The 110845-nt window shown below is 71.7% G+C and carries 106 protein-coding genes, 1 other RNA gene and 1 pseudogene (2 of these 108 cut by a window edge); 48 read left to right on the forward strand and 60 right to left on the reverse strand.

The features are described from left to right. The 4 genes from GT358_RS04095 to GT358_RS04110 all read left to right on the forward strand — a co-directional run. On the forward strand, positions 1-534 hold the 3' portion of the coding sequence (locus GT358_RS04095; protein ID WP_166581311.1) for a DsbA family protein. The gene continues 69 nt to the left of window position 1, outside the view; only the last 534 of its 603 coding nucleotides appear in the window; the start codon falls outside the window, past its left edge; the stop codon is at positions 532-534. A gap of 83 nt (positions 535-617) precedes the next feature. Further along, a complete protein-coding gene (gene hisC, locus GT358_RS04100; RefSeq protein ID WP_208103346.1) occupies positions 618-1670 on the forward strand; it encodes a histidinol-phosphate transaminase in 1053 nt (350 codons plus the stop codon). Next, positions 1639-2619, forward strand: a complete 981-nt coding sequence (locus GT358_RS04105; protein WP_166581313.1) for a prephenate/arogenate dehydrogenase family protein — start codon at positions 1639-1641, stop codon at positions 2617-2619. Before hisC ends, GT358_RS04105 begins: the two co-directional genes overlap by 32 nt. A gap of 301 nt (positions 2620-2920) precedes the next feature. Further along, entirely contained in the window at positions 2921-3805 is an 885-nt protein-coding gene (locus GT358_RS04110; RefSeq protein WP_166581314.1) for an extensin family protein, read from the forward strand. Here GT358_RS04110 and GT358_RS04115 read toward each other — a convergent pair. Then, entirely contained in the window at positions 3802-4749 is a 948-nt protein-coding gene (locus tag GT358_RS04115) for a DUF2125 domain-containing protein (RefSeq protein WP_166581315.1), read from the reverse strand. The genes GT358_RS04110 and GT358_RS04115 overlap by 4 nt on opposite strands. A 57-nt stretch (positions 4750-4806) precedes the next feature. On the opposite strand from GT358_RS04115, the gene GT358_RS04120 reads away from it, so the two are divergent. From GT358_RS04120 to GT358_RS04130, 3 genes are all read left to right on the forward strand, one after another. Continuing rightward, on the forward strand, positions 4807-5340 hold the full coding sequence (locus GT358_RS04120; protein WP_166581316.1) for a gamma-glutamylcyclotransferase: 534 nt from the start codon (positions 4807-4809) through the stop codon (positions 5338-5340). A 68-nt stretch (positions 5341-5408) separates the two neighbouring features. Then, the gene (locus GT358_RS04125) at positions 5409-6587 is read left to right on the forward strand and encodes a biopolymer transporter ExbB (protein ID WP_166581317.1); all 1179 of its coding nucleotides are present in this window, start codon (positions 5409-5411) and stop codon (positions 6585-6587) included. Positions 6588-6599: 12 nt separating this feature from the next. Beyond that, a complete protein-coding gene (locus tag GT358_RS04130) occupies positions 6600-8936 on the forward strand; it encodes a peptidoglycan -binding protein (protein WP_166581318.1) in 2337 nt (778 codons plus the stop codon). On the opposite strand, the gene GT358_RS04135 is transcribed toward GT358_RS04130, so the two are convergent. The 9 genes from GT358_RS04135 to GT358_RS04175 all read right to left on the reverse strand — a co-directional run bounded on the left by GT358_RS04135 (position 8923) and on the right by GT358_RS04175 (position 16100). After that, positions 8923-9891: an NAD(P)/FAD-dependent oxidoreductase gene (locus GT358_RS04135; RefSeq protein ID WP_166581319.1), complete on the reverse strand. Its 969-nt coding sequence runs from the start codon at positions 9889-9891 to the stop codon at positions 8923-8925. The two genes, GT358_RS04130 and GT358_RS04135, sit on opposite strands and share 14 nt — an antisense overlap. An 83-nt stretch (positions 9892-9974) precedes the next feature. After that, positions 9975-10142 (reverse strand): hypothetical protein, encoded by a 168-nt coding sequence (locus tag GT358_RS04140; protein ID WP_166581320.1) that lies wholly within the window; start codon positions 10140-10142, stop codon positions 9975-9977. Positions 10143-10162: 20 nt separating this feature from the next. Beyond that, the gene (lexA, locus tag GT358_RS04145) at positions 10163-10858 is read right to left on the reverse strand and encodes a transcriptional repressor LexA (protein ID WP_166581321.1); all 696 of its coding nucleotides are present in this window, start codon (positions 10856-10858) and stop codon (positions 10163-10165) included. Positions 10859-10925: 67 nt separating this feature from the next. Further along, positions 10926-12101: a gephyrin-like molybdotransferase Glp gene (glp, locus tag GT358_RS04150; RefSeq protein ID WP_166581322.1), complete on the reverse strand. Its 1176-nt coding sequence runs from the start codon at positions 12099-12101 to the stop codon at positions 10926-10928. A 19-nt stretch (positions 12102-12120) separates the two neighbouring features. Next, positions 12121-12594 (reverse strand): cyclic pyranopterin monophosphate synthase MoaC, encoded by a 474-nt coding sequence (moaC, locus tag GT358_RS04155; RefSeq protein ID WP_166581323.1) that lies wholly within the window; start codon positions 12592-12594, stop codon positions 12121-12123. Beyond that, the gene (trpC, locus tag GT358_RS04160; protein WP_166581324.1) at positions 12591-13397 is read right to left on the reverse strand and encodes an indole-3-glycerol phosphate synthase TrpC; all 807 of its coding nucleotides are present in this window, start codon (positions 13395-13397) and stop codon (positions 12591-12593) included. Before trpC ends, moaC begins: the two co-directional genes overlap by 4 nt. Positions 13398-13542: 145 nt before the next feature. Continuing rightward, positions 13543-14043, reverse strand: coding sequence for a polymer-forming cytoskeletal protein (locus GT358_RS04165; protein WP_166581612.1), 501 nt, complete (start codon positions 14041-14043; stop codon positions 13543-13545). Beyond that, positions 14033-15334 carry a M23 family metallopeptidase gene (locus GT358_RS04170; protein WP_166581325.1) on the reverse strand — a complete coding sequence of 434 codons (1302 nt, stop codon included), beginning with the start codon at positions 15332-15334 and terminating at the stop codon, positions 14033-14035. The genes GT358_RS04165 and GT358_RS04170 overlap by 11 nt, the downstream gene beginning before the upstream one ends. Before the next feature lie 283 nt (positions 15335-15617). Then, positions 15618-16100 carry a peroxiredoxin gene (locus tag GT358_RS04175; RefSeq protein ID WP_166581326.1) on the reverse strand — a complete coding sequence of 161 codons (483 nt, stop codon included), beginning with the start codon at positions 16098-16100 and terminating at the stop codon, positions 15618-15620. Between the two features lie 325 nt (positions 16101-16425). On the opposite strand from GT358_RS04175, the gene GT358_RS04180 reads away from it, so the two are divergent. From GT358_RS04180 to uvrA, 8 genes are all read left to right on the forward strand, one after another. Then, on the forward strand, positions 16426-19599 hold the full coding sequence (locus GT358_RS04180; RefSeq protein WP_166581327.1) for an AsmA-like C-terminal region-containing protein: 3174 nt from the start codon (positions 16426-16428) through the stop codon (positions 19597-19599). 41 nt (positions 19600-19640) lie between these two features. Continuing rightward, positions 19641-20687: a tRNA preQ1(34) S-adenosylmethionine ribosyltransferase-isomerase QueA gene (gene queA / locus GT358_RS04185; protein WP_166581328.1), complete on the forward strand. Its 1047-nt coding sequence runs from the start codon at positions 19641-19643 to the stop codon at positions 20685-20687. Between the two features lie 82 nt (positions 20688-20769). Then, positions 20770-22038: an MFS transporter gene (locus GT358_RS04190; RefSeq protein WP_166581329.1), complete on the forward strand. Its 1269-nt coding sequence runs from the start codon at positions 20770-20772 to the stop codon at positions 22036-22038. Then, complete coding sequence (locus tag GT358_RS04195) at positions 22035-22631, forward strand: DUF924 family protein (protein ID WP_208103320.1); 597 nt, start codon at positions 22035-22037, stop codon at positions 22629-22631. Before GT358_RS04190 ends, GT358_RS04195 begins: the two co-directional genes overlap by 4 nt. Before the next feature lie 69 nt (positions 22632-22700). Next, on the forward strand, positions 22701-24092 hold the full coding sequence (gene lpdA / locus GT358_RS04200) for a dihydrolipoyl dehydrogenase (protein WP_166581330.1): 1392 nt from the start codon (positions 22701-22703) through the stop codon (positions 24090-24092). Between the two features lie 116 nt (positions 24093-24208). Continuing rightward, positions 24209-24574 carry a hypothetical protein gene (locus tag GT358_RS04205; protein ID WP_166581331.1) on the forward strand — a complete coding sequence of 122 codons (366 nt, stop codon included), beginning with the start codon at positions 24209-24211 and terminating at the stop codon, positions 24572-24574. Beyond that, positions 24571-24849: a hypothetical protein gene (locus GT358_RS04210; protein WP_166581332.1), complete on the forward strand. Its 279-nt coding sequence runs from the start codon at positions 24571-24573 to the stop codon at positions 24847-24849. The genes GT358_RS04205 and GT358_RS04210 overlap by 4 nt, the downstream gene beginning before the upstream one ends. 121 nt (positions 24850-24970) lie before the next feature. Continuing rightward, complete coding sequence (gene uvrA / locus GT358_RS04215; protein WP_166581333.1) at positions 24971-27829, forward strand: excinuclease ABC subunit UvrA; 2859 nt, start codon at positions 24971-24973, stop codon at positions 27827-27829. A 3-nt stretch (positions 27830-27832) separates the two neighbouring features. Here uvrA and GT358_RS04220 read toward each other — a convergent pair whose 3' ends face one another. The 4 genes from GT358_RS04220 to GT358_RS04235 are packed head-to-tail and all read right to left on the reverse strand — an operon-like array spanning position 27833 to position 31370. Further along, positions 27833-28321: an isoprenylcysteine carboxyl methyltransferase family protein gene (locus tag GT358_RS04220; RefSeq protein ID WP_166581334.1), complete on the reverse strand. Its 489-nt coding sequence runs from the start codon at positions 28319-28321 to the stop codon at positions 27833-27835. Then, positions 28318-29376, reverse strand: a complete 1059-nt coding sequence (locus GT358_RS04225) for a type III polyketide synthase (RefSeq protein ID WP_166581335.1) — start codon at positions 29374-29376, stop codon at positions 28318-28320. The genes GT358_RS04220 and GT358_RS04225 overlap by 4 nt, the downstream gene beginning before the upstream one ends. Before the next feature lie 55 nt (positions 29377-29431). Next, positions 29432-29869, reverse strand: a complete 438-nt coding sequence (locus tag GT358_RS04230; RefSeq protein WP_166581336.1) for a hypothetical protein — start codon at positions 29867-29869, stop codon at positions 29432-29434. 1 nt (position 29870) lies between these two features. Then, entirely contained in the window at positions 29871-31370 is a 1500-nt protein-coding gene (locus tag GT358_RS04235) for a CoA-acylating methylmalonate-semialdehyde dehydrogenase (protein WP_166581337.1), read from the reverse strand. Between the two features lie 96 nt (positions 31371-31466). Here GT358_RS04235 and GT358_RS04240 point away from each other — a divergent pair, with 96 nt between their 5' ends. The 4 genes from GT358_RS04240 (at position 31467) to GT358_RS04255 (ending at position 34494) form a co-directional block, all read left to right on the forward strand. Further along, complete coding sequence (locus GT358_RS04240) at positions 31467-32381, forward strand: LysR family transcriptional regulator (protein WP_166581338.1); 915 nt, start codon at positions 31467-31469, stop codon at positions 32379-32381. 18 nt (positions 32382-32399) lie between these two features. After that, a complete protein-coding gene (locus GT358_RS04245) occupies positions 32400-32834 on the forward strand; it encodes a CBS domain-containing protein (protein WP_166581339.1) in 435 nt (144 codons plus the stop codon). Next, positions 32835-33332 carry a pantetheine-phosphate adenylyltransferase gene (gene coaD, locus GT358_RS04250; RefSeq protein WP_166581340.1) on the forward strand — a complete coding sequence of 166 codons (498 nt, stop codon included), beginning with the start codon at positions 32835-32837 and terminating at the stop codon, positions 33330-33332. A 79-nt stretch (positions 33333-33411) separates the two neighbouring features. After that, a complete protein-coding gene (locus GT358_RS04255) occupies positions 33412-34494 on the forward strand; it encodes a L,D-transpeptidase (protein WP_166581341.1) in 1083 nt (360 codons plus the stop codon). Between the two features lie 49 nt (positions 34495-34543). Here the strand turns inward: GT358_RS04255 and gap are convergent, their stop codons facing one another. The 3 genes from gap to tkt all read right to left on the reverse strand — a co-directional run bounded on the left by gap (position 34544) and on the right by tkt (position 37820). Further along, complete coding sequence (gene gap, locus GT358_RS04260) at positions 34544-35563, reverse strand: type I glyceraldehyde-3-phosphate dehydrogenase (protein ID WP_166581342.1); 1020 nt, start codon at positions 35561-35563, stop codon at positions 34544-34546. A gap of 94 nt (positions 35564-35657) precedes the next feature. After that, on the reverse strand, positions 35658-35798 hold the full coding sequence (locus GT358_RS04265) for a hypothetical protein (protein ID WP_166581343.1): 141 nt from the start codon (positions 35796-35798) through the stop codon (positions 35658-35660). 12 nt (positions 35799-35810) lie between these two features. Then, complete coding sequence (tkt, locus tag GT358_RS04270; protein ID WP_166581344.1) at positions 35811-37820, reverse strand: transketolase; 2010 nt, start codon at positions 37818-37820, stop codon at positions 35811-35813. A 185-nt stretch (positions 37821-38005) separates the two neighbouring features. Here tkt and GT358_RS04275 point away from each other — a divergent pair, with 185 nt between their 5' ends. Both GT358_RS04275 and GT358_RS04280 read left to right on the forward strand, forming a co-directional pair. Next, positions 38006-38407, forward strand: a complete 402-nt coding sequence (locus tag GT358_RS04275) for a hypothetical protein (RefSeq protein ID WP_166581345.1) — start codon at positions 38006-38008, stop codon at positions 38405-38407. A 1-nt stretch (position 38408) separates the two neighbouring features. Further along, the gene (locus tag GT358_RS04280; RefSeq protein WP_166581346.1) at positions 38409-38819 is read left to right on the forward strand and encodes a cell division protein ZapA; all 411 of its coding nucleotides are present in this window, start codon (positions 38409-38411) and stop codon (positions 38817-38819) included. Between the two features lie 24 nt (positions 38820-38843). Here GT358_RS04280 and GT358_RS04285 read toward each other — a convergent pair whose 3' ends face one another. The 6 genes from GT358_RS04285 to GT358_RS04310 form a co-directional block, all read right to left on the reverse strand. Further along, positions 38844-39515 (reverse strand): hypothetical protein, encoded by a 672-nt coding sequence (locus tag GT358_RS04285; RefSeq protein WP_166581347.1) that lies wholly within the window; start codon positions 39513-39515, stop codon positions 38844-38846. A 233-nt stretch (positions 39516-39748) separates the two neighbouring features. Continuing rightward, positions 39749-40117, reverse strand: a complete 369-nt coding sequence (gene grxD / locus GT358_RS04290; protein ID WP_166581348.1) for a Grx4 family monothiol glutaredoxin — start codon at positions 40115-40117, stop codon at positions 39749-39751. 11 nt (positions 40118-40128) lie between these two features. Next, a complete protein-coding gene (locus GT358_RS04295; protein ID WP_166581349.1) occupies positions 40129-40371 on the reverse strand; it encodes a BolA family protein in 243 nt (80 codons plus the stop codon). Between the two features lie 66 nt (positions 40372-40437). Next, positions 40438-42654: a phosphoribosylformylglycinamidine synthase subunit PurL gene (gene purL, locus GT358_RS04300; RefSeq protein WP_166581350.1), complete on the reverse strand. Its 2217-nt coding sequence runs from the start codon at positions 42652-42654 to the stop codon at positions 40438-40440. Positions 42655-42718: 64 nt separating this feature from the next. Beyond that, positions 42719-43147: a hypothetical protein gene (locus GT358_RS04305; RefSeq protein WP_166581351.1), complete on the reverse strand. Its 429-nt coding sequence runs from the start codon at positions 43145-43147 to the stop codon at positions 42719-42721. Between the two features lie 222 nt (positions 43148-43369). Beyond that, entirely contained in the window at positions 43370-44275 is a 906-nt protein-coding gene (locus tag GT358_RS04310) for a LysR family transcriptional regulator (RefSeq protein ID WP_166581614.1), read from the reverse strand. A gap of 166 nt (positions 44276-44441) precedes the next feature. Here GT358_RS04310 and GT358_RS04315 point away from each other — a divergent pair, with 166 nt between their 5' ends. The 9 genes from GT358_RS04315 to GT358_RS04355 all read left to right on the forward strand — a co-directional run bounded on the left by GT358_RS04315 (position 44442) and on the right by GT358_RS04355 (position 52339). After that, on the forward strand, positions 44442-45359 hold the full coding sequence (locus tag GT358_RS04315; protein WP_166581352.1) for a lysophospholipid acyltransferase family protein: 918 nt from the start codon (positions 44442-44444) through the stop codon (positions 45357-45359). 44 nt (positions 45360-45403) lie between these two features. Next, a complete protein-coding gene (locus tag GT358_RS04320) occupies positions 45404-46216 on the forward strand; it encodes a glutamate racemase (RefSeq protein ID WP_166581353.1) in 813 nt (270 codons plus the stop codon). A 92-nt stretch (positions 46217-46308) separates the two neighbouring features. Continuing rightward, positions 46309-47334, forward strand: a complete 1026-nt coding sequence (gene argC, locus GT358_RS04325; protein ID WP_166581354.1) for an N-acetyl-gamma-glutamyl-phosphate reductase — start codon at positions 46309-46311, stop codon at positions 47332-47334. Between the two features lie 10 nt (positions 47335-47344). After that, positions 47345-47818, forward strand: a complete 474-nt coding sequence (gene ccmE / locus GT358_RS04330) for a cytochrome c maturation protein CcmE (RefSeq protein ID WP_166581355.1) — start codon at positions 47345-47347, stop codon at positions 47816-47818. A gap of 134 nt (positions 47819-47952) precedes the next feature. Beyond that, positions 47953-48564: a holin-associated N-acetylmuramidase gene (locus tag GT358_RS04335; RefSeq protein ID WP_166581356.1), complete on the forward strand. Its 612-nt coding sequence runs from the start codon at positions 47953-47955 to the stop codon at positions 48562-48564. Next, entirely contained in the window at positions 48555-49058 is a 504-nt protein-coding gene (locus GT358_RS04340; protein ID WP_166581357.1) for a 3TM-type holin, read from the forward strand. The genes GT358_RS04335 and GT358_RS04340 overlap by 10 nt, the downstream gene beginning before the upstream one ends. 94 nt (positions 49059-49152) lie before the next feature. Then, positions 49153-51123, forward strand: a complete 1971-nt coding sequence (locus tag GT358_RS04345) for a heme lyase CcmF/NrfE family subunit (protein ID WP_166581358.1) — start codon at positions 49153-49155, stop codon at positions 51121-51123. A 5-nt stretch (positions 51124-51128) separates the two neighbouring features. After that, complete coding sequence (locus tag GT358_RS04350; protein WP_166581359.1) at positions 51129-51590, forward strand: cytochrome c-type biogenesis protein; 462 nt, start codon at positions 51129-51131, stop codon at positions 51588-51590. Further along, a complete protein-coding gene (locus GT358_RS04355; protein WP_166581360.1) occupies positions 51587-52339 on the forward strand; it encodes an enoyl-CoA hydratase-related protein in 753 nt (250 codons plus the stop codon). The genes GT358_RS04350 and GT358_RS04355 overlap by 4 nt, the downstream gene beginning before the upstream one ends. Before the next feature lie 2 nt (positions 52340-52341). Here the strand turns inward: GT358_RS04355 and GT358_RS04360 are convergent, their stop codons facing one another. From GT358_RS04360 to gltX, 3 genes are all read right to left on the reverse strand, one after another. Further along, complete coding sequence (locus GT358_RS04360) at positions 52342-52974, reverse strand: alternative oxidase (protein WP_166581615.1); 633 nt, start codon at positions 52972-52974, stop codon at positions 52342-52344. Positions 52975-53271: 297 nt separating this feature from the next. Beyond that, positions 53272-54579, reverse strand: coding sequence for a citrate synthase (locus tag GT358_RS04365; RefSeq protein WP_166581361.1), 1308 nt, complete (start codon positions 54577-54579; stop codon positions 53272-53274). Between the two features lie 26 nt (positions 54580-54605). After that, on the reverse strand, positions 54606-56030 hold the full coding sequence (gene gltX / locus GT358_RS04370) for a glutamate--tRNA ligase (RefSeq protein WP_166581362.1): 1425 nt from the start codon (positions 56028-56030) through the stop codon (positions 54606-54608). A 73-nt stretch (positions 56031-56103) separates the two neighbouring features. Here gltX and GT358_RS04375 point away from each other — a divergent pair, with 73 nt between their 5' ends. After that, the gene (locus GT358_RS04375) at positions 56104-58224 is read left to right on the forward strand and encodes a ComEC/Rec2 family competence protein (protein ID WP_371416217.1); all 2121 of its coding nucleotides are present in this window, start codon (positions 56104-56106) and stop codon (positions 58222-58224) included. A 30-nt stretch (positions 58225-58254) separates the two neighbouring features. Continuing rightward, positions 58255-58737: a CoxG family protein gene (locus tag GT358_RS04380; RefSeq protein WP_166581364.1), complete on the forward strand. Its 483-nt coding sequence runs from the start codon at positions 58255-58257 to the stop codon at positions 58735-58737. 3 nt (positions 58738-58740) lie between these two features. On the opposite strand, the gene GT358_RS04385 is transcribed toward GT358_RS04380, so the two are convergent. The 9 genes from GT358_RS04385 to GT358_RS04425 form a co-directional block, all read right to left on the reverse strand. Then, positions 58741-60372 carry an alpha-D-glucose phosphate-specific phosphoglucomutase gene (locus GT358_RS04385; protein ID WP_166581365.1) on the reverse strand — a complete coding sequence of 544 codons (1632 nt, stop codon included), beginning with the start codon at positions 60370-60372 and terminating at the stop codon, positions 58741-58743. Then, the gene (gene glgX / locus GT358_RS04390; protein ID WP_166581366.1) at positions 60372-62477 is read right to left on the reverse strand and encodes a glycogen debranching protein GlgX; all 2106 of its coding nucleotides are present in this window, start codon (positions 62475-62477) and stop codon (positions 60372-60374) included. Before glgX ends, GT358_RS04385 begins: the two co-directional genes overlap by 1 nt. After that, the gene (gene glgA / locus GT358_RS04395; protein WP_166581367.1) at positions 62474-63901 is read right to left on the reverse strand and encodes a glycogen synthase GlgA; all 1428 of its coding nucleotides are present in this window, start codon (positions 63899-63901) and stop codon (positions 62474-62476) included. The genes glgX and glgA overlap by 4 nt, the downstream gene beginning before the upstream one ends. Next, the gene (gene glgC, locus GT358_RS04400; protein ID WP_166581368.1) at positions 63898-65160 is read right to left on the reverse strand and encodes a glucose-1-phosphate adenylyltransferase; all 1263 of its coding nucleotides are present in this window, start codon (positions 65158-65160) and stop codon (positions 63898-63900) included. Before glgC ends, glgA begins: the two co-directional genes overlap by 4 nt. Before the next feature lie 20 nt (positions 65161-65180). After that, positions 65181-67373: a 1,4-alpha-glucan branching protein GlgB gene (gene glgB, locus GT358_RS04405; RefSeq protein ID WP_208103321.1), complete on the reverse strand. Its 2193-nt coding sequence runs from the start codon at positions 67371-67373 to the stop codon at positions 65181-65183. 43 nt (positions 67374-67416) lie between these two features. Further along, positions 67417-68088: a sugar transporter gene (locus tag GT358_RS04410; RefSeq protein ID WP_166581370.1), complete on the reverse strand. Its 672-nt coding sequence runs from the start codon at positions 68086-68088 to the stop codon at positions 67417-67419. A 15-nt stretch (positions 68089-68103) separates the two neighbouring features. Next, positions 68104-68913 carry an ATP-binding cassette domain-containing protein gene (locus GT358_RS04415; RefSeq protein WP_166581371.1) on the reverse strand — a complete coding sequence of 270 codons (810 nt, stop codon included), beginning with the start codon at positions 68911-68913 and terminating at the stop codon, positions 68104-68106. After that, on the reverse strand, positions 68913-69995 hold the full coding sequence (locus GT358_RS04420) for an ABC transporter permease (protein WP_166581372.1): 1083 nt from the start codon (positions 69993-69995) through the stop codon (positions 68913-68915). The genes GT358_RS04415 and GT358_RS04420 overlap by 1 nt, the downstream gene beginning before the upstream one ends. A gap of 108 nt (positions 69996-70103) precedes the next feature. Beyond that, the gene (locus tag GT358_RS04425) at positions 70104-71120 is read right to left on the reverse strand and encodes a sugar ABC transporter substrate-binding protein (protein WP_166581373.1); all 1017 of its coding nucleotides are present in this window, start codon (positions 71118-71120) and stop codon (positions 70104-70106) included. Positions 71121-71282: 162 nt separating this feature from the next. Between GT358_RS04425 and GT358_RS04430 the strand changes: the two genes are divergently transcribed. Further along, the gene (locus GT358_RS04430; RefSeq protein ID WP_166581374.1) at positions 71283-72482 is read left to right on the forward strand and encodes an ROK family transcriptional regulator; all 1200 of its coding nucleotides are present in this window, start codon (positions 71283-71285) and stop codon (positions 72480-72482) included. A 6-nt stretch (positions 72483-72488) separates the two neighbouring features. Here the strand turns inward: GT358_RS04430 and GT358_RS04435 are convergent, their stop codons facing one another. Genes GT358_RS04435 through glmU form a run of 3 tightly spaced genes read right to left on the reverse strand, consistent with a single transcriptional unit; the run spans position 72489 to position 75924 of the window. After that, a complete protein-coding gene (locus GT358_RS04435) occupies positions 72489-72719 on the reverse strand; it encodes an AbrB/MazE/SpoVT family DNA-binding domain-containing protein (RefSeq protein ID WP_166581375.1) in 231 nt (76 codons plus the stop codon). A 29-nt stretch (positions 72720-72748) separates the two neighbouring features. Further along, positions 72749-74566 (reverse strand): glutamine--fructose-6-phosphate transaminase (isomerizing), encoded by a 1818-nt coding sequence (gene glmS / locus GT358_RS04440; RefSeq protein WP_166581376.1) that lies wholly within the window; start codon positions 74564-74566, stop codon positions 72749-72751. Continuing rightward, positions 74566-75924, reverse strand: a complete 1359-nt coding sequence (glmU, locus tag GT358_RS04445) for a bifunctional UDP-N-acetylglucosamine diphosphorylase/glucosamine-1-phosphate N-acetyltransferase GlmU (protein WP_166581377.1) — start codon at positions 75922-75924, stop codon at positions 74566-74568. The genes glmS and glmU overlap by 1 nt, the downstream gene beginning before the upstream one ends. A gap of 98 nt (positions 75925-76022) precedes the next feature. On the opposite strand from glmU, the gene GT358_RS04450 reads away from it, so the two are divergent. Beyond that, positions 76023-76703 (forward strand): HAD-IA family hydrolase, encoded by a 681-nt coding sequence (locus GT358_RS04450; protein ID WP_166581378.1) that lies wholly within the window; start codon positions 76023-76025, stop codon positions 76701-76703. On the opposite strand, the gene gcvP is transcribed toward GT358_RS04450, so the two are convergent. Genes gcvP through gcvT form a run of 3 tightly spaced genes read right to left on the reverse strand, consistent with a single transcriptional unit; the run spans position 76682 to position 81020 of the window. Further along, positions 76682-79519, reverse strand: a complete 2838-nt coding sequence (gene gcvP, locus GT358_RS04455; RefSeq protein WP_166581379.1) for an aminomethyl-transferring glycine dehydrogenase — start codon at positions 79517-79519, stop codon at positions 76682-76684. The two genes, GT358_RS04450 and gcvP, sit on opposite strands and share 22 nt — an antisense overlap. After that, positions 79519-79881, reverse strand: a complete 363-nt coding sequence (gene gcvH / locus GT358_RS04460) for a glycine cleavage system protein GcvH (RefSeq protein ID WP_166581380.1) — start codon at positions 79879-79881, stop codon at positions 79519-79521. Before gcvH ends, gcvP begins: the two co-directional genes overlap by 1 nt. An 8-nt stretch (positions 79882-79889) precedes the next feature. Continuing rightward, positions 79890-81020, reverse strand: a complete 1131-nt coding sequence (gene gcvT, locus GT358_RS04465; protein WP_166581381.1) for a glycine cleavage system aminomethyltransferase GcvT — start codon at positions 81018-81020, stop codon at positions 79890-79892. 265 nt (positions 81021-81285) lie between these two features. Between gcvT and GT358_RS04470 the strand changes: the two genes are divergently transcribed. The 4 genes from GT358_RS04470 (at position 81286) to GT358_RS04485 (ending at position 86104) form a co-directional block, all read left to right on the forward strand. Next, entirely contained in the window at positions 81286-82584 is a 1299-nt protein-coding gene (locus GT358_RS04470) for a D-amino acid dehydrogenase (RefSeq protein ID WP_166581382.1), read from the forward strand. A gap of 80 nt (positions 82585-82664) precedes the next feature. Then, complete coding sequence (locus GT358_RS04475) at positions 82665-83420, forward strand: cytochrome c biogenesis CcdA family protein (RefSeq protein ID WP_166581383.1); 756 nt, start codon at positions 82665-82667, stop codon at positions 83418-83420. 39 nt (positions 83421-83459) lie between these two features. Further along, on the forward strand, positions 83460-84695 hold the full coding sequence (locus tag GT358_RS04480; protein ID WP_166581384.1) for a lipase family protein: 1236 nt from the start codon (positions 83460-83462) through the stop codon (positions 84693-84695). Continuing rightward, entirely contained in the window at positions 84692-86104 is a 1413-nt protein-coding gene (locus tag GT358_RS04485) for a cytochrome P450 (protein ID WP_166581385.1), read from the forward strand. Before GT358_RS04480 ends, GT358_RS04485 begins: the two co-directional genes overlap by 4 nt. Here the strand turns inward: GT358_RS04485 and GT358_RS04490 are convergent. The 9 genes and pseudogenes from GT358_RS04490 to ssrA all read right to left on the reverse strand — a co-directional run bounded on the left by GT358_RS04490 (position 86025) and on the right by ssrA (position 92685). Continuing rightward, entirely contained in the window at positions 86025-86702 is a 678-nt protein-coding gene (locus GT358_RS04490; RefSeq protein WP_166581386.1) for a hypothetical protein, read from the reverse strand. The two genes, GT358_RS04485 and GT358_RS04490, sit on opposite strands and share 80 nt — an antisense overlap. A 361-nt stretch (positions 86703-87063) precedes the next feature. Next, complete coding sequence (locus GT358_RS04495) at positions 87064-87336, reverse strand: ribbon-helix-helix domain-containing protein (protein WP_166581387.1); 273 nt, start codon at positions 87334-87336, stop codon at positions 87064-87066. Further along, positions 87333-87533 (reverse strand): DUF4169 family protein, encoded by a 201-nt coding sequence (locus GT358_RS04500; protein ID WP_166581388.1) that lies wholly within the window; start codon positions 87531-87533, stop codon positions 87333-87335. The genes GT358_RS04495 and GT358_RS04500 overlap by 4 nt, the downstream gene beginning before the upstream one ends. Positions 87534-87537: 4 nt before the next feature. Further along, on the reverse strand, positions 87538-88941 hold the full coding sequence (gene fumC, locus GT358_RS04505; RefSeq protein WP_166581389.1) for a class II fumarate hydratase: 1404 nt from the start codon (positions 88939-88941) through the stop codon (positions 87538-87540). Between the two features lie 62 nt (positions 88942-89003). Then, positions 89004-89459, reverse strand: coding sequence for an SspB family protein (locus GT358_RS04510; RefSeq protein ID WP_243730703.1), 456 nt, complete (start codon positions 89457-89459; stop codon positions 89004-89006). 67 nt (positions 89460-89526) lie between these two features. Beyond that, positions 89527-90823 (reverse strand): annotated as a pseudogene (gene chrA, locus GT358_RS04515) (chromate efflux transporter). Beyond that, positions 90820-91497, reverse strand: a complete 678-nt coding sequence (locus GT358_RS04520) for a hypothetical protein (protein WP_166581390.1) — start codon at positions 91495-91497, stop codon at positions 90820-90822. The pseudogene chrA and the gene GT358_RS04520 overlap by 4 nt, the downstream one beginning before the upstream one ends. A 40-nt stretch (positions 91498-91537) precedes the next feature. After that, complete coding sequence (locus GT358_RS04525) at positions 91538-92263, reverse strand: phytochelatin synthase family protein (RefSeq protein ID WP_208103322.1); 726 nt, start codon at positions 92261-92263, stop codon at positions 91538-91540. Positions 92264-92332: 69 nt separating this feature from the next. Beyond that, positions 92333-92685: a transfer-messenger RNA gene (gene ssrA / locus GT358_RS04530) on the reverse strand. A gap of 65 nt (positions 92686-92750) precedes the next feature. On the opposite strand from ssrA, the gene GT358_RS04535 reads away from it, so the two are divergent. Beyond that, a complete protein-coding gene (locus tag GT358_RS04535; protein ID WP_166581392.1) occupies positions 92751-93566 on the forward strand; it encodes a formate/nitrite transporter family protein in 816 nt (271 codons plus the stop codon). Here GT358_RS04535 and eda read toward each other — a convergent pair. Next, positions 93563-94207 carry a bifunctional 4-hydroxy-2-oxoglutarate aldolase/2-dehydro-3-deoxy-phosphogluconate aldolase gene (gene eda, locus GT358_RS04540; RefSeq protein ID WP_166581393.1) on the reverse strand — a complete coding sequence of 215 codons (645 nt, stop codon included), beginning with the start codon at positions 94205-94207 and terminating at the stop codon, positions 93563-93565. The genes GT358_RS04535 and eda overlap by 4 nt on opposite strands. After that, a complete protein-coding gene (gene edd / locus GT358_RS04545) occupies positions 94204-96027 on the reverse strand; it encodes a phosphogluconate dehydratase (RefSeq protein ID WP_166581394.1) in 1824 nt (607 codons plus the stop codon). Before edd ends, eda begins: the two co-directional genes overlap by 4 nt. A gap of 174 nt (positions 96028-96201) precedes the next feature. Between edd and GT358_RS04550 the strand changes: the two genes are divergently transcribed. The 3 genes from GT358_RS04550 to GT358_RS04560 all read left to right on the forward strand — a co-directional run bounded on the left by GT358_RS04550 (position 96202) and on the right by GT358_RS04560 (position 98656). Further along, the gene (locus GT358_RS04550) at positions 96202-96807 is read left to right on the forward strand and encodes a DUF6778 family protein (protein ID WP_166581395.1); all 606 of its coding nucleotides are present in this window, start codon (positions 96202-96204) and stop codon (positions 96805-96807) included. 116 nt (positions 96808-96923) lie between these two features. Further along, positions 96924-98117 carry an RSP_2647 family RNA methyltransferase gene (locus GT358_RS04555; protein ID WP_166581396.1) on the forward strand — a complete coding sequence of 398 codons (1194 nt, stop codon included), beginning with the start codon at positions 96924-96926 and terminating at the stop codon, positions 98115-98117. After that, the gene (locus GT358_RS04560; protein ID WP_166581397.1) at positions 98114-98656 is read left to right on the forward strand and encodes an RSP_2648 family PIN domain-containing protein; all 543 of its coding nucleotides are present in this window, start codon (positions 98114-98116) and stop codon (positions 98654-98656) included. Before GT358_RS04555 ends, GT358_RS04560 begins: the two co-directional genes overlap by 4 nt. Here the strand turns inward: GT358_RS04560 and GT358_RS04565 are convergent. From GT358_RS04565 to GT358_RS04585, 5 genes are all read right to left on the reverse strand, one after another. Continuing rightward, positions 98646-99233: a TIGR02281 family clan AA aspartic protease gene (locus tag GT358_RS04565; protein WP_166581398.1), complete on the reverse strand. Its 588-nt coding sequence runs from the start codon at positions 99231-99233 to the stop codon at positions 98646-98648. The two genes, GT358_RS04560 and GT358_RS04565, sit on opposite strands and share 11 nt — an antisense overlap. Positions 99234-99601: 368 nt before the next feature. Continuing rightward, on the reverse strand, positions 99602-100330 hold the full coding sequence (locus tag GT358_RS04570; RefSeq protein ID WP_166581399.1) for an SDR family oxidoreductase: 729 nt from the start codon (positions 100328-100330) through the stop codon (positions 99602-99604). After that, the gene (locus GT358_RS04575) at positions 100323-101090 is read right to left on the reverse strand and encodes an SDR family NAD(P)-dependent oxidoreductase (protein ID WP_166581400.1); all 768 of its coding nucleotides are present in this window, start codon (positions 101088-101090) and stop codon (positions 100323-100325) included. Before GT358_RS04575 ends, GT358_RS04570 begins: the two co-directional genes overlap by 8 nt. 2 nt (positions 101091-101092) lie before the next feature. Continuing rightward, entirely contained in the window at positions 101093-101671 is a 579-nt protein-coding gene (locus tag GT358_RS04580) for an SIS domain-containing protein (protein WP_166581401.1), read from the reverse strand. Then, positions 101668-102729 (reverse strand): ABC transporter ATP-binding protein, encoded by a 1062-nt coding sequence (locus GT358_RS04585; RefSeq protein WP_166581402.1) that lies wholly within the window; start codon positions 102727-102729, stop codon positions 101668-101670. Before GT358_RS04585 ends, GT358_RS04580 begins: the two co-directional genes overlap by 4 nt. A 120-nt stretch (positions 102730-102849) precedes the next feature. Here GT358_RS04585 and GT358_RS04590 point away from each other — a divergent pair, with 120 nt between their 5' ends. From GT358_RS04590 to GT358_RS04610, 5 genes are all read left to right on the forward strand, one after another. Then, complete coding sequence (locus tag GT358_RS04590; protein ID WP_166581403.1) at positions 102850-104184, forward strand: sugar ABC transporter substrate-binding protein; 1335 nt, start codon at positions 102850-102852, stop codon at positions 104182-104184. Positions 104185-104245: 61 nt separating this feature from the next. Next, positions 104246-105178, forward strand: a complete 933-nt coding sequence (locus GT358_RS04595; RefSeq protein WP_166581404.1) for a carbohydrate ABC transporter permease — start codon at positions 104246-104248, stop codon at positions 105176-105178. 2 nt (positions 105179-105180) lie between these two features. After that, a complete protein-coding gene (locus GT358_RS04600) occupies positions 105181-106014 on the forward strand; it encodes a carbohydrate ABC transporter permease (RefSeq protein ID WP_166581405.1) in 834 nt (277 codons plus the stop codon). 1 nt (position 106015) lies between these two features. After that, positions 106016-107002: a sugar-binding transcriptional regulator gene (locus GT358_RS04605; protein ID WP_166581406.1), complete on the forward strand. Its 987-nt coding sequence runs from the start codon at positions 106016-106018 to the stop codon at positions 107000-107002. Continuing rightward, on the forward strand, positions 106999-108042 hold the full coding sequence (locus GT358_RS04610) for an NAD(P)-dependent alcohol dehydrogenase (protein WP_166581407.1): 1044 nt from the start codon (positions 106999-107001) through the stop codon (positions 108040-108042). The genes GT358_RS04605 and GT358_RS04610 overlap by 4 nt, the downstream gene beginning before the upstream one ends. Here the strand turns inward: GT358_RS04610 and GT358_RS04615 are convergent. Genes GT358_RS04615 through fabA form a run of 3 tightly spaced genes read right to left on the reverse strand, consistent with a single transcriptional unit; the run spans position 108039 to position 110598 of the window. Continuing rightward, positions 108039-108821, reverse strand: coding sequence for an enoyl-ACP reductase (locus GT358_RS04615; RefSeq protein ID WP_166581408.1), 783 nt, complete (start codon positions 108819-108821; stop codon positions 108039-108041). The genes GT358_RS04610 and GT358_RS04615 overlap by 4 nt on opposite strands. 10 nt (positions 108822-108831) lie before the next feature. After that, the gene (gene fabB / locus GT358_RS04620; RefSeq protein ID WP_166581409.1) at positions 108832-110067 is read right to left on the reverse strand and encodes a beta-ketoacyl-ACP synthase I; all 1236 of its coding nucleotides are present in this window, start codon (positions 110065-110067) and stop codon (positions 108832-108834) included. A gap of 3 nt (positions 110068-110070) precedes the next feature. Then, positions 110071-110598, reverse strand: a complete 528-nt coding sequence (gene fabA / locus GT358_RS04625) for a bifunctional 3-hydroxydecanoyl-ACP dehydratase/trans-2-decenoyl-ACP isomerase (protein WP_166581410.1) — start codon at positions 110596-110598, stop codon at positions 110071-110073. A 143-nt stretch (positions 110599-110741) separates the two neighbouring features. Between fabA and irrA the strand changes: the two genes are divergently transcribed. Further along, positions 110742-110845 carry the 5' end (the start) of an iron response transcriptional regulator IrrA gene (irrA, locus tag GT358_RS04630; RefSeq protein ID WP_166581411.1) on the forward strand. Its footprint extends 346 nt past the window's final position, so the window shows 104 of its 450 coding nt (coding positions 1-104); its start codon is at positions 110742-110744; its stop codon lies off the right edge, out of view.

Genomic DNA, 110845 nt, shown 5'->3' on the forward strand with positions numbered 1-110845 from the left:
CGCGTCGCCCGCGACCATCCCGGCCTGCCGATCCGCGTGGTGATGGCAGGGCTCGTCTCGGGAGAGCGGATCGGGCCCTACAGGGCGATGGAAGGCTATATCCGCAGCGCGAGCGAGCGGCTGCGGGCCGTGACGGGCCGCGCCCCCTCGGGAGCCTTCTTCGATCTGATCCGGAGGGACGATGTGCGCGGCGACAGCGGCCCTCCCTGCATCGCCATCGCCCATGTCGCGGGTCATGCGCCCGACCGGGCGGTGGAGTTTGCCCATGCGGTCATCGAGGCGCATTTCGAGCAGGGCGCGGACCTCAACCGGCCCGAGACCTATGCGCCGCTCCTGAAGGCGGCGGGGGTGGAGGCGCCGCTGCCCGCCCTCGACGACCGGGCTCTGGCCGAATCGGTGTGGGAGGCCGGGCGGCGCATCGGCATCCGGTCCTTTCCGACGCTTGCGGTGGTGCGCAACGGCCGCGCGCGCGTCCTGCCGGCCGAATACGACCCCGCGCGCCTCTCCGCCCTGGTGGGGCAGGCGACCGCTTGACTGTGGCATCTGCCCTCCCCGGCGGCTAAACGGGCGCCGGAGAGGAGAGAGTGGTGACTCGGATCGTTCCCCAACCCGGTATCATGGACATCGCCCTCTACGAGGGAGGCGCGAGCCGCCTCGAGGGCAAGACCAACGTCCTCAAGCTGTCGTCCAACGAGAACCCCCTCGGGCCCCCCGAGGCGGCGCGCGAGGCCTTTGCCCGCGCCGCGCGCGACCTGCACCGCTACCCCTCGACCGATCATGCCGAACTGCGGGCTGCCATCGGCGAGGTCTGGGGCCTCGATCCGGGGCGGATCGTGTGCGGGGTGGGCTCGGACGAGATCATCACCTTTCTCTGCCAGGCCTATGCGGGGCCGGGCGACGAGGTGATCCATACCGAGCACGGCTTCCTGATGTACCGCATCAGCGCGCTGGCTGCCGGCGCGACCCCGGTCGAGGTGCCCGAGCGCGACCGGACCACGGATGTGGACGCGATCCTGGCCGCCTGCACGGCGCGTACGCGGCTGGTCTTTGTCGCCAACCCCAACAACCCGACCGGCACCATGATCGGCGAGGCCGAGCTGCGCCGCCTGGCCGAGGGACTGCCCGAGGGCGCGCTGCTCGTGCTCGACGGGGCCTATGCGGAATACGTGGAGGGCTATGACGCGGGTGCCGCGCTGATCGCCGGGCGCGACAACGTGGTGATGACGCGGACCTTTTCCAAGATCTACGGGCTGGGGGGACTGCGGGTGGGCTGGGGCTACGGACCGCGGGCGGTCATCGACGTGCTCAACCGCGTACGCGGCCCCTTCAACCTGTCCACCGCCGCGCTGATGGCGGCCGAGGCGGCGGTGCGCGACCGCGCCTGGGTGACGCGCTGCCGCGCCGAGAACGCGCGCTGGCGCGACTGGCTGGCGCGGACGCTGGCGGAGATGGGCGTGCCCTCGGACGTCTCGACCGCCAATTTCGTGCTGGCGCGCTTTGCCGATCCGGCCGAGGCGGAGGCCTGCGACGCCCATCTGCGCAGCGAGGGGATCATCGTGCGCCGCGTGGCAGGCTACAAGCTGCCCCATTGCCTCCGCATCACCGTGGGCGACGAGGCGTCCTGCCGGCGCGTGGCCCATGCGATCGGCCAGTTCAAGGGTGTGCGGTGAGGCGCGCGGCGCGCATCGGGGGCGAGCGGTGATCTACCACCGGGTGGCGCTGATCGGGCTGGGGCTGATCGCCTCGTCCATGGCTCATGCGATGCGGCGCGCGGGCGCGGCCGGCGAGATTTCGGGTCATGCCCGCAGCGCCGAGACCCGCGCCGTCGCGCGCGAGATCGGCCTGTGCGACCGCGTCTGCGACAGCGCCGCCGAGGCGGCCGAGGGCGCGGACCTCGTGGTGCTGTGCACGCCCGTGGGCGTCATGGGCGCGGTGGCGGCCGAGATCGCGCCGGCGCTGAAGCCGGGGGCGACGCTGAGCGACGTGGGGTCGGTCAAGCGGTCGGTGATCCGGGCCGTCGCTCCGCACGTGCCGCCGGGCGTCCACTTCGTTCCGGCCCATCCGCTCGCGGGGACCGAGTATTCGGGCCCGCGCGCGGGCTTTGCGACGCTGTTCGACAACCGGTGGTGCATCCTCGTGCCCGAGGGGGCGGACCGCGCGGCCACCGACCGGCTGGCGGCCTTCTGGCGGGCGCTGGGCGCCAACGTGGACGAGATGGACGCGGACCACCACGACCGGGTGCTCGCGGTGGTCAGCCACACGCCGCACCTGATCGCCTACACGATGGTGGGCGTGGCCGAGCACCTGGAGATCGTGACCGAGAGCGAGGTCATCAAGTATTCGGCTTCGGGCTTTCGCGACTTCACGCGGATCGCGGCCTCGGACCCGGTGATGTGGCGCGACGTGTTCCTGTCCAACAGGGACGCGACGCTCGACATCCTGGGGCGCTTCACGGAGGAGCTGTTCGTGCTCCAGCGGGCGATCCGCATGGGTGACGGGGCGCTGCTGCACGACTATTTCACCCGCACCCGCGCGATCCGCCGCGGGATCATCGAGGCCGGGCAGGACACGCCGGTGCCGGATTTCGGCCGCAGCGCGGTCGGGCAGGCCGGGGAATGAGGACGCTGCCGGCCCTCCTCCTCGCGCTGGCTCTGGCGGGTGCGGTGCAGGCCGAGGCGCCGGCGGAAGCGCTGCGTCCGGAGAGCCGTGCCGCGCCGGAGCCGCCGGGTCGGCCTGCGGCGCGCCCGGCCCCGGTAGGAGCGCCGGCGCCCCTTGTCGTGGAGGTCGGGCCGGTCGGGGTGATGCCCCCGAGGCGTCCGGCCCGGTGGGGCCTGCCGCGCTGGAGGCGCCGCAGCGTCCGGCTCGAGACGACAGCCCCGCCCCGGCCCGCCTTGCGCCGCTGCTGCGACCGGAGCCGGCGGTGCGGCTGACAGGACGCCGTGCCCTGGTCATGGCCGAGATGCTGATGACGGAGCCGCCGCGTCCGCCGGTCATCGTCGGCGGCTGGGCCGGAGAGACCCCGCCGCTTCGTCCCTCGGGCGCCGAGAGGCGGCCGGACGAGGCCAAGGGGGAGGCGGCGCCCGTCCGCCCGCGCCTGCGCCCCCGGACTCCCGACGATCCCGCGCCGCCCCCGCCGCCGGAGCCCGACGCTCCTCCCGCCTACCGACCCGGCGCGCGACCGGAATTGCGGCCGGAGGCGCCGGAATATTCACCGCTGGCCGTGGCGAGCGCCGTCTCGCCCCGCCGCCGCCCCGAGGGGATCGTGGCGCGCGCCGAGCAGGCCCGCGCGGCGCTGGTCCGCGGCCAGGTCTGCGGCGATCCGCGCCTGCAGGGCGAGGTGGTGGCAGCCATCCGAGGCAGCGGAGGCTGCGGCATCGAGGAGCCCGTGCGGCTGCGGTCGGTGGACGGGGTGCGGCTTTCGCAGCCGGCGCTGGTGGATTGTCCCACCGCCACGGCCCTTCTCGACTGGATCGGCAAGGGGGTTCGTCCTGCCCTCGACGGACGGGGCGGAGGGCCGGTGGCGCTCGAGATCATGGGGCATTACGTGTGCCGGCCGCGCAACAATCAGGCCGGACAGCGCCTGTCGGAGCACGGGCGGGGGCGCGCCATCGATATCGGCGCGGTCATCCTGGCCGACGGCACCCGGCTGTCGGTGCTGCGCGACGGTCGCGACCCCGCCATGCGGGCCATGCACCGCGCGGCCTGCGGCATCTTCTCGACCACCCTCGGCCCCGGTTCGGACGGGTTCCACGAGGACCACTTCCACTACGACACCGCGCGCGGCCGCCGACCCTATTGCCGCTAGCGCAGGCGTGGAGCCGCCGCGAGGGGAAAGCCCAGCGCCGACACGACGCCATTGGCGAGGGTGACGGGAATCTCGATCGTGTCGGAGCCCTGGGCTGCGGCTTCGAGCCCTCGCTCGAACGGCTCGCGCGCGGCCACGCCGAGCAGACCGGCCTGTTCGGCGGCGGTCAGAAGCGCGCGCCAGTCCTCGGCCGCGACGGTCAGGACGCCGGCGAGGAACCCGGCCTCGTCGGGTGCGAGGTCGCCGCGCAGCGTCAGTGCGCCCTCGCCGGCCTGAAGCCGGGCCTCCGAGATGGCGAGCGCGACCAGATCCGGGGCGCCGCCGATGCGCCGGTCGAGCGGCCGGTCCAGTTCCACGACGCCGTCGAGCCGCACCGCCGAAAGCGGGGGCGCCGGGGCGGGCAGGGTCAGCGGGCCGGTCTCCAGGTAGAGGTCGTAGTGGCGCGGACCGGCGGCGGAGGGTCGCAGCGCCGCCAGCAGGCGCTCGGCAGCGACGCGCCACCCGGAGGAGCCGACGACATCCCAAGGCCCGCTTTCGATCACCACCTGGTCGAGCGGCAGGTCGGGCGTCAGCCCGACACCGCCACTGGCGCGCAGGCGGTCGGTCCGCAGCGTCATGCGCTCCTGTCCGACGACGATCTCCTGCTCAGGCGGAAAGGCCGCGATGATCCGGTTGGGACGGTAGCTCAGCGCCAGCGCCTGCACGAACGGGGCCGCCCAAGCCCAGCGCCCGTCCGGCGGCGCGAGGTGCAGATCGGTGATCGTGGTGTCGAAGCGCGACGGGAACCCGGTGGTGTTGACGGTGCCGTAGCGCACGTGCCAGCCTGCCGCGGCGAGGTTCTCGAGCGCGGCCTCGGTCCGGTTCTCGACCTGCGACTGGCCGACGAACCAGTAGCCGCCGTAGAGCAAGGCCGCCGCCACAACCAGTCCCACAAGCACCCGCATGGCTTCCTCCCGCTGTTCGCCCTGACATAGAAGGGGCGTCGGGGAGGGACCAGAGCGATGCCGGACCTGTGGGTCTTTGCCTATGGATCGCTGCTCTGGGACCCCGGCTTCGCGCCGGCCGAGATCCGCCGGGCCACGTTGCAGGGCTGGCGGCGGAGCTTCTGCCTGTGGTCCGTCCACTGGCGCGGCACGCCGGAGCGGCCCGGCCTCGTGCTGGGTCTCGAGGCGGAGCCCGGCGCCCGGTGCGAGGGTCTGGCGATGGGCGTTGCGGCCGGGCAGGAGGAGGCCGTGCTTGCGGCACTGCGCGCGCGGGAGATGGTCTCGGCGGCCTACGAGGAGCGGTGGCTGCCGCTCGAGACCGCTGCGGGCGCGGTTGAGGCCGTCACCTATGTCATCCGGCCGGGTCATCCGCAGCACGCCTGCCTGACGCCGGAGGATCAGGCCCGCACGATCGCCGCCGCGCGGGGGCTGCGCGGGCCGAACCGCGACTACCTCGAGGCGGCGGCCCGCGAGTTCGCCCGCCTCGGGATCGAGGACCCCGCGCTCACGGCCCTTCTCCGCCGCGTGAGAAGCCTTGCCGGGGACCATTGACGGGGTTCCGTTTGCCCGCACCCGGGCATAGGGTGCGCGCGCAACCTGCGAGGAGGCCCCGCGAGGGCATGGAGAGACGCGACCCCCCCGCGGCGCCGCACTTTTCCCAGCCGGTGCGGCAGATCACGCTGATGATCCTGGTGCTCGGCCTGGTGTCGGCAGGGGCCTATCTGGGATTTCAGCAGCTCGAGCGGGTGTTCTTCACGAACATCTATCTCAACGCGGTGATCCTGTTCGTCTTTGCGCTGGGGGTGCTCGGCTGCTTCCGGCAGGTCTTCATCCTCATGCGGTCCGTCTCGTGGATCGAGGATTTCACGAGTCTCGAGCCCGGTCAGGAGATCCGTCCGCCGCCGTCCATGCTGGCCCCGCTGGCCGCGCTGCTGCGGACGCGCGGAGCCCGGATGCAGCTGACCGCGACCTCGACGCGGACGATCCTCGACTCCGTGGCCACCCGGGTGGACGAGGATCAGGACATCACGCGCTATCTGTCCAACACGCTGATCTTCCTCGGGCTGCTGGGAACCTTCTACGGTCTGGCGATCACCGTGCCGGCGCTGGTGGACACGATCCGCTCGCTCAGCCCGGCGCCGGGGGATACCGGCACGGACATCTTCAACCGCCTCCAGCAGGGGCTCGAGACGCAGCTGGGGGGGATGGGCACGGCCTTTTCGTCGTCGCTGCTCGGTCTGGCGGGCTCGCTCATCGTCGGCCTTCTGGAGCTTTTCGCGGGACACGGACAGAACCGCTTCTACCGCGAACTCGAGGAATGGCTGTCTTCCATCACCCGGGTGGGATTGTCGGGCGAGGAGGGCGGATCGGCCGAATCGTCCGTTCTGGGGCAGGTCGTGGACCACATGGCCGAACAGATGGAATCGCTCCAGATGATGTTCACCCAGTCCGATATCGCGCGGGCGCAGACGGACCGGCGCCTGGGCGACCTCGCGGCGGCGGTGGGCGAACTCGCCCGCCGGCTGGACGAGCGGGACACCTCGCCGGTGCTCGCCCGGATCGCCGAGGGGCAGGAGAGGACGATCGCCGCGCTGGGGCAGCTCGGCGGGCAGATGGCCGAAGGGGGCATCGATCCCGAAAGCCGCATGCGCCTGCGGTCCATCGACGTGCAGCTTCTGCGCATCCTCGAGGAGATCTCCGCCGGCCGGCAGGAGACCACGGCCGAGCTGCGCGCCGATCTCGCGGCCCTCGCGCGCAGCCTGCGCGGGGCGGCGCGGCTGCGCGACGAGACGCGCTAGGAGGGCAGGGCGATGCTGCGGTCGAGGGCGGCAGGACGGCGCTACGCAGCCACCTGGCCGGGCTTCGTGGACGCGATGACGGGGCTTCTGCTGGTCCTGATGTTCGTGCTGACGATCTTCACGGTCGTCCAGTTCACGCTGCGCGACCAGATCAGCGATCAGCAGACCCGGCTGGGCGACCTCGCCGCACAGGTCGCCTCGCTGACCGCCGCCTTGGGTCTGTCGCGCGACCGCGAGGCGACGCTGAGCGCGGACCTGGCCGCCCTGCGCGAGGAAGGCGAGGCGCAGGCGGCGCTGATCGCCCGGCTGACGCGCGAGCGCGACGAGGGGGCGCTGGCGCTGTCGGAGGCGGAGGCCCGTATCACCGGCTTCGAGGCGCAGGTGGCGGCGCTGCTGGCTGAGCGCGCGGCCGACCGCGACCGCATCGCCGCCCTGTCCGCCGAAGGGCAGGCGCAAGCCGCACGGGCGGCCGATCTGGAATCGGAACGCGACGCGCTGTCGCTGGCGCTGGCCGCGGCCCGCGAGGAGATCGACCTGCAGGCGGAGGAGGCCCGCCTGGCGGCCGCGCGCCGCGAGGCGCTGGAGGTCCTGGTCCGCTCGCTCCAGAACCGCACGGCCACCGATGCCGCGGAACTGGCGGCGGCGGAGGATGCGCTGTCGGAGGCCGAGGCGGCCCGCCTGGCGGAGGCCGAGGCGGCCGCCCTCCTGCGCGCGCGGCTGGAGCAGGCCGATGCGGAACTGACGGCGATGACCCTTGCGCTCGAGGACGAACGCCGGCGGGCCGAGGAGACCCTGACCCTTCTGGCCGCGGCCGAGGCGGCGCGCGACGACCTCGACATCCAGCTGGCGGCGGCCGTTCTGGCGCAGGCGCAGGCCGAGGCGGCCCTCGCCGCCTCCGAGGCGGGCCGGACAGCGGCGGGCGAGCGCATCGAGGACCTCGATGCCCGGCTACTTGCGGCATTGGCGGTGACGGAGAGCACCGAGGCCGAACTGGCTGCCGCGCGCGAGGCGCTGGAGCGGGCCGAGGCCGAGCAGTCCGACCTCTCCCTGCGGCTCGCCGCCGCGCTGGCCGAGGGCGAGGCGGCGCAGGCCGACCTTGCTGCCCTGCGGGAGACGCTCGACGCCGCGCTGGCCGAGGCCGCGGTCGAGCGCAGCGAGGCCGAGCGGCGGCTGGCGTCCGCCGTCTTGGCGCGGCAGACGGCCGAGGCCGAGCGGCAGGCCGCGCTGGCGCGGGCCGAGGAGGCCGAGGCCGCGTCTCTGGACGAGGCGCAGGCCCGCCGTGCAGCGGAGACGGCCCTGGCGGCCGAGCGTTCGGCGGCGGCGGAGCGGGAGTCGGAGATGACCGCGATGCGCGAGCGCGTCGCCGAGGCGGAGGCGGCGCTGGCGCAGGCAGTCGCCGAACGCGAGGATTTCGCCCGGCGCCTGGCGGAGGCCGTCCTGGCCCGTCAGGAGGCCGACGAGCGTGCCCGGGCGGTCGAAGCGGCGGCGACCGCAACCGATGCCGAACTGCGCGCGCGGCTGGCGCAGGCGCTGGAACAGGTCGCCGCGAGCCGGGGCGAGGCTGCGGAGGCGCTGAGCGAGGCGGAGCGGCAGGCCGCGCTGCTGGCCACGGCCCAGGCGGCCCTGGCCGAGCAGGAGGCGCTCTCGGCCGAGAGCCAGCGCGAGGTGGCCCTGCTTAACGAACAGGTGCGGGAGTTGCGCAACCAGGTGGCGACGCTTCAGACCCTGCTCGACGTCGCAGCCGAGGCCGACCGCGAAGCGCAGGTGCAGATCCAGTCGCTCGGCACCGAGCTCAACACCGCGCTGGCGCGGGTGGCACAGGCCGAACGGCAGCGCGCCGAGGCCGAAGCCGAGGCACGCCGGCTCGCCGAGGAGGAGGCGGCCACCCTGGCCAACTACCGCTCCGAGTTCTTCGGCAACCTGCGCCGCATCCTCGAGGGGCGCGAAGGCGTGCAGGTGGTCGGCGACCGCTTCGTGTTCTCGTCGGAGGTGCTGTTCGAGCCTGCGAGCGCCACGTTGTCGAGCGCGGGGCAGGCGCAGATCTCGCAATTGTCGGCCCTGCTGCGCGACGTCATCCCGGACATCCCGCCGGACCTCGACTGGGTGATCCGGGTGGACGGTCATACCGATGACCTGCCGCTCTCGGGGGCGGGCGAGTTCCGGGACAACTGGGAACTGAGCCAGGCCCGCGCCCTCTCGGTGGTGCGCCAGATGAGCGAGGTGGAGGGCATCCCGCCCGACCGCCTGGCGGCCAACGGATTCGGCGAATATCAGCCGCTGGATACGTCCGGCACCCCCGAGGGACGGGCCCGCAACCGCCGCATCGAGATCAAGCTTACGGAGCGCTGAGCGGCGGGGGATCGGGTTCGAGGAGGGTCAACCCCTCCTCGCGCCGCAGGGCGTTGTGGATGTCCACGGCCGCGATCTCGGCCTGTGCCATGGCCACGGCGATCTGGTTGAGGCCCGTGACCGCATCGCCCGCCGCATAGATCCCCCGAACGGAGGTGCGCTGATGGTCATCCGTGACGAAACGGCCGTCCTGCGTCAGCGTCACGCCTGCTGCCTGGCCCAGCCGGGTATTGGGCTGGCAGCCGAGCCCGCTGTAGAGGGCATCGAACACGAGCGTCTCGCCCGATGCGAGATGCAGGGCGGCTCGGCCCGGCCGCAGTTCGAAGCGGCGGATCGGCTCCTCCCGCACGGGGATGCCGGCGGACTCGAGCTTCTGCCGGCCATCGGTCTCGAGGTCGAGGGGCAGACCTGCCGTCAGAAGCGTCACATCCGGCGTGTAGCTGCGCAGGAACAGCGCCTCGCCCGCGGCATGTCGGCCCGATCCCAGAACGGCCAGACGCTGGCCCGTCGCCTCGAAGGCGTCGCAGATGGGGCATTGGCGGATCGTTCCCTCGCGGACGTGCCGCACGGCGTCCGCGACGGGTGGCAGACGGTCCCGGATGCCGGTCGCCAGGATGACGAAGCGGGCCCGAAGCGCATCGCCGTCCATCGCCACGCGGAACATGAGCCCCCCGCCGTCCCGATTGATCCCGCTCGCGCGGGCCTTGCGGAGCGGCACGCCGAACTGCGCCGCCTGACGACGGAGCCGGGCCAGAAGCTCCTGCCCGCCGATCCCGTCGGGAAAGGCCGGATGGTTGTGCGAACGCAGAATCCAGGAGGCCCGGCTCTCCCCGCCGTCCAGCACGATGGCGCTGCGGCGGAAGCGACCCAGAAAGATGCCGGCCGTGAGACCGGCCGGCCCTCCCCCGATGATGCAGCAGTCGAGCGCCTTCTCGACAGCATCGCCGTCCGCCATCGCTTGGGCCCTCCGGGTTGCGCCTGCGCGGGCAAACCCGCCGGTAACGTCCCGGTTCCGCCGGCCCAGCCGGAGCGGAGCGTCTATTCCGCGGCCCAGACGAGCGGAGCGGGTCGGGGAGCCTCGACCGGCCGACGCCGTTCCGCAGCGAGCGCCAGGAGTTCTGCAGACAGCGATCCCAGCGACCGCCAGCCGTGCTCCTGCGGATGGAGGCGCCCGTCGTTCGTCTTTTGTTCCTTGATCATGGGCATGAGCGGCCCCTCCCTTGCGCTCAGTAGGTGCGGATCAGCCCGACAAGGCGACCCTGGACGCGCACCCGGTCATCGGAATAGATGCGGGTCTCGTAGGCCGGGTTGGCGGCTTCGAGAGCGATGCTGCCGTTCTGGCGACGGAGACGCTTGAGGGTGGCCTCCTCCTCGTCCACCAGGGCGACCACGATGTCGCCGGAATCGGCAACGGCCGTTTCCCGGATCACCACCACGTCGCCGTCGAGGATGCCGGCATCTCGCATCGAATCCCCCCGCACTTCCAGTGCGAAATGCTCGCCCCCCGACAGCATCGAGCGCGGCACGGGGACATGGCGCATGACCTCGCTGATCGCGGCGATGGGGACGCCCGCCGCGATCCGCCCCATCAGGGGCAGTTCCGCCACCCCTCCGTCGCCGGACTGGGAGAGGGAACGCCCCTCCGCCCGGTCGCCTGTCACCACCCGGGGCACGAAGGGTCCGCGGCGGCCCGAGCGCTCGGCCAGCGCATCGGGCATCCGCACGATTTCCAGCGCCCGGGCGCGGTGAGGCAGGCGACGGATGAACCCGCGCTCCTCCAGCGCCGTGATGAGGCGATGGATTCCCGACTTGGACCGCAGGTCGAGCGCCTCCTTCATCTCGTCGAAGGACGGAGGCACGCCGTCGCGCTGCATGCGGCGGTCGATGAAGTCGAGCAGGTCGAGCTGCTTCTTGGTCAGCATGGGGGCCCCCGAGCGGCGGTCTGCCCTATGTTCTGGGGTCGTTCCTGTTTTGTGTCAAGTCGTTCCGTCAAATCGGAATGAAATCGATCATCTCGCCCGTGGCGCGGGCGGGCGCGCCGACGGGGTCCACAAGCAGCCCGTCCGCCTCGCAGAGCACGGTCAGGAGCGAGGAATCCTGGTTGGAGAGAGGGGCCACCCGGCCGTCGGGGCATCGCCGGGCCCGCCGGTAATGCTCCCGCGGGCCGCCGGGCGGCAGCGGCTCGGCCAGGGGGGCCCGCAGGCGGGGCGTCGGGGCCGGGGGAAGGCCCTGCATGGCGAGCAGCAGGGGCCTGAGAAAGACCAGCCCGCAGACGAGCGCGCTGACCGGATTGCCCGGCAGACCCAGCACCGGACGCCCATCGGCGAGGCGCCCGGCCATAAGGGGCTTGCCCGGGCGCATGGCCACCCTGTGGAAGTCGATCCGCGCGCCGAGACTCCGCAGCGTCGGCGCGACCAGGTCGCGGTCGCCGACCGAGGCGCCGCCGATCGTCACCACGAGGTCGGCGTCCTCGGCCAGGGTCAGGGCGAAGGTCAGCGCCGCGGAATCGTCGGGCACGAGCGGCAGGATCCGCGGCTCGGCCCCGTCTGCGCGCAGCAGAGCGGCAAGGCCGAAGGCGTTGGCGGCAAAGATCTGGTCGTCGCGCGGGCTGTCGCCCGGCATCACCAGCTCGTCGCCCGTCGAGAGGAGCGCCACGCGCGGGCGCTGCGCGACGGGCAGGATGGCGTGCCCCTGCGCGGCGGCCAGCGCGATGTCGAACGGAGACAGGCGGCGCGGCGCCGCAAGCACCGCTCCGGCAGCGAAATCGCCGGCACGGGGCCGGACATGACCGGCGGTGGCGGTCGGCGACAGGATCAGCGTGTCGCCCTCGCGCCGGGCTTCTTCCTGGATCACGACGGCATCGGCGCCCTCGGGGATCGGTGCGCCGGTCAGGATGCGTACCGTCTCGCCGGGCCCGAGCCGCCCGATCCAGCGGCGGCCGGCCGGAGCCTCGCCCACGATCCGCAGCCGGGCGCCGGGGACCGCATCCGCCTGCCGCAGCGCCCATCCGTCCATGGCGGACGAATCGAACGGCGGCTGATCGCGGATGGCGACGAGGGGGCGGCGGAGAACCCGTCCCGCCGCGGCATCGAGAGGGACGGATTCCTCGCCCGCAAGGTCGGCCAGGGCGAACAGACGCTCCAGCGCCTCGGCGACGGAGATCATGCGGCCCCCCGCAAATCCGTCACGGCGCCTCGAAGCGGCCCGAGCGGCCGCCTTCCTTGAGACGGAGCCGCACGGCCCCGAGGATCATGCCCTTGTCGATCGCCTTGAGCATGTCGTAGAGCGCGAGGCCGGCCACGGCGACGGCCGTCAGCGCCTCCATCTCCACGCCCGTCCGCCCGGTCGTCCGCACGTCGGCCCGGATGCGGATGCCGGGCAAGGCCTCGTCGGGTTCGAGATCGACGACGACCTGGGACAGCGGCAGGGGATGGCAGAGCGGGATGAGTTCGGCGGTGCGCTTGGCCGCCATGATGCCCGCCAGCCGGGCCACGCCGAGCGCATCGCCCTTGGGCCCGCCCGAGCTGCGCAGCGCGGCGAGCGTGTCCGGCGCCACGGTCAGGAGACCCTCGGCCACGGCGCGGCGGGCCGTCTCCGGCTTGGCGGATACGTCCACCATGCGGGCCGCGCCCTCGGAATCGAGGTGACTGAGGCTCATGGCGAGGCTGCAGGCACGGACACCGACAGGAGTCGCCGCGTCGCGCCCTCGACGTCGGGCTCGCGCATCAGGCTTTCGCCGACCAGGAAGGCACGTGCGCCGTGGCGCCGGAGATCGGCCACGTCCTCGGGATGGTGGATGCCGCTTTCGGCCACGATCAGCCTGTCCGGCGGCACATGCCTGGCAAGCCGTCGCGTCACGTCGAGGGAGACGGCGAAGCTGCGCAGGTCGCGGTTGTTGATCCCGAGAAGGGGCGAGCGCAGCCGCAGCGCACGCTCGAGTTCGGGCTCGTCATGGACTTCGATCAGCACGTCCATGCCCCATTCCATTGCCGCGGCCTCGATCTCCGCGGCCCGGACATCCTCCAGCGCGGCCATGATGAGCAGGACGCAATCCGCGCCGATGGCACGCGATTCGACGGCCTGCCACGGATCGAACAGGAAGTCCTTGCGCAGGCAGGGCAGGGATGCGGCGGCCCGCGCGGCCTGCAGCACCGCCTCGGAGCCGCCGAAGGACGGGCCGTCGGTCAGGACCGACAGGCAGGCCGCCCCGCCGGCCTCGTAGGCCCGGGCGAGCGCGGGCGGATCGAAATCGGCGCGGATCAGCCCGCGCGAGGGAGAGGCGCGCTTGATCTCGGCGATCAGGGCCGGGCGCGACCGGTCGGCTTCGCGCAGGGCCCGGGCAAAGCCGCGCGGGGGCGCCGCCTGCCGCGCCTCGGCCTCGAGGTCGGACAGGGGCCGCGCGCGACGGCGGGCGGCGATCTCCTGAAGCTTGTAGGTCCGGATGCGGTCGAGGATGTCCATGCCCCTCCATAGCGGCCGGGAGCGCGGGAGGGGAAGGGTGTTCGCGCGGCAGCCCCAGCCGGGATCGGAGAGGTTCCCTTCACGGCCCGCGGGAACGGCAAAGGGGGCGCGGGTGCGCCCCCTGCCTGCCTTTGGGCGGAATGTGTCAGCCCTGGGCGTCGCCGTTGGCAGGCACGGGCTTGGGCAGCACCTTGGTGGCGGCGTTGAGCGGATCGTCCTGGCGCTGGACGGAGCCCTCGAAATGCGCGCCCGATTCGATCGCGATGGTCTTGTGGATGATGTCGCCCTCCACGCGGGCGGTGGAGGTCAGGCGCACCTTGAGGCCCCGCACGCGTCCCACGATGCGGCCGTGGATCACCACATCGTCGGCTACCAGCTCGCCCCGGACCGTGGCCCCTTCGCCCACGGTCAGGAGATGGGCGCGGATGTCGCCGTCCACCTGCCCCTCGATCTGCACGTCGCCGGTCGTCTTGATGTTGCCCTTGATGTTCAGGTCGGCCGAGAGCACCGAGGCCGGCGGCTTGGCCTTGGGCGCCTGGGGCCGGTAGTCGGCCGGCTGCCCCGGCATCGCCCCCGGCGGAGGGGGAGCGGGCTGGGGCTGCGCCGCGGCGGGGCCGGGCTCGTTGATCTTGGACTTAGAGAACATCATTGCCTGCCGAGATGTAGATCATGGGATTGATGGCTTCGCCGTCCACCCTGATCTCGTAGTGGAGATGCGGGCCGGTGGACCGTCCGGAATTGCCCATATCACCGATCCGCTCCCCGCGCGAGACCCTTTGCCCGACCGAGACGCGGATCGCATTCAGATGGGCGTAGCGGGTCTCGATCCCGAATTCGTGCCGGATCTTGATGAGCCGGCCGTAGCCGCCCTGCCATCCGGCAAAGGTCACGACGCCGTCGGCCGTCGCATAGACCGGCGTGCCGACCGGCCCGGCCAGGTCGATTCCCTCGTGCATCCGGTTCCAGCGCGGGCCGAAGCCGGAGGTGAACCGGAAGCCGTCCTGCAGCGGCATGCTGAAGGGGACGCGCTGGAAGGCGATCCGGTAGGTATTCAGGTCGTCCAGACGGTCGAGGATGCGGTTGGCGCGCACCGCCGCATCGTTGGCGGCCATCGTGCCGGACGTGGAGACCGCGATCGGCGTCAGCGGTCCGCCCACGCCGGCATAGCCGCGCCGAACCTGATCGAGTAGGCGCCGGGGATCGAGGCCGGCGCTGCGGAACACACGGTCGAGCGGTTCGACCGAGATCTGCATCGCTTCCTCGAGCTGGCGGAAGATGGCGTCGTTGTGCTCCTCCACGAGGCGCAGCTCGAGGTCCAGATCGCCGGCCAGGCGCACCGCATCGGCGGCCTCGCTTGCATGGCGGTCGCGTTCGGCGGCCGTATCGGCCAGGGCATCGGCCAGAACGTCGAGCGCCGCCACCAGCTCGGCCGCGTCCGGCCCCGAAGGCGTCTCGCCGGAGGCGACGGCCAGGCGCATCCGCGCCTCCTCGCGTTCGGCGACCGCCCGGCGCAGGGTGCCCTGCACCACGCCGAGACTGGTCTCGAGTTCGCGCACGCGCTCTTCCGCGGACAGAAGTTCGCTCTGCATGACGGAGACCTGCGTGAGCGCGGTGGCGAAGCGTTCCTGCGCGGCCACGGCCTCGGCGGCGTAACGGTCGCGCTCGGCCGACAGGGCATTGAGCCGATCCTCGTACACCATCTTTTCCCGGATGGCCTGGGCCCGGAAGTTCCCGGCCCCGATGGAATCCATCAGCACGATCGCCGTGGCGATGATGGCCCATCCGACAAGGACGGTGCTCCCCGTCCACGCCGCCAGCTGCGTCGCGGGCCTGAGACGGATGAAACGGGTGTGGTCGTCCGACCGGATGAACAGACGCCGCTCAGGAAACCGCCGTCCGAGAGCCGCATGCACGCGCTGCGCCAGTCGCGAAGTCAATGCCCCAGCCTCTTTTCTGTCCCTCGCGGGGCACTGCCGGGCCCCTTGTCTCGCGAAGGGGTAACGGCGGCGTTAAGGGGTCGCAACAGCTTATCCGGACCGGGGCGCGACCGGTCTGCCACAGGACGGGCGGTTGGGCAGGATTCTGCCTAGGCAACAGCCCGTCAGCACGCGACGGCGCCGAGCGGGCGCCCGCCCTCACGGCGCGCTTGACTGCGGGTGCGGGCGAGGGCAGGCGCGCCCGATCCTCCATCAACCCGCGCCGTTCGCGGCCGGCAGTCGCTCAGTTCCCCGCTGGGGCGGCGGCGGCCCGGACGGCGTCCAGAACCTGTGCCGCGTGATTCTTCACTCGCGAGACGTTCCAGACGCGGAGCACGCGCCCGTCGGCGCCGATCAGGACGGTGGTCCGCAGGATTCCCTCGTAGCGGCGGCCGTACATCGACTTCTCGCCCCATGCGCCATAGGCGCGGATCGTGTCTCCGGTCTCGTCGGCCAGCAGGGGCACGCCCAGTCCCGCCTTGTCGCGGAACCGGTCCTTGGCGGCCGCGTCGCCGGCGGACAGACCCAGCACCGTCGCGCCCAGCGCCTCGAACTCGGGCAGGAGGCGGGTGAAATCCTGCGCCTCGGTCGTGCAGCCGGGCGTATCGTCGGCCGGATAGATGAACAGGACGACCGGACGCCCGGCCAGCTGCGACAGCGAAACACGGCCGCCGCCATCGCGAGGCAGGTCGAAGTCCGGAGCGGGATCGCCGGGAACGAGGGTCATGCGCCGAAACTCGCCCGTCCCGGCGATTCACGGAAGGGTGTGGCCGTGCGGCGCTTCCGTTTGTGCGGCCCTGCGGCGATGATGCAACGGAGGATCGAGCAGCCGTTCCAGAGGCATGACCCACCGCACCAGCGAGGCTTCCAGCCCCGAGGGGATTCCGCCGCCTCCGGAAGCCGGATCGCGGTCCGGTGGCGTGCCGCCCGAGCCGAGCGGAGGGGTGGTGCGGAACCCTGCCGTCCGGGGTGATGCCACGGCCTCTCCGGCGCCCGGGGCCCGGCGCCGCTCGAGACGGGGGCGTGGCCGCCTTCTTCTTGCCGCCGGCACGATGGTGCTGCTCGCGGGTGTCGCCGCGCTCCTGATGGTCGGGCGCGAGGTCGCGGCGCCGGACTGGTTGCGCCGCCACCTGGAGGCTGCCGCCACCGAAGCCCTGGGCGGGGCGGGGCTGGAGTTCGGGGCGATCACGCTGCGCATCCCGGCCGACCTGCGGCCCGGACTGCGCCTCGTGGATGTCCGCCTGCACGACCCGGAGGGCCGGCTGGTCGCGCGCGTGCCCGAGATCACGGCCACCCTCTCCCCGCGCGGGCTGCTGTTCGAGCGCCGCCCCCTCATCCAGCACATCGGCGTGGTGGGCGCCGAGATCTGGGTGGGCCGGTCGGCGGACGGAAGCCTCGATCTGGCGGTGGGGACGGGCTCGGGCGGGCCGAGCCCGCTGGGCCGGGCCGCCGGGTTGTGGCAGCTGCCCGAGCGATTCGAACGGCTGTTCGACCATCCCCGGCTGGCGGCGCTGCGCCGCGTGGAGGTGACGGGGCTCGTGGCCAACTACGACGATCTGCGCGCGGGCCGGAGCTGGACGCTGGACGGAGGAAACCTGCTGCTCGACCTGTCGGGCGCACAGACCCGGCTGACGGCCGAGGTCACGCTTCTGTCGGGTCGCGCCTATGCGAGCCGCGCCCGCCTCGACTACGGCAGCCCGCGCGGCAGCCCGGAGGCCCGCTTCGGCCTGGTGCTGACCGATGTGGCCGCCCGCGACGTGGCCAGCCAGAGCCCCGCGCTGGCCTGGCTGGGCGCCGTGGATGCGCCCGTCTCGGCCGCGCTGAGGGGGAGCATCGATGCCGGGGGCGGTCTCGGGCCGCTGGCCCTCGCGCTCAAGGTCGCGCCGGGCGAGCTGCGGCCCGATCCCCGCGCGCCGGGGATCGCCTTCGACCTGGCGCGCGCGTATCTGGCCTATGACCCGGCGGCCCAGGAGATCCGGTTCGACCGGCTGGAGATCCAGAGCGAGCGCGGCGCCGTGACGGGCGCAGGCGTCGCCTGGCCCGAGGAGTTCCGCGCCGGACTGCCGAGGGCGCTGGTCGGCCAGTTCCGGCTGACGGATGTGGTCATCGCCTCGCCCGGTCTCTATCCCGAGCCGCAGCACTGGCCCGAGGTGGCCGCGCAGATGAGGCTCCGTCTGGACCCCTTCGCGGTCGAGGTGGCGCAGGCCGAGGTCGCCCTGCCGGACGGCGACGGCCGGCTGGTGGCGCAAGGGCGCCTCGCGCCGGCGGCAGGGGGCTGGGAGGTGGCGCTCGACGGCCGGCTGGACCGGGTGGGGCGCGAGCGCGTGCTGGCGGTCTGGCCTCCCGGCCTGCGTCCGGGCCTGCGGGCCTGGGTCGAGCAGCACGTGTCCGCCGCGCAGTTCGAGGACGTGACGGTGGCGCTCCGGCTCGGGCCGGGGCAGCCGGCGCGCTTCGCCCTCTCTGCCCCCTTCCACGAGGGCGCCGTCCGCCCTCTGGCCTCGCATCCGCCGGTCGAGGGCGCGGCCGGGGTGCTGTCCTGGAGCGACGGAGGCTTTGCGCTCCGGCTCGACCGGGGCTGGACCGTGCCGCGGCAGGGGGGCACCGTGGATCTCGGGGGGACGGGCTTCGTCATACCCCCTTCGGACGATCCGCGGGTGCCGGCCCGGGTCGATCTTGTGGCGGCAGGGTCCGTGGAGGGAGCGCTGGCGCTGCTCGACGAGCCGCCCTGGTCCGTGCTGACGAGGGCCGGCCTGCCCGTGGACCTGGCCGAAGGGCGCGCCGAGATTGCGGGGCGCGTGGATCTGCTGCTCGGCGGGATGGGGCCGGGGGACCTGCGCTACGACGTGGCGGCCTCCCTCCGTGATGTGGAGAGCGCGGTGCTGGTGCCGGGGCGGCGTCTGACGGCGGACCGGCTGGCCGTCCGCGCGACCGAGGCCGAGGTCCTTGTGGAAGGCGCGGCGCGCCTGGACGGCGTTCCGCTGACGGGACGGTGGCGGCAGGTCCATGCCGAAGGCGGCCGGTCGCGCGTCGAGGCCGACGGCGTCCTCACCCCGGCGACCCTCGCGGCGTTCGGTGTCGCCCTGCCGCCCGGCACGGTGAGGGGGGAAGGGCGGGCCTCGGTCGTCCTGGATCTGGTGCCGGGGTCGGCGCCGGTCTTGTCCGTCCGGTCCGACCTGGCCGGTCTGTCGCTGTCCCTTCCCCAGATCGGCTGGTCCAAGGGGGCGGCGACCCGGGGCACGTTCGCGCTCGAGGGCCGGCTCGGCGCACCGCCCGTGTTCGACAGCCTGACCCTCGCAGCGCCGGGCCTGTCGGCTGCGGGCCGGCTCGTGCTCGGAGCGGATGGCGGGTTCCGGCGGCTCGACCTGTCCCGCCTGCGCGTGGGGGACTGGCTCGATGCGCCCGTGGCGCTGATCGGGGCGGAGCCGCGGGTCGAGCTGCGCGGCGGGGCCCTGGACCTGCGTCGCGCAGCCCTTGGCGGAACGGGCGGCGAAGGCGGCGGGGGCCCGGTCGCCGTGGCGCTCGACCGTCTGCAGGTGACCGATGCCATCGCGCTCACCCGCTTCGAGGGCGAGTTCACCACCGCGCGCGGGCTGGAGGGCGAGTTCACGGCCCAAGTCAACGAAGGACCTCGCGTCGTCGGCCGCGTCGCCCCCCAGGCGGGCCGCGTCGGCGTGCGCATCCGCGGCGACAATGCGGGGGCGGTAATGCGCGCCGCCGGCCTGTTCGAGCGGGCCGAGGGCGGCTCGCTCGACCTCTTGCTTCTGCCGGTGGACGACGCCGCTTACAGCGGCGAGCTGTTTGTCCAGGGGTTGCGCGTGCGCGACGCGCCCGCCCTCGCCTCGCTGCTCAATGCCGCTTCGGTGGTGGGACTTCTCCAGCAGCTCGGCGGACAGGGCATCCTGTTCGACGAGGTCCGGGGAGAGTTCCGGCTCGATCCGCGACAGGTCACCGTCTCGCGCTCGAGCGCCGTGGGGGCGGGGCTGGGCCTGTCGCTCGACGGCATCTACGACCTCGCGCTCGGCCGGATGGACTTCCAGGGGGTGTTGTCGCCCTTCTACCTCGTCAACGGGATCGGGGCGATCCTGACGCGGCGGGGCGAAGGGCTGATCGGATTCAACTTCCGCCTCCGCGGCGATCCGGCGGCCCCGCAGGTCTCGGTCAACCCGCTCTCGGCCCTCACCCCCGGCTTCTTCCGCGAGATCTTCCGCCGTCCCCCGCCGGTCTGACAATCCTTGCGGCGCGTCGGCTCCGGCCCTAGTTGGCCGCCATGCGCCTGTCCGACTTCGACTTCGACCTGCCCGAGCGGCTGATCGCCACGCGACCCGCCCGCCCCCGCTCCTCGGCGCGGCTGCTCGTGGCGACGCCCGACCGGATCGAGGACCGGATCGTGGCCGACCTGCCGGACATCCTGCGTCCCGGCGACCGCCTCGTGCTCAACGACACGCGCGTGATCCCCGCCCGCCTCCACGGCACGCGCCGGCGCGGCGAGGCGGTGGCGCGGATCGAGGCCACGCTGATCGAGGACCGGGGCGAGGGGCTCTGGGCCGCCCTCGTCCGGCCGCTGCGCAAGCTGCGCGAGGGCGAAACGGTGGAGTTCGGCGAGGGTCTTTCGGCCCGCTTCGAGGGCACCGATGCCGAGGCCGCGCTGCTGCGCTTCGCCCTCTCGCCCGAGGCCTTCGCCGAGGCGCTCGCCCGCGCGGGCTCCATGCCGCTGCCCCCCTATATCGAGGCGCTGCGCCCCGCCGACGACGCCGACCGCGAGGATTACCAGACCGTCTGGGCCGCGCGCGACGGCGCCGTGGCCGCGCCCACGGCGTCGCTCCATTTCGACCGGCCGCTGCTCGAGGCGCTCGCCGCCCGCGGCATCGCCTTCACCCATGTCACGCTCCATGTCGGCGCGGGGACGTTCCTGCCCGTCAAGGTGGACGCCATCGCCGATCACCGCATGCATGCCGAATGGGGCGAGATCACGGACGAGGCGGCTGCCGCCATCGCCGCGACCCGGGCCGAGGGGGGGCGGGTGATTCCCGTGGGCACCACCGCCATGCGCCTTCTCGAGACGGCCGCGCAGGCGTCGGGTGCCGTGGAGCCCTGGCGGGGCGAGACGGACATCTTCATCACGCCGGGCTTCCGCTTCCGCGCCAGCGACGGGCTGATGACCAACTTCCACCTGCCGCGCAGCACGCTGATGATGCTCGTATCGGCCTTTCTGGGTCTCGAGCGGATCCGGGAAGTCTATGCCCACGCGATCGCGGCGGGCTACCGCTTCTTTTCCTACGGCGACGCGTCGCTCCTGCTGCCGGGGGGACGTTAGAGCGACAGGCCCTGTCGCCTGTGGATAAGCCGGGGCTCTCCGGCCGGGCTAGGGGACAGGGCAGCAGAGCGGGGGTGGCGCGATGATCCAGGTTCTCGGCAGCGCCTGGGCGCTACTGCTCGGGATGTACTTCCTGATGATCGGCAACGGCCTGCAGGGCACGCTGCTGGGGCTGCGGGCGCAGGCCGAGGGATTCGCCACGCTCGAGATCAGCGTGGTCATGTCGGCCTATTTCGTGGGCTTCCTGTTCGCCTCGCGGCTGGCACCCGTTCTGATCGCACGGGTCGGGCATGTGCGGGTGTTCTCGGCCCTCGGCTCCATGATCTCGGCCATCCTCATCCTCTACCCGCTGTTCCCCGAGCCCTGGGCCTGGGCGCTGGGGCGGGTCGTGATCGGATTCTGCTATTGCGGGGTCTACATCACCGCCGAATCGTGGCTGAACGCGGCCGCCTCCAACGCCCACCGGGGCAAGGCGCTGTCGCTCTACATGGCGGTGCAGATGGGGGGCATCATCACGGCGCAATGGCTGGTGGCGCAGGGCGACGTGATGGGTTTTGCCGTGTTCATCATCCCCTCGGTCCTCGTCTCGCTCAGCTTCGCGCCCGTGCTGCTTTCGGCCACGCAGACGACCCCCGCCTTCGCCGACACCAAGCCGCTCAGCATCCGCCGCCTGCTCCATGCCTCGCCGCTCGCCTGCGCGGGGATGTTCCTGCTCGGCTCGGTGTTTGCGGCGCAGTTCGGGATGTCGGCGGTCTATGGCACCCGCGCCGGCATGACCGAGGGGCAGATCGCGCTGATGGTCTCGCTCACCTACACGGCCGCGCTGCTGGCGCAGTATCCGATCGGGTGGCTGTCGGACCGGATGGACCGGCGGGTGCTGATCCTGGGCCTGGCGGCGCTGGGCGGCCTCGGGGCGGCGCTGGCGCTGGTCCTGCCGGGACCGGTCTGGATCGCGCTGGCGGCCGCGGCGGTGGTGGGGGGCACGTCCAACCCGCTCTACGCCCTCTTGATCGCCTATGCCAACGACTACCTCGAGAAGGGGGACATGGCCGCGGCCTCGGCCGGGCTTCTGTTCATCAACGGGCTGGGCGCCATCGCCGGGCCGGTCCTCGTGGGGTGGGTCATGGATGCGGGCGGCGCACAGGGCTTCTGGGGCATCATCGCGGCGGTGATGCTGGCGCTCGCGGCCTATGCCGCCTGGCGGATGCGGGCCGCGCCGGGGCGCGAGATCGTCGGCGACCGGACCGCCTTCACCCCCGTGCCCGTGGCCGCCACGCCTGTGGCCGCCATGCTCGAGGACGCCGCCGATCCGCCGACCGACGGCGGGCCGCGCAACAGGGAGGCCGCATGACCGCCACGATCCCCGGTCCCGACGACGTCACGGCCTTCTGGCTCGAGGAGGTGGGCGAGGCGCGCTGGTATGCGAGCGACGACGCGCTGGACGCGGCGATCCGCGACCGGTTCGGTTCCGCCTGGGCCGAGGCGGCGCGGGGCCGGCTGGGGCACTGGATGGCCACCGCCCCGGGCGCGCTGGGCTATCTCATCCTGCTCGACCAGTTTCCGCGCAACATGTTCCGCGGAGAGGCGCGCGCCTTCGCCACCGACGGGCGGGCACGGGTGGCGGCCAAGACGGCGATCGGCCGCGGCTGGGACCTGCGCATCCCCGAGCCCGAGCGGCAGTTCTTCTACCTGCCGCTGATGCACAGCGAGGTGCTGGTGGACCAGGACCGCACCGTGCGGCTGTTCCTGTCGCGGATGCCCGAGACCGGCGCGGACGGCCTTCTCCATGCGCTCGCCCATCGCGAGCAGATCCGCCGCTTCGGCCGCTTTCCCGGCCGCAATGCCGCGCTGGGCCGCCAGAGCACCCCGGAGGAGGAGGCCTTCCTGGCCGAGGGGGGCCAGTACGCCCTGTATCAGCGGATCAAGGCTGCCCGCGCGGCCTGAGCGCGCCTGCTGGCCGCCGCCGCGGGGGCGGGCTACCATCGCCCCCGGAACACTCACGGAGGGCGGCGCATGGCGGGTGATCGGTTCGACACGGTGGTGATCGGTGCGGGGCCGGGGGGGTATGTCTGCGCCATCCGCGCCGCGCAGCTGGGCCAGACGGTCTGCGTCGTCGAACGCGAGCATCTGGGCGGCATCTGCCTCAACTGGGGCTGCATCCCGACCAAGGCCATGCTGCGCTCGGCCGAGGTGTTCCACCTCATGCACCGGGCCAAGGAGTTCGGGCTGAAGGCCGAGGGGATCGGCTACGACCTGGAGGCGGTGGTCAAGCGCTCGCGCGGGGTGGCCAAGCAGCTTGCGGGCGGGGTGGGGCACCTGCTCAGGAAGAACAAGGTCACCGTCGTGATGGGAGAGGCGCGCCTGGCGGGCAAGGGCCGCGTCGCGGTCAAGACCGACAAGGGGGAGCGCACCCTCGAGGCGGGGGCCATCGTCATCGCCACCGGCGCCCGCGCCCGCGCCCTGCCGGGGATGGAGCCGGACGGGGACCTGATCTGGAACTACAAGCACGCGCTCCAGCCGCCGCGGATGCCCAGGGACCTGCTGGTGATCGGGTCGGGAGCCATCGGGATCGAGTTCGCGTCCTTCTTCAACGCCCTGGGTGCCAAGGTGACCGTTGCCGAGGCCGTGGACCGCATCCTGCCCGTCGAGGACGAGGAGATCAGCGCCTTTGCCCGCAAGCAGTTCACCAAGCTGGGCATGACGATCCGCGAGGGGGCCAGGGTCTCGCTCGAGAAGGGCAAGGGCAAGGTCAAGGCCCGCATCGAGGCCGGCGGCAAGACCGAGGAGGCCGAGTTCGACACCGTCATCTCGGCGGTGGGGATCGTCGGCAATGTCGAGGGGATCGGGCTGGAGGAGATGGGCATCCGCGTCGAGCGCGCCCATATCGTCACGGACGAGTACTGCCGCACCGGGGTCGAGGGGATCTGGGCCATCGGCGACGTGGCCGGGGCCCCCTGGCTCGCCCACAAGGCATCCCACGAGGGCGTCATGGTGGCCGAGATGATCGCCGGCCGGAAGGTCCACCCGATCAAGCCCGGCTCCATCGCGGGGTGCACCTACTGCAATCCCCAGATCGCCTCGGTCGGCTGGACCGAGAAGCGCGCGCGCGAGGAAGGCCACGAGGTGCGCGTCGGCCGCTTCCCCTTTGTGGGCAACGGCAAGGCCATCGCGCTGGGCGAGCCCGAGGGGATGGTCAAGACCGTGTTCGACGCCAAGACCGGCGAGCTTCTGGGCGCGCACATGATCGGCGCCGAGGTGACCGAACTGATCCAGGGCTATGTCGTCGCCCGCACGCTGGAGACGACCGAGGCCGAGCTGATGGAGACGGTGTTCCCGCATCCCACCCTCTCCGAGATGATGCACGAGGCCGTCCTCGACGCCTATGGCCGCGTGATCCACTTCTGAAGCCTCCTGTCTGCGGAAAGGGGGGCGATTCGCCCCCGGCCCCTCCGGTCTAGCAGGAACAGGTGAACAGGCGGTTAACGGCTCGCCTCGGGGCAGAGCACTGGCCAGAACGAAACATGAACATTATTCTCCTTCCGGTAGAACGGGCCGACTCGGCCCCGATCAGGCTTGAAATGTCCCACCGCGTCGTCATCTTCCCCTCCATGAACGCGCATCCCGCCCAGCGAGCGATGGTCAGCCCGACGCTTGGGGACTGGAACCGCTTCTGCCGCGAGAAGGGGATCGGGGTCATGCGGCCCTGCCCCCGCTGCGGAGCGCCCGGACAGGTGGGCGCGGACGAATCCGAGGATGGCCAGTCGATGGGCCCCCCCACCCCTGCGGACGTGCTGCGGATGCAGACGATGACGCAGGAATGCGACAATTGCGGCTACCAGATGACCTATTCGATGCGGCCCTTCGTGGACTGGCTCCTGTCCGCATGAGCGGACCCGTCATCGACTTCCGCAGACGCGACGGCGACGGCCCCGCGGGGGGCGACGGCTCGGGCGTGCTGGAGGAGCGCGTCCGTCGGCTCGAGGCCGACATGGCCGAGATCAAGGGCGACATCCGCGCCCTGCGCGGCGACGTGGCCGAACTCAAGGGCCGGGTGGCGATGCTGCCCGGCTATCAGGGCCTGATCGTGGTGCTGGGCGCGTTCGTGACCATGATCAGCGTGATCGTCGGCGTCGGCACCTTCCTGGTCAACTACGCACCCTGAGCGGTGCGGGCGGAGGACCGCCGCGTTCCCCTTCCGTTCGGTGATCCCCTTTCCCCCCGGACGCGTTTCGGCTAAGCAGTCGCGGCCCCCTCCCTCCCGCCGTTCCTCCCGGAGCCTCCTCATGCCCGAGCAGAAGTTCATCGAGGTGCGCGGCGCGCGCGAGCACAACCTCAAGAACGTCGATCTGGACATCCCCCGGGACAAGCTGGTGGTGGTCACCGGCCTGTCGGGGTCGGGCAAGTCGAGCCTCGCCTTCGACACGATCTATGCCGAGGGGCAGCGCCGCTATGTCGAGTCGCTCTCGGCCTATGCGCGCCAGTTCCTCGACATGATGGAAAAGCCCGATGTGGACCACATCTCGGGCCTGTCGCCCGCGATCTCCATCGAGCAGAAGACGACCTCGAAGAACCCCCGCTCGACCGTCGGGACGGTGACGGAGATCTACGACTACCTGCGCCTTCTGTTCGCGCGGGCAGGGACCCCTCATTCGCCCGCCACCGGCCTGCCCATCGAGGCGCAGCAGGTGCAGGACATGGTGGACCGCGTCATGGCCATGCCAGAGGGGACCCGCGGCTACCTGCTCGCCCCCATCGTGCGCGACCGCAAGGGCGAATACCGCAAGGAGCTGCTGGAGCTGCGCAAGCAGGGCTTCCAGCGGGTCAAGATCGACGGGTCCTTCCACGAGATCGAGGAGGCGCCCGCGCTCGACAAGAAGCTGCGCCACGACATCGACGTGGTGGTGGATCGCATCGTGGTGCGCCCCGGCCTCGAGACGCGGCTGGCCGACAGCTTCCGCACGGCGCTCGACCTCGCCGACGGGATTGCGGTGCTCGAGACCGCGCCGGCCGAGGGCGAGGGCGAGCGGATCACCTTCAGCGAGAAGTTCGCCTGCCCGGTCTCGGGCTTCACCATCGCCGAGATCGAGCCGCGGCTGTTCAGCTTCAACGCGCCCTACGGCGCCTGCCCGGCCTGCGACGGCCTGGGATCGGAGATGGTCTTCGACGAACGGCTGGTCGTTCCCGATGTCACGCGCAAGCTGAACGCGGGCGCCATCGCCCCCTGGGCGCGGTCCAAGTCTCCTTATGTCACCCAGACGATCGAGGCGCTGGCCCGCCACTACGCCTTCGACAAGACGGCGCGTTGGAAGGACATCCCCGAGCGCGCGCGCGAGGTGCTGCTGCACGGATCGGGCGGCGAGGAGATCGCCTTCCGCTACGACGAGGGGGGGCGCGTCTATCAGGTCCGCCGCCCCTTCGAGGGGGTGATCCCCAATCTCGAGCGGCGCTGGCGCGAGACCGATTCGGCCCTCGTGCGCGAGGACCTGGACCAGTATCGCAACGAGCGGCCCTGCGGCGCCTGCGGCGGCTTCCGCCTCAAGCCCGAGGCGCTGGCGGTCCGGATCGGCGGCCTCCATGTGGGCGAGGTGGTGCGCCTGTCGATCCGGCAGGCGCTGGCCTGGGCCGAGACGGTGCCGGCGGCGCTCTCGGCCCAGAAGAACGAGATCGCGCGCCCCATCCTCAAGGAGATCCGCGAGCGGCTGGGATTTCTGAACAATGTGGGCCTCGACTACCTGACGCTGAGCCGCAACGCCGGCACCCTCTCCGGCGGCGAGAGCCAGCGCATCCGGCTCGCCTCGCAGATCGGGTCGGGGCTCACGGGCGTGCTCTACGTTCTGGACGAGCCCTCGATCGGGCTGCACCAGCGCGACAACGACCGCCTGCTCGAGACGCTGCGGCGGCTGCGCGACGCGGGCAACACGGTAATCGTGGTCGAGCACGACGAGGACGCCATCCGCACGGCCGACTACGTCTTCGACATCGGCCCCGGCGCGGGCGTCCATGGCGGGCGCGTGGTCGCGCAAGGCACCCCGGCCGAGATCGAGGCCAACCCCGCCTCGCTGACCGGAGACTACCTCGCCGGGCGGCGCGAGATCCCGGTGCCGGCCCGGCGCCGGCCGGGCAACGGCAAGGCGCTGCGGGTGGTCAACGCCACGGGCAACAACCTGCGCGGCGTGACGGTGGAGTTTCCGCTGGGCCGCTTCGTCTGCGTCACCGGGGTGTCGGGCGGGGGCAAGTCCACGCTGACGATCGAGACGCTCTACAAGAACGCGGCCCTGACGCTGAACGGCGCGCGCGAGACGCCGGCCCCCTGCGACACGATCGAGGGATTCGGGCATCTCGACAAGGTCATCGACATCGACCAGCGCCCGATCGGGCGCACGCCGCGCTCGAACCCCGCGACCTATGTCGGCGCCTTTACCCCCATCCGCGACTGGTTCGCGGGCCTGCCCGAGGCGCAGGCGCGCGGCTACAAGCCCGGCCGCTTCAGCTTCAACGTCAAGGGCGGCCGCTGCGAGGCCTGCCAGGGCGACGGCGTCATCAGGATCGAGATGCACTTCCTGCCGGACGTCTATGTCACCTGCGAGACCTGCAAGGGCCGCCGCTACAACCGCGAGACGCTCGAGGTGCTGCACAAGGGCCGCAGCATCGCCGACGTGCTCGACATGACCGTGGAGGAGGCGCAGGACTTCTTCCGCGCCGTTCCCGCCATCCGCGAGAAGATGGACGCGCTGGTGCGCGTGGGGCTGGGCTATGTCCGCGTGGGCCAGCAGGCCACCACCCTCTCGGGCGGCGAGGCGCAGCGGGTGAAGCTCGCCAAGGAACTCTCGCGCCGCTCGACGGGCCGCACGCTCTACATCCTCGACGAGCCGACGACGGGCCTGCACTTCGAGGACGTGCGCAAGCTGCTCGAGGTGCTGCACGAGCTGGTGGATCAGGGCAACACCGTGGTGGTGATCGAGCACAACCTCGACGTGATCAAGACCGCCGACTGGATCATCGACATCGGGCCCGAGGGGGGCGACGGCGGCGGCCTGATCGTGGCCGAAGGCACGCCCGAGGACGTGGCCGCCCATCCCGACAGCCATACGGGCCGCTATCTGGGGCCGCTGCTCGCGCGGCGGCGGGTGGCGGCGGAATAGGGCTCAGCCCCCGCGCAGGGCCGCGTCCTCGGCCCGGATGCGCACGGCCAGCACCAGCGCGTTGAGCAGGCTGAACAGCATCGCCACCCAGACGAGGCCGAAGGCCAGCGGCAGGACGGCGATCTCGGCCGCGACCACGGCATAGTTCGGGTGGCGCAGCCAGCGGAACGGCCCCCCCGTGACCAGCGGGGCGCCGGGCAGGACGATGATCCGCGTCGTCCAGCGCCGCCCCAGCGTGGCGATCACCCAGATGCGCAGGGCCTGAAGGACGACGAACAGCCCCAGCCAGAACCACATGACGGGCTGGCCGGGCGCGAGGAGCCACAGCGCGACCAGCCAGCCCGCATGGACGGCGACGATCAGGGGATAATGGCCCGGCGCCACCTCGTAGGCCCCCCGTGCCAGCAGCGCGCGTGTGTTGGCCTGCGCCAGGACCAGCTCGCCCAGCCGTTGCAGCGTCACCAGCGCGAGGACGAGGACGGCGATGCTCATGCCGCGCGCAGGATCGCGGTCGAGGCGGTGAAGCCGGGGCCGAGCGCGGTGACCGCCTGCCGCCCCGACCCGAAGCCCGCGCGCTCGAGCACGAAGAGCGCAGTGGGCGCCGACATGTTGCCGCATTCGCGCAGCACCGCCCGCTCGTGGTCGAGGCTGCCCTGCGGCAGCCCCAGCGCGCGCTCGAGCGCGGCGACGACCTTGGCGCCGCCCGGATGACAGGTGAAGCGGTCGATCTCCGCCCGCGAGAGGCCCGCCCGGCCCAGGAGCGCGTCCATCGCCGCGCCCAGCCGCTCCTCGGCGAAGGGGGGGATGGCGCGGTCGAAGATCACGCCCAGGCCCGTCTCGGTCACGTCCCAGCCCATGATGCCCAGCGTGTCGGGCCAGCGATGCTCGGCCGCGGCCTCGACCTCGGCGACGCCCCCCTCGCCCGCGCGCAGCACGCAGGCCGCCGCCCCGTCGCCGAACAGCGCGGTGGCCACCAGGTTGGCCTTGGACGTGTCCTCGAGCCGGAAGGAGAGGGTGCACAGCTCGATCGTGACCATCAGCACGACATGCTCCGGCTCCCCCCGCGCGAGCCGCGCGGCGAGCCCCAGCCCCGTGATCCCGCCCGCGCAGCCCAGGCCGAAGACGGGGACGCGGTGGACATGGGGGCCGAACCCCATCCGCTCGGCGACGCGCGCCTCGATGGACGGTGTGGCGATCCCGGTGGAGGAGACGGTGACGACCGTGCCCACATCGGCCGCACGCAGCCCGGCGCGGTCCAGCGCGCGGCCTGCCGCCTCCACGAACAGCGCGTCCGCCCCGTTGAGATAGGCGGCCGTCCGGTCCGGCCAGCCGCGCGGCCGGAGGAACCATTCGAGCGGCACGACCGAGTGGCGCCGGTCGATCCCGGCCGAGGCGAAGATCGCCGACAGCCGCCCCCAATCCTCGATCCGGTCGCCCCACATCCGCGCCGCCTCGCGCGCGACATCCGCCTGGAGAAGCCGGTGGGGCGGCAGCGCGGTGGCCAGGCTGAGGAGCCGGACGGGGGCTCCGGCGGCTTGGATGGTCATGGGCGCTCCGATCCGGGGCCGTCTCGGAGGGCTACGGGCGGCGCAGGGCGGCGGATCAGCCCGCCGCGCCCTGCGGCTCGATCCACGGGGTGGTCGACTCCAGCGCGTCGGGCGGCAGCCCCAGGATCTCGAGCGCGCCGGCGATGCCGTCCTGCAGGCGGATGACGGCGCCCAGCACCCCGTCCCAGGAGCGCATGACGAGCCCCGCCATCGCCCGGGCGGGGGGCGACTCGGCGACCATGACCATGATCGTCTCCTCTGCCCCTTCGATGAGCGGACCGGACAGTTCGGCCTGCATGCGCAGAAAGGCCGCATAGTTGCGTTCGTAGCCCGTCACCGCCCGCAGGTCCACGAGATGCCGCAGGCCGGGCCGGAACTCGGGATGGCCGAGGCAGATGCGCAGCCCCCGCGCCGTCTCATCGATGCCGGCCACGCCCCAGTAGCGCACATGGATGAGGCGCGCGGCCGGCAGGATGCGGAAGGCGAGGGGCACGTCACTCCATCTGGCGGAAGTTGAAGGCTGCTCCTTCCTTGATGCCAGAGGGCCAGCGCGCTGTCACGGTCTTGGTGCGGGTGTAGAAGCGGAAGGAATCGGGCCCGTGCTGGTTGAGGTCGCCGAAGGCCGACCGCTTCCACCCGCCGAAGGTGTGATAGGCCAGCGGCACCGGGATGGGCACGTTGATCCCCACCATTCCCACCTGGACCCGCGCCGCGAAGTCGCGGGCCGTGTCGCCGTCGCGGGTGAAGATCGCGGTGCCGTTGCCGTATTCGTGGTCGGTGGCCAGCGCCAGCGCCTCCTCGTAGGACCCCGCACGCACGGTGCTGAGGACGGGTCCGAAGATCTCCTTGCGGTAGATCTCCATGTCGCGGGTGACGCGGTCGAACAGGTGCGGCCCGACAAAGAACCCGTTCTCGTAGCCCTGCAGCCGGAAGTCGCGCCCGTCCACGACCAGCTCGGCCCCCTCGCGCAGGCCCGATTCCACGAGGCGCAGGATGTTCTCGCGGGCCGCGGCGGTGATGACGGGGCCGTAATCCACGTCCCGCCCGGCCGTGTAGGGGCCGACCTTCAGCTTCTCGATGCGCGGGACCAGCTTCCCGATCAGCCGGTCGGCCGTCTCCTCGCCCACGGGAACGGCGACCGAGATGGCCATGCACCGCTCGCCCGCGGCGCCGTAGCCCGCCCCCACCAGCGCGTCGGCCGCCTGGTCCAGGTCGGCGTCGGGCATGACGATCATGTGGTTCTTGGCCCCGCCGAAGGCCTGCACGCGCTTGCCGTGCGCGGCGCCGCGCTCGTAGATGTAGGCCGCGATCGGGGTGGAGCCCACGAACCCCACCGAGGCGATGCCCGGATGCTCGAGGATCGCATCCACCGCCTCCTTGTCGCCGTTGACGACCTGCAGGATGCCGGGCGGCAGCCCCGCCTCCTCCATCAGCGCGGCCAGCATCAGCGGCACGGTCGGCGCGCGCTCGCTGGGCTTGAGGATGAAGGCGTTGCCGCAGGCGATGGCGGGGGCGAACATCCACATCGGGATCATGGCCGGGAAGTTGAAGGGCGTGATCCCCGCGGATACCCCCAGCGGCTGGCGCATCGAATACATGTCGATGCCGGGGCCCGCGCCGTCCGTGAACTCGCCCTTGAGCAGGTGCGGCGCGCCGATGCAGAACTCGACCACCTCCAGCCCCCGCTGGATGTCGCCCGCGGCGTCGGGCAGCGTCTTGCCGTGCTCGCGGGAGAGCGCCTCCGAGAGCGCCTCCATGTCGCGGTGGAGCAGCTCGACCATGCGCATCATCACCCGCGCGCGGCGCTGGGGGTTGACGGCGGCCCATTTCGGCTGCGCGGCCGCCGCCACCTGCACGGCGCGGTCCACCTCGTCGCGGCCCGCGAGCGCGACGCGCGCCTGCACCTCGCCCGTGGCGGGGTTGAACACGTCCCCGAAGCGGCCCGAGCGGCCCTCGACGCGCTCGCCTCCGATATGGTGCCCGATCTCCGTCATCGCATCCTCCCTTCCGGCCATGCGGCCGCTCTAGCGTTGCACGGGCGCGGCTCCAAGCGGCATGATGCCAAAGCGATCTTGCAGGGATGCAAGGGAATGGACTGGGACGACCTGCGCGTGTTCCTCGGCGTGGCGCGGACGGGGGGTCTGTCGGCCGCGGCGCCGGGTCTGCGGATGGACCCCGCCACGGTGGGGCGCCGCGTGGCCCGGCTCGAGCAGGCGCTGGGCCTCGCGCTGTTTCTCAAGGGTCCCGGCGGCTATGCCCTGACCGAGGCGGGCGCGCGCCTGCTGCCCCATGCCGAAGCCGCCGAGGAGGCCGCGCGCCTGGCGGCCGAGGCGGGGCGCGGCGGGGCAGGGGGCCTGTCGGGGCAGGTGCGGATCGGGGCGCCCGACGGCTGCGCCAACTTCCTTCTGCCGCAGGTGGCCGCGCGCCTCCGCGCCGTCAATCCGGGGCTCGAGATCCAGATCCTCGCCCTGCCGCGCATGGTGTCGCTGTCGCGGCGCGAGGCGGATTTCGCCGTCACGCTGACCCCGCCGGACGGCGGGCGCCTCGTCGTGCGCAAGGTCTCCGAATACCGGCTCCACCTCGCGCAGCGGCGCGACGCGCCCCCCGTCCGCACCCCTGAGGACCTGCGCGGCCGCCCCGTGGTGGGCTACATCCCCGACATGATCTTCGACCGCGCGCTGGATTACGGGCCCGAGGCAGGGTTGCCGCCGCCCGCCCTTGCCTCCAACGCGGTCGCGGTCCAGCTCATGCTGCTGCGGCAGGGGGGCGTGGGGGTGGTCCACGACTTCGCGCTGCCCTTCGCGCCGGAACTGGGCCGCATCCTGACCGACCGGGTCAGCCTGCGCCGCGCCTATTTCCTCGTGAGGCACGACGCGGACCGGCGGTCCGAGCGGATGAACCGCATCGCCGCCGCCCTGACGGAGGGTCTCAGGGCCGAGATCGCGCGGCTCGAGGCCGAGGTTGCCTTGACAGAGGCCTCACGCGGGCGTGACGTGGAGGGGTGAGCCACAAGGGAGGGCGCCATGCTCGTGCGGCAGATCCTGAAGTCCAAGGGCTCGGACACCGTCCTGACGATCTGTCCCGATGCCACCGTGGCCGAGGCGGCGCGGATGCTGTCGGAGCGGCGGATCGGCTGCCTCGTGGTCAGTCGCGACGGCGCGACCCCGATCGGCATGATCTCGGAGCGCGACATCGTCCGCGAGGTGGGCACGCGCGGCGCCGCCTGCCTGCAGGAGCGGGTCGAGCAGCTGATGACCGCCCGCGTCGTCACCTGCGGCTGCGACGACCAGGCCGACGCGGTTCTGGGCCAGATGACCGAGGGACGCTTCCGCCACCTGCCGGTGATGGACGACGGCCGCATGGTGGGCCTCGTCTCCATCGGCGACGTGGTCAAGGCCCGCCTGAGCGAACTGGCGATGGAAAAGGATGCCCTCGAAGGCATGATCAAGGGCTTCTGAATGCGCATCGGCCTCTATCCGGGCACCTTCGACCCGGTCACCTTCGGCCATGCCGACATCATTCGCCGTGCCTGCCGCCTGGTGGACCGCCTCGTGATCGGGGTGGCGATCAACCGCGACAAGGGCCCGCTCTTTCCGCTTGAGGAGCGCGTGGCGCTGCTCGAGGGCGAGATCGCCCCGCTGGCCGCCGTCACGGGGGCCGAGATCGTCGTGCACCCGTTCGAGAACCTGCTGATCGACTGCGCGCGCGAGGTGGGCGCGGGCGTGATCGTGCGGGGCCTGCGCGCCGTGGCCGACTTCGAATACGAGTTCCAGATGGTCGGCATGAACCGCGCGCTGGACGATTCCATCGAGACGGTGTTCCTGATGGCCGAGGCGCGCCACCAGGCCATCGCCTCGCGCCTCGTCAAGGAGATCGCACGCCTCGGGGGCGACGTGTCGCGCTTCGTCTCGCCCGAGGTGCGTGCGGCGCTCGCGCGCCGGTTCGCGGCCGGCTGACGCCACGGCAGGCAGGGAAGAGGCCGAACGCGCCGGCGCCTCGGCGCGTTGGGTCGGCAGAAAACCGCCGGAGTTTCCCATGCGCCCCGTCCTTCTGTCCCTTGCCGCCCTGTTCGCGGCGGCCACGCCTGCCCTGGCCCAGGTCAGCCCCGACGCCCTGGAGGAGGCAAGCTGGGAGAGCGGAGACCTGCCGGAGGGGCAGAGCGCCCTGACGGCCCGGGTCCAGATCCTGCTGGCGCGGGCCGGCATCTCGCCCGGCCCCGTGGACGGGTTCAGCGGTCCCATGTCCGAGACGGCCCTCGCCGCCTTCGAGGAGCGGGAGGGTCTGCCCGTTGACGGCCGCATGGACGAGGCGGTGTGGTCCGCCTTGTCCATCCACGCGGACGAGCCCCTGACCACCACCTACACGATCACCGACGCGGACCATGCCGACCTGGCCGACGCGATTCCCGACGACTGGGAGGGCAAGGCCGCGATGCCCCATCTCAACCATGTCCGCGTCACCGAGCGTCTGGCCGAGCGGTTCGGCATGGCCGAGGGCTTTCTCGAGGCGCTGAATCCCGGCGCCTCCTTCGCCCCCGGCGAGGAGATCGCCGTGATCGACCGCGGCCCCGCCCCCGAGGCCGAGGTGACGCGGATCGAGGTGCGCAAGGACCTCTCCCGGCTGGCGGCCTTCGACGCGATGGGGCAGATGGTGGCCAACTACCCGGTCACCATCGGCAGCGAGACGACGCCCTCGCCTTCGGGCGTGCACAGCGTCGAGGTGGTCGTGTTCGACCCCGACTACACCTACAACCCCGAGACCTTCGGCAACGAGGGGGACGTGCTGATCCTGCCCCCCGGCCCCAACGGCCCCGTGGGCTCGGTCTGGATCGGGCTGTCCGAGCCGGGCTACGGCCTGCACGGCACGCCCGAGCCCGAGGGGCTGTTCAATGCCGCCTCCTCGGGCTGCGTGCGGCTGGCCAATTTCGACGCCGAGGAACTGGCCGGCATGGTCCAGGTCGGCGCCACGGTCGTGTTCCTCGAGGCCGATGACGCGCTGGGCGAGGCCGCCCTGCGGGTGGAGGATCTGGGCCCCGCTGCAGCCGACGACGCCGGATCGGCCGAGGCCGCCGACAACGGAGAGGCCGGGGCCGAGGCCGGGGAGGCAACCGATTCCTAGGGCTGCCGCAGGGGCGCCGGGCCGGCAGGCCGGCGCCCCGCCCGGGCGGTCAGATCAGCTTGCCCATCGCCACGGCCGTGTCGGCCATCCGGCACGAGAAGCCCCATTCGTTGTCGTACCACGACAGCACGCGGCACAGCGTGCCCCCCATGACCTTGGTCTGGTCCATGTGGAACACGGACGAATGGGGATCGTGGTTGAAGTCCGAGGAGACGAGCTTTTCGGTCGTGTAGCCCAGGATGCCCTTCAGCCGCCCCTCGGCCGCCTCGCGGATGGCGGCGTTGATCTCCTCGGGGCTGGTCTCGCGCGCGGCGACGAACTTGAAGTCCACGACCGAGACGTTGGGCGTGGGCACCCGGATCGCCACCCCGTCGAGCTTGCCGTTGAGGTCGGGCAGCACCTTGCCCACCGCCTTGGCCGCCCCGGTCGAGGTCGGGATCATCGACAGCGCCGCCGCGCGGGCGCGGTAGAGGTCCTTGTGCAGCGTGTCGAGCGTGGGCTGGTCGCCGGTATAGGAGTGGATCGTCGTCATGAAGCCGCGCTCGATCCCCACCGCCTCGTGCAGGACGGCCGCCACGGGTGCGAGGCAGTTGGTTGTGCAGGAGGCGTTGGAGACGACGTGATCCTCCGACTCCAGCGTGTCGTGGTTGACGCCGTAGACGATCGTCTTGAGCGGGCGGTCGGCGCTCCACTCGCCCGAGGCGGGGGCGGAGATGAGGACGCGCTTGGAGCCGTTCTTCAGATGCAGGGCCGCCTTCTGCGCGTCGGTGAAGATCCCGGTGCATTCCAGCGCCACGTCCACGTCCGACCAGGGCAGGGCGGCAGGATCGCGCTCGGCGGTCACGCGCATGGGACCGCGGCCGGCATCGATCGTGTCCTCCGTCGTCGTCACCGTGCCCGGAAAGCGCCCGTGCACCGAGTCGTAGCGCAGCAGGTGCGCGTTGGTCTCGACCGGCCCCAGATCGTTGATGGCGACCACCTCGATGTCGGTGCGCCCCGACTCGATGATGGCGCGGACGATGTTGCGCCCGATCCGGCCGAAGCCGTTGATCGCGACCTTGACTGCCATGGGCCGACCTCCTCTGCGCTGCCGGCGCCCTTGCGCCGTCGCGGCGCAACTTGGCGATTTCGGGCGGCGCGTCAACCGCGTCCGCCCCTGCCCCTCAGCGCCAGAAGGCCATCCACTCGACCAGCCGCGCTCCCTGCCGGGCCAGCGCGAGGCCGAGGCCCCAGCCCTGCCAGCGATCGACGAGCAGGGCGGCGACCACCGCCGCCGCCAGCACGAGGGCCAGACGGTCGCTCAAGCCCGGCCCCGGTCAGAGCCGCGCACGCACCGCTGCGGCGACCGCCTCCGGCGTGATGCCGAAGCGCTCGAACAGGACGGTGTCGGGAGCCGAGGCGCCGAAGCGGGTCATGCCGACGAATCCGGCCTTCGCCTCGCGGCCCCCGTCGCCCAGAAGCCACCGGTCCCAGCCCTGCCGCACGGCGGCCTCCACCGCCACGCGGACGGCGCCCGGCCCCAGCACGCGGCGGCGATAGGCTTCCTCCTGTTCGGCAAAGAGTTCCATGCAGGGCATGGACACCACGCGCGTGCCGATCCCCTCGGCCTCGAGCCGCTCGCGCGCGGCCAGCGCCACGCTCACCTCCGACCCCGTCGCCAGCAGGACCGCCTGCCGCCGGGCCTCCGCTTCGGCCAGGATGTAGGCGCCCCGCAGCGAGAGGTTCCGCGCCACATGCCGCGTGCGCACGGGGGGCAGGTTCTGCCGCGACAGGGCCAGAAGAGTCGGACCCTTGGCCGCCAGCGCGATCTCCCAGGCCTCGGCCGTCTCCACGGTGTCGGCGGGCCGGATCACCCGCAGGCCGGGGATGGCGCGCAGGGCCGCCAGATGCTCGACCGGCTGGTGGGTCGGCCCGTCCTCGCCCAGGCCGATCGAATCGTGGGTCATCACGTAGATCACCTTGGCCCCCATCAGGGCCGACAGCCGGATCGCGGGGCGCGCATAGTCGGAGAAGCACAGGAACGTGCCCCCGTAGGGCAGGACGCCCCCGTGCAGCGCCATCCCGTTCATCGCCGCGGCCATGCCGTGCTCGCGGATGCCCCAGTGGATGTAGCGCCCCTTGCGGTTGTCGGGGGCGAACACGCCCATGCCCTCGGTCTTGGTGTTGTTGGACCCCGTCAGGTCGGCCGAGCCGCCGATCGTCTCGGGCATCACCGCATTGACCGCCTCGAGCACGATCTCCGAGGACTTGCGCGTGGCCACGGGCTTGGACCCGATCGCGGCCTGCTTGACCCGTCCGATCGCCGCGGCCAGACGGCCGGGCGGCTCGCCCGCGGCCACGCGCTCGAACTCGCGCCGGCGCGCGGCGGGCAGCGCCTCCAGCCGCGCCTCCCATTCGGCGCGCGCCTGCCGTCCCCGCTCGCCCATCGCCTCCCAGCGGGCCTTGATGTCGGCGGGGATCTCGAAGGGGGGATGCTCCCAGCCGTAGGCCGCGCGCGTGTCCGCGATCAGCTGCGCGTCGGTCAGCGCCCCGTGCCCCTTGGCCGTGTCCTGCGCGGCCGAGCCCAGCGCGATATGCGTCCGGCACGCGATCATCGAGGGGCGCGGGTCCGCCACGGCGGCACGGATCGCGGCGTCGATCGCGTCCGGGTCGTGCCCGTCGATCGCCTGGACGTGCCATCCCGACGCGGCGAACCGCGCCCCCTGGTCGGTCGCGTCCGCCAGCGACACCTTGCCGTCGATCGTGATGCCGTTGTCGTCGAAGAACACGATCAGCCGACCCAGCCGCTGCATCCCCGCCAGGCTGATCGCCTCCTGGCTGATGCCCTCCATCAGGCAGCCGTCGCCCGCAAAGACCCAGGTGCGGTGGTCCATCACCTTGGGCCCGAAGCGCGCGCGCAGCGCCTCCTCGGCGATGGCCATGCCGACCGCGTTAGCCAGCCCCTGGCCCAGCGGGCCCGTGGTCGTCTCCACCCCGGCGGTGTGGTGCACCTCCGGATGGCCCGGCGTGCGCGACTCCCATTGCCGGAAGGCGCGGATCTCCTCCATCGGCATGTCCGGATAGCCCGTCAGGTGCAGCAGCGCATAGAGCAGCATCGAGCCGTGCCCGTTCGAGACCACGAAGCGGTCGCGGTCCGGCCAGAACGGGGCGGAGGGGTCGAACTTCAGGTGGCGGTCGAACAGGACGGTGGCGATGTCCGCCATGCCCATCGGCATCCCCGAATGCCCGGACTTCGCCGCCGCCACGGCATCGAGCGTCAGGACGCGGATCGCGGCGGCCAGCCGCCAGTGCTCGGGGTGGGCCTCGCGCAGGGCGGCGATGTCCATGGGAGTCCTCCTGTGGGGTCGCGGTTTCCTTAGCAGTCCTCTGCCCAAGATCAAGCACGGCCGCCAAGCCCCTTTCCCGACACGGGAAGCCGCGATTGCGGCTCGGGGCGGTTTGGCCTAGGCTCCGCCCGGACAGGCGGGCCCGGGCGCCCGCGAGGGACAGAGGACGAGGGCGGATGCACGGGATGGGCGAGGGCGACGAACCGGAGGGCCTGGCGCGACTCCGCCAAGCGCGGGAGCGGATCGCTGCCGCCCTGGCCGGAATCGCGCAAGGAGCCGAGGCGCTGGCCAGCCGCGCCGCGGAGGCGCCGAACCCCTCCGAACTCGACCGGCTGCGCGCCGAACTCGAGGAGGAGCGCCTCGCCAACGCGCAGCTCGAGGAGCGCATCCGCACCCTGCGCGAGCGCGAGCGCGAACGGGCCGCCGCCGGCGAGGATACCGCCCGCGCCGAGGTGGCGCGCCTGTCGGCCGAGCTGGAGGCTGCGCGCGGCGAGATCGCCCGCCTGTCGGCCGAGGCGGAGACGCGCCGCCGCGAGGTCGAGGCCGTCCTGGCCGAGCTTGTTCCCCTGGTCGAGGAGGCGCGCTGAGATGCCCCAGGTCGAGATCTCCGTGGGCGGCCGGCACTTCGAAGTGGCCTGCCAGCCCGGCGAGGAACCCTATCTGCGCTCCGCCGCCGCGCTCCTCGACGCCGAGGCGAGCGCGCTGTCCGAACAGATCGGCCGGATGCCCGAGGGGCGGATGCTGCTGATGGCGGGGCTGATGCTCGCCGACAAGACGGCCAGCCTCGAGGATCGCCTGCGGCAGGCCGAGGCCCGGGTCGCCGCGCTCGAATCGGCCGCGCGGACCCGTCCGCCCGAGGTCGAGGTGCCGGTCGAGGTCCGGGTCGTCCCGCCGGAAGCCATCCGCCTCATGGAAAGCGCTGCCGAGGAGGCCGAGGCGCTCGCGCGGGCGCTGGCCGAGATCGCGGGCGCGGCGCCTCCGGCACCGGCCCCGGGATGACCCGGCCTCCGCGCCCCGGGCCGGTCAGTCCGGCCCCAGCGTCCGGCTGAGGTCGAGGCAGAGGTCCACGAATCGCTCCATGGGCCCGGCATGGCCGATGGCGTGGCCCAGCCGGACCTGCATCCCCTCCGGCGACAGGATCAGGACCGGCCGGCCCCGCTCGCCCCGGACGACCGGCCGCCAGGCGCCGAGCAGACGCCCCAGATCCTCGAGCGGCGCGCGCCGCGACGGATCGGCATCGGCCAGCGCCACGAGGCCCGGACCGGCCTCGACGGGGCGCAGCGAGGCCGGAAGCCCCGCCAGATCGGGTCCCAGCTGCCGCGCGAGCACCGCGCCGCGATCAGGACCCGGGGCACGCATCGCCTCGGGCGCACCCTGCGGCCGCGCCACCAGCACCAGCGTCCCCTCGGCCCAGCGGGGGGCGCCGGCCTCGTAGAGGGTCGCGGGGGCCCCCGGTCCGGCTCCCGCGGGCCGCGCCTCGGCGACCCAGGGGTTGCCGCCCCGCGGGGCGAGGCGGAGCGTGCCCGCCCGGCCCAGCCGCTCGCCCGTGAGCGTCAGCGCCCAGCCGCGCCGTGCCGCCAGCGCCTGCAGCGCATCCAGACGTTCGGTCTCCATGCGGGCGCGCCACACATGCACCACGCCGCCGACCGCGGCGGCGAAGCCGAGCCCCAGCAGGATCTCGATGATCAGCGCCATGACGCCGCGCCGCCTGCCGGAGCGCTTCCGCCCCCCAGCGGCGGCGGGGCGCCGCACGGACGGGGCGGGGCAGCGGCTGGCAAGGCGGGAACCCGGACCGGTTGACGATGCCGCCAGTCAATCACAGCCGCAGGGGCGCTGCCTAGCGGGCGAGCGCGCGCAGGCTGCCGCACTGTTGCGCATCCGCCAGGACTTCGGGCACCCGCTGTCCGAGGCGCGCCGTCCGGCCGCTCTCAGGCGTTGGCCTGCCGGATCTCGTCCGCGCGTGCCTTGTCGAACGGGATGCCCCTGCTCTCGAACAGGGCGTCGAGCTCGCCCGAGAGGGTCATCTCCGTGACGATGTCGCAGCCGCCCACGAATTCGCCCTTCACGTAGAGCTGCGGGATCGTGGGCCAGTCCGAGAAGTCCTTGATCCCCTGCCGGATCTCGGGATCGGCGAGCACGTTCACGTCCACGAAGTCCACGCCCATGTAGCTCAACACCCCCGCCACGCGCGAGGAGAAGCCGCATTGCGGCATGGCCTTGGTGCCCTTCATGAACAGGACGACATCGTGGCGGGTCACGGTGTCGCGGATCTGGTCCTGCACGGTCGCGGTGGTCATGGATGATGTCCTCAATCCGGGGCCTTGGTCGTCAGCGCCAGCGCATGCAGCTCGCCATTGGGGCCGTCCATCCGGCCCTTGAGTGCGGCATAGACGGCGCGCTGCTGCTCCACGCGGTTCTTGCCGCGAAAGCTCTCGTCCACGACCTCGGCGGCATAATGATTGCCGTCGCCGGCCAGGTCCGTGATCGTGATCCGCGCGTTGGGAAAGCTTTCCCGGATGAGGCGCTCGATGTCGTGGGCCTGCATGGGCATGGGCTGAAACCTCCCGTCCGGGGGGCAATGTAGGGGCCGCGCCGGGGGGCCGCAATGGCCCCCACCTCAGCCCAGCGCCTCCGCAAAGGCGCGCCGCCACAGCGCGACCAGATCGGCCATCGGCGCCTCCTCCGTCCCCAGCCGGAAGACCGCCCCGCCCAGCCGCCCGACCACGCGCGCCGGCAGGTCCGCCTCCTCGGCCGCGGCGAGCAGCGCCTCGGGCACAGCGGTCGCGCAGAGATAGCGCGCCTGGTCCTCGCCGAAGAGCGCAGGCAGCGCGCCCTCCTCCAGCACCGCCCCGCAGCCCGCCGCCTCCGCCATCTCGAAGGCCGCCAGCGCGAGCCCCCCGTCCGACAGGTCCGAACAGGCCCGGATCAGACGGCGATGCGCCAGCACGAACTCCCCGTGTGCGCGCTCGGCCGCCAGGTCCACGACCGGCGCCTCGCCCGCCTCGATCCCCAGCGCGGCCAGCAGCGCCGACTGCCCCAGATGCGCGCCCTCCGCCCCGATCAGCACCAGCGCGTCGCCCTCGCGCCCCGGCCCCGCGATCATCTCGCCCAGGGAGCGCAGCAGGCCCACCCCCCCGATCGTCGGCGTGGGCAGGATCGCGCGGCCCTCCGTCTCGTTGTAGAGGCTCACATTGCCCGACACGATGGGAAAGTCGAGCGCCCGGCACGCCTCGCCGATGCCGCGGACGGCCAGCACGAACTGGCCCATGATCTCGGGCCGCTCGGGGTTGCCGAAGTTGAGGTTGTCGGTCGCCGCGAGCGGGCGCGCCCCCACCGCCACCAGGTTGCGCCACGCCTCGGCCACCGCCTGTCGCCCGCCCTGCAGCGGATCGGCCGCGACATAGCGGGGCGTCACGTCGGCGGTGAAGGCCACGGCCTTGCCCGTTCCGTGCACCCGCACCACGCCCGCCCCCGCGCCGGGGGTGCGCACCGTGTCGCCCCCCACCTGGCTGTCGTACTGCTCCCAGATCCAGCCCTTCCAGGCATGGTTGGGGTCCCGCAGCAGCACCCGCAGCCCCTCCAGCGCGCCGATCGCGGGCAGGGGCGGCAGGGGCGGCGGGGCAGGGGGGACGACCCAAGGCCGGTCGTATTCCGGCGCCGAGGAGGCGAGCCTGGACAGCGGCAGGTCCGCCGCCACCCGGTTGCCCGACAGGATCAGGAAGCGGTCCTCCGCGATCGTCTCGCCCACCACGGCAAAGTCGAGGTCCCACTTGTCGAAGATCGCCCGCGCCTCGGCCTCCTTCTCGGGGTGCAGGACCATCAGCATCCGCTCCTGGCTCTCCGAGAGCATCATCTCGTAGGGTGTCATTCCCGCCTCGCGCACCGGCACGCGGTCGAGGTCGAGCCGGATGCCCAGCCCCCCCTTGTCCCCCATCTCCACGGCCGAGCAGGTCAGCCCCGCCGCCCCCATGTCCTGGATCGAGACCACCGCCCCCGTCGCCATCAGCTCGAGGCAGGCCTCCATCAGCCGCTTCTCGGTGAAGGGGTCGCCCACCTGCACGGTGGGGCGCTTCTCCTCGGCATCCGCCCCGAACTCGGCCGAGGCCATGGTGGCGCCGCCCACCCCGTCACGCCCCGTCCTGGCACCCAGATACACCACGGGTCGCCCCACGCCCGAGGCGGCCGAGGTGAAGATCCCCTCCCGCCGCGCCAGCCCCGCGGCAAAGGCGTTGACCAGGCAGTTGCCGTCATAGGCGCGGTGAAAGCGCACCTCGCCCCCCACATTGGGCACGCCGAAGGCGTTGCCGTAGCCCCCGATCCCCTCCACCACGCCCGACAGGAGCCGCCGCGTCCGCGGATGGGCCGGATCGCCGAAGGAGAGCGCGTTCATCGCCGCGATGGGGCGGGCGCCCATGGTGAACACGTCGCGCAGGATGCCCCCCACCCCGGTCGCCGCCCCCTGATAAGGCTCGATGAACGAGGGGTGGTTGTGGCTCTCCATCTTGAAGACGAGCACGTCGCCGTCGCCCAGGTCCACCACCCCCGCATTCTCACCCGGCCCGATCACGACCTGCGGCCCGGTCGTGTGCAGCGTCCGCAGCCATTTCTTCGACGACTTGTAGGAACAATGCTCGTTCCACATGGCCGAGACGATGCCGAGTTCGGTCCAGGTCGGCTCGCGCCCCAGCATCGCCAGCAGACGCTCCCACTCGTCGGGCCTGATCCCGTGCGCGGCGACCAGTTCGGGGGTGATCGCGGGCTCCGCCGCGGCCGGCTCGGGCAGCGGCGCTTCGGCCGGCGCGGGGACGGCGGGGGACGGACGGGGATCGGGCATGGGCGGGCTCCGTCGGCTCTGTCGGCCGCCCCTTAGCGTGCCCGGACCCCCGGCAAAAGCACCCTCAGCGGCAATGGTCGGCGATTACCGCCCCGAAGGCCGCGCAGGTGTCGGGCCCCACCCACCAGACATCCGTGGCGCCGAACACGGATTCCACCGCCACCCAGCCCGCGCCCGACCGGCGCAGCAGCGCCTGCCCGCCGAACCAGTGGGCATCCTCCATGAAATAGCCCGACCGCCAGCCCGGCGTCTCGTGGATGGCGATGGCGCCGCCGCCGGGCCTCTGGGCGGTGACGGCGGCAAAGGCCACGTCGCCGGCCACCCGCAGCTCGTCCACGACGAACTCGACCGGCGGGCCGAACAGCGCCTCGGCCTGCGGGCGCAGCGCGTCCATCAGTGCCCGCCGCTCGGCCGAGCCGCGCGCGGGCTCGGTCCAGCCCCAGGCTGCCGTCCCCAGCCCCGCCGCCAGCACGGCCCAGGCTCCCCACCGCATCGCTCGTCCCCCTCCTGCCCGCGACCTTACGGCAAGGCAGCCGCCTGCGGCAAAAAAAACGCCGGGCGCAATGGCCCGGCGAAGTCCAACAGGGAGGTTGAAGATGATGAGCGCGAAGCGTCGTCGTCTTCGAGTGCTGATCTAGAGGGCGATCTGCCCCCTTTCAAGGCAAGGTTGTGACCGCTATCGGCAAAGCCGCCCTGCATCCGGCGCATGGCTCGGTCAGGCCGCCGCCTCGCGCAGACGCCGCCGGTGGGCGAGCATCTCCTCCTGCACGAAGTCGCGGAACACGGTGACGCGCTTGGATTGCCGCAACTCCTCGGGATAGGCGAGAAAGACCGGCACCTCGCCCGATTCCACGTCCGGCAGGACGCGGACGAGCTGTGGGAAATCCTCCGTGACATAGTCGGGCAGGACGCCCACGCCCAGATCGCTCAGCGTGGCCTGGAGCACGCCGAAATAGTTGTTGATGGTCAGCCGCCCCCGCGGCTCCTGCGCCAGGATCTGCTGGGCGAGCGCCGCCCCGGCCGAGACCTGCGGCGAGTTCGGGCCCTGCGTGATGAGCCGGTGCCCGCCGATGTCCTCGAGCGTCTGGAGCGGCGGCGCCGTCTCGAGATAGCGCCGCGACGCATAGAGCGCGATGCGGATGCCCATCAGCTTCTTGCGGATCAGGTCGGCCTGCGACGGCTCCTTCATGCGGATGGCCACGTCGGCCTCCCGCATGGGCAGGTCCAGCACGCGCTCCTCGAGCATCAGGTCGATCTTGAGGTCGGGATAGCGCTGATAGAGCCGCGGCAGCCGGGGCGCGAGCCACAGGGTGCCGAAGGCGAGGGTCGTCGTGACGCGCAGCTCGCCGAACACCTCCTCGGCGCTGTCGCGGATGCGCGCGGCGGCCGTCTCCAGTCGGCGGTTCATGCTGCGCGTGGCCTCGAACAGCAGCTCGCCCTGCTCGGTCAGGATCAGCCCCCGCGCATGGCGGTGGAACAGGGCGGTGCCCAGTCCCTCCTCCAGCGCACGGATCTGGCGGCTCACCGCCGACTGGCTCAGGTGCAGCGTCTCTCCCGCATGGGTGAGGCTGCCGGCCGAGGCGACGGCATGGAAGATGCGCAGCTTGTCCCAGTCGAGCATCATTCCCCCCCGCACGGTCTGTCTGCCGCGATTACCGCCGAGCTATGTCGTCCGTGCGACAGTGCAACCCCTCTGCTCTGCATCTGCCGCATGGCGCCGGGGCTGTCACGCGATTGTTGCGCAGACCGGGCAGTCTGGCGGACCAGACGCCCAGACCGGAGCCCCCATGTCCGCGCTTGCCCGCCGCATCAGCTATGCCGACAGCGCCACCACCCCGGCGGGCCGCGCCGTGGTCCGCCTGGTCGAGAACGCGACCGGCCGGCTTGCTCTCGTGCGCCGCGCGCGCGCCTGTGCCCAGGCCATCGCGGAGGGTGCCGACCTGTGGGAAACTGTGTCGCAGCGCTTCGGCATCGGCCTTGCGGTGACAGAGGGCGCGCTCGAGCTGATCCCTGCGCGCGGGCCGCTCGTGGTGGTCGCCAACCACCCCTACGGCATCCTCGACGGCCTGACCCTGGGGCGGGTCCTGTCGGCCCGGCGGGGGCGCGACTTCCGCATCCTCGCCCACAAGGTGTTCGTCTCCGCGCCCGAACTGGCGCCCTTCATCCTGCCGGTGGACTTCGACGGGACCGAGGCTGCGGCGCGCGCCAACCTCGCCACCCGTGCGGCCGCGCTCGCGCATCTCGCCGCGGGCGGCGCGATCGGGATCTTTCCCGGCGGCACCGTCTCGACCGCCGCCCGTCCCTTTGGCCGCCCCCTCGATCCGGCCTGGCGCGGCTTCTGCGCGCGCATGGTCGCCCGCTCCCGCGCCACCGTCGTGCCGCTCTTCTTCGAGGGGCACAACTCGCGCCTGTTCCAGCTTGCCTCGCATCTCCACTACACGATCCGCCTCGGCCTGCTCCTGTCCGAGTTCCGCCGCCGCACCGGCAGCACGGTGCGCCTGCGGGTGGGCCAGCCGATTCCGCCCGAGGCGCTCGACCCGCTGCGCGGCGACCTGCCCGCGCTCACCGCCTGTCTGCGCCGCGCCACCTACGGCCTCTCGCCCGACCCCGTTCCCGAAGGCGAGATCGGGCACGAGTTCGAGGCCCGCTATCGCCCGGACCCGCCTGCCGCCCGGGTGGATTTCCGCCGCGTGCCGTCCTATTGACCGCTCCCGGGGGGCCGCGCGGGCCCCGGCAGGGGGGGCGGCGCATGGCGGTGGGCATCTTCGACAGCGGGCTGGGCGGGCTCACAGTGCTCGACGCGATCACGCGCCGCCTGCCGGACCTGCCGCTCGTCTATTACGGCGACAACGCCCATGCCCCCTACGGCGTGCGCGACGCCGAGGACATCTTCCGCCTGACCACGGCCGGCGTCTCGCGCCTGTTCGACGCGGGCTGCCGCCTCGTCGTGCTGGCCTGCAACACCGCCTCCGCGGCCGCCCTGCGACGGATGCAGGAAACATGGGTCCCGCGCGACCGCCGCGTTCTCGGCGTCTTCGTCCCCCTGATCGAGGCCCTGACCGAGCGCAACTGGGGCGACAACTCCCCCCCGCGCGAGGTCGCGGTCAAGCATGTCGCGCTGTTCGCCACGCCGGCCACCGTCGCCTCCCGCGCCTTCCAGCGCGAGCTTGCCTTCCGCGCCATCGGCGTGGACGTGGAGAGCCAGGCCTGCGGGGGCCTCGTGGACGCGATCGAGGAGGGCGACATGATCCTCGCCGAAACGCTGGTGCGCGCCCATGTGGACGCGCTGCGCCGCAAGATGCCCGCGCCGGACGCCGCCGTGCTCGGCTGCACCCACTACCCGCTGGTCGAGGGCGCCTTCCGCGAGGCGCTCGGCCCCTCGGTCCGCGTCCTCTCCCAGCCGTCTCTGGTGGCCGAGTCGCTCGCCGACTATCTTCGCCGCCGCCCCGAGATGGTGGGCGGGGGCGAGGGGGTGCGCTTCCTGACCACGGGCCGGCCTGCGCGCGTCTCGGACCGCGCGACCCAGTTCCTGCGCCGCCCCATCGCCTTCGAGGCGGCCTGACGCATCAACGGCTTGGGCAGGCGTGCGGCAGGCTGTCCGTTGCCCCCGCCGCCCCCGCGCGCTAGACAGCCCCGATCCGAACGGGACAGGCCATGACCGCATCCGTCGCCATCGTCGGCGCTTCCGGCTATACGGGGGCCGAGCTCGTCCGCCTCGTCGCGGGCCACGGGGCCCTGCGCATCGCGGCGCTGACGGCGGACCGCAAGGCGGGCCAGCCCGTGGCCGCGGTCTTTCCCCATCTGCGCCATCTCGACCTGCCCGCTCTCGCCACCGTGGACGAGGTGGACTGGTCCGGCATCGACCTCGCCTTCCTCGCGCTGCCCCACGGCCTGTCCCAGTCCCTCGTCGGCCGCCTGCCGCGCACTCTGCGGGTCGTGGATCTCGGCGCCGATTTCCGCCTCCGGCCGGACGCCTACGAGCGCTGGTACGGCCAGCCCCATGCCGCCCCCGACCTCCAGGCCGAGGCTGTCTATGGCCTCACCGAGTTCCACCGGGAGGAGATCCGCCGCGCCCGCCTCGTGGCGGGGACCGGCTGCAACGCCGCCTGCGTCCAGTTCGCGCTGCGCCCGCTGATCGCGGACGGCCTCATCGACCTCGACTCCATCGTCTGCGACCTCAAGAACGGGATCTCCGGCGCCGGCCGCGCCCCCAAGGAGGCGATGCTCTTCGCCGAGCGGTCCGAGGACGTGGCCGGCTATTCGCAGGGCGGCCGCCACCGCCACTTGGGCGAGTTCGACGAGCATTTCTCCCGCCTCGCGGGGCGCGAGGTGCGCATCGTCTTCACCCCCCACCTCGTGCCCGTCAACCGCGGCATCCTCGCCTCCTGCTACCTGCGCGGCGACGCCCGCGCCCTGCACGACTCGCTCCTGCGCGCCTATGCGGACGAGCCCTTCGTGGTCGTCCTGCCCTTCGGCGAGCTGCCCGCGATGGCCCATGTCCAGGGCTCGAACTTCGTCCATCTCGGCGTCGTCGCCGACCGGGTCGAGGGGCGCGCCCTTGTCGTCGCGACCCTCGACAACCTCAACAAGGGCTCCGCCGGACAGGCGGTGCAGAACGCCAACCTCCTGCTCTCCCTGCCCGAGACGCAGGGCCTTCTCGCGCCCCCCCTCTTTCCCTAGGGTCTGCGCCATGATGCCCCTCAAGAAGAAGCGCCGCATCCAGGTCATCGCCGTCGCCGCCGTGGCGCTCGCCGTCTCGACGGCGACGATCGGCTATGCGCTGCGCGACGGGATCAGCTTCTTCCGCTCCCCGTCCCAGGTCCTCGCCGATCCTCCCGCGCCGACCGAGCTGTTCCGCATCGGCGGCCTCGTGGAGCCCGGCACCCTTGTTCGCGGGGAGGGCGGGACCGTGTTCTTCCATGTCACCGACGGGGGCGCCTCCGTTCCCGTGACCTTTACCGGCATCCTGCCCGACCTCTTCCGCGAGGGCGAAGGGATGGTCGGCCAGGGCCGCTTCGTGGACGGCACCTTCGAGGCGGTGGAGATCCTCGCCAAGCACGACGAGACCTACATGCCGCGCGAGGTCATCGAGGCGCTCAAGGAGCAGGGCGTCTATGTGGACCCGGCGAATCCGTCGGCCGGGCACGGCGCTCCCGCCTATTGACGGTTAACGGCCGTTAACTCTTTTTCTGCAGACGTGACAAGGGGTTGCGGTTCCCGCGCAACGCGCGGTGCCCCAAGGTTTCGTTAACCATTTCCCCCCATCCTGCCCCCATCGCGCAACAGGGGGGCAGACCCATGAAGACCGTCGAGGACATCGCCAGGGACATCGTCCGCCGCGAGGGCGGATGGGTCAGGGACCCCGCCGATCCGGGCGGGGCGACGAACCACGGAGTGACCATCGGCACGCTGCGGCGGCTCGGGCTCGACCTCGACCGCGACGGCCGCGTGACCGAGTCCGACCTGCGCCGCCTGACGCCCGACCAGGCCGCCGCCATCTTCGTCGAGCACCATTTCCGCCGTCCCCGGCTCGACCTGCTGCCGGACGTGCTGCGGGCCTCGGTGTTCGACATGCACGTGAATGCGGGCAGCCAGGCCGTGCGCCTTCTCCAGAGGCTCCTCTGCGACATGGGCTTTCCCGTCGCCATCGACGGGCTGATGGGCCCCCGCACGGCCGACGCCGCCCGCCGGGCTGCTGCCGCCGCCCCGGACCACATCGCCGACGCCTACGGGATCGCACGGCGCAACTATTACTACGCGCTCGCCGATGCCCGGCCCGCCCTGCGGCGCTTCGCGCGGCGCCGCGACGGCGGCAAGGGCGGCTGGATCGCCCGCGCCGAGGCGTTCATCCATCCCCGCTTCCATCTCACCGACGCCCAGCACCGCGAAAGGACCCGCCAATGGCACTGAAGGCCCTGTCCCTCGTCCCGTCCGCCCTCCACCTCGCCGAGGCGCTGCGGCGCGAGGCCGAGGCGAACCCGCCTCCCGTCCTATCCGCCCTGCCGCCCCGGCCCCGGGGCGCATTCGGGCGCCTCCTCGCGCTGCTCGACCGCCTTCCGCGTCCTGCGGCCACGCTTGCCGCGATCGCCCTGATCGGGACCGCCGCCCTCGCGCCGGACTGGTTCGCCGCCCGCATGGAGGCGCTCTCCCGCGCCCCCGAGGCGCTGTGGTGGATCGCGGGCGCGCTGCTCTCGCTCCATTGCGGCGCTCGCCTCCAGGCCCGCGCCCAGGCGCACGAGCGCGATCTTGCGACGATCGCCGCGGGCGCCGCCGAGCCGCCGCCGGAGGCGGAGACCCCGGCCATCGCCGCCCCCGGCCCGGAGCCGGAGGTCGCGCTCGCCACCCTCTCCGCCGGCCCCAACCCCGCTCTCGACGCGTGGCGGGCCCTCCGCGACGCCAACTGACGGCCCCGTGACGAACTGCCCCGGCGACCGGCATGGCGCGCCGGGGCTCCTTGCCCTATACCTGCTCCCGCCCCGACAGACCCGGACCGCCGCCATGATCGTCGAGCTCGGCCACCTCGCCCTCGTTCTCGCCTTCGCCGTCGCCCTGTTCGGCACGGTCGTTCCCCTCGTGGGGGCGCACCGGGGCTGGCGCGACTGGATGGAGGCCGGCGCGCCTGCCGCGACGACGCTGTTCCTGCTCGTGGCCTTCAGCTTCGCCTGCCTGACCTGGGCCTTTCTGGTGTCGGACTTCTCCGTGCGCCTCGTCTACGAGAACTCGCACTCGGCCAAGCCCGCGCTCTACAAGCTCACCGGCGTCTGGGGCAACCACGAGGGCTCGATGCTCCTGTGGCTGCTGATCCTCGCGGGCTTCGGCGCGACGGCGGCCTGGTTCGGCGGCAACCTGCCCCCCACGCTGCGCGCCCGCGTCCTGGGCGTCCAGAGCGCGATCGGCGTGGCCTTTGCGGCCTTCATCCTCTTCACCTCCAACCCCTTCGCGCGGCTCCCCTTCGCCCCCCTCGACGGGCGCGACCTCAACCCGCTCCTGCAGGACCCCGGCCTCGCCTTCCACCCGCCCTTCCTTTATCTCGGCTATGTCGGCCTCTCGATGGCCTTCTCCTTCGCCGTCGCCGCCCTGCTCGAGGGGCGGGTGGACGCCGCCTGGGGCCGCTGGGTCCGGCCCTGGACCCTCGCCGCCTGGACGTTCCTGACGCTCGGCATCGCGCTCGGCTCCTGGTGGGCCTATTACGAACTCGGCTGGGGCGGCTTCTGGTTCTGGGACCCGGTCGAGAACGCGAGCTTCGTGCCCTGGCTCATCGCCGCGGCCCTGCTGCACTCGGCCATCGTCGTGGAAAAGCGCGAGGCGCTCAAGACCTGGACGGTCCTGCTCGCCATCCTCGCCTTCGCCTTCTCGCTGCTCGGCACCTTTATCGTGCGCTCGGGCGTGCTCACCTCCGTGCATGCCTTCGCCACCGACCCCACGCGCGGCGTGTTCATCCTCCTCATCCTCGGGGTGTTCACCGGCGGCGCGCTGCTCCTGTTCGCCCTGCGCGCCTCCGCGCTCGAGGCCCGCGGCGTGTTCGGCCTGGTCAGCCGCGAATCGGCGCTGGTGGCCAACAACGTGCTCCTGTCGGTCGCGGCCTTCGTGGTCCTCGTGGGCACCGTCTGGCCGCTGGTGGCCGAGATGCTCTGGGGCCGCGTCCTCTCCGTCGGCCCCCCCTTCTTCGAGGCCGCCTTCACCCCCTTCATGGTCGCCCTCGCCGTCATCCTTCCCCTGGGCTCGCTCCTCGCGTGGAAGCGGGGCGACGCGGCCCGCGCCACCCGCACGCTGCTGCCCGCGCTCCTTCTCGCCTTCGCGGGCGCCGCGCTCGCCTGGGCGGTGGGGACGGGGCGGCCGATCCTCGCGCCGGTGGGAACGGCGCTGGCCGTCTGGATCGTGGCCGGGGCCGCGCTCGACCTCTGGGCCCGCACGGGCCGGTCGGGACCCTCTCGCCTCCTGCGGCTGCCGCGCGCGGACTGGGGCAAGGCCGTGGCCCATGCGGGCTTCGGCATCGCCATCCTCGGCATCTCCCTTCTCATGGCCTGGGAGCAGGAGGACATCCGCACCGCCCGCTTCGGCGAGCCCTTCACGCTCGGCGGCTACACCTTCACCCTCCGGGGGGCCGAGGAGGTGGACGGCCCCAACTACCGCAGCCTGATGGGCACCGTGACCGTGACCCGCGCCGGCCGCCCCGTGGCCACGCTTCACCCCGAGAAGCGCTTCTACCCCGTCGCCCGCATGCCCACGACCGAGGCGGCGATCCATTACGGCCTCTGGCGCGACCTCTACGTGGTCCTGGGCGACCCGCAGGAGGGGGGCGGCTTCGCGCTGCGCACCTACATCAAGCCCTTCGCCAACTGGATGTGGGCGGGCGCGGTGCTGATGGCGCTGGGGGGGCTGCTGTCGCTCAGCGATCGCCGCCTGCGCGTGGCCGCCGGTGCCGCGCGCGCGCCCGCCGCGCGCCCCTCGCTCAGCCCGGCGGAATAGCCCCCATGCGCGCCCCCGCCCTCGCCCTCGCGGCCGTCCTTCTGCTGTCCGCGCCCGCCCTGGCCGTCCAGCCGGACGAGATCCTGTCCGACCCTTCGCTCGAGGCCCGCGCGCGCGCCATCTCCGAAGGCCTGCGCTGCCCCGTCTGCCGCAACGAATCGATCGACGAGAGCACCGCCGACGTCGCGCGCGACATGCGCCTCTTCGTGCGCGAGCGCCTGGTGGCGGGCGACAGCGACCGCGCGGTGGTGGAGGCCGTGGTCGCCCGCTACGGGGAGTACGTCCTGCTGCGTCCCACGGCCGAGGGGGCCAACCTGCTCCTGTGGCTGATGCCGGCGGCGCTGCTGGCCGGGGGGGCTGGGATCGCCTGGGGCGCCGTGCGCCGCCGCGCCGCGGCGCCGCCGCCTGCGCCCCTCTCCGAGGAGGAGCACGCCCGCCTCAGGGAGCTGATGGGGGACCGGACATGAGCGGGCTGCGCATCACGGAGGAGCCGGGGGGCCTGCGCATCCTCGCGCTCGATCGCCCCGAGACTCGCAACGCCCTCAACTCGCCCCTGCGCCGCGCGCTGCTCTCCGCCCTCGAGGCGCCGGGCTCCGCGCGCTGCGTGGTCGTGACGGGGACCGGCGCCGCCTTCTGCTCGGGACAGGACCTGGGCGAGACCGTGGACGACCCCGCCCGCCTCCTGTCCGAGGAATACGAGCCCATCGTCCGCGCCATCCATGCCAGCCCCGTCCCCGTCCTTGCCGCCGTCAACGGTGCGGCCAGCGGGGCGGGCGCCTCGCTCGCGCTGGCCTGCGACATGGTGGTGGCGACCGAGGGGGCGGCCTTCTCCTTCGCCTTCTCGCGCATCGGGCTCATGCCCGACATGGGCGCCACCTGGGCGCTGCCGCGGGCGGTGGGGCTGGCGCGGGCGATGGGCCTCGTGCTTCTGGCCGATCCGCTGCCCGCGCCGCGCGCCGCCGAATGGGGCCTGATCTGGGAAGCGGCGCCCGACGCCACCTTTGCCGCGCGCTGGCGCGAACTGGCGCTGCGGCTCGCGGCGGGGCCGGCCGGGGCACTGCGCGCCAGCCGCACGGCCCTGCGCGCTGCCTTCGAGGCCTCGCTCTCGGCCCAGCTCGCGACCGAGGCGGCCCATCAGGGCCGCCTCGCCCGGGACGGTGACTTCGCCGAGGGCCTCGCCGCCTTCCGCGAGAAGCGCGCGCCGCGCTGGACCTGAGATCAGCCGCGCCCGGCAGCGATCTCGTCGGCGAAGAAATGGTTGCGGTCGCGGTGTCCCGCCTCGTCGGCGCGGATCACCACCACCACCTCGCGCAGCCGCGCGTCGTCGGGCAGGTTCCAGTAGCGCTTGGCGATCTCCGGGGCCGGCACGTTCGGGATCAGGCCCGCATCGATGGCGGCGAGATACTGGGTGTAGCTCACCACCGCCTCCTCCTCGAGATAGCCCACGACCCGGTGCGCGATCCGGGGCGCGAACAGGTAGAGCCAGAAATAGGCGTTGAAGAACACGGCCTGGCCCACCAGGATCACGCCCCGCTCGAACCACGAGGGCTTGGCGATCTCGATGAAGGTCATCAGGTGCATCCGCTCGTTGTCGGCCTCGTCGATCAGCTCCTTGATCCAGCCGCGATCGTCGCGGATCCAGCGCACCGCCTTGAGATGCTGGAGCAGGCCCCCCACCATGCCCGGCACGGCCGCCACCGTTTCCAGCACCACGGCGCGGTGGCCATAGCGCTTGGCGAAGAAGGCGTCGGCGAAGACGCGCATGAACTTGACGAGGCGCAGCGCGAAGCGGTCGCGCCAGGCCTCGGGCCGATGGTGGGTGTCGAGCGCGATCTCCCCGGGAGGCGGCATGGGCGGCAGCGGGGCGAGGTCGGCCGGCGCTCCGGCCAGGGGCTGGGCCGGCGCCGCGCGCGGGGGGTCGTAGGTGTCCTTCACGATCTGTCTCCTTCCGTCCGTGGCACAGGGCGGACGTAGGAAACGGGTCTGCGGCCCGGCAGGGGTCGGGCTGGGACCTGCGGTCGCAGCGCGACGCCGGATCGCGCTCGCAGCCCTGCTGCTCCCGGCGCTGGCCATCCGGGATGCCGCCGGACAATCCGGGTGCTGGAGGTTCCGGCGGTGTCCGTCGCCCGGACTTCCGCCGGAAGGGGTTCAGCGGTCCTCGACCTCGACGTAATCCCTCTGCGCCTCGCCCTGGTAGAGCTGGCGCGGCCGCCCGATCCGAAGCTGCGGATCGGCGATCTGCTCCTGCCACTGGCTGATCCAGCCGACCGTGCGGGCCAGCGCGAAGATCGGCGTGAACATGGAGGTCGGGAACCCCATCGCCTCGAGGATGATGCCCGAATAGAAATCCACGTTCGGATAGAGCTTGCGGCTCACGAAGTAATCGTCCTCGAGCGCGATCCGCTCGAGTTCGCGAGCCACCTGCAGGGTCGGGTTGTTCTTGATGCCGAGCAGGTCCAGCACCTCGTCGGCGGATTGCTTCATCACCTTGGCGCGCGGGTCGTAGTTCTTGTACACCCGGTGCCCGAACCCCATCAGCCGCTGCCCCGAGGACTTGTCCTTCACGCGCGCGATGAAGTCGGGGATGCGGTCCACGGTCCCGATCTCGCGCAGCATCTCGAGCGCGGCCTGGTTGGCACCGCCATGCGCCGGACCCCACAGGCAGGCGATCCCTGCCGCGATGCAGGCAAACGGGTTCGCCCCCGAGGACGAGGCCAGCCGCACGGTGGAGGTGGAGGCGTTCTGCTCGTGGTCCGCGTGCAGCATGAAGATGCGGTCGAGCGCGCGCGCCAGCGTCGGGTCCACGTCATAGGGCTCGGCCGGGACGGCAAAGCACATGTGCAGGAAGTTTGACGCGTAGTCGAGATCGTTCCTCGGATACACGAAGGGCTGGCCGATCGAGTACTTGTAGGCCATGGCCGCGATCGTGGGCATCTTGGCGATCAGCCGGAAGGCCGCGATCTCGCGCTGGCGCGGATCGTTGATGTCGAGGCTGTCGTGGTAGAAGGCCGACATCGCCCCGACCACCCCCACCATCGTCGCCATCGGATGGGCGTCCCGGCGGAAGCCGCGGAAGAAATAGTGCATCTGCTCGTGGATCATCGTGTGCCGGGTCACGAGCGTCTCGAACTTCTCGAGCTCGGCGGCCTTGGGCAGGTGCCCGTAGAGCAGCAGATAGCACAGCTCGAGGTAATGGGACTTCTCGGCGAGCTGCTCGATCGGATAGCCGCGGTGCAGCAGGATGCCCTTGTCGCCGTCGATGAAGGTGATGGTGGAGGCACAGGCCGCCGTGGACGTGAAACCGGGGTCGTAGGTGAACACGTCCGCCTCGGCATAGAGACGGCGGATGTCGAGACATTCCGGCCCCTCGGTCGGGGTCAGGATCGGCAGGGACACTTCCTTGCCGTCGATCAAGAGCGTCGCCGTGCGAGTTGTCGCCGTCCGCGTGTCGGCCATGAAGGCCCCCCCTTGCTGTCCCATGGTCAATGCCCCGTCCGTTCCAGCGCGTCGGCAATCCGGCCGAGGCTCTCCTCGCGGCCGAGCACCGCCATCATGTCGAACACGCTGGGCGTGGCCGTCCGCCCGGCGAGCGCGGCCCGGAGCGGCGCCGCGAGACGGCCCAGACCGAGGCCCCGCTGCTCGGCGGCGGCCGCCACGACGGATTCCAGGCTGCCCCGGTCCCAGCTAGCATTTTGCAGCTGCGGCGTCAAATCGCTCAGTATACCACGGGATACCGGATCGAGCGCCTTGACGGCCGCCGCGTCGGGAACGATCGGCCGGTCGGCCAGCGCGAACTGCGCCTGTTCGAGAAGTTGCGGGATCGTCTTGGCGCGCGGCTTGCAGAAGGGCAGGGCGGCCTTCAGCCGCTCGCGCCTGGGGCCGAGAGGCGGCTGTCCGGTCGCAGCCAGGAAGGCCTCGATCTCGGCCAGCAGGGCCTCGTCCCCGGTCCGCGCCATGTGCTGGCCGGACAGGCTTTCCAGCTTCTTGAAGTCGAAGCGGGCCGGCGAGCGGCCGATGCCCTCCAGGTCGAACAGCGCGCGCGCCTCCTCGTCGGTCAGGAACTCGGCGTCGCCGTGGCTCCAGCCCAGCCGCAGCAGATAGTTGCGCATCCCGGCCGCCAGAAAGCCCATCCGCTGGTAGTCGGCCGTCGCCGTGGCGCCGTGACGCTTGGACAGCTTCTTGCCGTCCGGGCCGAAGATCAGCGGCACATGCGCCATGACCGGCATGGGCCATCCCATCGCGTCATAGATCAGCTTCTGGCGGAAGGCGTTGGTCAGATGGTCGTCTCCGCGGATCACATGCGTCACGCCCATGTCGTGATCGTCCACCACCACGGCCAGCATGTAGAGCGGCGTGCCGTCCGCGCGCAGCATCACCATGTCGTCGAGCTGGTCGTTGCCGATCGTCACCTCGCCCTGCACCGCGTCGCGGATCGTGGTCGCCCCGTCGCGAGGGGCCTTGATGCGGATGACAAAGGGCGCGTCCGGATGGTCGCGCTCGGGCACGTCGCGCCAGGGCGAGCGGAACAGCGTCGATCGGCCCTCGGCGCGGGCCGCCTCGCGGGCCGCCTCGATCTCCTCGGGCGTGGCAAAGCACTTGTAGGCTGCCCCGCGCGCGAGCATTTCGCGGGCGACCTCCGCATGACGCGCGGCCCGCGCCGACTGGCTCACCGGCTCCCCGTCCCAGTCGATCCCCAGCCAGCGCAGGCCGTCCAGGATGGCCTGCCGGTTCTCGGGTGTGGAGCGGGCGCGGTCCGTGTCCTCGATGCGCAGCAGGAACCGGCCTCCGTGCCGACGGGCGAACAGCCAGTTGAACAGGGCCGTGCGTGCACCCCCGATATGCAGCGCTCCGGTGGGAGAGGGGGCAAAGCGGGTCACGACTGGGCTGGCCCCGGTGCCGTCGGTCATGGCTGTTAACCTTTTGTTCACCATCCTGTGGCAGTCTGGTGGAGGGCATAGATTCGGCCGGGTAGGGGGGCAAGTGGCGGCGGCTCTCTTGGAGCGGGCACGGCGCGACGCACCGGCACGGCGCGCCCTGCGGGTCCTGCGGTGCGGGGCGGAGGCGGCCCTGCTGGCGCAGAGGGGACATCTGCTGCCATGGGCGGCGCTGGCGTTCGGGACCGGCATCGGCCTCTATCTGGCCGCGCCGGACGAACCGGGGCTCACCTCATGGCTCCTGTTCGGCGCTCTGGGCATCGCAGCATGGCGCGCCGCCGGGACGGTCGGCCCGACTTGGGCGCCCGCGGCCCTGGGGATCGTCCTCGCGGTGGCGGGAATGGGTGCAGCGGGTCTGCGCAGCCGGATGGTGGCCGCTCCGGTTCTCGCCTTCCGCTATCACGGCCCCATCGAGGGACGCATCGTCGAGGTGGACCGCTCCGGCGGCGACGTGCTGCGCCTGACCCTCGACCGGGTCGTGCTCGCGGATCTTCCGCCCGCGCGGACGCCGCACCGCATCCGGATCTCGCTGCACGGGGATCAGCGATGGCTGCGGGCCGAGGCGGGACGGGTGGTGATGCTGACGGGGCACCTGTCGCCACCGTCCCCGCCCAGCGAGCCGGGAGGATTCGACTTCCGCCGCACCGCCTGGTTCGAGCGGCTGGGTGCGGTGGGCTACACGCACAATCCCGTCCTGAGCGTGAGCGAGCCGCAGGGAGGTCTCTGGCTTGCGCGGCTGCGCCTTCGCCTGTCGGCCGCGATCCGCGCCCGCATCCCCGGCGATGCCGGCGGACTGGCCGCCGCGGTCACCACGGGGGACCGGTCCGGCCTGTCGGCGCGGGCAACGGCGGCGATGCGGGATTCCGGCCTCTATCACATCGTGTCCATCTCCGGCATGCATATGGGGATGCTGACCGCCTTCGTCTTCGGGCTTGTCCGGGGGCTGGTCGCCCTTGTCCCGCCCGTGGCCCTGCGGCTTGACGGCAAGAAGGCCGCCGCACTTGCGGCCCTGCCGGCAGCGGCCTTCTACCTCGCACTGGCCGGGCGCGACGTCGCGACGGAGCGGGCCTTCGTGATGGTGGCGGTGATGCTCCTCGCGGTGCTGTGCGACCGGCAGGCGGTCACGCTCCGGTCCATTGCGATCGCCGCCTTTGTCGTGCTGGCCCTGCGGCCCGAGACCCTCGTGAATGCGGGCTTCCAGATGTCCTTTGCCGCCGTCGCGGCCCTCGCCTGGGCCTTCGGCGCAAGCCGCGTGCGGCACCTGACGCTGCGTTTGGGCCTAGCCGGCCCGGTGGTGGCCCTTCTGCTGGCCTCCCTGGTAGCAGGGATCGCGACGGCACCTTTTGCCGCCGCCCATTTCAACCGCGTCGCAACCTACGGCCTGCTGGCCAACCTGCTCGCCACGCCGGCGATGGGCGTTCTGGTGATGCCGGGAGCGGTCCTCCTGGCGATCGGCGCACCGTTCGGGCTTGTCCAGCCCGCGCTCCTGATGGTGGACCTCGGCTGCCGCTGGACCCTCCTTGTGGCCGAGCGGGTGGCCGCCCTCGACGGGGCGACCCGGGCGGTCCTCGCGCCGGGTCCCGCCGTTCTGCCGCTCATCGTGCTGGGCGGGGCAGTCCTGCTGTTCTGGCGGGGCGGGGGGCGCTGGCTGGGGGTGCCGCTCGTGGCGCTGGGGCTCGCCCTCTGGTCCCAGACCGAGCGGCCGCCTCTCCTGATCTCGCCCGATGGCGGCGTGATCGGTCTGATGACCGGTGAGGGCCGGGTCCTCTCTCGCGGGACGGGAGAGAGATTCACGCTGTCGGCCTGGCTGCGGGCGGACGGCGACACCGCCTCCCCGGAGGAGGCGGCCAACCGTCACGGTCTGGAGCGTCACGAGCGCAGCGTCGCCGCCCGGATCGGCGCCCGGACCGTCCTGCTCGTGCGGGGGCAGCGCGCGCTGGACGGGCTCGAAGGATGTGCAGGCGCCGATCTGCTCGTGACCAACCGCACCGACCTCCTTCCGCGACCCTGCCTCGCGCTCGACGCGGACCTGCTGCGCGCCCGCGGCGCGGTCGCGGTCTGGCCGGCGGCGGACGGCGTCCGCCTGCGTTTCGCCAATGACGGGAGGCGCCGCCCGTGGACGGGTCCGCCTCCTCTGGAAGAGGAACCCGGCGGGCCCTACCCTTAGGCATCAGGTGCGATCGGGAGGAAGCCCGGAATGGAACTGGCAGGGCAGCGGTTCATCGCGGCCGATCCCGAACGGGTGTGGCAGGCCCTCATCGATCCGGTCTTCCTGAAGGACCTCATCCCCGGCTGCCAGTCGATGCGGGGCGATCCGCAGAACGGCTACGACATCACCGCCGAGCGGGGCGTGGGCGGCTTCACGGCACGCCTGACGGGGCGGATCGACCTGGAGGATGTCCGTCCCGGCGAGGGCGCATTCCTGCGCGCGTCGGGCGAGGGGACGGGGGTGGGGGCCGCGCAGGGGACAGCCCGGATCAGCCTGGCCCCCGAAGGCGCGGGCACCCGGCTGAGCTGGACCGTGGCTGCCCGCGTCGGGGGGCGCCTGGCCGCCCTTCCCGGCTTTGCGGTGGAGATGGCGGCTCGGCGGGTGGCGGACGGCTTCGTGGAGCGGTTCGCCGCCGCCCTGGAAGGTCGCGAACCGCGGCGAGGCTGGATCGCCCGGCTGGCCGGAGGCTAGGCGTCAGGTGATGACGTCCGGCGCCTCGCGGCCTGTATGGCGCCGGATCTGCGCGATCTCCTCGGCCGCCTGCGCCAGCGGAGCGAGGACGTCCGCAGGGTCCAGACGGAGCCGGGCCGGATCGGTCTCGAGCACCTCCAGATAGACGCGCAGCGTCGCACCCTCGGTGCCCGTTCCGGAGAGGCGGACGACCATCCGGGCGCCGCCTTCGAAGACGATCCGCAGACCCTGTCGCTCGGACCGCGACCCGTCCACGGGATCGTCATAGGCAAACTCGTCCGCGGCCGAGACCCGCAGCGACCTCACGGTGCGGCCCGGCAGCGAGGGCAGGGCCGCGCGCAGACCCTCGTAGAGGGCGTTCGCCCGGTCGGTGGGGATGTCCTCGTAATCGTGGCGCGAGTAGTAGTTGCGCCCGAAGCGGGACCAGTGCTCCTCCATGAGGTCCCGCACGCTGCGGCGCGTGTCGGCCAGGATGTTGAGCCAGAGCAGCACCGCCCAGAGGCCGTCCTTTTCCCGCACATGGTCCGAGCCGGTCCCGGCGCTCTCCTCGCCGCAGAGCGTCACGCGACCGGCATCGAGCAGGTTGCCGAAGAACTTCCAGCCGGTCGGGGTCTCGTAGCAGGGCATCCCCAGCGCCTCGGCCACCCGGTCCACCGCCCCCGAGGTGGGCATCGAGCGCGCCACGCCCCGCAGGCCCGCCCGATAGGCCGGCGCCCGGTGCGCCTGCGCCGCCAGAAGGGCAAGACTGTCGGAAGGTGTCACATAGAGGCCCCTGCCGACGATCATGTTGCGATCCCCGTCCCCGTCGGAGGCCGCACCGAAATCGGGGGCATCGTCGGCCATCATGCGCTCGACCAGCCCCCGCGCCCAGATCGGGTTCGGGTCCGGGTGGCCGCCGCCGAAGTCCGGCAGGGGCCGGCCGTTGAGGACCGTCCCCTCGGCCGCCCCCAAGCGCCGCTCGAGGATCTCGCGGGCGTAGGGGCCGGTGACGGCATGCATGGCATCGAACACCATGCGGAAGCCGGACCGGAACAGGTCGCGGATCGCGTCGAAGTCGAACAGCCTCTCCATCAGCGCGGCGTAATCGGCCACCGGGTCCACGATCTCGATGTCCATGGAGCCGAGGCGCGTCCGGCCGGGTCGCGAGAGGTCCACATCCTGCGCATCGAGCATCCGGTATTCGCTGATGGCGAGGCTGGCTGCATGGATGCGGTCGGTTACGGCCTCGGGAGCGGGGCCGCCATTGGGCGTGTTGTACTTGAGGCCGAAATCGGCCTCGGGTCCTCCGGGATTGTGCGAGGCCGACAGGATCAGGCCCCCGTCCGTGCCGCGCGAGCGGATCAGGTGCGAGGCGGCGGGCGTGGACAGGATCGCATCCTGCCCGACGATCACCCGGGTCGCGCCGTTCGCGGCCGCCATGCGCAGGATGACCTGGGCCGCCCGGTCGTTGAAATAGCGCCCGTCGCCGCCCAGAACGAGGGTGCGTCCGGCGATCCCTCCGATCCCGTCGAAGATGCTCTGGACGTAGTTCTCGAGGAAGTGGTGTTCCATGAACACGCGGGTCTTCTTGCGCAGGCCGCTCGTGCCGGGCTTCTGTCCGGGAATGGGTCGGGTGGGGACCGAATGGATCTGCATCACTGTCTCCTCTGTTCGCCCACGGCTTCGAGCGCGAGGACGACGATCGAATTGGCGGCCACGGGAATCGTGCCGCGGCGGACCGGCACGGGTCGGGCATGGGGGCGTGCCGTATCGACATGGCGGACCCATCCCTGACCTTCGGGCGGATCGGGCAGTGTCACGTCGAGCGCGTCGCCCACGTTGAACACCGCGAACAGGGCTTCTTCCCGAGCGGCATAGGGCGGCGTTCCCTCTGCGGTCCGCAGCTCCACGGCGATGTGACGCTGCGCGATGTTGTTCCAGTCGGCTTCGGTCATCGGGGCGCCGTCGGCACGGCGCCAGAAGATGTCCTCCTTGCCGTCGATCGAGCGCGACCGGGAATGGAGGAACCGCTTCTGCCGCAGGATCGGATGACGCTTGCGGAACGCGATGATGGAGCGGCAGAACTCGAGGAATTCGGTGTCCGCCGAGTCCCAGTTGACCCATCCGATCGGATTGTCCTGGCAATAGGCATTGTTGTTGCCGCCTTGCGAGTTGCCGATTTCGTCGCCCGCCAGGATCATCGGCGTTCCCTGCGAGAGCATCAGCGTCGCCATGAGGTTGCGCCGCCGCTGCGCGCGGGCGGCGAGGATCGCCCGATCCTGCGTCGGCCCCTCCACTCCGAGGTTGTCGCTGTTGTTGTCTCCGTGCCCGTCCCGGTTGTCCTCGCCGTTGGCCTCGTTGTGCTTCTCGCGGTAGCTGACGAGATCGGAGAGCGTGAAGCCGTCATGGGCGGTCACGAAGTTGACCGACGAGGTGGCGGGGCGGCCGTCATGGTCGAACTTCAGGGCCGATCCCGACAGCCGCATGGCCAGCTTGCGGACCATGTCGGGATCGCCGCGCCAGAAGCGTCGCACCTGGTCGCGGAACTTGTCGTTCCATTCGAGAAAGGGAGCCGGAAAGGCCCCGAGCTGGTATCCGCCGGGCCCTACGTCCCACGGCTCGGCGATCAGCTTGACCTTCGCTAGGACAGGGTCCTGCCGCATGGCCTGAATGAGAGGGTGGTTGCGGTCGAACCCGCGGGGCGTGCGCGCCAAGGCCGGTGCCAGATCGAAGCGGAAGCCGTCCACATGCATCACCTCGGCCCAGTAGCGCAGGGAATCCATGACCATGCGCAGGACCATGGGATGATCGGTGTTGAGCGTGTTGCCCGTCCCGGTGTCGTTGAGATAGTAGCGCGGCGTTTCCGCAAGCCGGTAGTAGCTGGCGTTGTCGAGACCCCGGAAGCTCAGCGTCGGGCCCATCTGGTTGCCCTCGCAGGTGTGGTTGTAGACCACGTCGAGAATGACCTCGATCCCGGCCTCGTGGAAGCGGCGGACCATCCGCTTGAAGCCGTCGATCCCGGCGGCGCCCAGATAGCGCGGCTCGGGGGCGAAGAAGCCGAGCGTCATGTACCCCCAGTAGTTCCGCAATCCCCGCTCGACCAGGAACCGGTCGTCCAGAAAGGCCTGGACCGGCAGCAGCTCGATCGCCGTGACCCCGAGCCGCAGCAGATGGTCGAGAACGGGTTCCGAGGCCAGCCCTTCGAAGGTGCCCCGGAGGGGCACGTCGCGCCGCTCCATCGTGAGGCCGCGCACATGCGCCTCGTAGATGACGGTGTCGGTCAGAGGGGTGCGCGGGGCGCGGTCCCCGTCCCAGTCGAAGGACGGGTCCACCACCACGCAGCGCGGCATGAACCGGACCGAGTCCCGCGTGTCGAAGGTCAGATCGGCATGACGGGCGCGCGTGTCGTAGCCGAACAAGGCGTCGTCCCATTCCGGCGCCCCGGTCAGGAGCCGTGCATAGGGGTCGAGCAGCAGCTTGTGATGATTGAACCGGTGGCCCTCGTCCGGTCGATAGGGGCCGTGCGCGCGCAACCCGTACAGCGTTCCGGGCCCCAGACCCGGCACATAGCCGTGCCAGACATGGCCGCAGCGCTCGGGCAGCGTGATGCGTTCGACCTCGTGCCTGCCGTCCGGCGAGAAAAGGCACAGCGTGATCGCGGAGGCATGCTGGGAGAAGACGGCAAAGTTGACGCCGCCGCCATCCCAGGTTGCCCCCAGCGGATAGGGCAGGCCCTCCTCGATCGGTCCGTGGCGGATCATCGGACCGGGGCGATGTCCCGATAGAGGCGGGCATACGCCTTGGCCGACGGAGCCCAGCCGACGGGCTGGGCCATCGCATTGCGCTGCATTCGGAGCCAGACGTCGCGATCGTGCCACAGGTCGCAGAGCCGGGAGAGCGCTCCGTGCAGCGCATCGGCCGTGACCGGATGGAACTGGAGCCCCGTGGCTACGCCGACCGCGAGCGCCGCCGGCGAGGCGTTGATGACCGTATCGACCAGTCCCCCGGTGAAGCCGACCACCGGGATCGTTCCATAACGCAGCCCGTAAAGTTGGGTGAGACCGCACGGCTCGAAGCGGGACGGCACGAGAATCGCATCCCCTCCCGCCAGAAGGCGGTGCGACAGGGCCTCGTCATAGCCGATGCGGACCGCCACCGAGGGACCTGCGGCGTCGCGGAAGGCCTGCTCCATCCAGGCCTCGCCCGACCCGAGAAGTGCAAGCTGGCCGCCGCGTTCGAGCAGCGCCGGCAGCACGCCCAGCAGCATGTCCAGCCCCTTCTGGCTCGTCAGGCGCGAGACGACGACGCAGAGCGGGCCGGGCGCGTCGGCGAGGCCCATCTCCGCTCGCAGCGCCGCCTTGTTCGGAGCCTTGCCCTCGGGGGAGTCGTAGGGTGCCGCCACCGCCGGATCGGTCGCGGGGTTCCAGGCGTCCTCGTCGATCCCGTTCAGGATGCCGGAGACCACCTCCCGCCGGCGGCGCATGACGCCGTCCAGGCCCATTCCCCCCTCTGGCCGCATGAGTTCGGCGGCATAGGTCGGCGACACGGTGGTCAGCCGGTCCGCACCCAGCAGCCCCGCCTTGAGAGCCGAGATCTGCCCCCAGTACTCGTAGCCCTCCGCATGAAAGCGCCAGGGGTCCAAACGGAGCGAGCCCACACGCGACGGGGGCGCCAGACCGTGAAAGGCCATGTTGTGGATCGTCAGCACGATGCCGGGCCGCTCGCCCGGGGTGCGGGGGCAGTATTCGGGCACGAGCGCGCCCTGCCAGTCATGGCAGTGCAGCACATCCGGCTGCCAGCCGCCGAGACCCTCCCGGCCGATCCGCGCCGCCATCCAGCAGAGACCGGCGAACCGCTCGGGGTTGTCCGGCCAGTCGTGACCGTCGGGACCGAGATAGATCGAGCCGGGCCTGTCGTAGAGATGCGGAGCCTCGACAACCAGAAGGTCGAGTCCAGCAGCCTGTGCCGACACCACCCGGGCCGGCCCTCCGAACAGGTCCCACTCCTCCATCACGGGCCCCGTGCGGTCGACGGCGCGGAGCACCTGCGGATAGCCGGGGAGCAGCACCCGCATCTCGACCCCTTCGGCGGCCAGAGCCGCGGGCAGGGCGCCCACGACATCCGCAAGCCCGCCCGTTTTGACCACCGGGCTGCATTCGCTTGCAACGGAGAGAACCCGCATCATCGCGCCGCAGCTCGGCGGTCCAGCATCGTCTGGGTGATGAGGGTGATGCCGCGCTCGGTGACGCGGAACCAGCGGGCATCCTCCTGCGGGTCCTCTCCCACGACGAGCCCGTCGGGGATCGTCACGCCGCGGTCGATCACCACGCGCCGCAGGCGCGCGTGCCGGTTCACGGTCACATAGGGAAGCACGACCGCATGATCCAGCACGGCGAAGGAATTCGTGTGGACCTGCGTGAAGAGCAGCGAGTTGCGCACCTCCGTTCCCGAGACGATGCAGCCGCCGGACACCATGGAGGAGACGGCGCTGCCGCGGCGACCGTCCTCGTCGTGGATGAACTTGGCGGGCGGCGTGGTTTCCGAATAGGTCCAGATGGGCCAGTCGCGATCCCACAGGTTCAGGTCGGGGATGAAGTTGGTCAGATCGATGTTGGCCTGCCAGAACGCGTCGATCGTGCCCACGTCCTTCCAGTAGGCTGGCGCGCCAGGGTCGCGCACGCAGGAGACATCGAAACGGTGGGCACGCGCTCCGCCGCGGGCCACGATGTCTGGGATGAGATCGTTGCCGAAATCGTGGCTCGAATCCGCCCTGTTGGCGTCCCGCAGCAGCAGATCGCGCAGGAAGTCCCAGGCGAACACGTAGATGCCCATGGAGGCGAGCGACTTGGCCGGATCTTCGGGAGTGGCGGGAGGATCGGCCGGTTTCTCGAGAAAGCTCGTGATCCGTCCCTCGGCATCGGTGGCCATGACGCCGAAGGCGCTCGCCTCCTCGCGCGGGACCGTCAGACAGCCGATGGTCACGTCCGCGCCGCTTTCGCAATGCTCGCGGACCATGATCTCGTAATCCATCTTGTAGATGTGGTCGCCGGCGAGAATGATGATGTATTCGACATCGTAGCTGTCCACGATGTCGATGTTCTGGGTCACCGCATCGGCCGTTCCGCGATACCACAGATCCTCGCCCATCCGCTGCGAGGCCGGCATGATGTCGAGAAATTCGCCCCGCTCCGCCCAGAACGAGTTGCTCCAGCCGCGCTGGATGTGGCGGATGAGCGAGTGGGCCTTGTACTGGGTGGCGACACCGATCTTGCGGATCCCCGAGTTCATGGCGTTCGACAGTGCAAAGTCGATGATCCGCGCCTTGCCGCCGAAATAGACCGCAGGCTTCACCCGGCGATCCGTCAGTTCCCGGAGCCGGCTTCCCCGGCCACCGGCCAGGACGAAGGCCATCGTTCTCTGCGTCAGTCTGCGGCTCTGCGGCATGGTTGCGGGCCTCCCGTCCCTCAGCGATCCAAGCGGAAGATCAGCGTCGAGAGGGGTGGCAGGGTCATCTCGGCCGACCAGGGCTGCCCCATCCACGGGCGCTCCTCGGCCACGACGCCGCCGGCATTGCCCCGGTTCCCTCCGCCATAGAGCGCGGCATCGGTGTTGATGGCCTCGGTCCAGCGGCCCGGAGCGGGCAAGCCGATCCGGTGGGACCGGCGCTCGACCGGTGTGAAGTTGCACACCACGACGCAGGGCGCATCGCGCTCGAACCCGAACCGGGCCCAAGCCAGGATCGAGTTGTCGGCATCGCCGCCTTCAATCCAGCGGAAACCTTCGGGCTCGCAGTCGCGCGCATGGAGCGCGGGCAGGGCGCGGTAGAGGGTGTTCAGGTCGCGCACCAGGCGCTGGATGCCCCGATGCTCCGGTCCGTGAGCCGGCGCGTCCCAGTCGATCTGCGTCTGGTGGTTCCATTCGGCGCGTTGTCCGAACTCGCACCCCATGAACAGGAGCTTCTTGCCCGGATGACCCCACATGAAACCGTAATAGGCGCGCAGGTTGGCGCATTTCTCCCACCAGCCGCCGGGCATCTTGGCCACCATGGAACCCTTGCCGTGAACGACCTCGTCATGGCTGATGGGCAGGACGAAGTTCTCGCTGAAGGCGTAGTGGAGCCCGAAGGTCATCAGGTGGTGGTGATATTTCCGGTGGACGGGGTCGAGCGCCATGTAGCGGAGCGTGTCGTTCATCCACCCCATGTTCCACTTGTACCCGAAGCCCAGACCGCCCGCATGGGTCGGGTGCGACACGCCGGGAAAGGAGGTGCTCTCCTCGGCGACGGTCATGATCCCCGGATGCCGTCCATAGGCCGTCGCGTTCATGCGGCGCAGGAAGGCAATAGCTTCGAGATTCTCCCGCCCCCCGTGGATGTTGGGGATCCACTCTCCCGGACGGCGGGAATAGTCGCGATAAAGCATGGACGCGACGGCATCCACGCGCAGGCCGTCCACATGATATTCCTCGAGCCAATACAGGGCGTTAGCGACGAGGAAGTTCTGCACCTCGCGGCGGCCATAGTTGTAGATCAGCGTGTTCCAGTCCTGGTGAAACCCCTCGCGCGGGTCCTGATGCTCGTAGAGGGCCGTTCCGTCGAAGCGGGCCAGACCGTGGGGGTCGGAGGGGAAGTGACCGGGAACCCAGTCGAGCAGGACCCCGAGCCCGGCGCGATGCGCGGCATCGACAAGATCGCGGAACTCGTGCGGGGGACCGAAACGGATCGTCGGCGCATAAAGGCCGACCGGCTGATACCCCCATGACCCGTCGAACGGATATTCCGACAGCGGCATGAACTCGAGATGGGTGAACCCCATCTCGCGAGCATAGGAGACGAGATCCTCGGCCGCCTCGCGATAGGAGAGGGGGCGACCTCCCTGGTTCCAGATGCGCTTCCAGCTTCCCAGATGGACCTCGTAGATCGCGATCGGCGCATCGCGGCGCTGGCGGTCGGCCCTTGTGCTCATCCACGCCTCGTCGCGCCAGCCGTAGCCCCGGATGTCGCGGACGACGGAGGCGGTCTCGGGCGGGTGCTGGGCCCCGAACCCCACCGGGTCCGCCTTCAGGGGCACAAGGCGGCCATCGCGTGCGAGGATCTCGTACTTGTAGGCTGCGCCCTCTCCGACATGGGGGACGAAGATCTCCCACACGCCGGTGGCTCCCCGGCGACGCATCACATGCCGGCGCCCGTCCCAGGCGTTGAAATCCCCGACGACCGAGACGCGATGCGCATTCGGAGCCCACACAGCGAAATGGGTCCCTCCGACACCGGCCAGCACCATGGGATGCGCCCCAAGCGCGCGCCAGAGCTCCAGATGCGTGCCCTCGCCGAGAAGGTACTCGTCGAAGTCCGACAGGACCGGCCCGAACCGGTAGGCGTCCTCGTACTCCCACTGACCACCATATCCGCGGCCATGGAGCGTGTAGGGGCGGCCTGGGGGGATGGGACCGGAAAAGACGATCTGCCCCACCCGGCGCAGGGGGTAGTCGCGCCCGTCGCAGCGGGCGGCCATCTCTTCCGCCCCCGGATCGAGCGCGGTCACCCAGGTGGCACCGTCATGGTCATGGGGACCGAGAACGGCAAACGGATCGTCGTGCAGCCCCTGATCCAGCCGCCGGATCGCATCGGAGTCGAGGACGGGTGCGGCCGGGCTGGACATGACCCGATCATAGGCTTGCCCCGGCGGGCGGCAAGCGAGCCCGTCAGAGTCCATGCCGCACCCGCCGATGGGCTGCTCCGTCCGGTCTGATCGCCAGGACGATCTCGGCCGGCAGGGCCCGTTCCTGCATCCGGCGGGCATTGGCCAGATCGTTGGCTTCCGCCCGGCGGGTCGCGGCCGCACGCGACAGGCCCAGATCGAGCCATCGCTGGATCAGCCGCGCCCGCAATTCCGGCAGCGGCACATCGAGCCGTGCCCTCAGATCCCAGAGGGGCAGCAGGCGTCTCCAGGGTTCCTCGTCCAGCAGCACGTAGCTTCCTTCGCAGATCACGACGCGACAGGCGGCCGGCACGACCAGCGCACCCGCCACCGAGAGATCGCGCACCCGGTCGTAGAGGGGGGCCACGACCTCCCCTCCGGCCCGCAATCGCTGGACCAGATGAAGGAACCCCTCTGCGTCGAAGGTCTCGGGGGCGCCCTTGCGGGCGCGCAGGCCGCGGGCGTCGAGCACGGTGTTGTCGAGGTGGAAGCCGTCGAGCGTGACCACCTCGGTTGCGATCCGCTGGGCGAGAAGCCGCCGGTGAACCGCTGCCGCCAGGGCGGACTTGCCCGACCCGGGGGCCCCCGCCAGCGCCACGAGGACCCGCTCCCGCTCGGCCAGCCGATGCACGGCCTGTTCGGCCAGCGCGTTGACCTGCGCCGAGATGTCCAGCATCGGGCCTCCCGCGGTTCAGGCGTCCTCGAACTCGCGATCGGGCGCCTTGGCCCCTGTCATATAGGCGACCGCGTCGGACATCGAGTGGTTGCGGGGATTGATCACGCAGAGGCGGCGCCCCAGGCGGTGGATGTGGATCCGGTCGGCGACCTCGAAGACATGCGGCATGTTGTGCGAGATCAGGATGATCGGGATGCCGCGCGACTTCACGTCGAGGATGAGCTCCAGAACCCGGCGGCTCTCCTTGACGCCGAGCGCGGCCGTCGGCTCGTCGAGGATGATGACCTTGGAGCCGAAGGCGGCCGCGCGGGCGACCGCCACGCCCTGCCTCTGTCCGCCCGACAGGGTTTCAACCGCCTGGTTGATGTTCTGGATCGTCATGAGTCCCAGCTCCGACAGCTTCTCGCGGGCGAAACGCTCCATCCGGGGTCGGTCGAGCTGGCGGAAGATCGTCCCGAGGAGCCCTGGCTTCCGCAGCTCGCGGCCCATGAACATGTTGTCCGCGATCGAGAGCGCCGGTGACATGGCGAGGGTCTGATAGACAGTCTCGATCCCGGCGGCGCGGGCGTCGTTGGGGCTGCGGAAATGCACCGGTCGCCCTTCCAGGAAGATCGACCCTTCGTCGGGTTGAAGCGCCCCCGAGAGCGCCTTGATGAGGGTGGACTTGCCTGCGCCGTTGTCGCCGATCACCGCGAGGATCTCGCCCCGGTTCAGATCGAAGTCGCAGCGGTCCAGCGCCACGACCCGGCCGAAGCGTTTGGTCAGGCCTCGCGCCGTCAGGATGGGTCCGTTCCGGTCGGGATGGGCATCAAGATCGAGAGGCATCAGGCGGCCACCTTCCGGATCCACTGGTCCACGGCCACGGCGACGATGATGAGGACCCCGATGAACAGGAACGTCCACTGCGCGTCGGCTCCCATCAGGCGCAGGCCGAGCGAGAACACGCCGACGATGAGTGCCCCGCAGAGCGCCCCGAGGATGGAACCGCGCCCTCCGAACAGGGAGATTCCTCCGATCACCACCGCCGTGATCGACTGGATGTTGAGCTCGGCCCCCGACGTCGGGGACACCGATCCGATCCGGCCGATCAGCGCCCAGCCGGCAAAGGCGCAGATCAGCCCGGAGAGGGCATAGACCGAGATCAGCGTCCTCCGGACGTTCACACCCGAAAGCTGGGCCGCCTCGGGGTCGTCGCCCACGGCATAGACATGCCGCCCCCAGGCCGTGTGCCGCAGCGCGTAGGCGAGAAGTAGCACGAGAAGGATCATGAAGATCACGCCATAGGTGAAGGTCGCGCCACCGCGCCCGGCCTCGTCGGCCCCGATCCGGAAGGTCCGGCCGAAGAATTGCAGAAGCGGGGCTTCGGCCGCGATCTCCTGCGCCCGGATCGTCTCGTTGCGGGAATAGAGGTAGTTCGCGGCCAGGATGATCTGCCAGGTTCCCAGCGTGACGATGAAGGGGGGCAGCTTCATCACCGCCACCAGCCAGCCGTTCATGGCTCCCAGCAGCAATCCCAGGGTGAGCCCCGCGAGGATCGCCACCTCCGTCGGCAGGCCGTAGCGGAAGGCGAACTGACCCATGACCACGGAGGACAGGACGGTGATCGCGCCGACCGAGAGGTCGATGCCGGCCGTCAGGATGACCAGCGTCTGGGCGGCCGCGACGATGCCCACGATCTGGACCTGCTGAAGGATCAGCGTCAGCGACGAGGCCGAGAAGAACCGCCCGCCGATCACCACGCCGAAGAGCAGGATGGAGGCGGCGAGGACGATCATCGGCACCAGCGCGGGCGTCACATGCAGCGCATGCTGGAAGCGGTGCAGCAGGGTCCGGTCCTGCTGGAACTCGGCCACCGCCTCGGTCCGGCGCTCCCTCACCACGGCTTCGAAATTGTCGCTTCCGCTCATCGCCTCCTCCGCACGAGAGCCCGGGTCAAGCGACCGGGACGGGTTCCCCGTCCCGGCAGGGGGACTGTGCGGCCCGATCGCCCCGGCGATCAAGCCTTCATATCGATCTCAGCCCCAGCAGAGTTCGAGACCCTCCTCGACCGAGATCGATTCCACGCCCTCCACGGGCTCCGCCGCGACGAGCGCCACGCCCGTGTCGAAGAAGTCCTTGCCTTCGGTCGGCTCCGGCAGGGTGCCGTCCTGGGCATACTGGTAGATCGCTTCGATCCCGAGCGCCGCCATCTGGAGGGGATATTGCTGGGACGTCGCGGCGATGACGCCGTCGCGGACGTTCTGGACGCCCGGACAGCCTCCGTCCACGGACACGATCAGGACCTCGTTCTCGCGGCCCACGGCGCGCAGCGCCTCGTAAGCTCCGGCGGCCGAGGGCTCGTTGATCGTATAGACGACGTTCACGTCCGGATTGGCGGCCAGAATGTTCTCCATCGCCGTCCGCCCGCCTTCCTCGTTGCCGGCGGTCACGTCCTGCCCGACGATGCGCGGGTCCGTTTCATCTCCCCAGCGGTTGGGATCGCCCACATCGATGCCGAAGCCAGTCAGGAACCCCTGATTGCGGAGCACATCGACCGTCGGCTGGTTGACACCGAGGTTGAGCATTGCGATGCGCGCATCCGCAGCCTCCTCGCCCAGCGCGGCGGCGGCATACTGGCCGATCAGGAGGCCGGCCTGGAAGTTGTCGGTTGCAAAGGTGGCATCCGCCGCGTCACTCGGATTGAGCGGGGTATCGAGGGCAATCACCAGAAGCCCGGCATCGCGCGCCTGCTGGATCGACGAGACGATGGCCGAGGTGTCCGACGCCGCGATCAGGATGCCGGAGGCACCCGAGGCGATGCAGGTCTCGATGGCCTGCACCTGGGATTCGTGATCCCCGTCCACTGTGCCTGCGAACGAACTCAGGGTGATGCCCAGCTCGGCCGCCTTGGCCTCGGCCCCTTCGCGCATCTTCACGAAGAACGGGTTCGTCTCCGTCTTGGTGATGAGACAGGCCGAGATGCTCTCCTGTGCGCTGGCCGCCCCGGCAAGGGCCAGAACGGACAGCGCGGTTCCCGCAAGAAGAATCTTCATGATGGTCCTCCCGAAAGCGTGACGGGTTGGCTCCCGTCCGCCTGTGCCCGGCACCCCGCCGAGGCTGCGGACATTCTACGTGAACGACCATCTCCTGCCAATAAATAAATCCTGTTGACTTATTTATCAGGTCCACCCAAGGTTCGGCCGGGAGGAGCCGGCATGGCTTCGGCAGACGTGCGTCATCTCGGTCCGGGCGCCAACCAGCAGGGTCTGCGAGACCACAATGCGCGCCTTCTTCTGTCCACGCTGCAGAGGCGCGGGCCGATGCCCGCCAGCGATCTGGCGCGTCTCGCGGGGCTGTCGCCCCAGACGGTGTCGGTCATCCTGCGCAGCCTCGATGCCGATGGTCTCGTGGCCCGGGGAGAGCCGCAGCGGGGACGGATCGGAAAACCCTCCGTTCCCGTCTCGCTCGCCCCGGACGGAGCCTTCGCCTTCGGGCTCAAGATCGGCCGGCGCAGCGCGGACCTGCTTCTGGTGGACTTCGCCGGCCGCCTGCGCGGCGAGAGGCACACGACCTATCGCTGGCCCGAGCCGGACGAGATCCTGCGCTTTCTCCGGGAGGGTCTCGGCTCCCTCCGGCAGGATCTGCCCGAGCCGTGGCTGGACCGGATTGCAGGCATCGGCGTGGCAATGCCGTCCGAGATCTGGCACTGGCACGAGACCATCGGCGCACCCCTTGGCGCGCTGGATGCCTGGCGGGGGTTCGATCTCGTCCAAGCGGTCGGCGAGTTCTGCGACCTGCCGGTTCTCATGGCCAATGACGGAACGGCCGCGGCCAGGGCCGAACACATCTTCGGACGTGGTCGCGAGTTCGGGGCCTATGCCTACTTCTTCGTGGGTTCGTTCATCGGCGGGGGGATCGTCCTCAACCACTCGGTGGTCGAGGGGCCCACGGGCAACGCCGCCGCGTTCGGCTCGCTGCCGGCGCCGGGCCCCGGCGGACGATGCCGCCAGCTGATCGAAACCGCCTCGCTCTTCCTTCTGGAGGAGGCCATCCGGCGTGCGGACCTGCCGGCCGAGCGTCTGTGGGCGCAGCCGCAGGACTGGAGCGTCTTCGGCGCGATCCTCGAGCGCTGGATCACCCACACGGCGGGCGAGATCGCCCGGGCGGCCGTCACCGTCTGTGCCGTCATCGATTTCGAGGCCGTGCTGGTCGACGGGGCGATGCCTGCCGAGGTCAGGACCGCTCTTGTGGCGCAGAGCCGGACGGCCCTGAAGCGTTTCGACATGCGCGGGCTCGCACCCGTTCGGATCGAGGAAGGCACCATCGGGGCCCCCGCCCGGGCTCTCGGTGCGGCAGCCGCGCCGTTGCTGGCCCGGCATCTGCTCGACACCCATGCAGGAGCGCCCTTTGCGTGAACGGCCTCACGCCGGCGGAGCGGGAACCCGTCTGACCCGCAGCGCGAACCATGGGGTCTTGTCCGGCTGCAGCGTGTTGCGCACCACGATCGCCTCGACCTCGTCGAACTCGACGAGGTTCAGCTCCTCGGCCTGTGCCTTGGGAATGAAGACCTGCTGATCGTTGTCCTGACGGACCGCAAAGGCGGGACCGTCGTCCAGACTCTCCACCACGTAGCAGACCACCTTCGACGCCACGGCCTTCCCCTCTGGTGCCCGGAACGGGTTTACTCCACCGTCACGCTCTTGGCGAGGTTGCGGGGCTGATCCACGTCCGTCCCCTTGGCCACCGCGGTGTGGTAGGCCAGAAGCTGCGCAGGAACGGCGTAGAGGATCGGGGCCCAGAGCGGATCCACGTCGGGCAGGACCACCGCGTCGCGAACGCCGTCGCCCGCGATCCGTCTTCCCTCGCGGTCGGTCACAAGGACGACCTGACCGCCGCGCGCCATGACCTCCTGCATGTTCGACACGGTCTTGTCGAACAGCTCGTCGCGGGGCGCCATGACGATGACCGGCACGCTCTTGTCCACGAGGGCGATGGGGCCGTGCTTGAGCTCGCCCGAAGCGTAGGCCTCGGCATGGATGTAGCTCAGTTCCTTGAGCTTGAGCGCCCCTTCGAGCGCGAGCGGGAACATGCGGCCCCGACCCAGGAACAGGATATCCCGTGCCTCGGCGAGCCATCGCCCGATCCGCCGCGTGTCGCGCTCGAGCGACAGGGCATGGTTGACCAGTCCGGGCAGGCTCCGCAGGGCAGCCAGGGCATCGGTCAGCGCGTCGGCCGGCAGCAGACCCCTCTGCCGGGCAGCCTCCAGGGCAAGCAACGCCAGCACGACGAGCTGCGACGTGAAGGCTTTGGTGGAGGCCACGCAGATCTCCGGACCAGCCAGGAGGGGCAGCACGAGATCGCTCTCGCGGGCGATCGAACTTTCGGGGACGTTCACCAGGGCAACGATCCGGTCCGCCTTGCCCTGGCAGTAGCGCAGGGCCGCGAGCGTGTCGGCCGTCTCGCCGGACTGGCTGACGAAAAGCGCGACGGTTCCGGGCGGCAGCGGCGGATGGCGATAGCGGAACTCGGACGCCACATCGACATCCGCCGGGAGGCCGGCGATCTGCTCGAACCAGTAGCGGGCCACGAGACAGGCATAGGAGGCCGTTCCGCAGGCCACCAGCGACAACCGCTGGACGCCCGAGAAGTCGATCCCATCCCCCGGCCACCGCAGGGCGGTGCCGCTCGTGTAGTGGTCGAGTGCACGGGTGATCGTGGCCGGCTGTTCGGCCATCTCCTTGCCCATGAAATGCCGATGCCCGCCCTTGTCCACCAGGGCGGCCTGCGCCTCGATCCGGCGGGCAGGGCGCAGGACAGGAGATCCTGCCGCATCGCGGATCGTCGCGCCCGACCGGCGGACCACCGCGCGGTCGCCTTCCTCCAGATAGGTGATGCGGTCGGTGAACGGGGCGAGCGCGATCGCGTCGGACCCCACGAACATCTCGCCATCGCCGTGCCCGATGGCCAGGGGAGAGCCCTTGCGGGCCGCGATCAGCAGATCCTCCTCGCCCTCGAAGAGAAAGAGCAGGGCATAGGCGCCCTCCAGCCGCTCGAGCGTCCGGTCGACCGCCTCTGCCGGGTCCAGTCCGTCCTCGAGGAACCGATCGGTCAGCATCGCCACCAGTTCGGTGTCCGTCTCGCTGGTCTGGAACCGTCCGGCGAGGGCGAGATCCTCCCGGAGGTCGCGGAAGTTCTCGATGATGCCGTTGTGGACAACACAGACGCGGCCCGAGCGGTGCGGATGGGCGTTCGCCTCGACAGCGGCCCCGTGGGTGGCCCACCGCGTGTGACCGATCCCTGCCCGGCCCGGCAGCGGTTCGCGCACGAGCAGGTCCGAGAGGTTGGCCAGCTTGCCCACTGCGCGGCGCCGGTCGAGCCGCCCCTGCGCGACCGTGGCCACGCCGGCACTGTCATAGCCGCGATACTCGAGCCGCTTGAGGGCCTCGACGAGAAGGGGCGCCACCTCGTGCGAGCCCAGGATGCCGACGATGCCGCACATCAGCGCGCCCTCGATCCGCGCGCGGCGCGAAGTCGCTCCATCAGCCTTCGGCCCAATCCGGGTTTGGTCACCTGACGTGCCCGGCCGAGCGCGAGCGCACCCGGAGGCACATCCTCGGTGATGACGGACCCCGACCCTGTCACCGCCCCCGCCCCGACCGAGACCGGCGCCACCAGCATCGTGTCCGAGCCGATAAAGGCGCCCTCGCCGATCACCGTCCGGTGTTTCGAGACCCCATCGTAGTTGCAGGTGACGGTGCCGGCGCCCAGATTGGCGCGCTCGCCGATTTCCGCATCGCCCACATAACTCAGATGGTTGACCTTGGCGCCCTGTCCCACGCGGGCCGACTTGATCTCGACAAAGTTGCCGACCCGGACGTCCTCGTGGAGTTCCGCTCCGGGCCGGAGACGGGCAAAGGGACCCACCACCGCGCCGCGGCTGACATGGCAACCTTCGAGATGGGAGAAGGCGCGGATGCGTGCCCCGCTCTCGACCGTCACGCCGGGTCCGAACACGACATGCGGCTCCACCACCGCGTCGCGCCCGATGACGGTGTCGAAGGCCAGGATCACCGTCTCGGGCGCCGGCATGCTGACACCGTCCTCCAGAAGGAGCGCACGGGCCCGCGTCTGGAAGGCGCTCTCGGCGGCGCGCAGCTCCTCGCGCGAGTTGATGCCGAGCGTCTCGGCCTCGTCGCAGCGCAGCACCGTTGCGCGCAGGCCGCGTGACACCCCGAGGCCGACGATGTCGGGCAGGTAGTACTCGCCTGCCGCGTTGGCGTTGCCCACCTCCCGCAGGAGATCGAACAGGAACGCCGCCTCGGCCAGCAGCAGGCCCGAGTTGCACAGCGGGATTGCGCGTGTGGTCGCATCGGCGTCCTTCCATTCGACCACACGCACGAGCCGGTCGCCTTCCGTGACGAGGCGACCGTAGCGCGCATCGGGATGCGCCGTCTCGAAGCCCAGAACGACGATCTCGGCCGCCGCGCGCCGCTCCACCATGCGCCCGAGCGTTTCGGCGCTCACGAAGGGGGTGTCGCCATAGAGGACGAGGACATCTCCCCCGTAACCCGCCAGGATCCGCTGCGCCTGGAGAACGGCATGGGCGGTGCCCAACTGCTCCTCCTGGCGCACCAGCTCGACCTGAGGATCGAAGGCCCGCGCCGCACGCTCCACCTCCTCTGCGCCCGTGCCGGTCACCACGATCAGATGATCGGGTGCCAGGGTCCCGGCCGTCCGCATCGCGTGATGAAGGAGCGGAGCGCCGGCCAGTTCGTGCAGGACCTTGGGCCGGTCCGAGTTCATGCGTGTCCCCGCTCCGGCCGCCAGGATGACCACAGCGATGCCCGTCTCGTCCATCCGACGCTCCCTTGCCGACCGTTGCCTTCTAGGCGCAGGCCCGGACAGCGCCAAGGGCCGGGGCTTCACTTCGCGCATTGCTCCGCTACAGCAGCATCATGCGAACGGTAATCTTCGACCTTGACGGCACCCTGGCCGATACCAGCGGCGACCTGCTGGCTGCCGCGAACGCCTGCTTCCGCGGGCTGGGCCTCGGGGACTTGCTCGGTCCGGCCGATGCGCCGACGGCGCTGCGGGGGGGACGCGCCATGCTCCGCCTGGGTCTGGCGCGGGCGGGGCGGGCCGACGAGGCGGAGGTGGATCGGCAGTACCCCATCCTGCTGCAGTGCTACGAGGATGCCATCTGCAGGACCACCACCCTCTATCCCGGGGCCGCAGAGGCGGTGGTCCGCCTGCGCCGGGCCGGCTGGAGAACCGGGATCTGCACCAACAAGCCGGAACGCCTCTCGATCCTGCTGCTCGACGCGCTCGGGGTGTTGCACCTGTTCGACAGCCTCGTGGGCGCCGACACGCTGCCGGTCCGCAAACCAGATCCGGCACCCCTCCGCGCGGCGGTGGCCTGGGCAGGGGGATGCCTGGAGAGCGCCTGCCTGATCGGAGACACGCGGACGGACTGGGACTGCGCCCGCGCGGCGGGGGTTCCCTGCCTGCTCGTGGGCTTCGGCCCCGACCCGATGGAGGCGGCCCGCCTGGGCGCCCCCGTCCTGCGGAGCTTCGACGGTCTGGAGGCGGCCCTGGACGCGCTGGGCCGCCCCCTTCACTCGGCCGCCCTAGCGTAGTTCTCGACCGGCGGGCAGGTGCAGACGAGGTTGCGATCCCCGAAGGCGTTGTCCACCCGCCCGACGGGCGGCCAGTACTTGTCCACGCGGAACGCGCCGGGCGGAAAGCATCCCTGCTCGCGCGAATAGGGACGGTTCCACTCGGCCACGAGGTCCTCGACCGTGTGCGGTGCGTGCCGCAGGGGCGAGTCGGCAGCCGCCCAATCCCCGCGCTCGACCGCGGCGATGTCCTCCCGGATGGCGAGCATGGCCGTCACGAAGCGGTCGATCTCGGCCTTGGGCTCGGACTCGGTGGGCTCCACCATCAGCGTTCCGGCCACCGGCCAGGACATGGTGGGCGCATGGAACCCGTTGTCGATCAGCCGCTTGGCAATATCGTCCACGGTGATGCCGTAGGCCGCGAAAGGGCGGGTGTCGAGAATGCATTCATGCGCGACGCGGCCACCCTGCCCGGCGAACAGGATCGGATAGGCGCCCTTCAGCCGCGCGGCCACGTAGTTGGCGTTCAGGATCGCCACCTTGGTCGCCTGGGTCAGCCCGGCTCCGCCCATCAGCAGGCAATAGGCCCAGGAGATCAGCAGGATGGACGCCGATCCGAAGGGCGCGGCTGCCACCGCGCCGGCCTCGCCCCGGCCCGGGTCCGACGGAAGGTGAGGCGCCAGATGGGCCTTGACCCCGATGGGTCCCATGCCGGGTCCGCCGCCGCCATGCGGGATGGCAAAGGTCTTGTGCAGGTTGAGGTGACACACATCCGCCCCCACATCGCCCGGCTTCACCAGGCCGACCATCGCGTTCATGTTGGCGCCATCCAGATAGACCTGGCCGCCATGGCGATGCGTGATGTCGCAGACCTCGCGCAGCGTGTCCTCAAACACGCCGTGCGTGGACGGATAGGTGATCATGCAGGCCGCCAGCCGGTCGCCTGCGGCCTCGGCCTTGGCGCGGAAGTCCTCCAGATCCACGTCGCCCCGGGCGGTAGACTTGACCACCACCACCTCCATGCCGGCCATCTGGGCCGAAGCCGGATTGGTGCCATGGGCCGAGACGGGGATCAGGCACACGCGCCGATCCCCTTCGCCGCGCGACAGATGATACCGCCTGATCGTCAGCAGACCCGCATATTCGCCCTGCGCCCCGGAATTGGGCTGCATGGAGAAGGCATCGAACCCGGTGATCTCGCACAGCTTGGCTGTCAGATCGTCGAGCATCTCCCGATAGCCCGCTGCCTGATCGGGCGGGCAGAAGGGGTGGAGATGGGCGAATTCCGGCCAGCTCAGCGGGGTCATTTCCGCCGCGGCGTTGAGCTTCATGGTGCAGGAGCCGAGGGGGATCATGGCCCGGTCCAGCGCCAGATCCCGGTCCGACAGACGGCGCATGTAGCGCATCATCTCGGCTTCGGCGCGGTTCATGTGGAACACCGGATGGGTCAGATAGGCCGATCGGCGCAGCAACCCCTCGGGGATCGCGGGGCCGCCCCTGTGCGGCGGAGCCCCGTCGATGCCGAAAGCGCGCAGGACCCGCAGAAGGACCCCCTCGTCCGTGGTCTCGTCGAGCGAGAGCCCCACGCGGTCGGTGCCGATGCGCCGGAAGTTCAGGCCCTCGGCCCGGGCGGCCGCCAGGATGCCGGCCTGACCCACCCCGACATCGACCGTGATCGTGTCGAAGAAATGCTCCGGCGAGACCCTCGCCCCTGCGGCGCGAAGCGCACGCGACAACCTCTGGGTCAGGAGATGGACCCGCTCGGCGATCGCGCGCAATCCCCTGGGGCCGTGAAAGACCGCATACATGGACGCCATCACGGCCAGAAGCGCCTGCGCCGTGCAGACGTTGGACGTGGCCTTCTCGCGCCGGATATGCTGCTCGCGGGTCTGAAGCGCGAGCCGGTAGGCCCGGTTGCCGCGCGCATCGACCGAGACGCCCACGATCCGTCCGGGCATGGCCCGCTTCAGCGCGTCGCGACAGGACAGGAAGGCTGCGTGTGGGCCGCCGTAGCCCATGGGGACGCCGAACCGCTGGGCCGAACCCACCGCGATGTCCGCGCCCATGTCGCCCGGCTCGCGCAGGAGCGTCAGGGCGAGGAGGTCGGTGGCCACCACGGCCAGCGCCCCCGCCTCGTGCAGCCGCGCGATGTCGTCTGAGAGATCCCTGACATGGCCGAAGGTGCCGGGATACTGAAACAGCGCCCCGAACACCTCGTCGGGGCGAAGCCGATCCGGCGGACCGACCGTGACGGCGATCCCGAGCGGTTCGGCCCGGGTGCGGATCACCGCGAGCGTCTGCGGATGCACGTCCTCGGCGACAAAGAAGCCCTGTGCCTTGCTGCGGGCCGTGCGCTGGGCCATCGCCATCGCCTCGGCCGCGGCGGTCGCCTCGTCCAGCAGCGAGGCATTGGCGACCGGCAGGCCGGTCAGGTCCGCGACCATGGTCTGGAAGTTCAGCAGCGCCTCGAGCCGGCCCTGGGCGATCTCCGGCTGATAGGGTGTGTAGGCCGTGTACCAGGCGGGGTTCTCGAAGATGTTGCGCTGGATCGCCGGCGGCGTGAAGGTGCCGTAATAGCCCTGCCCGATGAGCGAGGTCATCACGCGGTTGCGGCCGGCCACTTCCCTCAGGCGTCCGAGAAGTTCCCGTTCGGTGATCGCCGGCCAGGAGAGCGGCCGGTCCTGACGGATGGAGGCCGGCACCGTTTCGTCGATCAGCGCATCGAGCGACGGCGCTCCCACGGCCTCCAGCATCTCCGCCATCTCTGCGGGCGACGGGCCGATGTGGCGGCGGTTTGCGAAATCGTCAGGATTGTAGGCGACCGGCTCCCAGGTCATCAGGCGATCATCTCCTGATATTCGTCTTCGTCCATGAAGCTGTCCAGGACGGCCAGATCGTCCACGCGGATCTTGAAGAACCACCCGCCGCCCAGCGGGTCCTCGTTGACCAGACCGGGATTGTCGGCCAGCGCGGCATTGACCTCCACGATCTCGCCGTCCACCGGCGCCAGGATGTCGGAGGCGGCCTTGACGCTCTCGATCACCACCACCTCGTCGCCCTGGGCGACCATGGCCTCCGCTTCGGGAAGCTGGACGAAGACGATGTCGCCCAGTTCCTTCGCGGCATGTTCGGTGATGCCGACGACGATGATGTTGTCGCCTTCGGGGCGGAGCCATTCGTGGTCTTCGGTGAACTTCATCGGGGGCCTCAGCGCTTGAACGAAGGAGGAAGGAAGGGCAGTGCGACGACCTCGGCTGCCAGTGGCCGCCCCCTGACCTCGCCGGCCAGTCGGGTTCCCGGCTCTGCCCAGCGCGCATCCACATAGGCCATGGAGATCGGTGCGGCGAGCGAGGGCGAGAAGCCGCCAGACGTGACAAGCCCGACCCGGCCGTCCGGACCCATCACCTCCGTTCCGGCGCGCATCGGCTGGCGCCCTTCGGGTCGCAGCCCGACGCGGCGCCGTCGCGGCCCCACCTCGAGTTCCGTCAGGATCCGGTCCGCTCCGGGAAAGCCGCCGGCCCGCTCGCCGCCGATCCGGCGGGCCCGGCCGATGGACCAGGCCAGCCCCGCCTCGACCGGGGTCGTGGTCCTGTCGATGTCCTGTCCGTGCAGGCACAGGCCCGCCTCCAGCCGGAGAGAGTCCCGGGCGCCGAGCCCCGCAGGCTTCACGCCCCCCTGGTCGAGCAGGGCCTCGGCCAGCCGCTCGGCCAGTGCCGCGGGCACGGAGATCTCGAACCCGTCCTCGCCGCTGTAGCCGGATCGGGAAACCCAGATCTCGCCTCCGGCCCATCGCAGCCTCGCCGCATCCATGAACCGCATGGCCGCCACCTCGGGCAGGAGGGAGGACAGCACCTCCTCGGACCGAGGCCCTTGCAGCGCGAGCAGGGCCCGGTCCGCGATCTCCTCCACGGTCACGGCCGGCAGGGCATCGCGCAGATGCGCCAGCACCGCCTCGCGATTGGCGGCATTCGCGACGACCAGAAGCGCGTCGCCGAGATGCGACACCATCACGTCGTCGCGGATGCCTCCGGCATCGTCGGTCAGGAGCGCATAGCGCTGCCGACCCTCCGGCAGGCCGACAAGGTCGGCCGGTGTGCAGGCTTCCAGGGCCAGTGCCGCCCTGGCGACTCCCCGACCGCTCCTCAGGAGGATCTGCGCCATGTGGCTGACGTCGAACAGCGAGGCGGCGGCGCGCGTGTGAAGATGCTCTGCCATCACGCCCTCCTCGTAGCGGATGGGCATGCTCCAGCCGGCGAACTCTGCCATCCGGGCGCCCCGCGCCGCATGGAGCGCGTGCAGCGGGAGCCGTCGCAGCGGACGGTCTGCGTTGTCACCCAAGGCCCACCTCCTGCCGCCCGCTTCGCTCGGCAAGCGGTAAGATCGTGTCCGGCACCATGCAAGGGCCGAGTGTCGCCCGGCCCTTCCGCATCATGACCATCTGACGCAATGAGATTCCATACAGAGCGCACATTTCAAAAGGATATCGTTGCAAGTCGCTCTGGATTGAAACGAACTTGCAAAGTTTCCGATAGGAAACGGCAAGTTGCAATCCCCTTGCGGCGAAGCTGTGCCACACCCTCTCCGATCGGCGGAGGATTCGGAGATGAAGGTTCTCGTTCTCGGCGCGGGCGTGATCGGGGTCACGTCGGCCTGGTACCTGGCGCAGGACGGGCATGAGGTGACCGTGGTGGACCGGCAGCCCGGCGCGGGGCTCGAGACGTCCTTTGCGAATGCGGGAGAGGTCAGTCCCGGCTATTCCGCCCCCTGGGCGGCGCCGGGAGTGCCGCTCAAGGCGCTGCGCTGGATGGTGAGCCGCCATGCTCCGCTGATCCTGCGTCCGCAGGCCGATCCGGCCATGCTGCCATGGCTCGTGCGGATGCTGATGAACTGCACCGCCTCGGCCTATGCCGTGAACAAGGCGCGGATGGTCCGGCTGGCCGAGTATTCGCGCGACTGCCTCCGCCTGCTTCGAGCCGAGACCGGCATCGCCTACGACCAGCGCATGCTGGGCACGCTGCAGCTCTTCCGCGATCCTGCACAGGTCGAGGCCGCGGCCAAGGACATCGCCGTGCTGCGCGACAGCGGCGTGACCTTCGAACTCCTCGACAGGGAGGGTTGCCTCCGGGCCGAGCCGAGTCTGCGGGGTGCGGCCGACCGGATCGCCGGAGGCCTTCGCCTGCCTGACGACGAGACGGGCGACTGCCACATGTTCACTGCGGCGCTGGCTGCGCTGGCGGCCGCAAGGGGCGTGCGGTTCCGCTTCGGGCTTGCCGCCCGGTCGCTTCAGGTCGAGAGCGGCCGGGTCGTCGGGGCAGTCACGGCGGAGGGCGTCGCCCGGGCCGACGCCGTGGTGGTCGCGCTGGGCAGCCACTCGCCCGCGCTGGTCCGTCCGCTGGGACTGCGGCTCCCTGTCTATCCGGTCAAGGGCTATTCCCTGACGCTGCCGATCAGTGACGACACCCGGGCGCCGGTCTCGACGGTGATGGACGAGACCTACAAGGTCGCGATCACGCGCCTGGGCGACCGCATCCGCGTGGGCGGGCTGGCGGAGCTGGCGGGCTTCGACCTGCGGCTGCACGCGGGCCGTCGGGCCACGCTCCTGCACTCCGTCGAGGGGTTGTTTGCGGGCGGAGGCGATGCGGCGCGCGCGACGTTCTGGTGCGGGCTGCGGCCGATGACACCGGACGGCACGCCTGTGGTGGGGCGCAGTCCCGTGCCGGGCCTGTGGCTCAACACCGGCCACGGCACATTGGGATGGACCATGGCCGCCGGGTCCGGCCGGCTCCTGTCGGACCTGATGTCGGGGGCCCGACCGGCCATCGAGGCAGCCGATCTGGGCATCGCCCGCTACGGCCGCGACAGGCGCGTCCCTGCACCGGCCCTGCGCCCGTTGCGCGCCTGAGGCGCCGCAACCTGTGACGGCCGGTCGCGTGACGCGGGCGGGTCGGCGCGCTAGAGAGGAGCCACGCAGGAGGGCCCCCGATGCTGTCATCCGAGCTGATCTTCGATGCGACGCTGCTTCCGGCGCTGCTCGTGGCCCTTTCGGCCGGCATCCTGTCGTTCCTCAGCCCCTGCGTGCTGCCGATCGTGCCCCCCTATCTCGCCTATATGGGCGGCGTCTCCGTGGGCGAGATGACCAATCAGGCGCAGGCGCGGCGGCGCGTCCTCCTGTCGGCGGCCTTCTTCGTGCTGGGCCTCTCCACGGTCTTTCTGCTGCTGGGCGCCGCGGCCTCTGCGCTGGGCCGTGCGCTGCTGGCCTGGCAGGGCTGGTTCGTGCCCGCGGCCGGCTTCGTCATCATGCTGTTCGGGGCGCATTTCCTCGGCGTCCTGCGGGTGCCCTTCCTTGCGCGGGAGGCGCGGATCGAGGCGGGCGATCAGGGCGGATCGGCTCTGGGAGCCTATGTGCTCGGACTCGCCTTCGCTTTCGGCTGGACGCCCTGTCTGGGACCCATCCTCGGGGCGATCCTGGGCCTGGCGGCGACCGAGGCGGATCCGGGCCGGGGCACCGTCCTGCTGGCGGCCTATGCGGTGGGCCTCGGCATTCCGTTCCTCCTCGTCGCCGCGTTCTTTCCAGCCCTGTCCGGCGCGATGGGGGCGATGCGGCGCAACCTCGGCTGGATCGAGCGGGTCTCGGGGCTGCTGTTGTGGACGGTCGGGCTGCTGATGCTCACCGGTCAGTTCACCGCGTTCTCGTTCTGGCTGCTCGAGACCTTTCCCGCCCTCGCGGCGGTCGGCTGACGCCTTATCTTCGCCCCGCCCGGCCGCTAGGGTCTGATCATGAGCGGGGGGGCGGCAGGACCGGTGCGGCGCAGGCGGGTGTTCTATATCCCCGGCTACGATCCCTTCCATCCCCTGCGCTACCGCGAACTCTACCGGGCCGAGGGGGCAAAACAGGCCGCCTTGTCGGGCTACCGGCTCTCCGTGGACCGACGCCGGGGCGGCGGGTTCGGCTGGCAGATCCGGGCGGAGATGGAGGGCGCGACGGTCCGGACGGACCTCGAGGTGCTGGTCTGGGCCGATATCGTGCGCGCGTCCATGACAGGCGGCTATCTCGCCACGGTGCTGCGGCTTGTGCGCACCGCCTGGATCTATGCGGCCAGCGGTGCGCTTCCGCGGCTGATGGGACTGCGCAAGGGGCCCGTCATCGCGGCGTTCTACCCGGTCGTCATGCTGCTGGGGCAGGGGGCCCTCGCCCTCGCCCTCGCGCTCGTCGCCGGCTGGACCGTCATGGCGGTCGTGGGGCTGGCGGTCCCCGAACCGTCGTGGCCCGGCCTCGTGGTCTCCACCGTGGCGGCCGGGGGGACGGCATGGGCCGTGCTGCGCTGGTTCCGCCGCCAAGACAGCCGGCTGTTCGCCTACTACCTCCTCCACGACTACGCCTTCTCGGCCAGCGCGGGCGGCGCTCACCCTCCGGTGCTGGAAGGGCGCCTGTCCGAGTTCGTGGACCGCATCGCCGGGGCCCTCGAGGAGGACGTGGACGAGGTCCTGGTGGTCGGCCATTCCTCGGGGGCCCATCTGGCCATCTCGGCCGTGGCCGATCTGCTGCGTCGGGCGATCCCGGACAGGCCTCCGCTGGGCCTGCTCACGCTGGGGCAGGTTGTCCCGATGGTGTCGTTCCTGCCCTGCGCGCACCGCCTGCGGGCGGATCTGGCGCTTCTGGCCGCCTCGGACCGGATCGCCTGGGTCGATGTCAGCGCACCGGGAGACGGCTGCACCTTCGCGCTGTGCGATCCGGTGGCCGTGTCCGGGGTGCGGCCTGCGGGGGCGCGCTGGCCTCTGGTCCTGTCGGCGGCCTTCAGCCGGACGCTGAGCCCCGAGCGCTGGCGGGCGCTGCGCTGGCGGTTCTTCCGGCTCCACTTCCAGTATCTGTGCGCCTTCGATCATCCAGAGGGCTACGACTATTTCCGCATCACCGCCGGGCCGCAGACCCTGGCCCAGCGCTTCGCCGGCCGGGCGCCGTCGCGCGCGCGCATCGACCGGGCGGCGTCGCCCCACAGGTCCGTCGCCGCATGAGTCGCCCCCCGAAGCCCGTGGCGCGTGCGGACCGCGTGTCGCTCTGGCGATACCTGCGTCTCTTTCGGCAGGACATCCTGTCGGCGCAGCCGGCGCGGCTCTACCGCGCCTGGATGGCCGAGTTCCGCACGCCCTTCTTCACGTCGTTCCTGATCAACGATCCGGCCCTGGTCCGCACGGTGCTGGACGAGCGGCCCGAGGATTTCCCCAAGTCGGAGCGCATCGGGGCGGGGCTGAGGCCGTTGCTGGGGCAGTCCGTCTTCGTGACCAACGGCGCGCTCTGGCGGCGGCAGCGGCGCATCATCGACCCTGCCTTCGAGGGCGGCCGGCTGCGGGAGACCTTTGCGGCGCTGCTCGCCGCCGGGGAGGCGGCAGCCGAACGGCTGGGGAGGCGGGCCGACGGCCGGCCCTTCGATCTGGAGCCCGAAGCGAGCCATGCGGCGGCGGACGCGATCTTCCGCACCCTGTTCTCCCTGCCGATCGAGGATCGCGCGGCCGCCGCCGTGTTCGAGGCGTTCCGCACCCACCAGCGCACGCAGCCGATCCTGAACCTTGCGGCCTTCGTGCCGCTGCCCTCCTGGATGCCGCGGCTGCATCGTCCCTCCACCTTGCGCACCGCGGGGACGATCCGGCGCCTGATCGCCGAGATGACCCGCGAGCGGGCTGCCGCCATCGCTCAGGGCGCGGCGCCCGACGATCTGGCCACCAAGATCATGACCACGCGCGACCCCGTCACGGGCGAGACCTTCGGTTGGGAGGAGATGGTCGATCAGGTCGCCATCTTCTTTCTGGCCGGGCACGAGACATCGGCCTCGGCCCTGTCCTGGGCGGTCTGGCTGCTGGCCGCACATCCTGCCTGGCAGGACCGGGCGGCGGAGGAGGCGGCCGGGTTCGACGGCACCTTCGCGGGCCTGGGGGGGTTGCGCCTGTGCCGGGATGTCTTCCGCGAGGCGCTGCGCCTCTATCCGCCGGTTCCCATGATGGTCCGCGAGGCGGCCTGCCCCGAGCGGTTCCGCGACCGCGCCGTGCCGCGGGGGGCGCAGATCGTCCTCTCGCCCTGGCACCTGCACCGGCACGAACGGATCTGGCCGGACCCCGACGGCTTCGATCCGGGACGCTGGGGCACCGACGGGGGGCGGGCCTGCGCGCGCGACGCCTTTGTCCCCTTCAGCCGGGGGGCGCGGGTCTGCCCCGGCGCGGGCTTCGCCATGGCCGAGGGGCCGCTGTTCCTCGCGCTGCTGCTGCGACGACTGCGCTTCGAGGTGGTGCCGGACCGGGAGCCGGTGCCGGTCGCGCATCTGACGGTCCGGGGACGCGACGGGATCTGGGTCAGGGCGTTCCCGCGCGGCGCAGCCAGTCCGGCATCCAGTCCGGCGGCGGAGCGGGAGGCCAGCCCCGCCGGACGATGATCCAGCCCGCGAACCACCCCCCGAGCGCCGCACCGGCCACGTCCATCACGATGTCGAGGATCGTGTCGGGCACCGTCAGCACCAGATAGGTGACCTCGATCAGCTCCCACAGCACCCCCAGCGCGAGTCCATAGGCCGAAGCCCAGAGGACGAAGCGCCCCCCCAGCGGCGGCAGGCGGACGATCCCTGCCTTCCAGAACATGATCATCGAGGCGGCCACGAGCGCGAAGGGGTTGATGAAGTGGGTGACGATGTCGAACCACCAATGCGCGTCGTACCAGTCGAGCGCCCAGCCCGCCCCGCTGACCAGCCCGCAGGCCACGAGGATCGCCGACAGGAGCGGCGGCAGGTTGTGGGGCACGAGCACCACGATCAGCAGCGGCGCGGCAAAGGCCGCGGCCATCACGAACTCCTCCAGCCGTCCACCCGCGGCCAGAAGGGCGGTCCCCGCAAAGGCCGCGACCACGCCAGCCCAGGCGAAGGCCGTCCAGAAGGCCGAGTCGAGCAGCGGATCGCTGCGCCCCGCATAACGGGAGGGGGCAGGCTGCGCCGTCTGCATCGGGCCGGCCAGGCGGCCGGGGGCGGGTCTGGCGGTCATCGCGGCTCCGGGGCTTGTCGCGTGGGCTCTGCGGCCAACGCGCCCGGCTGAGGGCTGTTCCGCCCGGAAACGGTCCAGCGGCGGAAGGCCGCAGTTTGCCCGCCTTGGTCAGTCCGGGCCCTGCGCGGGGAGCGGACAGGGTTTGCGCATCCTGCGCCCCTTCCCTCGCCGCACCGGGCCGATAGATCCGCCGGCAGTGGAAGGCCCCACCTGCAACCGGGCCGGTGTTCCCCCTCGGCGCAGCATCCGGCGCGGATCGCGCCCCGGGCCGGACGCGCCGCGGGACGGCAACCGCCTCACCACCGCCGCCCTGCTGCGCCGAGCCGATTCGCCCCACACGCTCGGTTCTACAGGACGGATCTTAAGATCCGGTTAACGCGGGCGGCCCGGCTGCGAGAAGGGCGCGACGGAGCAGCCAAACGCGGATCGCGGAGGCAAGCCCCGCCCCCTGCCGCGCATCGTCGATCCGCTCGACCAGAGCCGCGACGGAGAGCCCTTCCTCCGCCGCAGCCGCGCGGAGCGCGTCCCAGAACGCATCCTCGAGCGAGACGGAGGTGCGATGGCCGTGCAGCGAGAGCGACCGCTTGCGCGGGCGGGTGCTGTCGGCCTCTCCGGCGGAGGCCGGGCCGCTCAAGCCTCGCCCTCGCCCGACGGGTCCTCGAAGCGATGGGCGTCGAGCGCGCGGCGCGCCCGTTCGGCGCGTGCAGCCTCGAGCAGGCGTTCGGCCTTGGTGCGGCCGAACTTCAGCGCGTTGGCATCGGCGCGGGCCTTGGCCTCGGCGCGGTCGCGGGCCTTGCGGGCCCTGTTGAGGTTGATGGGTGCGTCGGTCATGGGGTCAGGCGGGGCCGATCATGTCCTCGGGGCGCACGACGCGGTCGAAGGTTTCCTCGTCCACGAAGCCGAGGCGGATCGCCTCCTCGCGCAGCGTGGTGCCGTTCCTGTGGGCGGCCTTGGCCACGGCGGTGGCCTTGTCGTAGCCGATCGTGGGCGCGAGCGCGGTCACGAGCATCAGCGATTCGCGCATCAGCCGGGCGATGCGGTCGCGGTCGGGCTCGATCCCGGCCACGCAATTGTCGGTGAAGGCGCGTGCGGCGTCGCCCAGAAGCTGCATGGATTGCAGCACGTTGTAGGCGATCATGGGCTTCATGACGTTGAGCTCGAACTGCCCCTGCGAGCCGGCGAAGCCCACGGCGGCGTCGTTGCCCATCACATGGGCGCAGACCATGGTGATCGCCTCGACCTGGGTCGGGTTCACCTTGCCCGGCATGATGGAGGAGCCGGGTTCGTTCTCCGGCAGGCGGAGTTCGGCCAGGCCGCAGCGGGGCCCCGAGCCGAGAAGTCGGATGTCGTGGGCGATCTTGTAGATCGCGGCCGCGGCGCCGCGCAGCGCGCCCGAGAGCGCCACCAGCGCGTCATGCGCGGCCAGGGCCTCGAACTTGTTGGGGGCCGAGACGAAGGGCAGGCCCGTCGCCTCGGCCAGACGGCGGGCGATCTCCTCGCCCCAGCCGGGCGGCGAGTTGAGGCCGGTACCGACGGCCGTGCCCCCCTGGGCGAGTTCGTGGATGTCGGGCAGCGCGGCCTCGATCCGCTCGATGGCCTTTGCGACCTGATGGGCGTAGCCGCCGAATTCCTGCCCCAAGGTCAGGGGCGTGGCATCCATCGTGTGGGTCCGTCCGATCTTGACGATGTCGCCCCAGGCCCCGGCCTTGGCGGCGAGCGCCGCGTGCAGGTGGCGCAAGGCGGGCAGGAGCGTGTCACGCGCCACCGTCGCGGCGGCCACATGCATGGCCGTGGGGTAGGTGTCGTTGGACGACTGCGCCATGTTGACGTGGTCGTTCGGGTGGACCGGCGACTTGGACCCCATCGTGCCGCCGAGGATCTCGATGGCGCGGTTGGAGATGACCTCGTTGGCGTTCATGTTGGTCTGGGTGCCCGAGCCGGTCTGCCAGACCACGAGGGGGAAGTGGTCGTCGAGCCGCCCCTCGGCCACCTCGGTCGCGGCCTGGATGATCGCAGCGGCAAGGCGGGGTTCGAGCGCGCCGCGGTCGCGGTTCGCCTCGGCGCAGGCGCGCTTGATCTGGCCCAGCGCACGGACGATGGCGGTCGGCTGACGCTCCCAGCCGATGGGGAAGTTGCGGATCGAGCGCTGGGTCTGGGCGCCCCAGTAGCGGTCGGCCGGCACCTCGATGGGGCCGAAGCTGTCGGTCTCGGTGCGGGTGGCCGGGCGGCTGTCGGTCATGGAGCTTCCCCTTCGGTATGCCGTCGCATGCCGAATAGCGCGGCGGGGTTGCGGACGAAAGCCTACTTGCGGAACTTGTCGAGGCTGACGACCTCGGCCTTGGATCTGGACGGGGGCTCGGGCGGGGCGGGTTCGGACTCGGGCGTCTCGGCGGGGGGCCGGGTCTCGGTCTCAAAGCGCAGGCCGAATTCCACCGAGGGGTCCACGAAGGTCTTGATGGCGTCGTAGGGGATGTAGAGCGGCTCGGGGTTGTCGCCGAAGTTGAGGGTGACGGAGAACCCCTCCTCTCCGGCCTCGAGGTCGCGGAACCAGTGCTGGAGGACGATGGTCATCTCCTGCGGGTAGCGGTCCGAGAGCCAATCGGCGAGCTCGACATCCGGGTGCTCGGTGTCGAAGGTGATGAAGAAGTGGTGCTGGCCGGGCAGGCCGTCGCGGGCGACCTGGGCCAGAACCTCTTGGATGAGGCCGCGCATGGCGCGGTGCATGAGGTTGCCGTAGTCGATGGTCCCGGTCGGCATGGCGCGGTCCGTTCTGTGCCCCTTCCGTCCAGCATAGGCGATTCCCCGGGAGGGGGAAGGGCCCCGCTCAGCCCCGGCCCGCCAGGTGGAGGAGGCCCGCCAGCGCCGCGACGAGGCCGAGCGCGAGAGGGAGGGGCAGGCGCCGGCGCAGGATGAGCCAGGCAGCGACAAGGCCGAGGAGGAGGGCGAGGGGCTGGACGCTGGCAGGGTCCGGCAGGGGCAGGCGCAGGGGGCCGGCGGCGAGAACCTCCAGCCGGCCGAACGCGACGCCGAGCGCGAAGGCGAGCGACAGGCTGGCGATGGCGCCGGCGGCGGCGGCCGTGATCCCCGACAGGGCTCCGCGCAGCCGCGGCCGGCCGTCCAGACGGTCCACCAGCGGCGCCCCCGCGAAGATCCACAGGAAGCACGGCACGAACGTCACCCACAGCACCATGAGCCCCGCGAGCAGCCCCAGCCCCGGCCCGCCCTGCCCAAGACCGGCCAGCGCGCCCACGAAGGCCGTGACAAGGATGAGGGGCCCCGGCGTCGTCTCCGCCAGGCCCAGCGCGTCCATGAGCTGGGCCGTGGTGATCCAGCCACGATTCGCCACCACCTCCTGCGCCATGTAGGCGAGGACCGCATAAGGCCCCCCCAAAGGTCACCACCGCGAGCCAGGAGAAGAACCGCCCCAGCTCGGCCAGAAGGTCCTGCCCGGCGAGCGCGGCCCAGGCGACGGGCGCCCACCAGAGCGCGAGGCCCAGCGCGACTGTCCCGAGCAGCCGGCCCGGCCGCAGCGGCGCGGGCGCGGCCGGGGCAGGCGCGGGGCCGCGCGCCGTCCAGGCGCCCCACAGCGCGGCCGCCGCGACCACGGCCGGAAACGGCACGGCCAGCGCGAAGAGGGCCAGAAAGGCGAGCAGGGCCGCGATTCGCAGCGCCGGCGTGACAAGGGCACGGGCGGCGAGACGCCGGAGCGCCTCGGCCACGATGACGACGACAGCGGCCTTGATCCCGAGGAACATCGCCTGCACCAGCGGCAGGTCGATCACCGCGCCGTAGGCCAGCGCGAGACCGAGGATCAGCACCGCGCCCGGCAGCACGAAGAGCCCCCCCGCCACGAGGCCGCCCGCCACGCCGCCCACGCGCCAGCCGGCATAGGTGGCGAGCTGCATCGCCTCGGGCCCCGGCAGGAGCATGCAGAAGGAGAGCGCGCGGAGGAACTCGGCCTCCGAGAGCCAGGGACGCGCCTCGACCACCTCGCGGTGGATCAGCGCGATCTGGGCGGCGGGTCCGCCGACGCCGATCAGGCCGATGCGCAGGAACACGCGCGCGACCTCGGGCAGCGGGGGGCGGAGGGTGGCGGGCGCGGCGGCCGGGGGGGCGGTCATGGGCCCCTGCCTTGGCATGGGGGTGTGACGAACAGGCGACGGGCGTCGGGCAGGACGTGCAGGACGTGGCGCATGGCGTCGGGGACGGGGCCACGCACCGTCACCTCGCGGATGCGGTCGGGCGCCGAGAGGCCGCGCCGGCGCCGCCAGGCGGACCAATCGGTGCCGGAAAGGGGGGCAAAGGTGGCAAGGCCGCGCCGGGCGGGCGCGCGCAGCGTGGCGCCCGCGTTGATGGGGCTGATCTCCAGCCGGTCGCGGTGCGCGCGGGCGAGCGACAGCGTGTCGAACACCAGCGCGGCCCGCGGCCGGGTCCGGTTCAGCCGCGCCCCGAGCAGACGCGCGAGGTCCTCGGGCCGCGGCCAGAAGAATACCCGCCCGGCCAGCATCCGCCGCCAGTCCGCGGGCGAGAGGCCGTCGTCGAGCACCCGGGCGAGCTTGGCGTCCGAGAGCGGCGCGTTGTCCATCACCGTGGCGGTGCCGTGGCGGGGATGGGTCAGCACGACGGGCGCCGCGCGGCGGGCGAGGGTGCGGGCGCGCAGGGCCTCGTCCGCCTCGAACAGCTCGAGCAGCGCGAGCGGGGGCAGAAGCCCGTGGCGCGCGATCCCCTGCAGAGCCTCGGGCGCGGTCAGGTGAAAGAGGCGCGGGTGCAGCGCGGCGAGGGCCTCGGGCGTCATGGCGCGGGTGGAGGGTGGCCACGCGGGACGGCCTGGGCCCTCAGTCCTGCGGACGCAGGTGGATGAGACCGCCCACCTCTCCGGGGAAAGGGGAGTCGGGGTCGGCCACGGGCGTGACGATGGCCTGGGCCAGGACGGCAACCGGTGTCCAGTAGGGGATGTACCATTCCTGATCGACTTCGAGGATCAGGACACGGTCGGCCTCTCCGTCATAGGCGCCGATCAGGGCGACATGGCCGCCGAACCAGTCGCCCGTCACCACCCCCTGATTGTAGGCCACCACCACCGCATCGTCCGCGCTCGCCTCGTTGGTGCGCAGGATGGTGCGCAGCCGGTCGAGATCGTCCGGCCCCGACAGGCGGACCGCCTCGGCCTCGTAGCGCGCCAGACCCGCGGCCCGCAGCGAGGCCGCGGCGAACCGGGCGAGCGCGTCGAAGGGCACCCCGGTGCCGTCCGGGGCGGTCATCGCGATCCACTCGGGATCGCCCACGGCCTCGAGCAGCGCCTGCTGGGTCAGGACCGGTTCTTCGGCGCTTGCGGGCAGGCCGCGGAGGCCGTTCACCGCGGCCGCGAGGGCCGCGACGGTGCAGGCGGTGGGGGTGACCTGCGGCTTCACGAAGGGCGCGAAGGCCCAGAAGTCGGGGGCCGGTGCCTGTCGCAGGAAGGCATGATCGTCGGTGATCGCCACGGCGTTCGGCCCGAGCTTGGGCTGCTCGGCCCAGACAGGTGCAGCCAAGGCCATGAGAACGACGGTCGATCGAAGCATGAGCCGCATTCCCTGCAAGATGCAACCAGCTTGCAGTGCCCGAGCGAAACGGTCAACGACAAAGAGGAAAGTGCAGGCTTCTGTTGCCAGGTGCCTGCGGACCCCGCCCGAGGGGCTTATTCCCCGGGACTTTGGCTCTGGACCTTTCCGCCGTTAGGCGGCGAGGGCCATCGCCGGAGCACGGTTGTCGTTGGCAACTATGCGTTTTGGACCGATAACGGTGGTACCTCACCGGGACAAAGCCACGCCTTTACACGGTCGTCGATCCTGTTTCGGCCCCCTGGTCCCCCCAACGAGAGGTATCTGGTGGAGCCGCCGGGTACCGCCCCCGGGTCCGATCCGCTTATTCCGCGCGCGTTTATGCCCATAGTCCGTTGCCGGACGGCGCCAAGATAGGGCGGCGGAGGCGTCGTCTCAAGGGGGATCGGAGGGAACCGGGGCAGGGCCGCCCGCGTCGGGTGCAAGGCTGCAACGGGAGGGACGCCGCATGGCCGAGGTCGAGGCGCGCGAGCCGGACGAGATCACCGAGGCCATGGCCGACACGGCCGAGGAAAAGGCCGGCCGCGGCACGGGTGCGGCGATCGTGCTGGGTCTGCTGGCGGGCGCCTATATCGCGCTGGGGGGTCTGTTCGCGGTCGTGGCGGGAGCGGGGGCGGACGGGATGATGCCGCACGGGGCGGTGCAGGTGCTGGCGGGGGCCGTGTTCTCGGTCGGGCTGATCCTGGTGCTGCTGGCGGGGGGCGAGCTGTTCACCGGCAACACGCTGATGGTCGTGGGCGCGGCCAAGGACCGCTTTCCGCTGGGCGACCTGTTCGGGTCCTGGGTGCTGGTCTGGGTGGCGAACCTCGTGGGCTCGCTCCTCGTGGTGGCGCTGGCGCTGGCGGCGGGGTTCCACGAGGGGGGCGACGGCGCGGTGGGCGCGCGGGCGGCCGAGGTGGCGGCCAACAAGGCGGGCAAGGCGCCGCTTGCGGTCGTGGCGAGCGGGGTCCTGGCCAACGTGCTGGTGGTGCTGGCCGTCTGGATGGCGGCCGGGGGGCGCAGCGCCGCCGACAAGGTTCTGGTGATCGTGCTGCCCATCGCGGGCTTCGTCGCCATGGACCTCGAGCACTCGGTCGCCAACATGAGCCTCCTGCCGCTGGGCCTCGGCGCGGCGGCGCTGATGGGGCCGGAGGCGGGGGCGCAGGCGGGGGCGATGCCCGGATGGGGGGCGGCCGCGCTCAACGTCGCGCTCTCGACCTTGGGCAACGCGCTGGGGGGCGCGGCGATCGGGCTCGCCTACTGGGTCGCCACGCGGCGCGGCTAGGCGCGGGGCAGGGCGGCGGCCTCGGCGGCCAGTGCGGTGACGGCGCCCCAGTCGCCCGCGCGCAGCGCCGCCGCCGGAGCCACCCAGGACCCCCCGACGCAGATCACGTTGGAGAGCGCGAGGTAGTCCCGCGCGTTGGCCGCGCCCACCCCGCCCGTGGGGCAGAAGCGCACCTGCGGCAGCGGCCCGGCCCAGGCGCGCAGGGTGGGGATGCCCCCGTTCGCCTCGGCCGGAAAGAACTTCTGGACGGAATAGCCGCGCTCGAGGAGCGCCATGGCCTCGGACGGGGTGGCGGCGCCGGGCAGGAGCGGCAGGTCGTTGGCCTCGGCCGCGTCGAGCAGGCGGCGCGTGGCGCCGGGCGAGACGCCGAAGGTGGCACCGGCCTCCTTGGCGGCCTCCACGTCCCGTTCGGTCAGCAGGGTTCCGGCACCGACCACGCCGCCCTCGACGGCCGCCATGAGGCGGATCGCCTCGAGCGCGGCGGGGGTGCGCAGCGTCACCTCGAGCGCAGGCAGGCCGCCCGCGACCAGTGCGCGGGCGAGCGGTTCGGCCTGGCCCGCATCCTCGACCACGAGGACGGGGATGACGGGGGCCAGCGCGCAGACGCGGGCGACGAGGTCTGAGGCGTGCTCGGGGGTCATGCGGGCTCCGTCAGCGGGGGCAGGATGGCGGACGCGCCCTCGGTAGCGGGTCCCACGGCCCGGCGGAAGAGGCCGAAGAGCTCGCGGCCCAGCCCCTCCGCGCTGGCGGAGAGGTCCGGCTGCGCGGGCTCTCGCTCCGACAGGTCGCAGAGCGCCTCGAGCCGGCCCGTGCAGGCGTCCAGCACGACCGGGTCGCCGTCGCGCAGCCGGGCGAGGGGGCCGCCGGCGGCCGCCTCGGGCGAGACGTGGATGGCGGCGGGGACCTTGCCCGAGGCGCCGGACATGCGCCCGTCGGTCACGAGCGCGATCCGGTGGCCGCGATCCTGGAGCACCGACAGGATCGGGGTCAGCCCGTGCAGTTCGGGCATGCCGTTGGCGCGCGGGCCCTGGAAGCGGACCACCACCACCGCGTCCCCGTCGAGCCGCCCCTCGCGGAAGGCCGCGCGGACCGCCTCCTGGCTGTGGAAGACGCGGGCGGGCGCCTCGATCCGCTGGCGGTCCGGCGCGACGGCCGAGGTCTTGATCACCGCCGAGCCGAGATTGCCCGACAGGTGGACGAGGCCGCCCGTGGGCTGGAACGGGTCCGCCACGGGGCGCAGGATGCGGTCGTTGAGGCTCTGCCTCGGGCCGTCCGTCCAGTGCAGCGCGCCGTCCCGCAGGCACGGCTCGCGGGTATAGGCGTGCAGGCCGTCGCCCACGACCGTCACCGCGTCGGCGTGGACGAGGCCCGCCTCCAGCAGCTCAGCGATCAGGAACTGCAGGCCGCCCGCAGCATGGAAGTGGTTCACGTCCGCGAGCCCGTTGGGATAGACGCGTGCCATCAGCGGCACGGCGGCGGCGATGGCGGCGAAGTCGGCGGGCTCGAGCAGGATCCCGGCGGCGCGGGCCATGGCGGGCAGGTGCAGCACGAGGTTGGTCGAGCCGCCCGTGGCCATCAGGCCCACGATGCCGTTGACGAAGGCGCGTTCGTCCAGGACGTGCCCCGCCGGGCGCCAGTCGTTGCCGAGCGCGGTGATGGCGAGCGCGCGTTCGGCCGCCGCGGCGGTCAGCGCGTCCCGCAAGGGGGTGCCGGGATTGACGAAGCTCGCGCCCGGCAGGTGCAGGCCCATCAGCTCCATCAGCATCTGGTTGGTGTTGGCGGTGCCGTAGAAGGTGCAGGTGCCGGGGCCGTGATAGGAGGCCATCTCGGCGGCCATCAGCTCGTCCCGCGTGGCGCGCCCTTCGGCGAAGCGCTTGCGCACGGCGGCCTTTTCGTCGTTGGGCAGGCCCGATGGCATGGGGCCTGCGGGGACGAACACGGCCGGCAGGTGGCCGAAGGTGGCGGCCGCCATCACGAGGCCGGGCACGATCTTGTCGCAGACGCCGAGGAACAGGGCCGCGTCGAACGTGTCGTGCGAGAGCGCGACGGCGGCCGCGAGCGCGATCGCGTCGCGCGAGAAGAGCGACAGCTCCATCCCCGGCCGGCCTTGGGTCACGCCGTCGCACATGGCGGGCACGCCGCCCGCGACCTGGGCCGTGCCGCCCGCGCGGCGCGCGGCCTCGCGGATGAGGCGGGGGTAGTCCTCGTAGGGGCGGTGGGCCGAGAGCATGTCGTTGTAGGCCGTCACGATCCCGAGGTTGGGCGCGCGTCCCTCGGCCAGCCGGGACTTGTCGGGGCCGGTCGCGGCATAGGCATGGGCCTGGTTGCCGCAATCGAGATGGGCGCGCTGCGGCCCCTCGGCACGGGCCCGGGCGATCCGGTCGAGGTAGCGGCGGCGGAGCGGGCGCGAGCGCTCGCGGATGCGATCGGTGACGTCGGCGATTCGGGGATCGAGCGGCATGGGCGCCTCCTGGAGCCGGTCGGGTGTCCTTAGCAGGTCATGTTAGCGCTAACAACCGTGTCATTCGTGCCGCGTGCGCCTCGATACCCGGCGCAGGCGCTCATCGTTTCACAATCGTGCCGCAATGCGGTGGCTGGGCTCGCCCGGACGGGGCTGCAAGCCCGGAGGGATGGGATGACACGGATCGGATACGGTTGGGTTCTGGCAGCGGTCCTCGCCCTGGCGGGCTGCGGCGTCACGGGCGGCGGGAACGGTCCGGCGCAGGCGCGGGCGCTCGTGCCGGGCACCCTGTCGGAGGCGCAGGTGGCGGCGGCCCCGCGTGTGACGGCCTTCCGCGTGGAGGTGCCGGCCTCGCTCCGCGCCAGCGAGGCGAACACGTTCTACCCCTTCGCCGATCTGGTGTGGCGGGGCGATCCGCCGGGCGACCGCCACGCGCAGGTGGCGGCCCTGTTCGAGGAGGCCGCGCGCCGCGCGATCGCTGCCGACCTCGGCGGCCGCGAGGCCGTGGCCGTGGCGCGGGTGGAGCGCTTCCACGGAGTGACGGAGCGGACGCGCTTCTCGGTGGGGGGCGTGTATTCGATCCGCTTCACGCTCCTGTTCGTCGACCCGGAGACTGGAGAGCCGCTGGCGCCGCCGCGTGTGATCCGGGCCGATCTGCCCGCACCGGGGGGCAACGCGGCCGTGGAACTCGACCGGCAGGGGCAGACGGAGAAGGTTCGTGTCACCGATCACCTCGCCTGGACGCTGGGGCAGGAGTTCCTCCGGCCGCTGACACCCTGAACCCCCTGCGGGCCGCGGGGACGGGGGCGGCCTGCGGGCCGCCTCCGACCCTCCCCGCCCGCCGCCCGGCGCCGGGCGCCCTTCCGGCGGGCCGGGGTTCCGGGCTATGGGGGGTCATGCAAGACACCGCCGCCTATCCCGTCGTGCGCCTAAGCCCCAAGGCCGAGGCGCGCGCCATCCGCCACGGCTTTCCCTGGGTCTATGCCGGCGAGCTGGTCGCAGACCGGCGCACCGCGGCGCTGGCGCCGGGCGCCCTGGCCGTGCTGGAGGATGCCGAGCGGCGCCCGCTGGGCGTGGTGACGGTCAACATGCGCTCGCGCATCGTGGCGAGGGTGCTGGACCAGGACCCGGCCGCACGGATCGACACGGGCTGGATCGCGGCACGGCTGGCCAAGGCGCTGGCGCTGCGCGAGGCGCTGTTCGACGCGCCGTTCTACCGGCTGGTCCATGCCGAGGCCGACGGGCTGCCCGGCGTGGTGGTGGACCGGATGGGGGACCTCGCGGTGGTCCAGCCCAACGCGGCCTGGGCCGAGGCGATGCTGGAGCCCCTCGCCTCCGCACTGGTGGAGGTCACGGGCGTCGCGCGGGTGGTCAAGAACGGATCGGGCCGGGCACGCGCGCTCGAAGGGCTGGCCGAGGAGACCGCGATGCTGCGGGGCGAGGCGCCGGAGGGGCCGGTGCCGGTGCCGATGAACGGGGCGATCTACCTCGCGGACGTGCTGGGCGGGCAGAAGACGGGGCTGTTCTTCGACCAGAGGCCCAACCACGCCTTTGCCGCGCGGCTGGCGCGGGGTGGGCGGGTGCTCGACGTGTTCAGCCATGTGGGGGGATTCGGTCTGGCCGCGCTCGCGGGGGGCGCGCGCGAGGCGCTGCTGGTCGATTCGTCCGCCGCCGCGCTGGCGCTGGCGCAAGGCGGGGCACAGGCGATGGGGCGCGAGGTCGCCGTGCGGCAGGGCGACGCCTTTGCCGTGATGGAGGCGCTGGGGGCCGAGGGGGAGCGCTTCGACCTGGTCGTGTGCGACCCGCCGGCCTTTGCGCCCACCAGGGCCGCGCTGGAGGCGGGTCTGCGCGCCTACGAGCGGGTTGCGCGGCTGGCCGCGCCGCTGGTGCGGGAGGGGGGGTTCCTGGTCCTGTGCTCGTGCTCGCATGCGGCGGATCTGGGCCGCTTCCGGGCGGCCTGCGCGCGGGGGATCGGGCGGGCGGGGCGGCGGGGGCCGGTGATCCGCACGGGCTTCGCCGGGCCAGACCATCCGGTGCTGCCGCACCTGCCCGAGGGAGGTTATCTCAAGGCGCTGGCGTTCCGGCTGTGAGGGTCGTCCTCGACGCCTGCGTGCTCTATCCGACGGTGCTGCGCGAGGTCCTGCTGGGCTGCGCGGCCGAGGGGCTGTTCGAGCCGCTCTGGTCGGCGCGGCTGCTGGAGGAATGGGCGCGGGCGGCGGCGCGGCTGGGCCCCGAGGGCGAGGCGGTCGCGCGGGGCGAGATCGCGGCGCTGCGCGCGGCCTTTCCGGGGGCGGAGCTGCGCGTGCCGGAGGGGGCCGAGCGGGGGCTGTGGCTGCCCGACCCGGACGACGTGCACGTGCTGGCCGCCGCCGTGGCGGGGCGGGCGGATGCGATCCTGACCTGGAACGCGGCCGATTTCCCGCGCGGGGTGCTGGCGGAGGAGGGCCTCGTGCGGCTGGACCCGGACCGGTTCCTGGTGAGCCTCTGGGAGCGGGCGCCGGAGGCGGTGGTGCGCGTCGCGGCGGCGGCGGCGGAGCGGGCCACGCGCCTGTCGGGCGAGGCCTGGGACCCGCCGCGGCTGTTGCGCAAGGCGCGGCTGCCGGTGCTGGCGCGGCGGCTCAGCGGATGAGCAGGAGGCGGCCGCCCTCGATCTCGATGCGGGCGAAGCGGGACAGGTAGGTCATCCCGAGAAGCGAGGATTCGAGCGGCCCCTCGGTCACGACGGCGGACACGTCGCGGTCCACGATCCCCTCGAGCTCGACCGTGTCGAGGGTGACGCGGGCGGTGCGGACGGGGCCGTTGGCGGTCATGGCCTGGCCGAGAAAGGCGAGCGAGGCGGGGTCGATCCCGGCCGAGGCGGCGTCGCGCTGCGACAGCACGAGGTCGGTGGCGCCGGTGTCGAGCGTGAAGATGACGGGCACCCCGTTCACGAGCAGCGTGAGGTGATAATGCCCGTCGATGCCGAGCGGCACCTCGACCGCGGTGCCGCGCGCGGTCTCCACCAGCGACTGGCGGGGGGCGACGGCGGAGCGGATGTCGGGCCAGAGCGCGATGGCGGCGATCAGGCCGAGGAAGATCAGCGCCCAGATGGCGGCCTGCTGGAGCATCCGGCCGGCGCTGCCGCGGCCCTGCACAAAGAACCAGCTGGCCACCGCGACGAGGAGCAGCAGGAGATAGGCGAGGCGCGGGGCGGTATCGGCGTCCATGGGACGGATGTAGGGGCCGCGAACCGTCCTGTCACCGGCGCCGACCTGCGGACATGTTGAACCCCCCGCGAGGCCACCCTTTCCGCGGGGGAAAGGATCGGGCGGACGTCATCCGCCGGCTGGGTCCTGGACGGCCTTGATTCGATGGACGATGCCGCGTGTTCTGCGCCGGTTGTCGCTCCTGCTCCGCGCGGGGATGGGGGCATGGCTCTCCTGTGGTGGTGACGGGGCCATCCTCGCAGGCGGAGGTTAACGGGCGGTAAACGCACCGCGCGGTGGGTGTTGCGCGCGGCCGGAGAAGCCAAGGTTCTGATCCGACGAGGTTTTTCCGCCGGGGGAGGGGTGGGGGTTAACGAAAGGTTGACGCCTCAGAGGTCCACGGCGGAGGGCAGGATCACGAGGTCGCGCACGACCACGCCGGGGCGGCGGGTGAGCATGAACAGGACCGCCTCGGCCACCTCCTCGGGGGGCATGAGAGAGCCCTGGGCGAGCGCCTCCTCCATCTTGGCGCGGGGCCAGTCGTCGAGCAGCGCCGTCACCACGGGGCCGGGCAGGACCGCGCCCACGCGCACGCCCGCAGGCGCGACCTGGCGGCGAACGGTGTGCACGAAGGCCTGCACGGCGTGCTTGGAGGCGGTATAGACCGGCTCCCACACCACGGGGACGACGCCCGCGACCGAGGAGGTCACGATCACGTCGCCCGCGCCCTGGGCGATCAGGTGCGGCAGGACCGAACGGATCGAGCGGAAGCAGGCGTTGACGTTGAGCTGCAGCATCCGGTCCCAGGCGTCGGGGTCGCCCTCGGCCGCGGGGCCGCCGACGTAAGAGCCCGCATTGGCGTGGAAGATGTCGAGACGGCCCGCGAGGCCGAGGATGCCGGGGAGCAGCGCGTCCGCCTGGCGGGAGTCCAGCAGGTCCGCGACGAGGGGGAGCGCGCGGTCGCCGATGCCGTCGCAGGCGGCGCGCAGGCGGTCCTCGGCCCGGTCGATCAGGACGACGCGCGCCCCCGCCCCCGCCATGGCGCGCGCGCAGGCGAGCCCGATTCCCGACGCGGCGCCCGTGACGGCCGCGACCTTGCCCGCGAGCGGCTCAGACACTGGTGAACCCCCCCTCGACCATCAGCAGGTGGCCGTTGATCATGTCGGAGGCGGGCGAGGCGAGAAAGAGCGCGGCCTCGGCCACCTCGTGCACCTCGGCGAAGCGGCGGGCGGGGGTGGCGAGGCGGAAGGGCTCTCCCTTCTCGGGCTTGCCCCAGACGGCGCGGCCCATGGGGGTCATGACCACGGTCGGGCAGATCGCGTTGACCTGGACGTTGTGGCGCGCCCATTCGGCGCAGAGCGACTTGGTCAGCGCGTTGAGCCCGCCCTTGGAGGCGGCATAGGCGGCGTGGTCGTCGAGCGCGATTACCCCGGTCTGGGAGGAGATCATCACGATCTTGCCGCGGCGCTGCGCGATCATGGCGGGCGCGAGTTCGCGCGCGAGCAGGAAGGGCGCGCGGAGGTTGACCGCCATCACCTCGTCCCACTGCTCGGTGGAAAGGTCCGTGGCCGGGGCGAGGCGGGTGATGCCCGCGTTGTTCACGAGCACGTCGATGGGCCCCCATTCGGCCAGCGCGCGGCGGGCGGCCTCCACGGGGCCGTCGGGGGTGGCGAGGTCGGCGGGGATGGCGAGGCAGCGGCGGCCGTGCCCCTCGACGAGGCGGGCGGTCTCGGCCAGGCCCCCTTCGTCGCGCGCGACGGCGACGATGTCGGCGCCGGCCCGGGCGAAGAGGTCGCAGATGCCGGGGCCGAGGCCGCGCGAGGCGCCGGTGACGAGCGCCTTGCGGCCCGCGAGGGAGAAGCGGTCGGACCAGGTCATGGCTATTCCAGGTTGGTGTGGCGGGCGCGCATGGATTCGGCGGTCTCGCCGAGGCGGTCGCGCAGCAGGAGGACGAGGATCTCGAAGGCAAGGAACTGGGCCCCCTCGAAGAGCGAGCCCATGGGCAGGACGGAGGCGCCGCCCACGTCGCGCGCCATGGTCTGGGCGGGGATGGCGAGGACGAGGTCGGCGCGGGCGGGGGCGGGGCCCCCGGGCTCGGCCGTGACGCAGGCGGTGCGGGCGCCGGCGGCGCGGGCCACGTCGAGAAGGGCCTCGACGGTGGAAAAGCCCCCCGGACCGGCGCTGACGAGGAGGAGGTCGCCCGCGCCCACGGGCGGGCAGGCCATGTCTCCCGCCACATGGGCGGCAAGGCCCAGATGGTAGAGGCGCATGGCCAGCGCGCGCATCATCAGCCCCTCGCGCCCCACGCCGTAGAGGACGATGCGGGACGCGCCGGCGATGGCCCCGGCGAGGGCGTCGAGCTGGCCGGGCTCGATGCCGGCGACGGCCGAGCGGATCTCCTCGGCCGCGCGGGGGGCGAGGGCGAGGGCGGCCCCGGCGGTGGCGAGGGGGGCGGTCATTCGGGGGTCCCCGAGCGGAGCGTGCGGCCGTCCGCGGCAAAGAGGTGGAGCCGCCGGGCAGGCAGGCCGAGGCCCACGGCCGCGCCGGGGGCGAGGTCGGTGTCGCCCTCGGCACGGGCCACGACCATCGTGCCCGAGGGCAGGCGGACGTGGAGATGCGCGTCGCCCCCCAGCGTCTCGCGCAGGGCCACGGTGCCGTCGAGATCGCCCGCGCCGGGGGGACGGATCTCGACATGCTCGGGCCGGATGCCGGCGCGGGCGAGGCCGGGGGCGGAGGGGACGGGCAGGGGGCGCCCCTCGAGCGAGAGGCGGCCGCCCTCGTCGCGCGCGGGCAGGACATTCATGGAGGGCGCACCGATGAAGGTGGCCACGAACTCGGTGGCGGGGCGGTGGTAGAGCTCCATCGGGGCGCCCACCTGCTCGATCCGGCCCGCGTTCAGGACCACGATCTTGTCGGCCATGGTCATCGCCTCGACCTGGTCGTGGGTGACGTAGATCATGGTGGCCCCGAGCGAGCGGTGGAGCGCCTCGAGTTCGACGCGCATCTGGACGCGCAGCTTGGCGTCGAGGTTCGAGAGCGGCTCGTCGAACAGGAACACCTGGGGCTGCTTGACGATGGCGCGGCCGATGGCGACGCGCTGGCGCTGGCCGCCCGAGAGCTGGGCGGGCCTGCGGTCGAGATAGGGCTCGAGCTGGAGGATGCGCGCGGCCTCGGCCACGCGGGCGCGGCGTTCGGGCGGGGGGACTCCGTTGACGCGCAGGCCGAACTCCATGTTCTCGCGCACGCTCATGTGGGGGTAGAGCGCGTAGGACTGGAACACCATGGCCACGCCGCGCTCGGACGGCGCGGTGGTGGTGACGTCTCGCCCGCCGATCAGGACGGTGCCGCCCGAGACGCCCTCGAGCCCGGCGATGGTGCGCAGGAGCGTGGACTTGCCGCAGCCCGAGGGGCCGACGAAGACGGCGAACTCGCCCTCGGAGACGTCGAGGGAGACGCCGTGAAGCGCGACCTGCGCGCCATAGGCCTTGGTCACGTCCCTGAGCGCCACCTCGGCCATCCGCATCCTCCCCCTGCCGTGCCAGGATCATTTGTCGTTGACACGATGCTGTTGTCGAACATTAGAATGGGTCACGTTACATTTGGATGTCAACATCCGGATGCCACAGGGAGGATCGACATGACCCGGATTTCGTGGGCCAGCGCGCTGGCACTGGGAGCGGCGCTCGCCATGCCGGCGGCCGCGCAGGAGTGGAGCCTGGAGGCGGCAGCGGAGCCCTATGCGGGCACGCAGCTCGACGTGCTGTTCCTGGACCGGCCCGGCTATGCCGCGGCGCTCCAGATGATTCCCGAGTTCACGGAGCGGACGGGAATCACCGTCAACGTCACCACCGTTCCCTACGAGAACGCGCTGGGCGAGCAGGTGCGCGACTTCGTGGCCGGCGGCGATCTCGACATCGCGCTGATCGACCTCGTGTGGATCGGCAACTTCGCGGAGAACGGCTGGATCGTGCCCATCACCGAGTTCACGGAGAACCCGGATCTGGTGGACCCGAACCTGAACCTCGACGACTTCTTTCCGCTGCTGCTCGATGCGTTCGGGTCGTGGGGGGGCGTGACCTACGGGCTGCCCTTCGACAATTACTCGGGGCTCCTGTTCTACAACCGCTGCATGCTGGAGGAGGCGGGCTTCGACCGGCCGCCCGAGACCTGGCAGGAGGTGATGGACACCTACGGGCCCGCGCTGACCAAGGACGGGCGCTATGCCTTCGCGCTCCAGTCCAAGCGCAACGAGACGCAGTCGGCCGACAGCTTCGCGCGGTTCCTGTGGCCCTTCGGGGGCAGCTTCCTCGATGCGGAGTTCCGGTCGAACCTGCTGAGCCCCGAAAGCCAGGCGGGGCTGCAGTTCCGGCAGGACCTGATGCAGTTCATGCCCGAGGGGATCGTGGCCTGGGACCATGCCGAGACGGTCAACGCGCTGGCGCAGGGCGACGTGGCGATGATCACGGAATGGTCCTCGTTCTACTTCACGCTGACCAATCCCGACACCTCGACCATCGTGGACTGCCTGGGCGTGGCGCCCGAGCCCGAGGGCCCGGCGGGGCGCCGCCCGGCGCTGGGCGGCTTCAGCCTGGCGGTGGCCTCGCAGGCCGACGAGGCCGAGCGCGCGGCCGGCTGGCTCCTGATCCAGTGGCTGACGAGCGCGGAGAATGCCGAGCGCTACCTGCGGCTGGGGGGCGTGCCGGGCCGGCAGGCCGTGTACGAGATCCCCGGCGTGGCCGAGGAGTTCGCCTTTGTTCCCGCGCTGGTCGAGTCCTGGCAGGAGGGCGTGCCCGAGTTCCGGCCGCGCTTTGCCGAGTGGCCCGAGATCACCGAGATCGTGCAGGAGCACGGCACGCGCATGATGCTGGGCGAGGTGTCGGTCGAGGAGGGCGCGCGCCTCATCGGCGAGCAGATGGAAGCGGTGCTGGAGGCGGCCGGCTATTACGACGGCACCAAACCGCTGGTGCAGTGACCGCGCGCTGACCGACGGGGCCGGCCCGCCGGCCGGCCCCTCCTCCGTGGGAGCCCGACGCATGACCGCCGCCGCCGAGACCGTCCCCGGGGCCGCAGCGCCCGCCGCCCCGCCCCCCGTGCTGGGCCGCGTGCGGCGGCGGACGGTGGCGGCGTTCCTGGCCCCGGCCGTGATCGCGCTCCTGGCCGTGGGGATCGTCCCGCTGATCTATGCCGTCTGGCGATCGCTCTACGACTTCAACCTGACGCGGGTGGCGCGGACGCGGTTCGTGGGCCTGGACAACTACGCCACGGTGCTGACGGACCCGACCTTCTGGGCGGCGATGCGGCGCACGGCGTTCCTGTTCGTCACGGCCGTGCCGGTGCAGATCGCGCTGGGTCTTCTGATCGCGCTCCTGCTGCATCGCCCCGGCCTGGGCATGGCCAAGGCGCTGACGCGGCTGGCGCTGGTGCTGCCGATGGCCACCACCTATGCAGTGGTGGGCCTGCTCGCGCAGGTGACGATGAACCAGCGCTATGGCGTGTTCAACCAGATGCTGGGCTGGGTCGGGCTGGGGCCCGTCAACATCCTGGGCAATCCGCAGAACGCCTTCTGGGCGGTGGTGTTCTGGGACGTGTGGCAATGGACGCCCTTCGTGGCGCTGGTGCTGCTGGCGGGCCTGTCCACCGTGCCCCCCGAGGTGGAGGAGGCCGCGCGGCTGGAGACGCGCAGCCACTGGACGATCCTGCGCCACGTGCAGCTGCCCTTCCTGATCCCGTCGTTGGTGGCGGTGCTGATCCTGCGCACGGCCGACACGCTGAAGCTGTTCGACATGGTCTTCACCATGACCCGCGGCGGGCCCGGCAATGCGACCGAGTTCATCGCCATCCTAATCGAGCGGACGGGCAACCGGCAGTTCAACATCGGCATGGCCTCGGCGCAGGCGATCGTGCTGCTGGTCATCACGATCGTGCTCGCCCGCCTCTACGTGCGCCTGTTCTACCGGGAGACCTGAGCATGGCCCGCGCCGCCGCCGCCCCCGCGCAGAACCTGTGGGCCCAAGGGGTCCTGCTGCTGCTGATCGGGTTGTTCTGCGTCTTTCCGTTCTACTGGATGGTGACGACCTCTCTCAAGACGCAGGTGGTCGCGCTGCAGAGCCCGCCCGCCTGGTGGTTCACGCCCACGCTGAACAACTACCGCGAGGTGCTGTTCGTGGACGGGGTGGGCCGCAGCCTCGTCAACTCGCTGATCGTGGCGGTCTGCACGACGGCGCTGGCCGTGGTGCTGGGCCTGCCTGCGGCCTATGCGCTGGCGCGGTTCGAGTTCGGCGGCAAGCGCGAGCTGTGGTTCTGGTTCATCACCAACCGCTTCGTGAGCCCAGTGGTGCTGGCCTTTCCGGTCTTCCTGATCTCGCGCGAGATCGGGCTGAGGGACACGCATCTCGCGCTGATCCTGATGTATCTGACCTTTACCCTGCCCATCGTGATCTGGATCTGCACGGACCAGTTCCGCTCGATCCCGCGCGAGCTGGACGAGGCGGCGCTGCTCGAGGGCTGTTCGCAGGCGCGGATCTTCTGGTCGATCTGCCTGCCGCTGGCGATGCCGGGGGTGGCGGTGTCGGCGATCCTGAGCTTCATCTTCTCGTGGAACGAGCTTCTGTTCGCCTACATCCTCGCGCCCAATGCGGCCAAGACGGCGCCCGCCATGGCGATCACCTTCATGGAAGGCTACGACGTGCCCTTCGGCAAGATCATGGCCACTTCCACGCTGATCGTGGTGCCGGTGCTGGTCTTTGCGCTGCTCGCCTCGCGGCACCTGGTGCGGGGCCTGACCATGGGAGCGGTGAAGTAACGTGGCCCGCGCCCCGAAGCTGCCCATCCCCGACCCCGACGAGCGCTTCCTCGCGCAGGTGGCCTGGGCCTACTACGTCGAGCGCATGACGCAGGAGCGCGTGGCCGAGAAGCTGGGCACGACGCGGCTGCGCGTGAACAAGGCGCTGGGCGAGGCGCTGCGTCGCGGGCTCGTGCGGATCAGCTTCGACACGGCCTATGCGCCCTGCGCCGAGCTGGAGGGGGCGCTGGTCGCGCGCTGGGGCCTCAGGGGCGCCTATGTCGCCCCCGCGCCCGAGCAGGAGGACGATGTCGGCCTGATGGTCGGGGCGGCCTTGGGGCACCTGCTCTCGGAGGTGCTCGCCGATCCGGCCGTGAGGCTGTTCGGCATGTCCTGGGGGGGGACGCTCAACCTCGCCACGCGCTTTGTCGCGGCGATGCGGAGGCCGGACCTCGAGGTGATCTCGGTCATGGGGGGGCTCACGCGGGGGTCCGACCTCAACTCGTTCGAGATCACGACCCGACTGGCGGACCTGGTGGGGGCGCAGCACAGCTATTTCACGGCGCCGCTCTATGCCGGATCGGCCGAGAGCCGGGACACGATCCTGGGGCTGGACGTGTTCCGCGACCTCCTGGCCAAGCTGCGCTCGGTCGATGCGATGGCGATCGCGGCGGGGGACCTCTCGACCCGGTCGCTCCTGATGCGCGACGGGCTGCCTGCGGACGTCACCCTGGAGGAGCTGCGCGCAAAGGGAGCGGTGGGCGACCTGCTGGGCTGGGTCCTGGACGCGCAGGGGCGGCCCATCGACCACCCGATCAACGACCGCGTGGTGGGCATGGCGCTGCCCGACCTTGCGGGGATTCCCAACGTGATCCTGGCCGCGGGCGGCCTGCACAAGGTGCCGATCATCCGCGCGGCCCTGCTGCGCGGCTGGGTGGGCACTCTCGTCACCGACGAGGGGACGGCCCGCGCGCTGCTCGCCCCGACCCTGAACGGAGTTCCGTCATGAAGGCGCTTGTCCTCGAACGCCAGGGTGTCCTCGCGATCCGCGACGCGGACCTGCCCGCCGAACTCGGGCCCGACGACGTGCGCATCCGCGTCCACACGGTCGGGGTGTGCGGGTCGGACGTGCACTACTACCAGCACGGCCGCATCGGCGACTTCGTGGTGAAGGAGCCCATGGTGCTGGGCCACGAGGGGGCGGGCACTGTGGTCGAGGCAGGCGCGCGCGTGCGCCACCTGAAGCCGGGCGACCGCGTCTGCATGGAGCCGGGAATTCCCGACCCGACCTCGCGCGCCTCCCGCCTCGGCATCTACAACGTGGACCCGGCGGTGCGCTTCTGGGCGACGCCGCCGGTGCACGGCATCCTGACCCCGGAGGTGATCCACCCCGCGGCCTTCTGCTACCGCATCCCCGACAATGTGAGCTTTGCCGAGGCGGCGATGGTCGAGCCCTTTGCCGTGGGGATGCACGCCGCGGCGCGGGCGCGGATCGTGCCGGGGGACACGGCCGTGGTGGTCGGCGCCGGCACGATCGGCGCGATGGTCGCGCTGGCCGCGCTGGCGGGGGGCTGCGCGCGGGCCTTCGTCGCGGACGTGGCGCAGCCGAAGCTGGACATCGTGGGCCGCTATCCCGGCGTCGCGCCGGTCAACGTGCGCGAGCAGGACCTCGCCGCCACGGTGCTGGAGGCGACGGAGGGCTGGGGGGCCGACGTGGTGTTCGAGGCGTCCGGCGCGCCGGGGGTATGGCCGGGCATGATCCGCTCGGTCCGGCCCGGAGGGGCCATCGTGCTGGTGGGGCTGCCGCCGGAGAAGCCGGCGCTCGACGTCAACGCCCTGATCGCCAAGGAGGTGCGGATCGAGACGGTGTTCCGCTATGCCAACGTGTTCGACCGCGCGCTGGCGCTGATCGCGGCGGGCAAGGTGGACCTCAAGCCGCTGGTGACCGAGACCTTTCCGTTCGCGCGCAGCATCGAGGCCTTCGAGCGCGCGGCCGAGGGGCGGCCCGGCGACGTCAAGCTGCAGATCGTGATGGAGGAGGGGGGCTAGAGGTTCTCGGGCTGGGGCATCCCGAGGACGTGGAAGCCGCCATCCACGCGCACGATCTCGCCCGTGGTGCAGGCGCCCGCCTCCGAGCAGAGCCAGACGGCCGTCCCGCCGATCGCCTCGAGCGTGGCGTTGGCGCGCAGGGGAGCGTTGGCCTCGGTGTGGCGGAAGGTAGCGCGCGCGCCGCCGATCGCGGCCCCTGCGAGCGTGCGCATGGGACCGGGCGAGATGGCGTTGACCCGGATCCCCTCGGGGCCGAGGTCGTTGGCAAGATAGCGCACCGCCGCCTCGAGCGCGGCCTTGGCCACGCCCATGACGTTGTAGTGCGGCGTCACGCGGGTGGAGCCCTGATAGGTCAGCGTCACGATGCTGCCGCCGCGCCCCATCAGCGGCCGCGCGCGCCGCGCCAGCTCCACGAGCGAGTAGCACGAGATCACGAGCGAGGTCTGGAAGTTCGCCCGCGACGTGTCGAGGAAGCGGCCCTGCAGTTCGGCCTTGTCGGACCAGGCGATGGCGTGCACGAGGATGTCGAGCCCGCCCCAGCGGTCGCGCAGCGCGGCGAACAGCCGGTCGAGGGAGGCTTCGTCCGTCACGTCCGCATCCTGGAGGAAGTCGCAGCCCAGCGAGGCCGCAAGCGGTGCGACGCGGCGGCCGAACGCCTCGCCCTGATAGGTCAGGCAGAGTTCTGCCCCCGCGCCGTGCAGCGCGCGCGCGATGCCCCAGGCGATGGAGTGGTCGTTGGCCACCCCCATGACGAGCGCGCGCTTGCCCTTGAGGTCCATCGGGACTCCGTCAGTCGAGGGGACGGCTGAGCAGCATCGAGCCGTTCGTGCCGCCGAAGCCGAAGGAATTGGTCATCACCGTGTCGAGGCCCGCATTCTCGACCGTCTCGGTCGCGATCTCTCCGGGGCGCAGAGCAGGATCGAGGGTCTCGACGTTGATCGAGGGGGCGATGAAGTCGTGGCGCAGCATCAGCAGGCAATAGATCGCCTCCTGCGCGCCGGTCGCGCCCTGGCTGTGGCCCGTCATCGACTTGGTGGAGGAGATGGGCGGGTGATCGTCGCCGAAGACGCGGCGCACGGCCTCCACCTCGCCCACGTCGCCCACGGGGGTCGAGGTGCCGTGGGCGTTGATGTAGCTCACGCGGCGGCCCGGCGGCAGGGTGGCGAGCGCGCCGCGCATCGCCCGCTCGCCCCCCTCGCCCGAGGGGGCCACCATGTCGTGGCCGTCCGAGGTGGCGGCGAAGCCCGTGACCTCGGCATAGATGGGGACGCCGCGGGCGCGGGCACGCTCCCATTCCTCGAGCACGACGATGCCGCCGCCGCCCGCGATCACGAAGCCGTCGCGGTCCCGGTCGAAGGCGCGGCTGGCGCGCCGGGGCGTGTCGTTGAACCGCGACGACATGGCGCCCATCGCGTCGAAGAGGCAGGACAGCGTCCAGTCCAGCTCCTCCCCGCCGCCGGCGAACATGATGTCCTGCCGGCCCCAGGCGATCTGCTCGGCCGCGGCGCCGATGCAGTGGAGCGAGGTCGAGCAGGCCGAGGTGATGGAATAGTTGACGCCTCGGATGCGGAACGCGGTGGCGAGGTTGGCCGAGACTGTGGAGGACATCGCCTTGGGCACCGCGAAGGGCCCGATCCGCCGGGTCGCGCCGGTCTGGAGCACGGTCTGGTGCGCGGCGAAGATGGCCGAGGTGGAGGGCCCGCCCGAGCCCGCGATCAGCCCCGTCCGCTCGTGGCTGACCTCGGCCTCCGACAGGCCGGCATCGGCGATGGCCTGGCCCATGGCGATGTGGGCGTAGGCGGCGCCGGGGCCCATGAAGCGCAGCAGCCGCTTGTCGAGCCGGTCGGCCGGGTCGAGCTTGAGCGTGCCCGCCACCTGCGACCGGAACCCGTGCTCGGCCATGTCGGGGACGTGCTCGACGCCCGAGCGGCCGGAGCGGAGCGCGGCCAGCACCTCGGCGGCGTCGTTGCCGATGGGCGAGACGATCCCGAGGCCCGTGACGGCGACGCGGCGGAGCCCGGCCATGCGTCAGCCCCCCCTGCCGGCATCCTGCGCGGCCGCGAGGCCCACGCGCATGTCCTTGACCTCGCACACGGTCTCCCCGTCGGCCTCGAGCCGTCCGTCGGCCACGCCCATCTTGAGCCGGCGGTCGATGATCTTGGTGAAGTCCACGAAGTAGCGCACGAGCCGCCGGTCCGGGCGGACCATGCCCGTCAGCTTGATCTGGCCGGCCCCCAGCGCGAAGCCCTGTCCGGTCCAGCCCCGCCAGCCGAGGTTGAAGCCGGTGAGCTGCCACAGCCCGTCCAGCATCAGGCAGCCCGGCATGACGGGGTTGCCGGGGAAGTGGGGCGGGAAGAACCACAGGTCGGGGCGGATGTCGAGTTCGGCCACCACATGCCCCTTGCCGTACGCGCCGCCATCGGCCGAGATGTCCGTGATGCGGTCCATCATCAGCATCGGATCGGCGGGAAGCTGGGCATTGCCCGGGCCGAACAGCTCGCCCCGCGCACAGGCGAGAAGGGCATCGCGGTCGAACCGGCGGGGAAAATCGGGCATCGGGAAGGCATCCGTCCGGTTGTTGCGCGCCGTGGGCTGCTGTATCACCCGGTCTTGAAAGAGGGCAAGGCCAAGGCCGGTTCCGGTTGAATCGCGAGCGGCGCCGGCGCATATCCGTCTGGCAATCGGAGGTCGGAGCACCGATGAGGGACGCCGGAACGCGCATCGACGACGTGCCGCCTGTGGAGCGGACGGAGCGGGGGCTCGTCTGGCTGGCCCGTGCCGGTCTGCGGCCGACGCGGCAGAG

The organism is Rubellimicrobium sp. CFH 75288, from assembly GCF_009904055.1.
In the GTDB taxonomy this organism is placed as follows: Bacteria; Pseudomonadota; Alphaproteobacteria; order Rhodobacterales; family Rhodobacteraceae; genus Rubellimicrobium.

Excerpts from the sequence above, each read along its gene's own strand:
- GT358_RS04285 (WP_166581347.1), bottom strand. The coding sequence starts at position 39,515 with ATGGCGCTGATCATCGAGATCCTGCTGGGGCTCGGCTTCGCCGCCGCG.
- grxD (WP_166581348.1), bottom strand. The coding sequence starts at position 40,117 with ATGACCACCGCGACCGTGCAGGACCAGATCCGCGACACCGTGACCCGC.
- lexA (WP_166581321.1), bottom strand. The coding sequence starts at position 10,858 with ATGCTGACCAAGAAGCAGCTCGACCTGCTCGACTTCATCGACCGCCGC.
- purL (WP_166581350.1), bottom strand. The coding sequence starts at position 42,654 with ATGCCCGATCCCCGTCCGTCCCCCGCCGTCCCCGCGCCGGCCGAAGCG.
- GT358_RS04600 (WP_166581405.1), top strand. The coding sequence starts at position 105,181 with ATGGCCCGCGCCGCCGCCGCCCCCGCGCAGAACCTGTGGGCCCAAGGG.
- trpC (WP_166581324.1), bottom strand. The coding sequence starts at position 13,397 with ATGGACATCCTCGACCGCATCCGGACCTACAAGCTTCAGGAGATCGCC.
- GT358_RS04575 (WP_166581400.1), bottom strand. The coding sequence starts at position 101,090 with ATGACCTGGTCCGACCGCTTCTCCCTCGCGGGCCGCAAGGCGCTCGTC.
- GT358_RS04235 (WP_166581337.1), bottom strand. The coding sequence starts at position 31,370 with ATGACGGAGATCGGGCACCATATCGGAGGCGAGCGCGTCGAGGGCCGC.
- GT358_RS04490 (WP_166581386.1), bottom strand. The coding sequence starts at position 86,702 with ATGACCGCCAGACCCGCCCCCGGCCGCCTGGCCGGCCCGATGCAGACG.
- GT358_RS04555 (WP_166581396.1), top strand. The coding sequence starts at position 96,924 with ATGCAAGACACCGCCGCCTATCCCGTCGTGCGCCTAAGCCCCAAGGCC.
- GT358_RS04535 (WP_166581392.1), top strand. The coding sequence starts at position 92,751 with ATGGCCGAGGTCGAGGCGCGCGAGCCGGACGAGATCACCGAGGCCATG.
- GT358_RS04225 (WP_166581335.1), bottom strand. The coding sequence starts at position 29,376 with ATGACCATCCAAGCCGCCGGAGCCCCCGTCCGGCTCCTCAGCCTGGCC.
- ccmE (WP_166581355.1), top strand. The coding sequence starts at position 47,345 with ATGATGCCCCTCAAGAAGAAGCGCCGCATCCAGGTCATCGCCGTCGCC.
- GT358_RS04500 (WP_166581388.1), bottom strand. The coding sequence starts at position 87,533 with ATGACCGACGCACCCATCAACCTCAACAGGGCCCGCAAGGCCCGCGAC.
- GT358_RS04195 (WP_208103320.1), top strand. The coding sequence starts at position 22,035 with ATGACCGCCACGATCCCCGGTCCCGACGACGTCACGGCCTTCTGGCTC.
- glgA (WP_166581367.1), bottom strand. The coding sequence starts at position 63,901 with ATGATGCGGGTTCTCTCCGTTGCAAGCGAATGCAGCCCGGTGGTCAAA.
- fabA (WP_166581410.1), bottom strand. The coding sequence starts at position 110,598 with ATGCCCGATTTTCCCCGCCGGTTCGACCGCGATGCCCTTCTCGCCTGT.
- GT358_RS04610 (WP_166581407.1), top strand. The coding sequence starts at position 106,999 with ATGAAGGCGCTTGTCCTCGAACGCCAGGGTGTCCTCGCGATCCGCGAC.
- GT358_RS04245 (WP_166581339.1), top strand. The coding sequence starts at position 32,400 with ATGCTCGTGCGGCAGATCCTGAAGTCCAAGGGCTCGGACACCGTCCTG.
- GT358_RS04320 (WP_166581353.1), top strand. The coding sequence starts at position 45,404 with ATGGCGGTGGGCATCTTCGACAGCGGGCTGGGCGGGCTCACAGTGCTC.
- GT358_RS04315 (WP_166581352.1), top strand. The coding sequence starts at position 44,442 with ATGTCCGCGCTTGCCCGCCGCATCAGCTATGCCGACAGCGCCACCACC.
- GT358_RS04565 (WP_166581398.1), bottom strand. The coding sequence starts at position 99,233 with ATGGACGCCGATACCGCCCCGCGCCTCGCCTATCTCCTGCTGCTCCTC.
- GT358_RS04360 (WP_166581615.1), bottom strand. The coding sequence starts at position 52,974 with ATGCCGCCTCCCGGGGAGATCGCGCTCGACACCCACCATCGGCCCGAG.
- GT358_RS04190 (WP_166581329.1), top strand. The coding sequence starts at position 20,770 with ATGATCCAGGTTCTCGGCAGCGCCTGGGCGCTACTGCTCGGGATGTAC.
- GT358_RS04295 (WP_166581349.1), bottom strand. The coding sequence starts at position 40,371 with ATGCCCATGCAGGCCCACGACATCGAGCGCCTCATCCGGGAAAGCTTT.
- glmS (WP_166581376.1), bottom strand. The coding sequence starts at position 74,566 with ATGTGCGGCATCGTCGGCATCCTGGGCTCGCACGAGGTGGCGCCCCTT.
- argC (WP_166581354.1), top strand. The coding sequence starts at position 46,309 with ATGACCGCATCCGTCGCCATCGTCGGCGCTTCCGGCTATACGGGGGCC.
- GT358_RS04415 (WP_166581371.1), bottom strand. The coding sequence starts at position 68,913 with ATGCCTCTCGATCTTGATGCCCATCCCGACCGGAACGGACCCATCCTG.
- GT358_RS04280 (WP_166581346.1), top strand. The coding sequence starts at position 38,409 with ATGCCCCAGGTCGAGATCTCCGTGGGCGGCCGGCACTTCGAAGTGGCC.
- GT358_RS04140 (WP_166581320.1), bottom strand. The coding sequence starts at position 10,142 with ATGCCCATGATCAAGGAACAAAAGACGAACGACGGGCGCCTCCATCCG.
- GT358_RS04585 (WP_166581402.1), bottom strand. The coding sequence starts at position 102,729 with ATGGCCGAGGTGGCGCTCAGGGACGTGACCAAGGCCTATGGCGCGCAG.
- queA (WP_166581328.1), top strand. The coding sequence starts at position 19,641 with ATGCGCCTGTCCGACTTCGACTTCGACCTGCCCGAGCGGCTGATCGCC.
- GT358_RS04125 (WP_166581317.1), top strand. The coding sequence starts at position 5,409 with ATGGAGAGACGCGACCCCCCCGCGGCGCCGCACTTTTCCCAGCCGGTG.
- GT358_RS04475 (WP_166581383.1), top strand. The coding sequence starts at position 82,665 with ATGCTGTCATCCGAGCTGATCTTCGATGCGACGCTGCTTCCGGCGCTG.
- GT358_RS04305 (WP_166581351.1), bottom strand. The coding sequence starts at position 43,147 with ATGCGGTGGGGAGCCTGGGCCGTGCTGGCGGCGGGGCTGGGGACGGCA.
- GT358_RS04470 (WP_166581382.1), top strand. The coding sequence starts at position 81,286 with ATGAAGGTTCTCGTTCTCGGCGCGGGCGTGATCGGGGTCACGTCGGCC.
- GT358_RS04450 (WP_166581378.1), top strand. The coding sequence starts at position 76,023 with ATGCGAACGGTAATCTTCGACCTTGACGGCACCCTGGCCGATACCAGC.
- GT358_RS04345 (WP_166581358.1), top strand. The coding sequence starts at position 49,153 with ATGATCGTCGAGCTCGGCCACCTCGCCCTCGTTCTCGCCTTCGCCGTC.
- gcvH (WP_166581380.1), bottom strand. The coding sequence starts at position 79,881 with ATGAAGTTCACCGAAGACCACGAATGGCTCCGCCCCGAAGGCGACAAC.
- uvrA (WP_166581333.1), top strand. The coding sequence starts at position 24,971 with ATGCCCGAGCAGAAGTTCATCGAGGTGCGCGGCGCGCGCGAGCACAAC.
- GT358_RS04240 (WP_166581338.1), top strand. The coding sequence starts at position 31,467 with ATGGACTGGGACGACCTGCGCGTGTTCCTCGGCGTGGCGCGGACGGGG.
- GT358_RS04210 (WP_166581332.1), top strand. The coding sequence starts at position 24,571 with ATGAGCGGACCCGTCATCGACTTCCGCAGACGCGACGGCGACGGCCCC.
- gcvP (WP_166581379.1), bottom strand. The coding sequence starts at position 79,519 with ATGACCTGGGAGCCGGTCGCCTACAATCCTGACGATTTCGCAAACCGC.
- coaD (WP_166581340.1), top strand. The coding sequence starts at position 32,835 with ATGCGCATCGGCCTCTATCCGGGCACCTTCGACCCGGTCACCTTCGGC.
- GT358_RS04135 (WP_166581319.1), bottom strand. The coding sequence starts at position 9,891 with ATGGCGGACGGCGATGCTGTCGAGAAGGCGCTCGACTGCTGCATCATC.
- edd (WP_166581394.1), bottom strand. The coding sequence starts at position 96,027 with ATGCCGCTCGATCCCCGAATCGCCGACGTCACCGATCGCATCCGCGAG.
- GT358_RS04430 (WP_166581374.1), top strand. The coding sequence starts at position 71,283 with ATGGCTTCGGCAGACGTGCGTCATCTCGGTCCGGGCGCCAACCAGCAG.
- tkt (WP_166581344.1), bottom strand. The coding sequence starts at position 37,820 with ATGGACATCGCCGCCCTGCGCGAGGCCCACCCCGAGCACTGGCGGCTG.
- GT358_RS04120 (WP_166581316.1), top strand. The coding sequence starts at position 4,807 with ATGCCGGACCTGTGGGTCTTTGCCTATGGATCGCTGCTCTGGGACCCC.
- GT358_RS04385 (WP_166581365.1), bottom strand. The coding sequence starts at position 60,372 with ATGCAGATCCATTCGGTCCCCACCCGACCCATTCCCGGACAGAAGCCC.
- GT358_RS04350 (WP_166581359.1), top strand. The coding sequence starts at position 51,129 with ATGCGCGCCCCCGCCCTCGCCCTCGCGGCCGTCCTTCTGCTGTCCGCG.
- GT358_RS04420 (WP_166581372.1), bottom strand. The coding sequence starts at position 69,995 with ATGAGCGGAAGCGACAATTTCGAAGCCGTGGTGAGGGAGCGCCGGACC.
- glgC (WP_166581368.1), bottom strand. The coding sequence starts at position 65,160 with ATGCCGCAGAGCCGCAGACTGACGCAGAGAACGATGGCCTTCGTCCTG.
- GT358_RS04580 (WP_166581401.1), bottom strand. The coding sequence starts at position 101,671 with ATGACCGCCCCCCTCGCCACCGCCGGGGCCGCCCTCGCCCTCGCCCCC.
- GT358_RS04255 (WP_166581341.1), top strand. The coding sequence starts at position 33,412 with ATGCGCCCCGTCCTTCTGTCCCTTGCCGCCCTGTTCGCGGCGGCCACG.
- GT358_RS04180 (WP_166581327.1), top strand. The coding sequence starts at position 16,426 with ATGGTGCTGCTCGCGGGTGTCGCCGCGCTCCTGATGGTCGGGCGCGAG.
- moaC (WP_166581323.1), bottom strand. The coding sequence starts at position 12,594 with ATGAGCCTCAGTCACCTCGATTCCGAGGGCGCGGCCCGCATGGTGGAC.
- GT358_RS04105 (WP_166581313.1), top strand. The coding sequence starts at position 1,639 with ATGCGATCGGCCAGTTCAAGGGTGTGCGGTGAGGCGCGCGGCGCGCAT.
- hisC (WP_208103346.1), top strand. The coding sequence starts at position 618 with ATGGACATCGCCCTCTACGAGGGAGGCGCGAGCCGCCTCGAGGGCAAG.
- GT358_RS04410 (WP_166581370.1), bottom strand. The coding sequence starts at position 68,088 with ATGCTGGACATCTCGGCGCAGGTCAACGCGCTGGCCGAACAGGCCGTG.
- glmU (WP_166581377.1), bottom strand. The coding sequence starts at position 75,924 with ATGGACGAGACGGGCATCGCTGTGGTCATCCTGGCGGCCGGAGCGGGG.
- GT358_RS04590 (WP_166581403.1), top strand. The coding sequence starts at position 102,850 with ATGACCCGGATTTCGTGGGCCAGCGCGCTGGCACTGGGAGCGGCGCTC.
- fabB (WP_166581409.1), bottom strand. The coding sequence starts at position 110,067 with ATGGCCGGGCTCCGCCGCGTCGCCGTCACGGGCCTCGGGATCGTCTCG.
- GT358_RS04365 (WP_166581361.1), bottom strand. The coding sequence starts at position 54,579 with ATGGCCGACACGCGGACGGCGACAACTCGCACGGCGACGCTCTTGATC.
- GT358_RS04525 (WP_208103322.1), bottom strand. The coding sequence starts at position 92,263 with ATGCTTCGATCGACCGTCGTTCTCATGGCCTTGGCTGCACCTGTCTGG.
- glgB (WP_208103321.1), bottom strand. The coding sequence starts at position 67,373 with ATGTCCAGCCCGGCCGCACCCGTCCTCGACTCCGATGCGATCCGGCGG.
- GT358_RS04340 (WP_166581357.1), top strand. The coding sequence starts at position 48,555 with ATGGCACTGAAGGCCCTGTCCCTCGTCCCGTCCGCCCTCCACCTCGCC.
- gltX (WP_166581362.1), bottom strand. The coding sequence starts at position 56,030 with ATGACCGACGGCACCGGGGCCAGCCCAGTCGTGACCCGCTTTGCCCCC.
- lpdA (WP_166581330.1), top strand. The coding sequence starts at position 22,701 with ATGGCGGGTGATCGGTTCGACACGGTGGTGATCGGTGCGGGGCCGGGG.
- GT358_RS04485 (WP_166581385.1), top strand. The coding sequence starts at position 84,692 with ATGAGTCGCCCCCCGAAGCCCGTGGCGCGTGCGGACCGCGTGTCGCTC.
- GT358_RS04115 (WP_166581315.1), bottom strand. The coding sequence starts at position 4,749 with ATGCGGGTGCTTGTGGGACTGGTTGTGGCGGCGGCCTTGCTCTACGGC.
- GT358_RS04550 (WP_166581395.1), top strand. The coding sequence starts at position 96,202 with ATGACACGGATCGGATACGGTTGGGTTCTGGCAGCGGTCCTCGCCCTG.
- GT358_RS04205 (WP_166581331.1), top strand. The coding sequence starts at position 24,209 with ATGAACATTATTCTCCTTCCGGTAGAACGGGCCGACTCGGCCCCGATC.
- GT358_RS04310 (WP_166581614.1), bottom strand. The coding sequence starts at position 44,275 with ATGCTCGACTGGGACAAGCTGCGCATCTTCCATGCCGTCGCCTCGGCC.
- GT358_RS04165 (WP_166581612.1), bottom strand. The coding sequence starts at position 14,043 with ATGTTCTCTAAGTCCAAGATCAACGAGCCCGGCCCCGCCGCGGCGCAG.
- eda (WP_166581393.1), bottom strand. The coding sequence starts at position 94,207 with ATGACCCCCGAGCACGCCTCAGACCTCGTCGCCCGCGTCTGCGCGCTG.
- GT358_RS04275 (WP_166581345.1), top strand. The coding sequence starts at position 38,006 with ATGGGCGAGGGCGACGAACCGGAGGGCCTGGCGCGACTCCGCCAAGCG.
- GT358_RS04220 (WP_166581334.1), bottom strand. The coding sequence starts at position 28,321 with ATGAGCATCGCCGTCCTCGTCCTCGCGCTGGTGACGCTGCAACGGCTG.
- GT358_RS04510 (WP_243730703.1), bottom strand. The coding sequence starts at position 89,459 with ATGCCGACCGGGACCATCGACTACGGCAACCTCATGCACCGCGCCATG.
- GT358_RS04480 (WP_166581384.1), top strand. The coding sequence starts at position 83,460 with ATGAGCGGGGGGGCGGCAGGACCGGTGCGGCGCAGGCGGGTGTTCTAT.
- glp (WP_166581322.1), bottom strand. The coding sequence starts at position 12,101 with ATGATCTCCGTCGCCGAGGCGCTGGAGCGTCTGTTCGCCCTGGCCGAC.
- GT358_RS04175 (WP_166581326.1), bottom strand. The coding sequence starts at position 16,100 with ATGACCCTCGTTCCCGGCGATCCCGCTCCGGACTTCGACCTGCCTCGC.
- GT358_RS04615 (WP_166581408.1), bottom strand. The coding sequence starts at position 108,821 with ATGGACCTCAAGGGCAAGCGCGCGCTCGTCATGGGGGTGGCCAACGAC.
- GT358_RS04380 (WP_166581364.1), top strand. The coding sequence starts at position 58,255 with ATGGAACTGGCAGGGCAGCGGTTCATCGCGGCCGATCCCGAACGGGTG.
- GT358_RS04425 (WP_166581373.1), bottom strand. The coding sequence starts at position 71,120 with ATGAAGATTCTTCTTGCGGGAACCGCGCTGTCCGTTCTGGCCCTTGCC.
- glgX (WP_166581366.1), bottom strand. The coding sequence starts at position 62,477 with ATGATCCGCCACGGACCGATCGAGGAGGGCCTGCCCTATCCGCTGGGG.
- GT358_RS04520 (WP_166581390.1), bottom strand. The coding sequence starts at position 91,497 with ATGACGCCCGAGGCCCTCGCCGCGCTGCACCCGCGCCTCTTTCACCTG.
- GT358_RS04595 (WP_166581404.1), top strand. The coding sequence starts at position 104,246 with ATGACCGCCGCCGCCGAGACCGTCCCCGGGGCCGCAGCGCCCGCCGCC.
- GT358_RS04130 (WP_166581318.1), top strand. The coding sequence starts at position 6,600 with ATGCTGCGGTCGAGGGCGGCAGGACGGCGCTACGCAGCCACCTGGCCG.
- GT358_RS04355 (WP_166581360.1), top strand. The coding sequence starts at position 51,587 with ATGAGCGGGCTGCGCATCACGGAGGAGCCGGGGGGCCTGCGCATCCTC.
- gap (WP_166581342.1), bottom strand. The coding sequence starts at position 35,563 with ATGGCAGTCAAGGTCGCGATCAACGGCTTCGGCCGGATCGGGCGCAAC.
- fumC (WP_166581389.1), bottom strand. The coding sequence starts at position 88,941 with ATGACCGACAGCCGCCCGGCCACCCGCACCGAGACCGACAGCTTCGGC.
- GT358_RS04335 (WP_166581356.1), top strand. The coding sequence starts at position 47,953 with ATGAAGACCGTCGAGGACATCGCCAGGGACATCGTCCGCCGCGAGGGC.